The organism is Peptoniphilus sp. KCTC 25270 (assembly GCF_021012875.1).
In the GTDB taxonomy this organism is placed as follows: Bacteria; Bacillota; Clostridia; order Tissierellales; family Peptoniphilaceae; genus JAJMZJ01.
In genome coordinates this window covers 115343-230685 of sequence record NZ_JAJMZJ010000003.1, presented here as the reverse complement: position 1 = coordinate 230685, position 115343 = coordinate 115343, and the positions used below count along the sequence as shown (strand labels likewise).

The following is a 115343-nucleotide window of genomic DNA, read 5'->3' as shown; positions in this document are numbered from 1 at the left end:
CAAATCTTCATGGGCTTCTGCCAAGTCAAAAACTGTAGGAAAATGTTCCAAGAAACGTTGAAAATAAGGGATTACAGCCGTAGCTCGCGTCTGTTGCAACATAATTTCTGAAATCCAAACTCGGTAGGGAGTGGGACTCTCTCGCCAAGGCAAATCTCGTTTTTCTCTATCATAATAATTCAATAATTTTTCTGAAATCATAGTATCACCTCTACCATTATAACAGACCAAAGGAGATTTAATTCAGAGTAAAATGCTTGAAAATGAAAAGATGGCTAAAATTACAGAAAAATTTCATATCCTACTACTTTGCAAGGATTGACGGGAAGATGGGTATAATGGTATAGTGAATAAGGAAAATAAGTAGACAGTCCAATACATTGAGGAGGATTTATATAGAAATGGAAAACAAATCTCTATTAAAGATTGAGAATGTGAAAGCAAGTGTAGGAGAAAAACAAATTCTTCGTGGAATCAATTTAGATATCGGACCAGGAGAAGTCCATGTAATTATGGGGCCAAACGGCTCAGGGAAGTCGACTCTAGCCAATATTATTATGGCAAACCCTGTTTATACATTGGACGAAGGAAAAATTATTTTTGACGGAGAAGATATTACCGATCTATCTACGGACAAACGTGCCTTAAAAGGTTTGTTTATGTCTTTCCAAACGCCACAAGAGGTTGCGGGAATTAGTGTAGAAAACTTTATTCGTCAAGGTCGTCTAGCTCGTGGAGAAAAATCTTCATTGATTAAATTCCGCAAAGAAGTAGACGGAAAAATGGATCTATTGCAAATGAAGCCAGAATACAAAGAACGTTACCTAAATGTAGGTTTTTCTGGAGGAGAAAAGAAGAAGACAGAAATTCTTCAAATGTTAATGTTGAATCCAAAACTTGCCATTTTAGATGAAACCGACTCTGGCTTGGACGTAGATGCCGTTCGTACTGTAAGTAAAGGTTTGAAAGAATACCTAAACGGCGAAAATTCAGCCATTATTATTACTCACCATAGAGAGATCTTAAAAGAAATCCAACCAGACTACGTTCACGTAATCTATAACGGAAAAATCGTTGTAGAAGGAGACGATTCTCTAGTAGATCGTATTGAGGTAGAAGGATTTAACTGGGTGAAAGAAGAGGCGAGTGCCAATGAGTGAGAAAAAAAGAACCCAAGTCGAAGAGATGGATCGTGGAATATACGATCTTAAAAATCCCTTCACTTATAGAAAAAAAACCGAACAAGGATTAAACGAAGAAATCGTTCGTGAAATCTCTCGTGAAAAAGATGAACCGGAATGGATGTTGGAAATGCGTCTAGAAGCCTTGCGTCTATTCCACGAAATCGACAACCCCGTTTGGGGACCGGACTTATCGGAAGTAGATATGGAAAAGGTCATCACCTATATTCATCCCGATGCGGATTTGGCCGATGACTGGAACAACGTACCGGAAGAGATTCGCGAAACCTTTGATAAATTAGGAATCCCAGAAGCAGAAAAAGAATCTATGTTATCTGGGGTAGGAGCCCAATATGACTCTGAGGTCGTTTACCACAGCATTCAAAAGCATTTGTCAGACCAAGGAGTTGTCTATACAGATTTTGAAACTGGAATGCGAGAATATCCTGAAATCGTAAGGGAATATTTCAGCAAATGCATCAACCCATCTTTGCATAAATACGCAGCGCTTCACTACGCCGTATGGAGTGGTGGCTCTTTCGTATACGTGCCAAAGGGTGTGGATGTAGATGTTCCATTGCAATCCTATTTCCGTCTAAATGCACCAGGGGCGGGACAATTTGAGCATACGCTAATTATTATTGAAGAAGGCGCAAAATGTCACTTTATCGAAGGATGTTCTGCACCAAAATACAACGCATTGAATTTACACGCCGGAGCCGTAGAACTTTTTGTAAAAAAAGGCGCGACGTTACGTTATTCTACCATTGAAAACTGGTCTAGAAATATGTACAACCTAAACACAAAACGTGCCATGGTGGAAGAAGGCGGAACCATTCAATGGGTATCTGGTTCTTTCGGATCCAAAGTAAGTATGCTATATCCAACTTCTGTTTTATTGGGAGAAGGAGCAAAGAACGAATATACAGGAATTAGTTTTGCCGGCGCAGGGCAAAATATCGATACAGGGGCCCAAGTTATTCATGCGGCACCAAATACAAAGAGTACTATCAATTCCAAGTCCATTTCCAAAGGAGGCGGAATCGGTACCTATCGCGGATTGGTAAAAGTAACCAAAGATGCCGTTGGAACAAAATCAACGGTAAGTTGTGAATCTTTGATGTTGGATGACGAAAGTCGCCAAGATACAATCCCAGCCATTGACATTGCCAACAAAGACGTAGACTTTGGACACGAGGCAAAAATTGGACGAATTTCCGATGAGGTTATCTTCTATTTGATGACACGAGGAATTTCTGAAGAAGAAGCCCGAGCTATGGTTGTACGCGGATTTGCGGATCCAATTGCAAAAGAATTGCCATTGGAATATGCAGTAGAAATGAACAACTTAATCAGTCTAGAGTTGGAGGGGAGTATCGGTTAAATGAAACAATCAATGATCATCAACCAAGGAAATGAGCTCGCCTATAAAACCTATAGATATCTGCGAGTAAACGAAAAGAAAATGGATTTAGGAGAATGGGAATTTCCTCAAGGAGAAAACTTGGAGGAAGCGAAATTCTTAGAAAACTACGAATATGGTTTAAGCTCAGAAGTCATAGAACTCCATGAAAACCATACAACAAAATATGAACAATACAACACAGGGGACTTTGGAAAAATCAAAAGAGAATCTGAAGAGATTCTAATTGAAACCGTTGACTTTATTGTAGAAGAAGGAGATTCCGTACAAGGTTATATTTCCACTTCTCAAAAAGCGGGCACGTTCCACTCTTCCCTTTATAGAATTCACATTGGGAAAAATGCCCACGGAAAAATCTATTTAGCCAATATGGACGAAAAAGATACCGTAAGCTTACTGTCCTTGGCCGTAGTTTTAGAAGAAGGAGCCACTTTAGATCTTTATTACTACGCTTTATGCGAAGCCAATGTAGCGGCAAACATTCGTGAATATTTGAAAGGAGAAAAATCTTCCGGAAATATTCAAGCCATGTATTTAGCAAAAGATCAACAAGAATTGGATTTTCTATACGATGTAATGCATGAAGGAAAGGAAAGCCAATCGGATTTACAAGTAAATGGCGCTTTAATGGGGCATGCTTACAAAGTGTTCAAAAGTCGTCTAGACTTTGCCCAAAAATCTTCTGGAAGCGTTGGAAACGAAGAAGAATACGCGATTCTATTAGACGAAAACGCCAGAAGTCTGTCTGTACCAGCTCTACTATCCCATGAAGACGATGTAGAAGGAAATCACGCAGCCTCAGCAGGGCATATTGATTCCTCCTTGTTGTTCTACATTATGAGCCGTGGATTTAGTGAAGAAGAAGCCGAACGCTTAATCATTGATGCAAAATTTGCACCAACTATTGATGCCATTGAATACGAAGACATTCGAGAAGAAATCTACGAATCAATGGAAAGAATCTTGGAGGCGAGAAAAAATGTTTACGCAAGCTGAGATAAAAGAAATCCGAAAAGATTTCCCTTATTTGGAACTTCACACAAAAGAAAAACCTTTGATTTACTTGGATTCAGCCGCTACAACACAGAAGCCAAAATCCGTAATCGAAGCCATGAACAACTACTATAGCTACGCCAACGGCGGTCCACACCGTGGAGCTCACCGTCTATCTATGGCAGCGACAGAAGTTTATGAAGGAGCAAGACAAGTTATTGCAGACTTTATTAACGCACCTTCTGCCGATCAAATTGTGTTTACAAGAAATGCCACAGAAAGTTTGAATTTAGTGGCTTATTCTTGGGCTTTGGAAAACCTAAAAGAAGGGGACGAAATCCTAATTTCTATTATGGAACACCATGCCAACTTGGTAACATGGCAATATGTAGCAGAAAAAACCGGCGCGAAATTAAATTTCATGTATTTAGATGAAGACAAACAAATTCCATGGGAAGAATTTACCTTAAAAGTAAATGAAAAGGTAAAATTATTTGCCATTACACAATCTTCCAACGTATTGGGAACTATGCCAGAAGTGAAGAAAATGATTGCCCATGTAAGAGAACATGCCAAAGACGCAATTTGTGTTATTGACGGTTGTCAATCCACTCCTCACAAACCAGTGGATGTACAAGATTTAGACGCAGATTTCTTTGTATTTAGTGGCCACAAAATGTTGGCGGCTATGGGAAGTGGCGTATTGTACGGAAAATTGAAGCTTCTAAACAAAACAAAACCATTCTTATATGGTGGAGATATGATTGAATATGTTTACGAAGATCACACAACTTTCCTAGACGCACCAGGCCGTTTTGAAGCGGGAACGCAAGATGTAGGAGCGGCGGCTTCTCTACCAGCGGCTGTGGAATATTTGAACCATTTAGGAATGGATAAAATTTACGAATACGAATCCTATTTAATGGATTACGCTTACGAGCAAATGAAGGAAATGAAGGATATCGAAATCTATACGACACCAAAGGGACCAAGAGGAGCCGTATTAACCTTTAACTTCAAAGAAGTTCATCCACACGATGTGGCTTCTATTTTGGACTCCAAAGGAATCGCAATTCGTTCTGGTCACCATTGTGCTCAACCATTGCATCGTAAATTGGGAATGAACTTCTCTTGTAGAGCGAGTTTTGCCATTTACAATACAATGGAAGAGGTAGAATATTTCCTTAAAAACCTAGACGAAGTAAGGAGGTTGATGGGCCTTGGCACTCGATGAAATTTATACCACTCTAATTATGGAAGAAAGTCGCAGCACCCATAACAAAGGGGATTTAGACGATCCAACCTACAAGGAATTGGGACACAATCCAAGTTGTGGCGACGAAATTACTCTACAAATTAAAATGAACGGAGATGTATTGGAAGACTTGTCCTACACAGGGGTAGGATGTGCCATTTCTCAAGCATCCACATCTATTATGATCGATACCATTCGCGGAAAATCTCGCCAAGAGGCCATTGATATGGCAGATCTATTTATTAATATGATCAAAGGCGTAGCCGTTGAGGAAGAAGAGTTGGAACCATTGGAAGACGCTGTAGCTTTCCAAGGAATTGCCCAACTTCCAGCAAGGGTAAAATGTGCCGTATTGCCATGGTATACCTTAAAGGGAATTTTAGAAAAATAAGAAAAGAAACCGAGGGAAATCCTCGGTTTTTTTGTCGGAAAAAGGAAAGAAAAGGGCATAAGTAAATAGGAGGCGGAAAATATGGAAAAAAATAGATGGATAGAATTAAAAGAAAAACGAATCCCCATATCGAAAAAAGAACCCATAGGAATTTCCTATGCCTACGATTCTACTTTAGTAGATACAGAAGGGAGAAAATATATAGATTTTTTAGGTGGCATAGGAGTAAATGCCCTAGGCCATAGCAATACAAAATTCAAAGAAGCTCTAAAGGAACAAATCGATAAGGTCATTCTTGTACCCAATCACTTTTTGAATGAGCCCTTAGAAAAAGCCATTAACGAGTTGGTAGAATATTCCTTTGCCGATAGAGCATATTTTGTAAACTCTGGAGCGGAGGCCAATGAAGGGGCCCTAAAAATAGCAAGAAAATATTGCCATATGTATAGTAAAGATACAGAGGCAAGAGAAATTGTAGCCATGAAAAAATCCTTTCATGGAAGAACCTCTTCCGCTATTGAAGTAACCGACAGTATGGAATTTGAGGATGGATTTGGAGAATCGGAAGAATCCTTCAAATTTGTTGAATTCAACAATGTAAAAGAGTTGGAAGAAACTGTAAACGACCACACTTCAGCCATTATTTTGGAGCCGGTCCAAGGAGAGGGCGGCGTCAATGTAGCCACGAAAGAATTTTTGGAAAAAGCAAGAGAATTGGCAGACAAACACCATGCCGTTTTGATTTTTGATGAAATTCAATGTGGAATGGGCCGTACAGGAAAATTATTTGCTTACGAACATTTTGACGTAGAGCCCGATGTTATGACTTTAGCAAAGGCCTTAGGAAACGGGATTCCCGTCAGTGCCGTATTGGCAAAAGAAGAATTTGCCTCTATTATGGGTCAAAAAGATCATAGTACCACTTATGGAGGAAATCCCATTGCCGCTACGGCAGTAAGTGTAGCTTTAGAGGAGATCAACAAAGAAGAAACGTTGGAAATGGTTCAAGAAAAAGGGGAATATTTCCGTGAAAAATTAGAAGAACTAAAAGAAGAATTCTCAGAAATCGAAGAAATTCGCGGACTTGGATTGATTGTAGGAATTGCTTTCAAAGAGCCATGTACAGACATTCCAGAAAAACTTCTAGAAAAGGGATTTATAGCAGGCTGTACTAGAGAAAATGTATTGAGAATGCTGCCTCCCTTTGTTATCACAAAAGAAGAAATCGATCGTTTTGTAACGGCTTTACGAGAAATATTGAAAAAATAAAAAACCTCCCTATATAGGGAGGTTTTCTTATGAAAAAATTATTCCAAATTTTCTCGTTTTACAAAGTCGTCCTTGATTTCCTTAACCTCAGGCAACATTAGCAATAGACCAATCATATTTGGTACGATTAAGCAAGCTAACATTAAGTCTAGGAATTGGTACAAAGTACTTAAATCAAGTAAAATCGCTGCAAAGATAGAAGCGATATAAACGCAACGCATAAATACGCCAAATTTAGGACCAAATAAGAAAGATCCTTGGCGTTCGCCGTAATATGTTACTACGATAATCGTAGATAATACGAACAATAAGATACTGATAGTTACAATTCCACCACCAATGGTTGGACCAAGTAGGCTTTGGAATGCAACCGATGGCATAGAAGCTGCTTGTGCTGTTTCAACTTGTGTCCAAGTATTTGTAACAAGAATAGCAAGACCTGTAATAGTACATACAATGATTGTATCAACGAATACTTCGAAAGTACCCCAAATCGCTTGGCGACCAGGATGGTCTGTTGTTGCTGTTGCATGAGCAATGGCAGAAGTACCCATACCCGCTTCGTTAGAATAAGCACCACGGCTCATACCATTACGGATACCAGCGGCAACAGTAGACCCAGCAAAACCACCAATGGCAGAAGTAGGTGTAAAGGCATTTTCAAAAATACTTAAGAAAGCGGCAGGCAAATGAGTTACATTCGCTAAAATTACAGCCAATCCACCAAGAATAAATAACAAAGCCATAAAAGGTACTAATTTTTCTGTAAAGCTAGCAATTTTTTGGATTCCACCAAAAACAACCAAAGCAACACAAATCGCCAAGACAGCTGCTGCGGCAATTGGAGGAATACCAATCGTTTCAGCCGTTTGTGTAAAAGAAAGAGCTTGGGTCGCAATCGAAGGAACCAACTCAATCATTAGGAAGAAGGCGAACAATGTACCAAAGGCTGGAATAGGAGAATGTTTCAAATAATACATAGGTCCCCCAACAAAGTTTTCCCCTTCTTTTTCACGATATTTAATCGCCAAACTAATTTCCGCAAATTTCGTAGCACAACCAACAAGAGCGGTCATCCACATCCAGAAAATCGCACCAGGACCACCAGTAGCAACGGCTACAGGAACCCCAACGATATTGGCTGCCCCAATAGAAGAAGCCAAAGCTGCAGTAGCCGCTTGGAAAGCAGAAACCGAACCGTCTCCCTCTGATTTTTGGAACATACGACCAAAAGTTTGTTTCAAAATATAACCTAAATGTCTAAATTGGAAGAATCCAAGATAAACAGTGATAATAACACCACCACCAACCAATAGAACCAACATAGGGATACCCCAAATCCAGTTGGAAATGGCCAGCAGAATATCAAATAAGCCTTTCATATTTATTTACCTCCGAATGAATGGGCAATTTTAGTAAAAAATGCCAAATAATGTGCTTTTACCTCTCCCTCAATATGAGGTAGGTAAACCCGTTCTGATTTTTTATGAATGTCTTTTCCCCAAGGACCAATATTTACAACAGGAATGGAGCGCTTACAAAGAAGCTCAAAAGGAATCGAATAGGATTCTCCCCAAAGAGGAATGTTCTCACTCACTTTTTGACTTTCCTCTAAGGTTTCTTTTGTAGAAACATAGCTTAAATCACTAATTCCCATAAAATAATGTCCATTAGAAACCTTTCGCCCATAGATTTCTTCTCCCGTTTCTTCGATCCATTCTTTCCAAGAAACCGGTAGAATATCAGGAGCAAAAGGATAATAAGGAGGAGATTGTGCCAAAACAATACATGGATCCGTATAATCCAAGAATTCCAATAGAGCCTCAATAACGAAGAAATTAAACTCAGGAGTGGATAAATCTCCCTGATTTAGCTCTTCTTCGTGTTTTTTCTTTATGGAATCCAAATGACGAGTCCAAGAATCCTCTTCCTTTTCCAATGCCATTTGCAAAAGTTCTTCATAATAAAAAACATTCATAGCAATGGAACGCTCTTTCCCATAAAAAGAAAGATAGTCCTTCTTGTAGGCCTCGATTTCAGAACGAGCCAAATCGAGACAAAGAGAATGGAAATGTTCCATAATCTCTCCAGCAGATTTTGAAACCGTAACTTGAGCAAAAAGCCCCCCAGCAGCCAAAGGAATCGAAGCGTCATATCGCTCCTTAAAATCCCGAGCCATACTCCAAGTAGGAGGAGGTGCCACAACATGCTCCGTACGATCACAAAGATCCAAATTTCGTTCCGTCTGTTCCATAAGTTTCCCAAGAATCATCAAAGGATTAAAGCCCGTAAGAACTTCCCCAATATGGGATTTTACCCCTTGAATATAAACATTGAGCATAACCTTACCAGCGGAACTATCATAATAAATAACATCGCCATTATCATTAGAAGTGTAAGGTTCCCCATCCACTCCCAAAACATACTCTAAATCAAACTTCTTTTCTAAAGTATCCATAAGATATTGACTATAGCGCATACCAGCCGATAAATTTTCCTCATCAGGAACCGATAAATACAAAAGATTCAAAGGCAAATTTCGCAAAATAGCAGCATTTAGAACGTCCAATTGAATCACAAGGCCGCCTTTCATATCAGCAACCCCTCTACCGAAAAGCCAATTTCCAGAATCCAAATCCTCTTGAACCAAAGAATCCAAATCCCTCTCTTTCAGTAATTCCGTCAACTCTTCCCCTCTAAAGGCGAACTCTGCATCCTTGCCATATTCCTCAACAGAAACCACATCGTGATGATTGATCAACAAAGCCGTACGGCCCTTTGACTCGGGGCTTAAATAAAGTCCCCAGACAATTTCACGGCCCAGAGGATCGCCCTCTAAAGAAAAACGTCCCCTTTGATCGGTGTGTTCTTTGAAATAAGGAATTTCAGATAAAAAGTTAAAAATCCAGTCTTCTGCCTGTTTTTCGATGTTGGTATTCGTAATACTAGAAATGGAAACGATGTCCAACAAATTCTGTCTAACCATATTTCACTTCCTTTCTTAACGATATCGATGCCAATAAGCCTCTTTACGGCAAAATGTATACATTATACACATTATACCCTTTTAGAAGAATAAAGCAACATTATTCAGTCACTTATATTTCACAGTTTCATCACAAATGAAAAATATAAAATTTGTACAAAAAAATAACACCGTTTCTTTGAAAAAATACAGAAGAAAATCCCTTGAAAATTTGTTATTGCATATAGATTATATCGGTTTTGTGTGTTAGAATATTTTTAACATATATTTTGCCGTGATATTGGGGAAAAGCGTATGTTGGGAATAATTCTAAAGCATAAAACAAACGTAGGAAATCGTTGACCACGAGGATATTAGACAGGTTGAAAAAAAGGGGGATATTATGGAATCTCGTGACTTTATTTGGAATTATTGGAGCCTATTAAAAGAAGCCAATGAAACAAAGGACGTAATTCAAGAAAGCTTGGGAAAGCAGTACAATTTAACACAATTACAATTTAATGTTTTGGCAAAAGTAGAAGCCTACGAAGACAAATCAATTAGTGCATTGGCTCGTAGTTTTCAAAAAGATCATGGAAATATCTCTAAGATCTGCACCGTATTGGAAGAAAAGGGCTATATTTATCGAGAAAAATCAGCAGAAGACAATCGGGTGGTATTCCTGTATTTGACCGATCAAGGGCGAAAATATAGGGAAGAATTTAATCGATGCGTATCCGATTCCTACGAAAAACTAAACAAGGTTATGACTTTAGAAGAACAAAGGCAATTTTTCGAAACCATGCGTTTTGTAAACGACTGTTTTAGCAATTCAGAAATAGTAAAAGAACAGCGGAAAGCCTTAAAAATGCAACGAAGAGAAAAAACAAAAAACCGCAAATAGCGGTTTTTTTTATTACTGTTTATTACAATTTTTTAACGTTTTCGTGAAAGAAGAGAGAGATGAGAATAATTCCTATATAATAAAAGAAATGAAAAAAAGGAGATGAAGAGATGAAAAAATGGACAGTCATTTTTGCCTTTGCCATGGCTCTGTTTGTGTTATTGCCAACGGATATCTATGCGAAGAGCGAACAAGGATTGCGCAGTCCACAACAACTGTATTTGGACAATCAACCAACAGAATTACGAGGCTACAACATTAACGATTACAACTACTATCGCTTAAGAGACTTAGCCGCCCTATTGGAAGGAAAAGTAGATTTTAATGCAGAGGGAGCCATTGATGATATAACTATCTACAAAAACACCCCTTATGTACATTTTTCCAGTGACGTAGGCGCCACAAGCCAAAGGGTAACCGCCATAGAAAAAAACTTAACCATTCAAATTATAGACAATGGACAAGTGCAAATACGAAACCTAAAAGCCTATAATATTGACGGGTTCAACTACTTCCGCTTACGAGATGTAGGGGAGATTCTTGGATTTGGCGTAGATTACGATGGGCCAAACAACCGAGCTTTGGTAATGACAAATGCAGAGCAACCAGAGCCACGGGGACGAGTAATCTTAGGAAATGAACGTTTATTTAGCGAATATTCCCATTTAATTGACGGAAAAAAAGTAGGTTTAATTACAAACCAAACAGGCGTTGATGCAGAAGGAACGCCAATTGCCCAAAAACTAAAAAATTATCCAAAAGCGGAATTGATCGCTCTATATAGTCCTGAACATGGATTGGACGGGAAACAACCAGCCGGGGAATATGTATCTTCTTATTTTGATAACAATTTAGGATTGCCCGTTTATAGTATTTACGGCCAAACAAGAAAACCAACCCCAGAAATGCTAAAGGGAGTAGATGTATTACTATACGATATGCAAGATATTGGATCTCGCACTTACACCTACATTTCTACTTTGAACTACGCCATGATTGCTGCCAAAGAAAATGGCATTCCTATTGTGGTATTGGACCGCCCCAATCCATTGGGGGGCAATATTGTAGAAGGATTCCTAAGGGAAACCCGATTCAAAAGTTTTGTAGGAATCGATAAAATGCCAATGGCCCATGGGATGACGGCTGGAGAATTGGGACAATTTTTCAACCGAGAAATCAAAGCCGATTTAACCGTAATCCCATTGAAAAACTGGACTCGAGACATGGTATGGCCTGATACAGGCTTAGTATTTGGACAAACGAGCCCAAATATTCCCGATTTAAGTAGCGCCTTTTTATATATGGCAACGGGTTCTGGGGAAGGAACAGGAATTGGACAATCCGATAAATTCCACTGGGTTGGCGGAAAAAATTTGGACTCTAACGAATACGCTCGCCGCTTGAACGCAGCCAACTTACCAGGGGTACGATTCCACGCCTCACCACGAGGAACGCGAGGCGGTGTAAGTGTAAAAGTAACAGATTTCCACACATTCAACCCAGCTCGTACTGGCGTTTATACTTTGGCCATCGCCAACCAAATGCGTCCCATCACCGTACCAGAATTGAAAAAGCCGTATCATATGTTCTACTTGATTCAAGGAAGCGAAACCATAGCACAAATGTTTAGAAACCAAGCTTCTCCAGAATCCATTGTAGCCGCCTATCAAAAGGATGTAGAACAATTTAAGGCCCAAAGAGAACCTTATTTATTGTATCGTTAAGAAAAATCCCTCATTGGAGGGATTTTTTTGTGAAAAAATAGCAAAACCACAAGAAAAATGACTATCTTTTTTCCAACTTCATGTATAATAGATTAAGTCAACTACATATGTATATATATCGAAAAGTTTGGATTTTTTCCAATTTTTTTCAAATTTTTTTGTAAAAAATAAAACTGCAAGGGTCACCCCTTGCAGTTTTTGCATTGCATGACAAGCTCTGCGATAGACTTATCCAAGCTTTTCAATGTTGCTTCAAAGCGAATAATTAAATATACGCAAAGCACTATCGCAAAATTTTCTGCGTTTATCATGCTGATGATATCTAAATTTTCCATTTTTACCTCCTAAAAAAGCCCGATTTTTTTCGCGCCCGGCGGTAAAATAAAATTTTCTTCTTCTTCGTCGTCTTCGATTATTACGCTACCTTTAGAAAAAGGCTCATGCGGAAATGGATCGCGACCGCGGATTTTTTCCGCGGGCGCTCCATTTTCTAAAGACTTTTTCAAGGCTTCTTCACATGTAGGGCATAAGGAAATTTGCCCTATAAGTAAGCCGTCTTTTTCAATCTCTGCCACGCTTGCGACCGCCGTCGTGCGCTTGCACACATCACACTTTCCGCGATAAGGACGCAAAAATTTCTTAAATTTCATTATACTGCCGTATCAAAAAGCGTGCTTGAAGAAGTGATAACAAAGTAAGCGGATATAACTCCAACTAATGGCGCTTCCGTTCTAAAGACTTCTGTCGATACTATGCTTTCCATTACTGGGCGCACTTCTGCTGCTGAAAGGTCATCTTTTGGGTCATCTACGATAATGTTATATTCATTTTGTTCTGCATCCATAAAAGTTAAGACTAATTTTTTCTTTTCCATGCTTTACCTCCTTATCCTTGCTTTAGTGTATGGTCTTCTTCCTTTCCATACTCTACAGGATTTTTCTTGTACAAGCTCGCAAGCTGTACGGCGCAATCATAAATTTGTTCGTCTGTTGCTTCTGGGTTGATATCTCTGAAAGACTTTCTTTTCAGACGCATTTTTCCGCTATCTGTCAAGCCGTTATCAAAGTAGATTGTCATACGGCTGATGGTTTTCGTTCTTTGTACTGCCATTTTTTTCCTCCTTGAATTTTGAAAGTGAAATTTAGTTGCACAACTACGATTATAGTATCACATGAAAACGCTTTTTTCAACCGCTTGCGCCCTTAAGTGAAAAAGGCTTTTTTCACTCTTTGAAGTCAAGGGGAAAAACGAAGTGGCCCTTGACGAAAAGTGGAAAAAAGCAAAATAATAAAAGGGCGAAAGCGGGCGAATTAGACGGGGTCAGCGTTCGCGCGACGACGGGGGGCGAGGAAGCTGTAAAAGTCGGCCTTTTTCGCGGTAGCGAAAATGATCAGCCGACTTTTTCTGCTTTCGAGCGCCTCCTTGAGGAGCGCGAAAAGGAAAGCGAAAGAGAAGAAAAGGCCGTAAAAGGGAAGCTCGTTGACTTTGGCAAAAATATTTTTTATATTTTTGCAAGAAGTCAACGGGCGCTTTAATGGAAGAAGACAGAGCGCCCACGCGCGAGGGGAGGAAAGGAAAGCGAAAGAAAAAAGCTTCCAAGCGTCGACGAAAAAGGGCGCGCGCTAATGGGTGGGTGGAGGGCTTGCGCGCCCTTTTTCTAGGCGCGGGTTTTTCTTCGCCATGGCGGAGCAAGACAAAAAAAACCCCTCGCAGTGTGGGAGCGAGGGGTGGCGAGCGCCGGACGGCCGACTAAAGCGCTTTATTACTAAAGGGTTATAGGTCGGCGCGCTTTACCTTGAGATGTAAAAAGATTGGTCTTTTTTGCTTGCACTGTATCCGATAAGCTCTAAAAGGTCATAGAGTGGTACAAAAATTTTTCCGTCAACATCTACTTTTTTTATAGTGATTTCTTTTTCTTCTTGCTTAAAAATCAGCTTTGCTTCTGCAGGGCTTGTGATACCCTCGGGGGCTTCTTTTGCTCCGCTTACTTGATAGGCTAAATCTCTTTTGAAAGTCTGCCATAAAGCCCAGCCGTTTTTACTCATGTGGTTTGGGCAAATTTTTCCGCTTGCATCAAAATGTCTTACTACTCTATCTAGTGGTATATCAAGGAAAGTCATCAAAGCTTCTACTATATCCAGTGTGTTTTTATACATCTTTTTGTAGTTATCGTCGGAATTGATGCACATTTCAATTCCCAATGAGTTTTGATTTGTAATCGTTCTGTTACCTTTTGCGCCGTCTCCGCAGTGCCATGACGCTCGCTCTGTGAAGTTTGTAATCTGTGCTATATGCTTACTATCTACAATAAAGTCACAACTCGCTTTTCTGTCGGTAGTGTGAAAATATCTGACATGGGAATCAGCTCCAGCCCCTCGGCTGGAATTTCCCGTGTCATGTATCACAATATACTTAATTTTTTCTTTTCTTGGGCTTGTATGGTGTGACATAGGCGCATAAATGCTGACCAAATCCTTGAAATAGTCTTTTTTCATTGCTTTTTCCTACCTTTCTTCAAAAATTTCCCTTGCTTCTTGTGTAGCTTCGTCTGCTCTTGGCTTAAACCCGAAATAAATCCTATCTACTACTACATAGGTATAGTAGTTTGTTTTTCCGTCTTTTTGGTAGCTTTCAACTTGAAGTCTACCCTCTACTGTAATTCTATCCCCTTTCCTTGTGTGGTTCAAGGCTAGATTTGCGGTTTTTTCCCACGCTTTCAATCTTATAAAAGTTGTTTTTTCTTGGGTCTCTCTTATGGCCATTGATGTATCTGCTATCATCTTTCCGCCTTTTGTATATCTTGCTTCCCAATCTGCACAAAGGTTTCCGTTCAAAATTACTACGTTCATAGTTTTTCCTCCTCTAAAATCTTCCAGTCAATGGGCTTCACTCTACTTTTTGCCCTCTTTGCTACGGCTTCTATCCACTCATAGCCCCCGAAAGCTTCGGACAACAGGGCTACCGTTGGCGCTACTTGGCTATCAATCCATAAAAATTTTTCTTCTACTCCTTTCTTCTTTGGCTCTCTATATAAAGTGACTTTCTTGCACTCTCCTATCAGTTTTAGCCAGTAGTCTGCCGTCGGGCTTCGCGATATGTTGCTTTCTTTCTTGCTGATGGGGCGGAAGTAGGAAAGCAAAAGGCCGCAAAAAGTGTCTGATATGCTACTTTCTAGCTTTTCTATAAGTGTGATGATGTAGTCTTTTTTTACCTCTGCTTCTATTCTTTGCCATATCCCGCCGACTTTCATCTGCTTGGCTTTGTCGTAGATTCTGAAAAAAACCTTGCTCGACCGTGACCCGATATAGATCGTTTCGACATGCATCTTCTTATCTTCTCCAATTTTTTCATATAGTTTTATACTTCTACTTTTTGATATATAAAGCCCTTTTCTTATACTTTCCACGCATGGGGTTATAAGGTCTGTATCCACGTCGAGCGCTATATCAAGTCGCGTGAATTTCAGGTCTTTTTCTTTTTTCTTTTCGGAGAGGAAAGCCCACAGGTCGACCCCTAAAGCTTCAAGGAAGCGACAGCCCTGTCCGCTTATTTGCGTGTGTACTCCCATGCTTTCCGCTCCGTCAGTGAAAATCTTTATACCGCTACAAGCGATAATTTTTTTGTAGCCTAGTCCGCCCTTTGGCAAGGGGGAAAAGTCTTGCGGGGATAAAGGAAAAAGATTTATCACGGGGGCTTCTTCTTTTTCTTTTACTAGGGTGAAAGCTATCCAATCTATCAGTATTTTTTTCATGTCATTACTACCCCCGTATTACAGTACGGGGGTGTGACAGTTCGGGCGCCCCCGCCCTAAAGGCTACCACGAAAAGTCCCAGGGCAAGAGTCGCTTGCGCTTCTTCTCTTGCCTTGGGCCCCTCTCTTTTCGTGGTGCCATGGGCTTGGGGGAAGCCCATATATAGAACGGCTTTACTCATATAGTCCGACCTCCTTAGAGTTCCCATATACTTGCTCGCTATCTTTCCACAAGTAAATTAAGCTTGTATTATAGGAATCATGACCTAAAAGCGTGCGCACAAGCTCTATATTTCCAGTACTTTCCATAAGGTCTTGAGCAAAAGCTCTTCTCATGTCATGGCTTGTAAAGTGCGTTTTTTGGTCGGTCTTTCTTCTCCACTCCACAAGGTGGAACGAAAAAGTACTTGCGGAGACTGAAATTATATAAGGTAAGTCGGTCTGATACTCGCGGATTTTTTCAAGGTGCTTTTCTATGATTTCCTGTGCCTTTCGGCTATATACTTTCACTATCCTATCCTTTGCCCCTTTTCCGTGTATAGTAGCAAAGTAGGCGACTTCTCCTGTCTCCATGTCGACCCTTTTTTGTATGTCTTTAGTGATATCTAGTGTCACGGTCTCGCCTATCCTAAAGCCACTATATCGCATAAGCTCCGCCATAAAAACACAAGGCTCTCCGCCATGCTCTTCAAGATACGCGACAAGGCTTTTATAGGCTTCGTCTGTGAAAGCTTTTTTCTTGGCTTTCTCTATCTTTGGGAGCATAATTTTAAGTACGGGAGACTGCTCGACTTCTCCGATCATCATGAGATACTCGAAAAAAGTCCTTAGGCTTGATATCTTCGCGTGCTTGGTACTTGGGCGCATACCGATAAAGCTTTCCAAGAAGTAATTATTAAGGTCTCGGGGTCTTACTTCGGTTATTTCAAGGTTTTCACTCTCTAGCCAATCGAAAAGATGGAAAAGCGTCACTCTGTAGTTTTTCAAGGTGTTTTTGCTTAGCCCTCTTAGTCGGCAGTTTTGGAAGTAATCGGCAATGATTTCGGCATTTCTTTCGCTTACGCTTGTAATTTTCAAGGCTTCCATGTCTTTCTCCTCTCTCTTTTTTCACAAAAAATCTTTTTTTCTACCTCCATTTTATCTGATATAATAGATTAGGTATGAAGGAGGAAGTATGAAATCAAAATCATCATCCATAGCAAAATCAACAGGGATCATCATTCTATTTTCCTTTATCGGAAAGATGATGGGATTCGGACGAGAATCCTTAGTGGCCTCTGTCTTCGGAGCCGGCTTTGAAAAAGACGCCTTCGTAGCAGCCCAATCCGCCACATCCACTGTCAGTATGTTTATCGTAATGGGTATCAGCACCGTATTTATTCCCGGATTGCAATCCGTATTATCCGACCGAGGAGAAGAAGGAAAAATGCGGTTTACCAACAATATATTCTACATCGTCTCTCTCTTGACCTTTTTATTAACCGCTCTAGGAATTTTCGGAGCCCCTCTACTAGCAAAACTCGTAGGGCCAAGATTTGACGAACAAACCGCCAGACTCTGTATTCAACTAATCCAACTGGGGATGCCCGTAATTATATTCTCCGCTTATGAAGGAATCTTTACCGGTTATCTCCATTTCCACGGACGATTTGGAATCGCAGCATCCGTGCCCATCTGGCTAAACACCGTATACTTAGGCTATTTGTTTTTCTTCGCCGACAAATACGGAATTCGAGGACTAACCATCGTGTCCGTTCTTGCCGTAGTCGCCGAAGCCATTGCCGTATTCTGGGGATCGGCCAGAGTAGGGTTTCGCTTCAAAGCCGTATTTGACTTAGCAGACAAATACACACGACAAACCATCCTACTAGCCATCCCAGCCATAATAACTGTAAGTATCAACAACATCAATACGCTCATTAACCGGGCCCTCGCCTCAGGACTTCCAACAGGAAGCATGAGCCGCTTGGACTACGCCAACAAACTAAACGTATTGATTATCGGGATTTTTATCACCGCTATAACCTCAGTAATTTTCCCCGCCATGGCAAAAGCCTTTGATGAAGGAAACCTAAAAAAAGGCAAGAAAATCATGAACGGAAGCATCCGTTCCGTATTGCTAATCACCATTCCAGCCCTAGTCGGACTCATGGTATTGGCACAACCCATTGTAGAACTCGCCTTTATGAGAGGGGTATTTACTCAAGCTGACGCCGATGCAACCGCCGTATGTTTACGCTATTACACATTAACACTGGTAAGTTTATCCGTAAACAACGTACAAAACCGTGTATTCTATAGTTTAGAAGACACCAAAACCCCATTCTATTTAGGAGTAGTAAATGTAATCGTAAACGTAGGATTCAACCTACTTCTCGTAAACTATATGGGAATCAACGGACTCGCCCTAAGCGTATCCATTGCCACAACCGCCGTATGCATCGCAAGTTTTTATCTACTACGAAAAAAACTCGGCAACATCGGAATGCGTTCCTATATCAAACTCTTTATCAAAACCGGAATCGCATCCATTATTATGGGAATCTTCGCCTACCTAGTATTCTTTGGATTAGGCGGCATGGTCATGGGACCAAACCCAGGACTAACAATGAAATTCCTATTCTTTATGATAGCCGTAGCCGGATCCGTAGTCGTATACGGAGCTTTACTCTACCTACTAGGCTTAAAAGAAGCCAAAGATATAAAGATTATTTTACAAAGAAAACTAAAAAAAGCATAAAAAAAGCCTCCCTCGGGAGGCCTTTTTTGTAGAAACTTTGACAGAAACTTGAATAAGTTCTATAATATAGGTAGTTGAATTGCTTTTTCGGACAAAAAATGGAAAGTCTGTTTCCTATTTTATAGGAAAAAGGAGTGGAATCATGAAATTTGGCATGAAAGTAAAAAGTCTTAGAGAAAACAAAAAAATGACTCAACAAGAGCTAGCCGATGCCATTGGAGTCAGTCTAAAGACGGTAGCCAATTACGAAACCCGAGGAGTCATGCCCAGATATCGGGACGTCTACAAATTATTAGCTACAGCCCTAGACACAAGTGTAACAGATCTACTCAACGAAGACGACGAATGGCGTCTATTCGATTGGGACGATCCCATAGAAATACAACATTCCCTAGATCACTTAATTCAATACATACAAAGCCAAACTGTCGACGAAAAGAAAAAAAGAGAAGTCGTAGATTCCATACAAGAAGCCTATTACATAAGCCGAGCTAGCGAAAAATAAATAGAAAACAAAAAGAACCCCAAAGAAGGTTCTTTTTTTATTGGAAAAATTTTTCTTTTGGAAAGAGTATTTTTCTTACACGTCATTTCGAGGCGGTCCTCCCTACTACGTCATTTCGAGGGAGTCCTCCCTTTTATGTCATTTCGACTAAGAAAACCGCAGGTTTTCGCATGGAGAAATCTCACCGGGGTGGGCGTCCACCTAGGGGGAAGCCCTTGGGCGTGAGAACGTAAGACCCCTGTCAGATTTCTCCACTCGCAATTTTTTACAAAAATTCCTCGGTCGAAATGACGTAAGTGGGGTGGAATGACATAAATAGCGAAGAAAATTCCCTACCGCGAATCCATACAATGCTTTTTTGTCAGAAAAAGCCACTGATAGAAAAGCGTTAGGGTAACAAGGGTGGGGGTCCTAGGGGAGGGACATAGGGCGAATCGCAACGCCCTTGTCCCTGCCCCTAGAAAACGAAACACAAAAGAATGAGAAAGTGGGCGAAACTCGCGAAGAAGGAAGAATCAAAAATATCCCTTTATTTCCACGGAGCACCCTCCCAACCACGTCATTTCGACTAAGAAAACCGAAGGTTTTCGCATGGAGAAATCTCACCAGGGTGAGCGTACACCTAGAACAAGGCCCTTGTAACGACAAACGTAAAAAGGGTGTGAGATTTCTCCACTCCAAAATCCCTAATGGAATTTTTCCGGTCGAAATGACGTAATTGGGGTGGAAAATCCTATCAAAATTCCTCGAACGAAATGACGTAAGTGGATAAGGGAAATGGGTTTTGTTGATTCCAAAGTAACCGAAAACTTCATATACTTTCTCATTTCCTTATTTTTTTTACCCGGGGAGGGCGAAGGGAGTTGCGATTCTCCCTCATGCCCTCCCCGGGACCCCTCCCCTTACACCCTCAAAACGCGCGGAATGTACGCTTTTCTCCGAAAAGCATTCTATGGATTCGTGGCGAATTGATGTTTCTGTTGGGGTGAGGAAGAGAGAGTTACAAAAGGTTAGGGGGAAGTGTCCTCCCTTTTTGTCATTTCGAGGGAGCGAAGCGATTCGAGAAATCTCACCGGGGTGAGCGTTTACCTGGGGAAGGCCCTTGTAACGACAAACGTAAAAGGGATGTGAGATTTCTCCGCTACAAAATCCCTAACGGAATTTTTCCGGTCGAAATGACGTAAGTGGATAAGGGAATTGTCTATGGAAATATAGCAAATTTTATAAAAAGTAAAAAACATCCCTCTAAAATAATCAATTCAATAAAACCAAAACATCCGTAAAAATGTAAAAATCCAAATAAAACAAACAAAAACATAAAAACAGAACAATTAAATAGGAGTTTATAAAGAAAAAAGAAAAAAACGTGTTTAATGGCTATATAATCGGATTGACAGAGGATCACATTAAATATATAATCATAGTATAGTATTAGGGGTATTACATATGAATCCAAGGAGGAGACCTATGAATAAGAAAGTGTTGTTCAGCTTGTTATTTGTATTTTTCTGCAGTCTATGTCTTGATAGTAATGTAGCCTTTGCGGCAACGAATGTTTCGGACTTAGCAGAACTAAAAAATGCAATTGGCAGTGGAGAAACAAAGATTACTGTAACGAAAACAATTTCGATTACAGATACGGACACGGTAGATGGTCAAGGGAAAACCATAAAACTAGCAGAAAATGTTGAAAACATGTTTTCTGTTGGAAGAACAGGAGACCTGACCCTAGAAAACTTTACTTTAGATGGGCAAAACGAAGGTAGATTCATTTTTGCTAGTGAAGGTGCAAAGGTTACCATTAAAAACTCCGCTCTAAAAAATGGCTCAACCGATACCTTTGAAAAGAATATAGTATCTGGTGTGAACAAGCAACAATACTCTGGAGGTGCTATCTATGCTACCGGAGCAACTTTGAATATAGAAAATACGACCTTTTCCGACAATACAACGAAATCTTCAACGCCAGTGGCGGAAAATCCAGGAGACCCTCCTTTGCCGCCCCATGGCGGAGCCATATTTGCTACAGCAAATTCAGTAGTAAATATTAAAGGGGGAGGATTTTACGATAACTCCACAGGGAAGGTAAATACAGAATATGGAGCCCATGGAGAAGGTGGAGCGATAAAATTAGAAAACTCTACTTTGAAAATAAATGATGAAATCACTAGAACTCACGAGACCCAATTTATAGGCAATCATGTTGCAGACTCATCCAATACTGGGGGATTGCAAGGAGGTAGCATAGAAGCAACAGGCTCTAAAGTTTACATCTACGGGACTACCTTTAACATACCAGGTCCATTTAATACAGGGGGAGCCATCAAATTTGAAGGCTGTGAGGAAGCAATAATCAAATATTCCTATTTTCAATTAGAGGATAATAAAGGACAAATTGGAGTTGCCGGTGGAGCCATAACATCGGAAGGTTCTAATTTAACTATGGATACAGTTACGCTTCTCACAGGAAAAGGAACCTATGTACAAGAATCCGGAGGTTTGATTCAAGTTGTAGGAACGGGAACTTTTAACCTTAAAAACTCAAGATTAACAGGAAGTGGAATAGGTTGGAACCAAACTGGAGTCAACAAAACTGCCAAATACGGCGGAGCCATAGTCTTCTATGATCACTCCAGTGTAAACGCTTTAATTGAAGATACAAAAATAAACGACTTTACCGCGGAGATTTCCGGTGGTGCGATTGCTCTAAATGCTCAAATTGGGAAGGGCAAACAAACGGAAACGCAACCAGAATCTTCAACAAACCTAACGATTAAAAATACAAAGATAATCGATAACGTTACCTATGCATGGAACAATACAGCCTATGGTGGAGGAATTTTTAACGGAATTGGTAATACAGTTGTAATAGAAGGAGGACAAATCTCTTCTTCTCAATACTCTTCTACAGGTGGAGCCATTTACAACGCTGGTACTTTAACAGTAACAGGAACAGCAGATGTACCAGCTAAAATTATAAACAACAAGGCCTACCACATGGCAGCAGGTATATTAAACGACGGATATTTGAAAGTAGACTATGCTCAATTTTCTGGCAACCAAAAGGGCGACAGGTCTAACGCCAATCAACACGTTTATAATACAGCTGAGATGTCTGGGGAAAATATTTACGCAGTTCAAGACGTAATAATTACCCCTAATGCAAAATTTGACGGAAGAGACATTCGTGTTTTAGACGGTCAATCCGCCGTTTTATTAACAGGTCCACTAACGAACCAAATAAATATTTCAGTTAGTGAACAAGCTAAAGAACAAAGTGATAATACAAAAAATAATCCACAATATCCAGTTCATCCAAAACTAAACGAGCCTATGGTTAGACATATTGGCTATGTAGTGGCAAAAGGAACAGACGGATATACTGCAACAGCAGAAGACGCTAAGCTAATTCATTATGTAACTAAATATAAAGCAGATGACGAAGATAATATTTATAACCAAGCTAGTTCAGAAGAAACCAACCACACTGGCGTAGGAGCATGGGACTATGTTCTTAACCCTCAAACCAATCAAATAGTTTTAGGCCAAAGAGCTAAAATGGTTTACCATGGAAACTCGGGTAAAATTGGAACTCAAGACTCTCAAGAACAAATTTATACAATTTACACTAATGTAGCCCCATACTCTGACATAGAGCAGATGCTTGCACTAGATACAAAACCAACGCGAGAAGGATATACTTTTGTTGGGTGGTATTATGATGATGAGTCTACGAATACAAATGGGGCTAATGCTGTAAAAAAAGCGATCCAAAATTTAAGAAAAGATATAGAGGATTATAAGCAATACCTATTTGATTTCTCAGAAAAGCGTTTTACAGACGATAAACCAACAACCAATGCCGCTAACAATACGACACTTATGGCTAATAATTCTAACGCCAATGAAATAACTGGAATACTAGATCCATATATTGTCAACACTTACGCTGGATGGGCAATAAATCCAGAAATAAAAGTATCTAAAACTTGGAGTGGAGCAAGTGAAACAGAAAAACAATCTGTAACTATTCAACTAAATGGAGCTGAAAAAGCGTCAAATGTAGACTTAAACACAGCTAATAATTGGACAGGTACGTTTGATAAACATCCCGCTTATGAATGGTCATTCAATAAAGAAACTCAAACTCAACAGATTTCTGACAAATCTTATAGTGTAACAGAAACTAATGTACCAGAAGGTTTTTCCGTTTCATATTTACCACAATCAATAGAAGGCAAAAACTTATATGACAACGCTGGATTTACGGTTACCAACACAAAGACACAGACCTATAAAGTAACGTATCAATTTGTAAGTGGAACAGCAGGAAAAACTCTTCCAGAAGGAGTGAATGAATATCTTCCAGGAACACAGGAAAATGTAGCAGTTGGAACGACAATCACTCCTGAAAAAATAACTCAGACAATTCAGGATGAGACAAATGATGGGACATGGACATTCCAATCATGGAATCCAGAAAATGTCACAGTAAAAGACAAAGACGTAAAATTTACGGGAACATGGGTGTTCACTCCAAAAGAAACGCCAAAACCATGGATGCCTGTAAAACCAATTCCAGACTCAGGATTGTTAAACAAAGAAGACCACAAAGCCTATATGTTCGGTTATCCCGATTGGACCTTCCGTCAAGAAGGAAATATGACCCGTGCCGAAGCCACAGCCATGTTTGCTCGCTTGATGAAAGACTATCCAAAAGAACAAAGAACTTACAACATCAACTACCCAGACGTAGCCATGGATCAATGGCATTACGAAGCCGTAGGATATATGAGCGAAATGAACATTGTAGAAGGCTACCAAGATGGAACCTTCCAACCAAACGCACCAATCACAAGAGCCGAATTCGCCACTATGGCCTCAAGGTTTGACGAATTGGCAAAAACCGGTGGAGCAAACTTTATAGATGTAGAAAACAATCACTGGGCTCTAGCCTACATCAACTCCGCCGCAACCAAAGGATGGGTAAACGGATATCCAGACGGAACCTTCAAACCAAACCAATCCATTACCAGAGCCGAAGTCGTAACCGTAACCAACCGAATGTTAAACCGTAAAGCCGACGAAGTCTTTGTCATCGAAAACATAGACAAAATCACAAACTTCACCGACTTAACTCCAGCCCACTGGGCATACTACAACATTCAAGAAGCAACAAACGGTCATGATTACAACCGATTGGAAAACGGAATTGATGAAGACTGGATTCAATTAAATGGGGAAGAATTCCGATTCGCTGTATCCGGATATAAATTCCCAAGACCTTAGATAGGAGGAAAAAATGAAACGATTTTTAAGTTTATTCCTCGCGGTAGTCATGGTATTTACCATACTACCGTACGAGGCAAAAGCAGCAGATGGAGACTATAATGCCACTATAACATTTATTGACAATACTCAAAAATTTTCTAATGGAACAAATACTATTACAAAAGAATTCACAAATCCCAATGAAGCAATAGGAAATTTCGGGAAATACGATAATGGGTCTGGTTTTTTTAAACAATATTTTGTAGGCTGGAGTAATGAGGCCAACCCAGATGGAACTTCCCTTTATTTTAGCCATGAAAATATAGGAAAAATAATACCAAATGGAGGAGAAAAGACCTTATATGCTCATTGGGTTGGAGGCCTTGATTTACTAACATTATCAGCAAAGAATGGTTTAGTAATAGATATAAATTCAGGGGTATCAGATAAAGAAACTTTACCTAATAACTTAATTAAAGTTTCTGAAGGTTTTGATGGTTCTTCTGATAAATATTTAGTGGCTTATTATGACCAAGAAAAAGAAATCAATGAAATTAAATTTAGCACATATTTAATTCCACATAAATACGTTGCCTTAATGACCTATGCAAATCCTGGGGGAGTTTTATCTAATGCAGGGGACTGGGCCAATTTAAATGATGGAGCACAATATACTCATATTGACATTGAGTTGAATATGGATGAGGATATAACAGTAGCGAATTCTTTAGATTTAAGTTTTACTAGTTATGCTTTTAAACCCCATGCTTTTATAAGTGAAGATAATACTAGATTAGATGGAGCTAAAGTACAAGCGAAAAACGACCCTACAGTGAGAATGGAAGCAAGCAATAACGATACTAATCCTAATCACATAAAACTTAGAAATACAATAAGAAATGATTTTAATACAACGTATTCAATAGTTGGAGATTACGCTCAAGTAACATCACCATATAAACTAGAATCCAACAGGATACAAGATTTTATTATAAAAAAAGATATAGCAAAAAATCTAGCTAAAAACAATATTGGGAAAAATTTTGGAACTTATGAAAATGTAAACAAAGATTTAGATTTTTTAATTTCTAATGGTTTTATAGATGGTATATCTAATCCTGCATCGCTGAAATCAGAAATACCTAGAGTTGATTCAAGTGATTTTAGTATCACTTTCGTAGCTCCAATAGCTCGTTTTGATAGAAATTCTCTAAACCTTGGAGAAAATGAAGACAAGCAAAATGAAGGATTTTCTATTTTCGCCCTTAATGGTGCTATGAATTCTGATGATTTCAATACTGGAACCCAACCTAATATAGAGCTATCTCAAGCAGGAGATACCTTCATTAAAGACGACAATTACAAAATTGTCGAAACCAAAATAACTTTCAATGGAAAAGACTATATTTTCAAAGGTTGGAATACTCAAGCGGATGGAAAGGGAAAATTTGTAACAAGAGAAACGGTTATAACTCCAGATATGCTAAATCAAAAAGACAATGATAAAGTTGAAGAAGATATGACTTTGTATGCGATTTGGGCAGAAGAAGAGAGCAAACCGGAACCATGGATGCCTGTAAAACCAATTCCAGACTCAGGATTGTTAAACAAAGAAGACCACAAAGCCTATATGTTCGGTTATCCCGATTGGACCTTCCGTCAAGAAGGAAATATGACCCGTGCCGAAGCCACAGCCATGTTTGCCCGCTTGATGAAAGACTATCCAAAAGAACAAAGAACTTACAACATCAACTACCCAGACGTAGCCATGGATCAATGGCATTACGAAGCCGTAGGATATATGAGCGAAATGAACATTGTAGAAGGCTACCAAGATGGAACCTTCCAACCAAACGCACCAATCACAAGAGCTGAATTCGCCACTATGGCCTCAAGGTTTGACGAATTGGCAAAAACCGGTGGAGCAAACTTTATAGATGTAGAAAACAATCACTGGGCTCTAGCCTACATCAACTCCGCCGCAACCAAAGGATGGGTAAACGGATATCCAGACGGAACCTTCAAACCAAACCAATCCATTACCAGAGCCGAAGTCGTAACCGTAACCAACCGAATGTTAAACCGTAAAGCCGACGAAGTCTTTGTCATCGAAAACATAGACAAAATCACAAACTTCACCGACTTAACTCCAGCCCACTGGGCATACTACAACATTCAAGAAGCAACAAACGGTCATGATTACAACCGATTGGAAAACGGAATTGATGAAGACTGGATTCAATTGAATGGAGAAGAATTTAATTTTGCCGTATCGGGATACGCAGAATAATGGAGAATAGAAGAAACCTGTGCCAAGCGCAGGTTTCTTCTATCTATAGAGAGGGATGAAAATGAAAAAATGTTATATGTTGATATTGTTGTTAAGTTTGTTTCTGTTTCCAACAAGGATTTGGGCCGCTAGTAATGATTATGTGGTAACAAATCAAGAAGGGAAAGTGGTAGGTAGCTATTCCAAGGAGGAAACAGGTAAGATGATTTCTTTTTTAAAAGAATTGAAGTCAGGAGAATATGTTCTAACTCTAAATGCAGACGTGGTTTTGGACGAGACTCTGGAGTTGAAAACCAATTTTATTGTTGAAGGGAATGGACACACAATAAGAAAGAATCCAGAAGTCTCTTTGCAATATTTTTTGAGCGCTACGGGCGAAACGGAGGAATCTTTTCATTATAGAAAGATTCGTAATGTAAATTTTTTAGGAGATTCCAAAGAGGATAGCGGGATAGGCCTTATTTTTGAAGGGAAGAATATAGAAATTATAGGTTGTAATTTTGATAATTTATCTACTGGTGTTCTAATTTACTCTGTTCAAAATGCATCCATCGTCAATTCAAATTTTATCAATAATAGAGGACTTGGCGCTGGAGGAGCTATGGTCACAGCAGGGAAATGCGAAATAAGAAATTGCAAATTTCACAATAATTATGCTGTGTCTGGTGGAGCTCTTGTTTTATCTGTAGGAAATGAAGTAGAAAATAGAAATCGGATAGAAAATTGTGAGTTTAAAAACAATTTGGCGGAAGAATATGGAGGAGCTATTTTTATAACAAGTAGCGGAAGGGGAATTTTGGATATTGTAGATAGCCAATTTTTATCGAATTCAACAGAATCATTGGGTGGCGCTGTCTATGCTGGGTCAGAAGAAGCGATTGTTAATGTTGACAATTGCCAATTTATAGGAAATCGCACAACGGAACAAGGAGGAGCGATTAATTCTTATAGCCAATTGAATCTTTCTGGGAACACGAAGTTCTTCAACAATAGAAGTGAAGTAGAGGGTGGAGCGATTTATTCCTATGAAATGGATCAATTGAGTATAGAGCCAAAGGTGTTGTTTCAGTGTAACTATGCGGACACAGGTTTCATTCTTCATGGAGAATATATAGGAAAGACAAATTCTACTTTAAGCAAAACGGATTATTTTTTAGAAAAAGATAACATTATAAATAATTACGATATTTTTGTTCAAGAGGAATTTTTAAAAGATTTAACCAGAGAAGAAAAAAGAGACTACAGTAGAAACGGCTATCCAACAAAACCAGAGGAAAAGGTTCATATTTTTAATTACTGGCCAAATAGCGGAAAAGGAGAGTTTCATGACGATGTTAATGAAGCCAGTGAGAAATATACAATCTTAGGACCAGAGGATCCAAAGATCAATATGAAAAGAGATGGGTACACTTTTTTGGGTTGGAATACAGAGGCAGATGGAACGGGCAAAAGCGTGGCAATTGGAAGTGAATATGTTGTTGCCGAGATAGATGGAGCCTGCGTTCATTTGTATGGGCAATGGGAGAAAATTCCAGAACCGTGGATACCTGTGAAGCCGGTGGTAAAATTAGAAAAACACTCAGCTTATATAGAAGGCTATCCAGATGGAAGCATTCGGCCGATGGATTTTATTACTCGTGGGGAAGCCGCTGCGATGGTGGCGCGTTTAGAGGGTTTATCTCTTCAAAATTCTTCTGTGCCTAACTTTTCAGATACTTTAGGCGATTGGTACGATGTGTATGTAAATGCCGTTGTAGATAAGGGAATTATGAAAGGCTATCCAGATGGTAGTTTTCAACCGAATCGACCCATTACTCGGGGAGAATTAGCAAAGATGTTGGATGCGATGGATCCAGAGAATGATGGTCTGGCTCCTTTTGCAGATATTGTTGGACATTGGGCAGAATCTTCCATTCATAAAGCGTATGGAAATGCCAGAATTTTGGGATACCCTGAAGACGGAACCTTTCGTCCGGATCAGTCGATTACCCGTGGAGAAACGGTTGCGATGTTGAATCGAAAATACAATCGTGTGGTAGACGAAAAATCTTTGGAAACATTGAAGGAAGGGAAGATAAAATCTTTTACGGATTTATCTTTGGAAGAATGGTATTTCTGGGATATGGTCGAAGCGTCAAACACTCATGAATATATGCTGAGAGGCGAAAAAGACGAATTGAATCGTTCTTTGGAAAATTGGCATTTTATTTTAAATTAGAATAAAAAAGGCTTGGGATTGCAGGATTCCAGGCCTTTTTTCTTTTAGAATATTTTTTTCGGGGAGCACCCTCCCAAGCATGTCATTTGACGGAGCGTCCTCCCTTTTATGTCATTTCGAGGGAGCGAAGCGAGTGGAGAAATGACGCAAGTGGTGGGGAAATCCTATCGAAATTCCTCGGTCGAAATGACGTAACTGGGGAAAATCCTTCCATACTTCCTCGGTCGAAATAACGTAAGTGGGCAGGAATCCCTCACCTTATCCAAAAGGATGATACCTCACATCTACATCAAAAATCCAAGACTTCCTCAAAACCGTCCTCTCTCGAGAAAACGCCTCAAAACTATATTTTCCATGATACTGCCCCATACCAGAATTCCCAACGCCACCAAAAGGAGCCTTACTCGAAGAAATATGCAACAAAGTATCGTTAATACAAACGCCCCCGCTATCGATCCGATTCATAGCCTCTTCAAAGAAATTGCGATCCTTCCCAAACAAATACAGCGCCAAAGGCTTCTCCTTATCTCGGAACAAATCAAACAACTCCTCCTCCGAATCATAAGGCAAAACCGGGAGCAACGGCCCAAAAATCTCCTCTTTCATAATCTGAGAATCCCAAGAAGGATTTTCCACAACACAAGGGAAGACCTGCAAACTCTCCTCATAAAAAATCTGATCATGAAGAGAACGAATCGACTGCCCCTCTGCCAACGCCAACATCCGATCAAAACGCCCCTGATGGTTCATCCGACCAAAATACTCCCGAAAATACGTATCCGAAGGAAAAAACTCCTCAAACCAAAGAAGAATCTCCCCAATAAAATCTGCCAGAATCTCCCGAGGAAGTAAAACATAATCCGGTGCAATACAAGTCTGTCCCGCATTCATAGACTTCCCAAAAGCAATCCGCTTGGCCGACTCCTTAACATCCGCCGAAGAATGGAGAATCGCCGGTGATTTTCCTCCCAGCTCCAAAGTGACTGGCGTCAGATTTTGAGAAGCTCGCTCCATAACTACCTTTCCCACAGAAGGATTTCCCGTAAAAAAGATTTTATCAAAAGGCAAAGACAAAAGATGCTCCGCCTCCTTAGCCTCCCCAAAAACAAAAGAGACCAACCCAGGATCCAAAGCCTCCTCGCAAATCTTTGCCAAAACCAAACTCACACGAGGAGAAAACTCCGAAGGCTTCACAATCACAGAATTTCCCGCCGCAATCGCCCCAACTATAGGAACCATCGCCAGTTGGAAAGGATAATTCCAAGGGCTAACAATCAAAACCGAACCAAAAGGCTCCTTCCGAATCTCCAAACGCCCCGGAATTTGAGCCAAACCAGGCAACAATTTCTTCCTACGACCATAAGACGAAAGGTGGCGAATCATATGACGAATTTCATCCTTAACCAAATAAACCTCCGTCAAAAAAGACTCCCACTCGCTCTTATTCAAATCTGCCTTCAAAGCCTCATAAATCTCCAACTTATGAGCCTCAATCCCTTGCAATAGGGAAAAAAGTTGCTTTTTTCGATAAGAAAAAGAACGAGTCTTTCCCGAAGCAAAAAATCCCTTAGAACGGAAAAACAATCGCTCCATTTCATCAAAAGAAGTATATTCCATAAATCCTCCCAAAGAAAAGAGTGCCTATAAGGCACCCTAACCATTATTTCAACAACTCAACAAAAGCCTTCACATGAGCAGGCAAATCCTTAGGCGTACGGCTCGTAACAACATTTCCGCAAACAACCACTTCCTCATCAGACCAATCGGCCCCCGCATGAATCAAATCGTCCTTAATATTTTTTGTACTCGTCATTTTCTTTCCCTTTAGATCCATAGCAGAAGCCAAAACCCAAGGTCCATGACAAATGGCCGCAATTGGCTTTCCAGCATCATTCAAGGCCGAAACAAAAGCCAACAAATCCTCATTCACACGCATCTTATCGGGAGAATATCCACCAGGAATATAAACACCCGCATAATCCGTAGGAGAAACCTCAGAAGTCGAATGGGTACTCTCAAAACTTACCCCATTGGAAGACTTATACACCTTCCCCTTTTCCGGACTAACCAAATGCACCTCAAAATCTTCCCGTAATCTATGATATGGATAAACAAACTCCTCCACATTAAACAAATTTTCCAATAAAATCGCAACTTTTTTCATAAAAACCTCCTTTGGTTCTTTTCCTCTTAAAATATACATACCCAAAGAAAAGAATGTAACGCTCAGTATATCTGATAACGCATCACGTTATTCCACGGAGCGTCCCTCCCAGTCACGTCATTTCGACTAAGAAAACCGCAGGTTTTCGCATGGAGAAATCTCACCGGGGTGGGCGTCCACCTAGGGGAAGGCCCTTGGGAATGAGAACGTCCCTCCTTACCACGTCATTTCGAGGGAGCGAAGCGAGTCGAGAAATCTCACCGGGGTGAGCGTCTACCTAGGGGAAAGCCCTTGTAACGACAAACGTAAAAGGGGTGTGAGATTTCTCCACTACAAAATTCCTGGCGGAATTTTTCCGGTCGAAATGACGTAAGTGGGGAAAAATCCTTCCGTTTTTCTAGTCGAAATGACGTAAGTGGATAAGGAAAAAATGATTTTTGTTGGCTCCTAAGTAACCGAAAACTTCATATACTTTCTCATTTCCTTATTTTTTACCCGGGGAGGGCGAAGGGAGTTGCGATTCTCCCTCATGCCCTCCCCGGGGCCCCTCCCCTTACACCCTCAAAACGCGCTGAATGTACGTTTTTCTCCGAAAAGCATTTTATGGATTCGTGGCGGATTGATTCTTCTGTTGGGAAAGAGAGAGTTACAATTGGTTAGGGAATATCCCTTTTTCTTCCACGGGCGTCCTCCCTTTTATGTCATTTCGACTAAGAAAACCGTAGGTTTTCGCATGGAGAAATCTCACCAGGGTGGGCGTCCACCTAGAACAAAGCCCTTGTAACGACAAACGTAAAAGGGTTGTGAGATTTCTCCGCTACAAAATTCCTGACGGAATTTTTCCGGTCGAGATGACGTAAGTGGGGCGTCTACCTGGGGGAAGGCCCTTGTAACGACAAACGTAAAAGGTTGTGAGATTTCTCCGCTCGCAATTTTCTGCAAAAATTCCTTGGTCGAAATGACGTAAGTGGTGGAAATCCCATAGAAATTCCTCGGTCGAAATGACGTAAGTGGTGGAAATCCTTCCGTACTTCCTCGCTTGAAATAACGTAAGTGGGCCGTAGCATAACATAAGCGAAAGAAAACTTCTTTACAAATCAAAAAAAATCTATTATGATTATATATAGTTATCATAACTAGATACAAGGAGGAGTTATGAATCATCTTCAAAACTATATACAATTTCATTGCCCAGAATGGGAAGAGTTGCCCCAGGAAGGAATTCGCATTGGGGAAGCCATTGAATTGATTCAAGAATTTCTCTCTCCCATCGCTTTGGAAGAAAATATAATCACGCCAACAATGGTACAAAACTATCGAAAATGGGGCATTATGCCTAAAATGGAAGGGCGAAAATATAGACGAGAAGACCTTTCTGTTCTAATAGCCATAACCATATACAAACAAGTCATTCCCATTCAAATGGTAAAAACGGGAATCGAACTACAACTAAAACAAATGAGCCATAAAGACAGCTACTCAACTTTTGCAAAACATATGAACACAGTTATCCCGGCTCTCTTTGAAAAACTAAAAAACCCCCATGGCTTTTTTCTCTCTTCTCAAGAAATCCCTATAGAAGAAATCGGTGTAGCCTCCATAGCCTACGCTTACGGAATGAAACTATTAGGAAACTACATCGTAACCCAAAAAGGAATCCATAATATAGGAGAATAAATATGAAAAAAATTGCCATCTTCGGAGATACATCCCAAGATTTAACCTTAGATATGCAAGAAAAATACGGAATTGAAATTCTAAGCTATCAACTCCAAATGGGGGAAGAACATTATAAGGATCAAGTAGATATCCAATCGAGAGAATTTTATCAGCGAATGGAAGAATACGAAGTTCTTTCCACAGGAACGCCAAACCTTCAAGATGCCATCGATGCCTTAGACAAAGTAAAAGCCCAAGGAGCCGAAGAAGCAATATTAATTACAAGCTCCGGAAAACTAACGGGAATGGTTCAACTGTACACAGCTATGGTTTCTAGTTACGAAGGCCTAAAGCTTCACATTTTCGAAACCAATCAAATTGCGGCCTCTGCAGGATTGCAAACCATCTATGCAGCAGAACTTAGAGATCAAGGGAAAACCAGCGAAGAAATTCTTCAAGAATTGGAATCCATAAAAAAAGAAAAGGACGCTTCGATTTTCGCCCTTTTCCGAACTCTGAAATACATTATAAAAGGTGGGCGTTTCAACAAATACAAAGGAATGCTTGGAACGTTCCTTCACATTAACCCTCTTCTACAAGCCGTAGACGGAGAAGTAGGCGTAATAGGAAAAGCCAGAGGCAAGAAAAAGAGCCTTCAACTTTTAGTCGATGAAGTAAAAAAATACATTGGCGATACAAAAGATTACCGAATTGCCATTTTTTCTGGAAACAACGACAAAGAAGTAGAAGAACTTCAAAAACTTTTGAAAGAAGAAATTGAAAAAGCAAAAATGGTAATTGTAACAGAATTAACCCCAATGTTAGGAGTCCACGCCGGCCCAGAAGCGATTGGCGTATCCTTACTAAGAAGATAAAGAAATATGTAAAAAGGACCTTGTTCACACAGAACAAGGTCCTTTTTTTCAACCTAGTAAAATGGTAGAGTTTGACAGTTTTTGCGAAAAGAAACGCCGTTTTAATGGCTAAAAATGAACATTTTGGGAAGAGTTTGACAAAAGTTGACAAAAAAATACGACAATTTTAAAAATTTGTCCAACTTTTTTATTTAAAAGTTTGAGAATTTGGAGTATAATAGTTAAGTAAAAGTAAATGGGCAAAGAATGATTTTTTTATAATGTAAAAAAATGTTTAACAAAATAAAAATACAGAAAAAAAGTATGGAAACATCAGCCCCAAAATTTTTTTACGATTAAACGACAGTCTTTTAAGAGACTATAAGATTACTAGCTTATAAATGGTAGTTATGGAGGGGTTATATGGACAGAACGAAAAGACAAAAGTTGTTATCATTAACATTAGCGTTATTAATTATTTTCCAAACGGTATTTGGACAACTAGGAAATGCATTCGCAGCATCTTTCTCAGAAGTGGATCCTATAAACGGATTGAAATTGGAATGGAGTGATCCAGGCCAATTGCCTTTGTCTGAGGAAGAAGTTTTTGGTGTCAAAATACAATCCGACTATCAATTGAATCAACTTTTATTAACGCTACATCAGGATATAACCTTAGATGACTGGGACTTACAACAAAAAGGATGGAAAGCAGAGAAATTAACCCAGGAGCAAGTAGATCAGTTGGAAGGAAAAACCCCTTCTATTTTCGATTTATTTGAATCCCCTTTCTCCTTTTCTCAAGCAGAGTCAGTAGTAGAAACAACAAGAAGTTACAAACTAACTCCTACTGATATCCAATCCCCAAACCTAGAAAGCATAATCTTTAAAACCAACTCAGCCAGCGAAACCATTAGCCCTTTAACCAATGGCGATTTCATTACATTAAAAGACCTAGCAGACAACGCAACAGCTTCCCTACGTTTGGAGACAGGAATGTATACAAACGAACCGAAAGCTTCTGAAACAGGAATCACCTTTGAAGATGCCAATGGGAAAGAGGTTATTCCCGAAGATTTAACAAACAATGCAGGTAGTTACGAAGAAAACAACCCATTTATAGAAACAGAACCTGCAATAATAGAAGACGTTGCCATACCAGAAACCGAAATCCAAGAAACAATCCCTCCATTGTTAAGTTGGGAAATTGCAACACAACCAAAAACAAAATACTTAGTCGGCGATGTTTTTTCTTTGGAAGGAATCGAAATTCACGGAATCGACACCAACGGCAATCTAGTCTTATTATATGGACACGATTTATTAACCGATCCAACGGTAACCATTGAACACAGAGACACACAACTAACTCGAGATATTACAAACATTCGCATTACAAAACAAGGATTACAAGATATAAATATTCCTATTACAGTACAAACCCAAGAAGAAAACAACACAACAGATGGAGAAGAAATTTCTGAACCCGTTGTTCCAGAAGAAACAGAGAACGAAATTATACCGAATATAATAGAAGAAAACTTAGAAAATACCAGCGTATTTGATCAATTAATTTCGGAAGACAACAGCGTTCTAGCCCCTGAAGAAAATAACGAAAACGTTCCAGAGGCTCAAGAAGTAGAAACGACAACCGAAGAATCGACAGCAGGATCTGTTGATCCAACAGCCGAAGAATTGTTCCAAGGAGCAGAAGGGACGACCATGGAAGAAGAAGCGACTCTTCCACCAATTGAAGAAATCGATCTATTGGAAGAAGAAGATCCATTGGAAGAAATCGTGGCTGAAGAAAAACAAAACATCGGACCTGAAACAAACCAAGCCAATGTAGCGATTACTGCCATAGACAACATCGAAGCCGGTAACCGAATTTACGGCGTAGAATTTACACTATACGAAGCAACAACAAGAGCTCCAAGGGCCGTAGGAACAACCAACGCCAAAGGAGAAGTCGTATTTGAAAATCTATCTCCAGGAGATTATTACATCGCCGAAAGCAAAAACGCTGAAGGATTTAACGGAATTGACGCTGCCTTCAATGTATCGGTAAATGGAGAACGAGAAATTTTCTATACCGTAACAAGCAAGTCAGACGAAACCATGAACCTAACTCCAATCCAATATTTGGAAATGAAGTTTATAGATACAAATAACCCGGACTTAGAAAACTACCAAGGACAAACGGTAGAAGAAGACACCCAAGCAAAGACAACCATAAAAACAACAAAACTATTTGCCGTAGGCGTATCTAGCGAACCAACCATTGAGGCAAGAAATTTAGATGGGGTTTTAGAAGTAGCGAATTTCTCCTTCCAAGAAGTTGTATTGGAAAACACAGGAATTCCACAAGATATGACGGAAGAAACTACCTTAGCCGATCGAGTAGTACCAGAAGAGGTAGTAGAAAGTCCACTTAACGAAGAAGAAATTCTAAACACAATTAACAGCCAAAATAAAATTACAAGAAACGTACCCTATGGAATGACAGACGAGTTCTTGCGACAAGAAGGAATCGAACCACATTACGAAACGACTCTTGAAACAATGGAAACAAGAAATGTTCCAACAGAATTGGATCAGCCCTTTGTAACCGTTATAAGCACAGAAGAAGGGGCCGAACCCGTACAAAAACCAGAAGAAGTAAGAACCTTCAAAATCAAAGGAGAGATTATAGCAACGGAAGAAATGAATCCAGGAGATACATTTACTTTGCAAATCTCAACCTATCTAAAACCAATAGAAGGTACAACGCCAAAAAACTTACAATCAGAAACAGGAAAGATTTTGGCCACAGGAGAATACAACTCCGAAACCAAAACCATAACCTATACATTTACAGAAGCAATCGATGGAATTCAAGAGCCAGAAGCCATTTCCCTAAACGAAACTTTCGTATTGGATAAAACCGTAGCTTTAGCAGGAGAAACCTATACCATCGAAAACAAAATTGCCGGTCAAAACATCGACCCTGTAGATGTAACATTGGAAACCGTAGAAGAAACAACAGAAGAAATCGTCGAAGAATTGGCACAACCAATGATGATGATGTCTCCTAGGATGCTTCGTTCGGCACCAATGTACACGAGAAACGCAACAACTCCAACAGCTACAACAAATGCTTACAACACTAGCACAAATCCAAGTGCAACAACAGTTGGAACTAACTATGGGGTTTATTCTGTAGATGTAAAAGATTTTCATTACCGGCAAGATCTTAATAGTAGTGAAACGGCTGCAAACATTACATCCAATATGGACATAAGCATTAGGATTCCAAAAGATGTGAAGGGAGGAGATACATTTACCCTTAGTCTACCACCTGATTTCACAATATCCTCTCCGCTAAATGGAGATGAACCAATAGGAAGAATTTATAAAAAGGGCGATAGGACAACTTCTCTTATAGATGTATTCTATAAAACTCCTGATGGAGTTGAGCCAGAACTTTTAGATTTAAACCATTATCTAGAATTTAAGGTAACAGATGCAGGAGCAAAAATAATTAATGATTCTGGTTTCGACTATGATGGTACATTTACACTGGGAGGAGAAGTACAAACAGCTAGTAAAGATGGTGTATGGTATACAACACCACAGGGTTCTCCTGATCGAACTAAGTTTTACACCACAGTATCAACAGGCTTATTCCCGGTTATGAATCGTTGGGCATCACCGCAACCTACAAATACTTCTATTACAAAGACTTTTTCATTTACAAGTTCTTATAATGGACAAGCTGCTATATTAAAAGATCAATCAACCCTACTTTATGGGAACAAAAATCTTGAAGGTAGTCCACCAGGAACTAAATATTTACCACTGTATAGTTTGGAAGGATTTAACAAACATATAGACCAGTTCACCTATTTAACATATTATTCTGATGGCGTAAAATATGCTAAGTTTGGATACACTTTAAATGGTGGTGATAGATCTAAAACATATACAACTACGTTTACTGATAATACTGGTGGAACTATGACTAGTAGGTTATATAAAGCTACAAATGGAGACCCTAATACAGGATCTTTTATTGGACCATATGAAGAAATTTTTACAAACGAAGATAATATTAAAGTGAATGGAACCCTCCTTAATACTAAAACATTTGACGGATTGGTAAATAAAGTAGTAACAAGTAGTACTTTAACTAATCCTGCCCCTGTTGTTTTTGTAGAGCAGAAAGTCACTATAGCTCCTAATAATAAAAACACGCTGATTACAGCTGAAATGAACACAAATCCTAAAATTACAAAATACAGGGCAGATGTAGATGTTTATTTTGAAGCAGAAATCACCCCATCACCAGTTGCTAATTTCGTAAAAGTTGTAAAAGCCGACAAAGATGGAGACGGGGTAAAAGAAGAATATGCAGTAGCAAGTAACCCTGCTACATTTAAGCTTTTAGATGACAAGGGAAATACAATAAGGGAAAACCTAAAGACTGATGATAAGGGGCTTTTAACTATTACGGTTCCAAAAGCCGGAGTAAACTATATTTTAGAAGAAACTAGTGTTCCAACAGGATTTAAAAATAATCTTAGAAGTATAACATTTTTTGTCAGAGAAACAGACAATACCTTGGTATATCTTGATAGCTCAAATAATTGGGTGCAGACTTCAGAAAAAGGCTATGCCCCAGTAGAAAACGAATTAGAAAATCCTCATAATACACTAACAATAAACAAAGAAGACCAAGATGGTAAACCACTACCAGGAGCTGAATTTGCCATTATCAACAAAGATACAGGGATAACAGTATATAGGACTAGTGGCCAAGACGGTAAAATAACTCTATTGGCTGGAGAATTCCCTGAAGGACACTATATAATAAGGGAAACTAAGGCTCCAAATGGCTATGATAAGTCTACAGAAGAAAAAGAATTTTGGGTAGCAAATGGTGGAATATACTACACCTCAAATCCAAATACTACAACAGCTTCTACAAGTAGCTTTGGAGGCATAATAGATAAAGAAGAAAATAATAGCGAATCCGTTAAAAAGGAAGAAGAGTCATCTTTTGGAAGTTTCATAAAAAATCTCATCTCTAGTTTAAAACCAAGCACAGCCTACGCTGCGACAGGAGTAGATTTGCCTTACGAAGAAAAAGAAAAGAACTATAACAAGGGCATTAGCTATCCAAGTCAACAAGGTGGCGAAGGGGCCCAAACGATTAGAACCCATGCTCCAATATTGATAGAGGCTATTAATCCAATATTTAATCAAACATTTTATGTAAACCCAGATGGGGTTGCACCAACAACATCAAACTCAAATACAGTATTTACAATATTTGGAAAAGAGTTAAATAGTCTAGGTCAACCTACAAGTACACCAAGTGCAACTTTATTAAAGGATTCTAAAGTTAAAATTTATAAATTGACATCAGGTACACTTCCAGAAAACCCTAAGGACTTTAATCCAACAGGCGGAACATATACTGTTCAAGATGTGACTTTAAGTATGCCTAATGTATATGTATCATCAAATGATACTTACCAAATTAATTTTGGTGGAGCCTTTAATACTTCTCCTTACCCTACTTATATAGTAGTTTTAGATGGTAAGGCAGAAAACAACAACACTAAAGTTTATTCAAGTGCAAGTGCAATAAATACTGCAGGAAATGTAGAACCATTCCCAGTAATAAAATTCCCTAATTCTGGAGCGGCAGTTTCAAGCTCTGCAGACAGGGGTTGGGGATCGATAAACTTAGAAAAAGTAAGTAATCTAGGTGTACCAATATCTGGAGCAGACTTTAAGCTTATCAATAATATTACAGGCGAACAAACTGACTTTACTCCAATAGAGACATCCGTCACTGATCCAGGCTATGTAGCTTCGACTTATAATATAAAAGATGGAATAAGACCAGGAAATTATATAATCCTAGAGACAAATGCCCCGGTAGACTCTGGTGGACCTGAATACAAACTGGCAGAAAATCTTGAAGATAGGTCTTGGAAGCTTATAGTCGACGATACAGACTTAGACGGTTTGTTTGAATATGTTTTAAGTTCAACAAATGGATTGGCAAAAAATGATGGTGATGATCCAAGAAATATCAGGATAGAAAATATCCCAAGCTATAGACCATTAGACTTAAAACTAAACTTGTATACTCAAGATGGTAGTACACCACTATCAGGCGGAGAATTTATTATCCAAAAAGTTGGCGGCAATTCAGAACCATTTACAGTTTCTGGAGACAACCTTCATACTGTAACATTAGAAGAACCAGGTGAATATATAATAAGACAAACTGGTATTCCAGGAGACTATACTAACGCAGAGGGAAACTGGAAAGTCAATGTTGTTACTAACAACAAAACAGGTAATTTGGAAGTGGATGTTAGACAACCATACAACTATTTAAAAGAAGTTATAGTAGGTTCAGTAACATCAAAAGATACCTTACATGTCTTAAATAAGAAAGAAACAACAAGACCTTTGGAACTTCCACCACCTTATGGCGAAATACCAACAGCTACAAATGAAGATATAAGCTTTGATATAGTTAACAAGAAAAACTTTAAATTCACTATAGAGAAGACAGACACAGAAGATTCAGCAAATAAATTATCAGGAGCAGAATTCAAATTAACAAAGGGCGATAATACTATCATTAAAACAGCGACTACTGATGTCTTCGGTAGATTAACCTTTGATAATCTGGAACCAGGTAATTATTTAATAGAGGAAACGAAGGCTCCAGCAGGATATAAACTAAATGACCAAAGAAGTGTAATAACTATAGGACAAGATGGCTCGGTAACATGGACGGAAGGAGGATTGATTTCATCTTCCCCAACCCAAGCTACAAGGACAGAAACGGTAACTGAGTATATTTCACCTTATTCTACTTCTACAGAATATAAGGTAGGAGATACAAGGTGGCCTTCCTATATGAATACTAAGTCCTACGCAAATATTAGAGATCCTGAAAATGACACAGTTGAGTTTTACCTAATGCTTAAGCCAGATGCAAACGTAGAAGGAGGTAGTACAGATAGGAATACAAGGTTAAACCTTTTTGGTGATAATATTTCCTTTACAGCTGATAATGTGGAAATGTTTGATGTTGCGCCTGCTTACAGGGATATAGTATCTGGATATATGGATAAAAAAATTGGTTCTCAATATACTGCAGGAAAGATTGCATTTACAAATGGAGTTAACCAACATAACTATCCAATTACAAAAGATAGCGGTATTTCGGACCCTTATTTAAATAGGTTAGTAAATACTCAAATAAAAATTCCGAAAGAAAGGTTTGGAGGTACAGCTGGATGGTCCTTCCTAGTAAAAGTTACTGGTCAAGTTAAAGATCCTAACAGGGCTTCTTCAATTAATTTTGCGTGGCTTACAGACGATAATACAGCTGGTCAAACAAATATTCAACACAATACTAGAATTAATCCTTTGTTAACTACTAAAGAAATAGAAGTACCAGTCCTAAATTATAACCCAACTCTTGAAGTGAAAAATGAGAAAGAACCAGGAAAAGACTTCTCCTTTACTAAAGTTGATGAAAAGGGTCAAGGGCTTTCAGGGGCAAAATTTAAACTAAGCCAAGAAAATGATTCTACTTTTATTCGTGAAGCAGAGTCAGATTTGAACGGAAAAGTATCATTTACAGCTATACCACTGGGAACTTATATACTTGAAGAAACAAAAGTTCCAGAAGGCTATGCTAAAGTTGACGGACCTTGGTTAGTGAAGGTATCACTAGACACAGAAGGAAACCCAGTAACTGAATATTTCAAAAAAGAAATAACAGAAACAACACAGCCTGGAAGTGAAACAGTAACAGATGAGACCTTTACAAATGTAGACAATGGTTTATACAAAATTCCTTCAGCTGTAAATTACGGATTCTATGGAGCAAAAGTTTCAACTTTAATTAAAGATATTGATACAACAAACAATACTTTTACACAAGTGATAATTGTTGAAAATCGCGACAGTCAAGATACAAAATTAAATCCACTGTCATTATCAATACCTAATACTTCCATAGATGGGAACTTCACATCTTATAAAGTTATCCGCACAGCCCAAAGCAATCCAGTCACCGTTGATAATTACCAAAATTATAGTGGGACTACAGTTGCCAATGGAACTTTAAGTGGAAAAAGTTATAGTTATACTAGTGGATATAGTGGACCAGATACTTTAATTTTTGAGATAAAAGGAAAGTATGATGATTCATCGGCTGGATATTTAAACACAAATCTAGTTGTTAATCAACAATCCACTTACTCAACAGGATCCACCTATTATGATATAGAGCAAGTGAAATTAAATTCTTCTCTGTACATGACTGCTAAGACTGTTGTAACAGAACCAGGATCTATAGAAACTACAGAAAATTGGGTTAAAATAGAGACTCCTAACTTTTCAGTAGTCAACAAAAAAATAGAAGGCAAATTCGAACTTCTAAAAGTTGATGAAAATGGAAATCCTCTTTCTGGAGCAAATTTCAAGATGGTTCTTATAAAACAGGGAGATGAAATATTTACGCCTATTGTAAAAACCTCAGATACATCAGGAAAAGTTATATTTGAAAACTTACTTCCTGGCGTCTACAGAGTTGAAGAAGCATCCTCTCCTGATGGCTACATTAAGACAGTCGATCAATGGGAAGTAATTATTGATGACCAAGGAAATGTCGCTTGGAGAAACTTAGTAGGAGCGGTAAGCGAAACCAATGTTATCACAGAAGTGTTCACGACTGACCAGTTAAAAGTTATAAACACAAAAGAAGAAATGAATAAAGGTACTGGAACTTTAGAAGTCAAAAAGCTAGTGAGCAATAACGGTGTAATAACAGAAACTCTTCTAAACGGAGCAACTTTTGGTTTATATTCGGGCAAGCTAGAAGACCTATCTGAAACAACACAACCTGTTAAAACAATAATTACAGGTAGCGGTACCAATAATGAAGGAGTTGCGAAATTTACTGACTTAGCTCCTGGTGTTTATACCTTAAAAGAAATTGAAGCTCCACAAGGCTACAGCAAAGGCGACACAACATGGACTGTCACAGTTTACGAAACAGGCTATACAACTATAAGACAAAATCCGACTATAGCTGATCCAACGACGACACCAGAAGATGTCAGTGATTTACTCGATGTAAAGAATTACTCATTAACGGTAGATGGAAAAACTGGCACAAAAATTATGGCCAATAAAGGAGAATGGTTAAGAGAAACCTATATCCTTGACCCAGTCCAAGACGCAGATATTAACGCAGGCGATTACTTTGACGTGAAATTCGATAAAGAAGCGTGGCCACAAGGCATTATGGAAACCTATGTACCGAGAGACTTAATCCATCAAGAAACAGGCGTTATTCTTGCCACTGCACAATACGACCAAAATACAAAGACTGTACGCTATACATTCACAGATTCAATCGAACAGTTTGATATCAATGCTGTAGCAATAAACAAAAGTGAAGTTTTTGGAATCGATAGAAAAACAGTGGATGGGATAACGGAGACAAATAAAGGCACAAATGGTCAAGTTAGACAGGACAGCGCCCAAGAAGATGTAACAATTTCCAACACCATTGCTGGAAAAACGCAAACACCCAAAACTTTTACTGTAGATTACAGCATTGGCTTAGACAGCTATGGGCGTTATATTTGGAATGTATCTTATCCAGACTATTCTCCATTAAGAGCTACTTCGTTAATAACGAATATTAACCATGAAGCTAAAACAGTAACTTTGACTTATTATCTAAATATTGATAAGGCGAATATTGGCACAAATTATAGATTGGATACAAGTAGTAGAACAAGTAATGTAACTTTAGATTCTAACTCTGTAAAAATTTATACAGCTTCAGGAACAATGCCACCATCCTTTGATATTACAAATATGAGTAAAACAGATGTTACAAATATGAGTAAAACAGATGTTACAAATACCTTTATGAGTTATGGTTATATAACTAAACAAACAGATGGTGATATCCGTGTACAATTCAATGAAAGTTATTCTACGATTGCTCTTTCAAACAAGACTTATATTGTACAAGTTACAGGGACGTTAAATGATCCATTAGATACTATCAACGTATATGGAGTAATAGAAGACTACTATGGTAATCGATTGATGGGATTCTCAAATGTTAGGGAATCTGGACAAGGTTATTCTGAAGCAGTAGGTGAAGCGAATATCGCTAAAATATCAGTTCCTAACGAAAAAGCGGAAATGGAATTTGATATTGCGAAGGTTAGACCGAACAAGGATGGAACTACTTTTGACCCAATCAACACTGGGGAGTTGACTTTGAAGATTCAAGCTCCAACGGGTTCAAAAATCGGAGAAAATGAGGAAGATTTTGTTGAACAAAGTTTCATATTGTCAAATCCAGCGGATCGTACCATTAAAGTTCCAAACACTTGGCCGGATGGGGAGTATACCATTACGGAATCCAAGGCTCCAGCGGGTTATATTATGACGGATAATCAATATGTTATTAATGTTGATTGGACCAATAATAAAATTACTTTGGTTAGGGTGTTGGATAAGGATGGAACTGAGTTAACAACTATGCCTTATGGTTTAACTAAAGACATGGTTCTTTATCCAAAACAAACCAATCCTTCAACAAGTGGTACAACAAACCCTCTTACCATTGTGAATGAGTTGGCGGAATATCCGTTAACGGGTGGTATGGGTACGCTGTTGTTTACGATCATCGGTCTTGTTACTATGGGGGCTGGTGTAATTGGTAAATTAAAAAATAGAGAGGAGGAGGATTCGGACGATGACGATGAATAATTCCTCTCTAAGGAGGGCCTGGGCTTCTCTGATGAGGGGAAGCCAGGGTAGATCTCCCTGAACTCCTAAGAACCTCGAAAGAGTTTTTATAGAGAACAATCAAAAGGTAAGAACGCAGGCGTGTAAAGAGACAACAACAAGGAGAAAAAAATGAAAAACATGAAAAAAGTATTATCGTTGCTAATGGCAATGGTAATGATCTTAGGTGTATTTGCACCAAGTATTGCAAGTGCGGCTGCACCAACAAAAACAAACACTGTTAATCTTCATAAGTTACTTATGGATGATGCAACTTTAACTAGTTGGGATTACAAGGCTATTGAAACTAAAGGTTATGATGGAACTCAAAATTTTGAAGCTTTAAAAGGATACTTAGGAGAAAATGTTAATGTTACAGAAATTCCTAATGTATACTTTGCTGTACAAAATGAACAAGGTCAATGGATTGACGCAAATGGTACTGTTGTTAACTCTGTTGATCAAGCACTTGGTGGTTTGACTGAAAAGAAAGCAGATGGTACTTATCTATCTATTGACACAAGCAAATTACCACAAGACGAACCAACAAAATATAAAATCGTGGAAGTAAAAGAAAAATCAACTTATGTTGGTACAGTAACAGGTGATGATGGAAAAGAATATCCAGCTACTCTTTCTAAAACTTTAGCTGTTCCAGTAGAAATTACATTACCACTTGTAAATACAAACGGCGTTCAAGAAACTGTTCATGTTTATCCAAAAAATACAGAAGTTGGAAAACCAGAACATAACAAAACAATTGGAGACGATGCAAAAACTTTAGCTGTTCCAGAAGGACTAGTTGATAAGGGCGAAACTGTACCATACAAAGTAACAACTAAAATTTTAGCCGGTTCAACTTACAATAAAGTAGCTTGGACAGATAGAATGTCTAAAGGACTTACTTTCAATAAAGATGTAAAAATTGCAACATCTCCTGATTTACAATTAGCAGAGACAGATTATACTTTAACTTACAGTGATGATGGTTTAGGATTCGTTTTAGTATTAACTGAATCAGGTTTAAGAAAATTAGCAGCACAAACTGCTCCTACAGATGCGAACTTTAAAGTGTTAGGAAAAGATCCAGCAATTAATGGTCAAAACACAGATGTAACGTTCACTATCACTTATTCTTCTGTTGTAAATGATGATGCAATTATTGACACAGCGTTAGAAAATACAAACACATTACACTATGGTAACAATCCTGGATATACTCCAGAACCAGGTGACAATGAGCCAGAAGAATTCCCTAATGTAAAAGAAATTACTGTAAACAAATCATTTACAAATGGACCTCTTTCAACAAGTGAAGCTACTACTTGGCCAGAAGGTCTAGAAATCACACTAAAACTACAAGTTTATAATCCAGGAGATAACACTTGGTCAGATGTAGCAGGTAAAACTTTAACATTAAATTCAACAACTCAATCAGGTAAATTTGAAAATCTTGATGATACAAAAACTTATAAAGTAGTCGAAGTTGAAGTAAAAGGTTGGGTTCCTAACTATCAAAAACAAGAAGATGGTTCATTAAAAATTGTCAACAAGAAAAATGACAGCAACCCAGAACCTATCACTCCAGATCCAGTAACAGTTAGAACTGGTGGAAAGAAATTTGTTAAAACTAACTTAGATGGAACTGAAAGACTTGCAGGCGCTGAATTCGTTGTTAAAAACAATGTTACAGAGAGTGATTATAATGATAAATATTTAGCATTAAAAGATGCTACTCAAATTGGTAGTGAAACAGATGGATATCAAGCAGCAGAAAAAGCATATCAAGATGCAATAGCAGCTCATAATAAATATTTAGCAGACAATCCAAAAACTGAAGAAGAAACAGATGAAGCTTATAAAGCAAGAGTAGAGGCTTCTGAAACTTTCAAAGCAATCGCTCCTTTAAAAGAAGCTCGCGATAAAGCTTATGAAGCGATGAATATGCAATGGAAATGGGTAGATACTGAAGATGAAGCATTCAAATTTATTACTAACGAACAAGGTCAATGGGAAGTTGTAGGCTTAGCTTATGGCGATTACAAATTCGTCGAAGTTAAAGCTCCAGCAGGATATGCTGAACAAAAAGATGAAGTAGGATTTACAGTAAATGCAAGTTCATATTCAACTGGTGGTAATATTAACTATGCTGAAGGTGGACCTCTAGGTGAAGGCGTTACTACTGGTGATGCAACTCAAATCACAAACAAGAAAGTAACAATCCCACAAACTGGTGGTATTGGTACTTTGATCTTTACCGTTGCCGGTGTTGCTTTAATGGGTGGCGCTGCTGTTGCTATTAAGAAAAACAATGATGATGAGGACGAAGACGAAGAATAATCAGCAACGTTCTTAGATTTCTTATGAACCGAGGCTGACCTAGGGGGTATTGAAGGATGCAAAACAAGAAAACAAAATTCCATAGAATAGCCCCGTTGGTGGCCTTCCTGTTCGTTCTAACGGTGGTTATGCAAGGCGCTCTTGTCTTTGGGCAGGGGGGCCAGCGCTTGACCATTGATGTAGCTCCTACAGAGGGAGAATCGGGTAGTAGCTATGAAGGATATCGTTTTTTGTTATGGGCGATTGATGAGGAGTATACGAAGAGCTCCAGCGAGGAAATTTTGAAGTTGGCTCAGTCTTTGTATGTTCAATCGAAAGAGAATTTGACGAAAGAGTATGGGGAACCTAGGGTTTCTGAACCGACGGATGCAGAGGGTAAGACGGTTTTTTCGGATTTGGCTCCGGGTCGCTATTATGTTCGCATGCAGACGGAAGATGGCGGAATGGGTGAGTTTTTGCCTTTTGTGGCGGTGCTTCAGCCGGGTGGCGAGGTTGTTTTTCAACCGAAGAAGACATCGTCGGGGGTTCAGTTGACGAAGGTTGACAACGAGAATCGTCCTTTGCAGGGCGTTGGGTTCCAATTGTATCGAATTGATGAGGGAAAAGAAGTTCTTGTTCCTTTGTCTGGAAACGTGTATGATGAGAAGGGAAAGACCGACATTTTGTATACGGATGCCAGTGGTTTGATTCAGATTACGAAGTTGCCTCCGGGGAATTATTTGTTCCGTGAGGTGGCGCCTTTGGATGGGTATTCTATTCGCCAGAAGGATCATTCTTTTGTGATTGAGCCGGGGCGCCTTCGTTTCTTGAAGGTAATCAATGATAAGATTCCTGGAGAGACGGGTGGTTTCCATTTTGTGAAACATGCCAATGACGCCAACAAGACGCCTTTGGCTGCTGCTGTTTTTAAGGTGGCCCAGAAAAACGATGAAGGGAAATATATAGCCATTCAACGTGAGGGAAGAGACTATACGTTGACTTCTGATGAGCAAGGAAAGTTTTCCGTAGACAATTTGCCTTTTGGAGTGTATTATTTATGGGAAGTTAAGGCTCCAGAGGGTTATGAAATTTTATCTAGTCCAGTTGCCTTTGAGGTTACGGCTTCTTCCAAAGAGGAGAAGGTGAGCTTCATTGAGAATAAGAAAGACGGCACATACTCCGGTGGCGGAGGTGGCGGCGGTGGAACGACAACAACTACTAGAACGCCAAATAATGGTGGCACTTCTAAGCGTATTGCCATTCCTAAAACGGGGGATATTTTGCTTTATGTTATGGTAGGTGCCGGTGTTGTCTTATCTGGTATTGGCTGTAAATTGGTGAAGGAAGAGGATTCTTCTGATGCCGAGTGATAAGGGGGTCTCGTAAGAGACCCTTTTTTGAGGGGAAGAGACATGACAGACGAAACGAAAAAAAAGAAGAAGAAAAAGAAGAAAAGTAGAAAGAAGCGGAGGAAGCAATTCCTTTTGGGGCTCATTTTCTTGTTGGGTCTGCTTGTCCTTCTCTATCCTCAGTTTTCTCGTTGGTATTATCGTGTGGAGGCCAATGAGCAGGTTGCGAGCTTTGAGCAGGGTGTTGCGGAGCTTTCTCCGGAGGAGATTGAGGAGCGTTTGGCTTTGGCTCGGGCGTATAATGATTCTTTGAATAATGTGGTTTCGGAGGATCCTTATGCTGAGAATCGTTTGGCTCAGGGTCGGGCGGAGTATGCTCGTATGCTTGAGGTTCACGAGAAGATTGGGGTTGTTGAGATTCCGAAGATTAATGAGAAGCTTCCGATTTATGCGGGTACGGCGGAGGAGGTCCTTCAAAAGGGTGTTGGCCATTTGGAGGGTACGAGTTTGCCGATTGGGGGCAATAGTACTCATGCGGTTTTGACGGCTCATTCGGGTTTGCCGACGGCGAAGTTGTTTACGGATTTGGAGAAGATGGAAATCGGGGATAAGTTTTACGTTCACAATGTGGGCGGTATCCTTGCCTATCAGGTGGACCAAATTAAGGTGATTGAGCCGACGGATTTTAGCGATTTGTTAATTGTTCCGGGGCATGATTATGTGACGCTTTTGACTTGTACGCCTTTGATGGTGAATACCCATCGTTTGTTGGTGCGTGGGCATCAGGTGGAATATATTCCTGCGGTGGATGAGGCGTTGATTGCTGAGAATGCGGCTAGCTTTATGTATAAATATTTATTCTTTATTTCGTTGGCTTTGATTCTTTTGTTGTTGATTGTTATTTATTATTTGCGAAAAAAACGGAAGAAGATGGAATGGGAATTGAAGGAGATGAAGAAGCAGGAACAGGAGTTGACCCAGGCGAAGGCCGGGAAAGAAGTTCCTATAGTAGAGGAGAAATCCAATGAAGAAAAAGAAGAATAAGAAGAGGAGACAGTCTTTTGGGTTTGGCCTTCTTTTTCTGATGGGCTTTTTGATTATGATGTATCCGATGTTTTCTCAGTGGTATTATCGTGTGGAGGCGAGCCGTGAGATTGCTTCTTTTGAGGGGGAGCGTGTGGAGATGGATCCGGCGCTAATTGCGGAGCGTATGGCTTTGGCTCGGGCGTATAATGAGACCTTGGATCCTTCTCGTCTTTCGGATCCCTATACGGAGTTGGAGGAGCGTGGCCGGGCGGAGTATGCTCGTATGCTTGAGATTCAGGAGAAGATTGGGCATGTTGAGATTCCTAAGATGAATGAGGATATTCCCATTTATGCGGGAACGTCGGAGAGCATTTTGCAGAAGGGTGCGGGCCATTTGGAGGGTACGAGTTTGCCGATTGGGGGCAATAGTACTCATACGGTGATTACGGCCCATCGTGGTTTGCCGACGAAGAAGTTGTTCCGTCAGTTGGATCGTCTTCATGAGGGGGATGTGTTTTACATTCACAATATTGAGACGGTGTTGGCTTATGAGGTGGATCAAATTTTGACGGTGGAGCCGACGAATTTTGAGCCGGTTTTGGTTGTGGAGGGCGAGGATTATGCGACGCTTTTGACGTGTACGCCTTATATGATCAATTCTCATCGGTTGTTGGTTCGGGGGCATCGGATTCCTTATACGCCTCCTGTGGATGAGTCGAAGTTGACCAATTTGTTGCCAAACATGGATTGGTTGGATTATTTGAAGATTGCTTTGTTTATTGTTTTGTTGTTATCGACGATTGCTGGATATCAGTTTAAGGAAGAGCGAAAGGTTACGAAGAAGGTGAAATCTTATGAAAAAGAAACCAAAGACGATTAAGCGTACCTTGGGATATTTGTTGATCCTTCTTGGTATTGGGATTCCTTTGTTTGCTTTTACGGGAATGAGTTGGAATCAGTGGAGTTCGGGGCTTGCGTATAAGGAGTTTATGAAAAATGCGCAGGCTCAGACTCAGGAAGAGGAAGCGGCCCAAGAGGCGGAGATTGCTGCGTATCAGCAGCGTTTGCAGGAGGGAGAGCCGGATGCGGTGGATCCTTTCTTGGCGGAGGATTACGAGCCGGAGACGGATGTTTCTGTGGATGAGAATGGCGTGTTTGCTTTTCTTCGAATTCCGGCGTTGGAGATTGAGAAGCCGATTTATTTAGGGGCTTCGGCTCGGAATTTGGCTAAGGGCGTTGCCCAGATTGATGGGACGAGTTTGCCTGTTGGCGGCGTGGGTACGCGTTCGGTGATTGCGGGCCATCGTGGTTGGTACAATGATGTGATGTTCCTTCATTTGGAGGAATTGGAAACGGGCGATCGGATTTATATTGATCGCAAGGGCGAGACGTTGACCTATTCGGTTACGACGGAGGAGGTTATTCGTCCGGCTCAGTGGGAGACTTTGATGCCGGTGGAGGGCAAGGATATTTTGACGTTGTTGACTTGTCATCCTCGTCGGGCACCAAGGCCTTTGCGTTTGTTGGTTCATGCGGAACGGGTGTTGGATACGCCGGTGGTTTCGGATGAGGCGGGAAATGTTTCGGTTGTGGATCGGGCGCCGAATCGGATTGTGACATGGACAACTTATGGGGTGTATATTGTTACGGCTCTTGGTTGGGCTTTGTTGCTTTTTGTGTTGTGGCGTTTCGCGAAATATTTGCGTGGATAGAGAGAAGAGGCGAGGGACGTGTGTCCTTCGTCTTTTTTTGTGTGTGGGGGAGGAGGGAGGGGGTTCCCCGTTTACGTCATTTCGAGCGAGGAAGTACGGAAGGATTTTCCCCACTTACGCCATTTCGACCGAGTAAGCACGGAAGGATTTTTCCCATTACGTCATTTCGACCGGAAAAATTCCGTTAGGGATTTTGTAGCGGAGAAATCTCACATGCCTCTTACGTTTGTCGTTCCAAGGGCCTTCCCCCAGGTGTACGCCCACCCTGGTGAGATTTCTCCGTGCGAAAAAACTGACGTTTTTTCTTAGTCGAAATGACGTGGTAGGGGGGGGTGCTCCCTCAGAAAACAAGAAAGGTCGGGTGGGCCGTAACTCTCTCTTTCTTTCCCCAACAGAAGAATCAATCCGTCATGAATCCATAGAATGCTTTTCGTAGAAAAGCGTACATTCAGCGCGTTTTGAGGGTGTAAGGGAGGGGTCCCGGGGAGGGCATGAGGGAGAATCGCAACTCCCTTCGCCCTCCCCGGGTAAAGAAATAAAGAAATAAGAAAGTATATGAAGTTTTCGGTTACCTAGGAATCAACAAAACCTCTTTTTCCCTTATCCACTTACGTCATTTCGACCGGAAAAATTCCGTTAGGGATTTTGTAGCGGAGAAATCTCACATGCCTCTTACGTTTGTCGTTCCAAGGGACTTCCCCCAGGTGTACGCCCACCCCGGTGAGATTTCTCCGTGCGAAAAAACTGACGTTTTTTCTTAGTCGAAATGACATAAAAGGGAGGGTGTTCCCTGGAAATGACGTGGTTGGGATGGTGCTCCGTGGAGGAAAAAGGGATATTTTTGATTCTTCCTTTCTTCGTGAATTCCGCAAACTTTCTCATTCTTTTGTGCTTTGCTTTCTAGGGGCAGGGACAAGGGCGTTGCGATTCGCCCTATGTCCCTCCCCTAGGACCCCCACCCTTGTTACCCTAACGCTTTTCTATCGGTGGCTTTTTCTGGCGAAAAAGCATTGTATGGATTCGCGGAGGGCGGGTTCATACAGTTGTATTATCCTCTGATAGTTACGTCATTTCGACCGGAAAAATTCCGCCAGGGATTTTGTAGTGGAGAAATCTGACAGGGGTCTTACGTTCTCATTCCCAAGGGCTTTCCCCCAGGTTTGCGTGGACCCCGGTGAGATTTCTCGAATCGCTTCGCTCCCTCGAAATGACATAAAAGGGAGGACTCCGTGGAAATAAAGTGGTTGGAGCGTTTGTTATTCCGAGGAAATCCTCTTTTTGTGTTCTTTTGTTAAAAAAATGTAAGATAAACATTATCATTTTCCTTTTTTTCCACCCTTTTCCTTTTTAATTGCTTATTCTTTGTTATAATAGAGAGTGGAGGAGATTTATGAAATTTTGCTCGATTACTAGTGGCAGTAGTGGAAACTGTCAATATATAGAAACGGAGAATGCGCGGATTTTAGTGGATGCGGGCCTTAGTGGTAAGGCGATTGAGACCAATTTGAAAGAGATTGGTGTGGATCCTCATTCTTTGGATGCGATTTTTGTTACCCATGAACATTCGGATCATATTAAGGGCGTTGGTATTTTGGCGCGCCGTTACCATTTGGATGTTTTTGCCAATGGAAATACGTGGTTGGCCATGGAGAATACGGTGAAACAGATTGAGACGAGTAAGCAGAATTGTTTTGTGAATGGAGAGGCTTTTTTCTATAAGGATTTGGCGATTTATCCTATGTCGATTTTTCACGATTGTGTGGAGGGGACGGGATTTGTTGTTGAAAACCAGGAGAAGAGGATTTCTCTTTTGACGGATACGGGCTGGGTGAATTCGAAGATGTTGGAGAAGATGAGTGGGAGCGATTTGTATTATTTGGAGTCGAACCATGATCTTCAGATGTTGCAGAATGGGCCGTATCCTCGTCGTTTGAAGGATCGGATTGCGTCGAATCGGGGCCATTTGTCCAATGATCATGCGGCGGAAATTTTGGGTCAGCTTTTGAGTCGAAAAGGGGAACATGTTGTTTTGGCTCATTTGTCTGGGGAGAATAATATGCCGATTATTGCTTCTCGTACGGCTCGTGAATATTTGGAGAAACGAAAATTCCATGAGGGAATTGATTTTATTTTAGAGGTTGCGAAACCGAAGATGAATTCTAATGTGATTGAAATTTAGGAGGTTTGGATGAAAATTTTGTTGACCAATGATGATGGTGTTTTTGCTCCGGGGATTCGTACTTTGGCGATGGAGTTGGAGAAGAATCATGAGGTGATTATTGTGGCGCCAGAGGAGGAACATTCTGGGCAAAGCCATGCGATTACGATCCATCGTCCTTTGATTGTGAAAGATGTGGAGTTGGAGGGCGTTCGTTCCAAGGCTTATAGTGTGTCTGGTACGCCAGCGGATTGTGTTCGTGCGGCTTTGGATAAGATTTTGGAGGAGAAACCGGATGTGGTTTTTTCGGGAATCAATTTGGGATACAATGCGGGAATGGACATTATTTATTCAGGGACTGTAAGTGCTGCCATTGAGGCCAATGTGTTTTCGATTCCTTCGGTTGCGGTTTCTTCGAAATGGGTGAATGGCACGGCTCGTTTTGATACGGCGGCTCGCATTGCTTTGGAAATTTGCAATAAGGTAAAGGATGAGTGGTTGCAAAAGGATACGCCAATAATGGTTTTGAATATTAATGTGCCTTATTTGGATTATGAGGAAATTAAGGGCGTGAAGGTGGCTGAAATTGGCGGTCCGGTTTATGATTATTATTATGAGGAAGAAGTGGATGGTCAAAGAAGTTTGGTTCTAAAGGGAAGAAACCGTCCTGAGAATTTAGAGGGAACGGACCGTGCGTATTTGGATGATGGATATGCTACGTTGACTCCGTTGATTTATGATATGAACAATCGTGATTTGATCCGTCGCGTGGGTTCTTGGGTTGAAGAAAGGTAGGATTTGCGATCGTGGAAAATCATAAAAAAACTCTCCTTGCGGAGGGATTGCTATTTGTGTTGGCTATGATTTGGGGTGGAACCTTTGTGGCGGGAAAGGTTACCCTAGAGGGGATGGACCCTTACTGGATTATGGTGATTCGATTTTTTGTCGGGTCGACGCTTTTGGCGATGATTTTCCCGAAAGACTTTCGTGCTTTAGATAAGAAAACAATAAAAGCTGGTATAGAGGTTGGTTTGCTTTTGGGAGTGGGTACGGCTTTTCAGATGATTGGCCTTCAATATACGACGCCGGCCCAACAGAGTTTTATTATTGTGACCTATGTGGTTACGGTGCCTCTTCTCTATTGGTTGGTTTATAAGAGATATCCGGGAAATATTATGTTGTCGGCTTCTCTTTTGGCTTTTGTTGGCGTGGGCTTTTTAAGCTTAAAGGATGGATTTACCATTAATTTTGGGGACATTCTGACTTTTATTTATGCGTTGCTTTTTGCGATTCAAATGTTGCGGGTGGATTATCATGCGGGGACTGTTTCTTCTCCCATTGGGTTTACCATTGTGCAACTTTACACTTCCGGGTTTGTGGCCTTGGGATTGGCCTTTGTTAAAGGGGGCAGCGTGTTTACGCAGGCGCCGACTCTTCCGGTTATTTTGGGACTGTTGTATTTGACTTTGTTGAATACTTCTGTGGCCTACGGGATTCAAAATTTTTCTCAACAATATGCTCGTCCATCGAAGACGGCTTTGATTATTAGTACGGAATCTTTATTTGGTGCTTTGGCGGCTTATTTCATTGTGGGAGAATCTTTTACTTTGCAAAAAGTGATTGGTTGTAGTTTGGTATTTTTGGGCATTATGGTGGCACAGTTTGGGTCTAAGCTTTTGAAACCAAATCGTAATAATAAAGTGGCATAGATTATATGGAATTATTATAAAAAATGATATAATAGAATAAATAATACTGACTATTGTCTACTGTTTTTATAAGAATAAAGGAGGCCTTATGTATAAGTCAACGAGTCAAATTTTCAAAGAGATGTTTCCCCAGTTGTTAATCATAACTTTAATTCTTGCTGTAATGGGGGTTTTTGTTGAACTGGCGGGATTTTCTTTGGGAAATTTAATTATTCAAAATCCTGCCTTAACGGATCCTAACAATGGGGCTGCTTTAAGCGGTTTAGAGGGAGCGGATATGATTCCTAGTTTGGATCTTTCTCTCCATGGATTGTTGATTTTGGTATTAAATGCCATTACAGGAGTGTTCTCTTTGTTTTTGGGATATGGGATTTCTTTGGCCATTTATCGCAAAATAAAATACGACACAGACCTTCAATTGATTGATTATTTTTATTTCTTTAATCGCCATTTTGTTTTGACTTTGGTGGTTGGAATTTTGGTTTCTATTGTAACGGGTTTGGGATTGCTTCTTTTGATTGTTCCAGGAATTATTATTTCTATGGGATTTTATCCGATTGGTGTTTTTATTGCCAAAGCCCAAGAGGAAAATCTCATTGGACCGATTGCCATTATGAAAGAAACTTGGCGTAAAATGAAGGGTCATAAGACCATGGTATTTGGTCGATTGATTGTTTATGGAATTATAATGGTGGCTTTAAGTGCTGTTATTGGTTTTGTAATGACGATGTTTTTTGTTGGAGGCACAGCTTTTGGCGGTTATTCGGCTATGGGAAGCGAACCTACCATGGGGACTATGGTTATAGGGGCGATTGGAACTCTTATTACATCTCTTGTGGGAATGATTATGTATATTCCACAAATTGATATTTTTAGAGAATTGATGGAAAAAAATGTTTTTGATCCAGAACTTACCAATGAGGAAGAAATGGAACAAGATTTGCGTCGTTTGGAAGAGGAAGAGCAAAGAATTTTGTGGGAAGAAGAGAGAGAAGATCATTCTGAGGAAGATACAATAGAATAGGAGATAAAATAAAGATGACCGAGACAAAAAAGTTTCAAATTCGACAAGCGACAGAAAAAGACATTCCTTTGATCTACCAATTTATTCGTGACTTGGCTCGTTATGAGAAAATGGAGGAATTGGTAGAGTGCAATGAAGAGACTTTGAGAAAGTCTATTTTTGAAGAAAAATATTCTCAGGTAATTATTGGAGAAGAAGAGGGTGTTCCTGTTGGGTTTGCTTTGTATTTCTTTAATTTCTCTACTTTTACCGGTCGCCCAGGGCTGTATTTAGAAGATTTGTTTGTAAAAGAAGAATACCGTGGAAAGGGATATGGTTATGGCCTTTTGAAAAAGTTGGCAGCCATTGCCGTGGAAAAAGATGCCCGCCGTTTTGAATGGTGGTGTTTGGATTGGAATACGCCATCGATTGAATTTTATAAATCCATTGGTGCCGTTCCCATGGATGAGTGGACCGTGTATCGAATTGATGGAGAGCGCTTAGAGGAAATGGCAGAGGAGAGTGAATTCTAATGGAATGGACTTTGGAATACATTAAAGTAGAAATTTATATCCCGGAAGAATATGTTGTGGAATTGGCCAATGAATTGAATGAAAATGGAATTTTATTAGAGGGAAATTACGATTATTCTTTTTCAACAATGTCTTCTATTGGCCATTGGCGTCCTTTGGAAGGGGCCAATCCATTTGATGGAGAAATTGGCGTTGTGAGTTCCAAAGAGGAGATCAAGATGGAATTTCGCATTCGTGCCGAAGATAAGGAAGAAGTTCGCCGTATTGTAGATCGTGTGCATCCATACGAAACCCAAGTGATGAATTTTATTCCTTTACTTAATGAAAAATAGGAAGAAAAACACCCTACTTTAGTAGGGTGCTTTTTTATTTGCGTTTGATTTTCTTTAGGAGCTTTGCCCCTGCTTTTTTTATGGCGTGGCTGGTAAAACTAAGGCCAGGGCCGGGATCGTCCCACGCCCAAGTGGAAGAAACTTTCCGGAATTTATAGTCTACAAGAATTCGCATTAGACTCATTTGACCGGAATTCAAATAGCCGAAAATGGCTGAGATGTCTTCGTATTTGTATTTCCAATGGACGTTGGTGTCGTAATTGACGTATTTTTTTGGAATGGGCTCTCCAATGGAATCCCTATAATACACAAGAGGAGTATTGAAGCCCAAAGCACAGAGCATTTCTGTAAAGTTAATAAAGCGAACGTTGATTTCGATTAAATAGACCACATTGGTAAATTCATCTCGTTTCAATTCCACTTCGGCGAATCCTCGGTATTGGATTCCTTGGAACAATTTGTGAACTAAGGGGATGAGTTCTGGGATCCATTTTTGTTTCGCGTAGGTACTGGCGCCAAAATTATTGGGCCATTGGCGAATTTTTTCCGTGGTAACAAAACCCATTAGGGCGGAATCGGGTCCGTAATAGCAATCGGCACTATAACAATTGGACTCGGGGCCAGGGATAATTCGTTGAATAAAGACGTCGTCAGAATCTCCCAATAGGGCGAGTTTTGCCTTTAATTCCTCCTCGTTTCTAATGCGGAAGGCTTTTTCTCGAAATTTTCGTACAAATTCCGCGCTATCTCGTGGTTTGATTAAACAAGGAAAGCCGATTTCGTCTAACACTCGTTCGTAAAAATTTTCCTCGTGAATATCGATAATTTCTGGCGTAGGAATGTTGTATTCCTCGGTAAATTTCAAAAGCGTTTCCTTGTCCATTAAATCAGACAAAAGCCCCTTTTGTTCCATGGGGAAAAGGTAGAATTCCTTTAACAAATCAAAATTTCGGTCCAAAAAATGGACGTAGGGATCCGAACTTAGAAAAAGAACGGGTTTTGCCTCTTGTTCTTTGGCAAAATCTACCATATATTGGACCAGCGCCGCCTCTTCTTTTTCGTAGTGAGGCACCAAAAGAGCTTCTTCTACGTAGCGACTTACGCCGTATTTGGAAGGCTCATAGTCCATGGTAACAACGTGAATGTCGTTACGGCCTAAATTTCGAACAATGGATAAACCTATATAATAATTTGTACCAAGTACAACGGCTTTATTTTTCATCATTTCCACAATTATCACTCCAAAATCATTCTACTCTTATCATACACGATATAAGACAAGATTTCATGAACTCCAGGAGAAAAATATAAAAATCCTATGAATTTTTCTCTCCTTTGTTTTAATTTAAGGATGTGGGATATATATGTAAACAGTTAGAATAAAGATATTTTCAAATTTTAAGGAGGACAAATAAATGAACGGAATTACATTTGGCGGAGATCCAATTACAGTAGTAGGAGAAGAAATTAAAGTAGGAGCGAAAGCCCCAGAATTCAAAGCGTTAAAAAACGACTTGTCTGTGTTTGACTCCGCAGACTTAAACGGAAAGGTACGCATTTTTTCTGTGGTTCCATCTGTGGACACTGGAGTTTGCGCAATCCAAACAAAGAACTTTAACGAAATGGCAACAGAGTTGGGCGAAAACGTTCATATTGTAACGATTTCTAACGACCTTCCTTTTGCACAAGCTCGTTTTGGCGCAGCAGAAGGAATTGAAAATGCAGAAATCGTAAGCGATCACAAAGATTTAGACTTTGGTAAAAAATATGGTTTCTTAATTGAAGAATTGCGTCTATTGACTCGCGGTATTGTTATTGTAGGCAAAGACGACGAAGTGAAATACGTGGAATACGTAAAAGAAGTAACCGATCACCCAGATTATGACAAAGCCTTGGAAGAAGCAAAAAAATTAGTATAAGATGAAAATTCGAATCATCGCCATAGGGAAAATTAAGGAGAAGTTTTTCAAACAGGGAATTGCCGAATACGAAAAGCGGATGCAATCCTATTTGCCTGTGGAAATCATTGAGTTAAAGGACGAACCGGCTGGAGACAATCTATCGGAAGCAGAGAAAGAGATGGTATTGGCGAAGGAAGGGGAGCGAATTCTCAATAAAATCGGAGAGCGAGATTACGTGATTAATTTGGCCATTGAAGGAAAGAAAATGGATTCGGAAGAGTTTTCGGCCTTTTTGTTTCAACGGGCCATGGAAGGCGTGTCCAATGTAGACATTGTAATTGGTGGCTCCTTTGGACTTAGCGACACCGTAAAAAAACGAGGAAATCAAAATATTTCTTTTTCTGATATGACGTTTCCTCATCAACTGATGCGGTTGATTTTAATGGAACAGTTGTATCGAGCGTGCCGAATTGAACACGGCCATAGCTATCACAAATAAAAAAAGAAAACAGATGGGAAAACCCGTCTGTTTTTTTGTATGCTATTTTTCCTTTTTTTCTTATTTTTTGTTTGAGAGGAGCTCTTGTGGGTAATTACATTTTAGGCAAGGAACCTTTGGTTTTTTGTGTAGAATTACTTATATTATATGGTGAAAACCGTTGTTTAAGAAAAGAGGTTATGAAATGACTGATAAGAGAGAAAAAGCGGCAGAAGATCGTAGAGAACAAGAAAACGAAGCGAAACACGAAAAAACGCCAGCGTCTGATCTTTATGGTAGAATCGAAGGAAAAGATCCTGAAACGGGAGTAGAAATTCCTACGGAAGATGCTGTGGAAGATGCAGCGGAATGGATTAAAGAAAACCAAAGATAAGTTTGATTTTAGGGGACAGTTTTTCTGTCCTCTTTTTAATTGGAAATTTTTGGGTATTATATTCTTAGAAATAGCCGGAATTATGGAGTAGAAAGGATATAGATATGACAGAAAAAAGAGATTTGTTGAAAGTGCCTTTACGTCATCGTACGATTCGTGAGTTTACAGAGGAAAGAGTGGACGAGGAAACGGTAAATCTTCTTTTGGAAGTGGCCAACCATACGGCGACGTCTACGGGAATGCAGTCCTATAGTATTGTTCGAGTAAAGGACGAGGCCCAGAGAAAAGCCATTGCGGAAGTTTGTGGGCAAGAGTATGTGGCTCGTGCGACGGAGCTTTGGATTTTTATTGTGGATGCCTATCGCAATAGCCGCATTGCTAGAGAGCAAGGGGTTCATTTGGATTCCGAACGGGATATGGATCGTTTCTTCCAAGGATATGTAGATGGATCTTTGGCGGCACAAAATGTGACCAATGCGGTGGAAGCTTTGGGAATGGGGGCTGTATATTTTGGGTCGGTTCAAAACAATGTGGACAAAGTCATTGAAATTTTGGAATTGCCAGAGTTGACATTCCCAATTGTGGGCCTTGGTTTTGGTGTACCTAATCAAGAACCTCAAATGAAACCAAGGATGCCAATGAAGTTGAAGGTTTTTGAGGATCGTTATGAAACTTACGATAATTATTTGGAATTGATTGCGGATTACGATAAGGAAATGGAAACGTATTACGATTTGCGAGATGCAAACAATCGTGTGGATTGTTTCTCAAAACAGGTAGTGGCTCGTTTGGAAGGTGTGATTCCTGAGCGTACGGAAGTGGTAAATTCGATTCGCAAACAGGGATTTGATTTGAATTTGAAAAGTGAGTAAGAGGGAATTATGAGAGTAAAAGAGGGAAGTCAGGAAATTCAGTGGCGTGTAAATGGGTATGAATATCCCCCAGGATGGGGGGCGGGAATGCCTTATGATACGGATTGGTTGGAAACGGAAATTATTATGGTAGATGGTGCCGATTCTCGCGTTGTGGAGGAGAATTTGTTGCGTTTTTCGGAGTTGGAAAATGTCTACGATAATTTAATGCGGATTTTAGAAGGAGAACAATCGGATTTTAATGGAAGTTTTACGGACCAACGTTTGTATTTCCGTGCTTCGATTGTAGAGGATCGAGATATTTTTGTTTCCATGGGATTTGAGGATGAAGAAGGGGAATTTTTGGTAAAGGAACCGATGACTTCTGAGGCGTTCTATGGTTTTGTGAAATCGGTGGAGGATATTTTGGTGGCGAATTATCGTCCCAAATTATAGAGATATGAAATTACGAAAAGCGTTAGAGGAAGATATTGATTTTATCCAATCTTTAGAGGCGGATCCAGATTATACGCCCTATATTTCCTACAATTCCCGAGAGGAACATTTGCATCAAATTTACGATGAAAATTATACGTTGGGAATTTTTGAGTGGGACGGGTTCCCTGTGGGATTTTTGTTGGGGGTTTTTGATCCGAAGAATAAAGTTTATGAATTGCGTCGTGTGGCGGTGAGTCAGCGTTCTAAAGGTTTGGGACGGAGGGCGCTTTATTTGGCTTTTGCCGATGGGTTTGAAAATTTTGGGGCCCAACGGCTTTGGCTGGATGTCTATGAGCACAATTCTGTAGGGATTTCTCTTTATCGTTCGGCGGGAATGGTCCATGAGGGGATTTTGCGTCGTAGCGATACCAAGGAGGGAGAATTTGCCAATCAGTGGATTTTTTCCCTATTGAAAGAGGAGTACGATCTGCGGAAAGCGTCTTATAAGGAACATTTGATGAAAAAATAATGGAGGGAAGGATTTCTCCTAAAAGGATCGATAGAAAGGTATAAATCTTTTCTGTCGATTTTTTTGTTGTGGAAAAATTTAGAGGATTTGGAAAAATTTATGGATAAAATTGGTAAGAAAAAGGCGAAAGATCAAAAGAATTCTAGGAATTCTGGGGATGTAAGACGGCGGAGTTCCTAGGGAAGAAAGATGGAAATCCTGTTAAAATACCTTGCAAAATAGAAGAAAAAATTATAAAATGTTTGTGTAAGAAGTATAAGATATTGATTTCATTAAAGAATATGATCAAAAGTGGTAGCCCTAGATAAGGTCATAAAGGCAAGTTAAATGACAACTAGGTAGATTGCAGTTTTGATTTGGAGTTTCTTTTATGGGGAGAGAAAGTTTTACCAAGAGAAAGAGGAATAAAAAACCAAAGGAGAGATGGTCTTAAAACCTGGACTCCTAGGACGAAAGCTTATAAAAACATATTTACATAGAATTCTTAACATTTTAGATGAGATAAAAGAAAACGTTATGATAAAGAAATGTTTCATTTCGTCCCGATATGGTTTGGAAATATTCCGAAAATTACAAAAGTTTTTATTACAAAACGAGATATTGTAATGGATGCAAAGATTTTTCTTGTATTACCTTCTCTAGAAGCTGCAGAAATATGTGGAAATATAATTGGTATGTAGCTATAATAGAAGAAATCCCTTTACGAAGCAGATAAAATAGGACGGGTGCGTCGTCATAAGTAAAACGATTTCCAAATCGTTTCGAAAAGACCCCTATACCGTCTAAATTCTGTTTGCGAGATTTTTATTCGCCATTGTGCTGGATAGAGAGAACCGTGGAGGGGATGGTCGATAAAAACAGAGGTTTTTTGTCTTTGTTTTTATAAATAACTGTATTTTCTGGTAGTCTTAAGCGATTGGATTTGTGTAAGAACATTGACACCAGCGTGTTGGTGTAAGGGTGAGCAATTATATTTCTTAAAAAGAACCTTTGATGAAAAATAGGAAGAGAGCTTTATTTGTTTGATGGCTTTGTTTCCATTTATGAGAGATAGTATAAATATCGGTTTATATTTAGATTTCATGGAAATATTGCAATGAGTCCAAAATTTAACTCTTCTTGACACAGAGAAGGTTGAGTAAGACGAAAGAAGTACAGAATTTGAAGAAATTCAAAAGGTAAAGAAAGTAGAGAGGTAAAATTATGGGAGAAAACAAAGTAACAAAAAAATCCACGGATTTTCTATTCGTAGGTCTTGCGTTATTCGCCATGTTCTTTGGAGCAGGGAACCTAATCTTTCCACCTGAGTTAGGTGTAAAAACTGGTTTTGACTGGTTCTCTAGTTTCATGGGCTTTTTCATTGCCGATGCTGGTTTGGCTGTTTTGGGTGTATTCTGTATCATGAGATTCCATGGTAAATATAGAGGAATGACAGCTCCAATCGGAAAAACGTTAGGGTCAATATTAATTTTAGCAATTGTTATCTGTATCGGACCTGGACTTGCGATTCCTAGAACAGCGACTGTAACATTTTCACTAGGTGTAGTTCCTGTATTTGGAATAGATCCAGCAAATACTATGGCTCTAGCTATATTCTCAGTAATCTATTTTATAATCGTATTTTTCTTAGCGGTTCGTCCATCTGCGGTAGTTGATATCGTAGGGAAAGTATTAACACCTGCACTAGTTGTTATATTACTAGTATTGATCGCAGTGGGAATTATGAACCCAGGTGGAGAAGTTCAAGCGGGACTAATTGACGGAGCTATCAAAGAAGGTATCGCTTCTGGATACCAAACAATGGATGCTATGGCTTCTGTATTGTTTGCAGGAATTATCATTGCTTCTATTTATGAAAAAGGGTATGCAAAAGGGAAAGAATCCAATACACAAACAGGTAAGGCTGCAATCGTTGCATTGATCTTATTGTTCATCGTATACGGTGGATTGGCTTATCTAGGTGCAACTACTGGTACTATTTGGAAAGCAGACGTTGCTTCTCAAAACATTGACCAAGCTGGTTTGGTAATTAATATCGTAAATCACTTGTTAGGTAGAGTCGGCGTAATCTTAATCGGTATCTGTGTATTGTTAGCTTGTTTGACAACTGCTATCGGTTTAACATCTGCAGCAGGAGATATATTCTCAAAATTCACACACAACAAAATTTCTTATGAAAAATTCGTTGCAGTAATTTGTATATTCTCTGCTTTTGTTTCTAACTTAGGACTTGCTCAAATCATTAGTATCGCAGCACCAATTTTAACATTGGTATACCCTGCATTGATTTACCTAATGATTGCCGCTTTCTTCTATAATATGTTCCCAAGAGTATGGGCTTATAGATTGGGCGCTTTGGCAGCATTTGTTATTAGTGCATTGACTGTATTAAATGGAGCTCCATTTAATGTTGAAGCTCTTGGTTGGGTTCACTCTCTTCCATTGGCATCATTTGGATTAAACTGGGTAGTACCTGCTCTTGTAGGTACCATTATCGGGGCGTTTATCCCTGGTACATTATCAGATTTCAATTCTAGCCCAGAAGCATTAGAAGACTAATAAAATAAGAAAACAAATAAAGCAAAAAATAAAAGGTTCTATATATCCGTTGGGGATTTCCCTGACGGATATATTTTTTTGAAAAGAAAGAAAAACGAAAATAGGAAGAGTTTTTTCTGTTACTTTTTCTTTTCCTTTTTCAATCAAAGGGATCCCCTATGCTATAATAGATAAGATAGGAGGGATTCTTTATGATTCAAGTGGAACGATTACAATTGCATCATGTGAGGGATTTTCTCCAATGGGGTGTTCACGAGGATCCTTTGTTAAAAATCTATAATTTCGAGGAAAAGGAATCGACCCTAGAGGATTGGTATCGGTGGAAAACGGGAGGTAAGATGGATGTGTATTTTGCCATTTTATTGGATGGTTTGGCCATTGGTTATATGGGACTAAAGGATATTAAAAAAATAGCTCGTCGTGGAACCTTGGGAATTATTTTGGATAAAAATCATATGAATCAGGGGTTGGGAACCGAAGCGATTACTTGGTTGATGAATTATGCTTTTTATAAGATGCATCTCAATCGGGTGGATTTGGAAGTTTTGCCTTGGAATCAATTAGGGATACATATATATAAAAAATTGGGTTTTCAGACGGTAGGGCGTCACCGAGTTCGTGCGGTAGTTCCTTTGGTAATAGACGGTGTAGTTCTTGAAGAGGAGCGCCCCCGTTTTGTGGAAGTGATTCAAATGCGATTGTCAAAAGATAGATGGAGTGAGCGGATTGAGATATGAACTAGAAAAATTGGAGATGGATTTTGGAGATACGTCCATTGAAAATATTTTTTTGAATGATTATATGCCCCAGGCCAATGGGGATTTTGTTAAGGTCTACTTAATAGCGTATCAATTGGCCAAACAAGGAGTAAACGAAGCGGTTCATCTTTCTCATGATGCCATTGCCCAGCGTTTGGGAATTTTGGAAAGCGATGTAATCCGTGCTTGGGATTATTGGGAAGAAGAGGGAATTATTGAGAAAATTTTCGATTCAGAAACGGACGATTTTGGGGTGCGTTTTTTGAATTTGAAGGAGCTCTATACAAAAAATGTGTATTCTAGAATGTATGGCGGGGAGTCCAAGGGGGAGAAATTTTATCGTTCTTTGGACAATCCAGAAATTGCCAATTTATTTTCTCAAGCGTCTTATTATATGCGTAGGGATTTGCCTTACCAACAGAAACAAAAAATTGGGGAGTGGATCGAGCTTTACAATATGCCTCCTCGTTTGATTATTGAGGCTTTTCGTTATGGTACGGAGTCTAAGGGGAAGCGTTCTTTGGCCTATATTGAAGGAATTGTCCGAAATTGGGCGGATGAAAATGTGCGGACGCCGGAGGCTTTGGAAGAAAATTTCCGTCGCCGAGACGATGTCTATTATCGCTACAATCGTTTGATGCAGTGTATGGGAATTGGCCATAAGGGATATATTGAAGAGGATGCTTTGCGAGTGGATTCTTGGCATAAGTCTTGGGGTTTTTCCATGGAAATGTTAGAAGAGGCGGCGAAGCGTACCAGTAAGAGCAAAAATCCCAATTGGAATTATATGGAGAAGATTTTGCTTTCTTGGAAGAGTAAGGAAATCTTTACTTTGGCCGATGTGGAAAAGGATGTGAAACCTCAACGGGAAAGAGGGACGCAGAGAAACATTCAGGATTCTCGAACTTCCCGTTACAGTAAGGAATCTTTGGACGATATGGCGAAGAAAAAATGGGAGAATTTTCAGAAAAATAGAGAAGGGAATCGTTCATGAGTTCAATTTATCTAGAAATCGAAAAAACTTTGGAAAGACGAAGGGACGAAAACGAAAAACTTCATAGAAAACGGGTAGAGGAGATTTATGAGAAAATTCCCGAAATCCGAGAAATTGATAAGGAAATTCGCTCTTTGGGCTTTGGGGCGGCCCGTGCCAGTTTAGGGGGCGACAAGGAAGAGGCTTCAGAAATTATGGAGTCCATCCAAGAGGGCAAGGCCATGAAAGAGGGATTGCTGGTTTCTTCTGGGTATAGAAGAGATTATTTGGATGAAATCCATCAATGTGATTTGTGTAAAGATACGGGAACCTTAGAGGACGGCGGACGTTGTCAATGTTATAAAAAAGAGTTAACCCACCATCTTTATAAAATGAGCAATGTAGAACGAATGATTGAAAGACAAAATTTCAGCACGTTTCAAATGGATGTGTTTTCAAAAATTCCTTTTGAGGATTATGAGAAAACCCCTTGGGAAAATATGAATGATATTTTAGAGGTGGTGGACGCCTTTTTGGAGACTTTCCCAGAGCCAAACGATATGAATTTATTGTTTTACGGTTCTACGGGACAGGGAAAAACTTTTTTGTCCAACGCCATTGCCGGGGAACTTTTGGAACGAAATTATATTGTTGTCTATCAAACGGCCTTTTCTCTGGTGGATATTTTGGAACAAAGAAAATTTCGAAACGATGGAAGCGAAGAACTGAAATTAAAATATGAACTTTTGTTAGAGGCGGATTTATTGGTGATTGATGATTTGGGAACGGAAATGGCCAATAATTTTACCAATTCTCAGATTTTTAATATTGTCAATTCTCGTTTGATTTCAGGAAAGAAAACTTTGATTTCTACCAATTTATCTCCATCGGATATTTCTAAGACCTATACGGATCGAATTTTTTCTCGTATTTTCGATAAATTTGTTCCCGTACATTTTTATGGGCCCGATTTACGTTGGGAGCGATAAAAAATATAGCAAGACCATGGATTCATGGTCTTTTTTTTGTAAGGAAGGAGAAAAAGGGGTATAATCAGAGTAAGTTACTCTGAATTAAAATAAGAAAGGAAGTTTTTAATGAAATATAAAAATATTGTACAAGTTGTTGGCCATACACCATTGATTGAGCTACCTAGAAAAGAGGGAGCGGGCCGTGTTTTTGCCAAAATTGAATCGAGAAATCCAGGAGGATCGGTAAAGGATCGTGCGGCTTTGTATATGATTCGTGATGCCCAAGAGAAGGGCTTGTTAAAAGAAGGTGATACCATTGTAGAGGCAACTAGTGGAAATACGGGAATTGCCCTTTCTATGATTGGTCGTGCTTTGGGACTGAATGTTGTGATTGTAATGCCCGGGTCTATGAGCGAAGAAAGAAAGCAATTGATGCGCGCTTATGGAGCGGAATTGATTTTAACGGGAGAAGGCGGAATGCAAGCGGCTGTAGATAAGGCCAATGAATTGGTGGAGGAAAAGGGATATTTCTTAGTGTCTCAATTTGAAAATCCAGCCAACGCCTTGGCTCATTATGAAACAACAGGCCCTGAAATTTATAAAGATCTTCCAGAAGTTACGGCTTTTGTTGCTGGAATTGGAACAGGGGGAACGGTAACGGGTGTGGGCCGTTTCTTAAAAGAGAAAAATCCAGAGATAAAAGTTTTTGGAATTGAACCAAAGGATAGTCCTCTGTTAACGGAAGGAAAAGCGGGAGGACACAAAATCCAAGGAATTGGGGCCAATTTTGTTCCAGGGGTATTGGACCAAGAGATTTTGGATAAGGTTTATACCATTGCTACGGAAGAAGCTTTCCAAGGAGCGAGAGAACTTTCGAAAAATGCGGGCGTTTTAGCGGGAATTTCTAGCGGCTCTAACGCTTATATGGCTTATAAAATTGCCGAAGAATTAGGAGAAGATTCTGTTGTTGTAACGGTTCTTCCAGATACGGGGGAACGCTATTTAAGTACGGAGTTATTTGCGGAATAAGATGATAAAAGAGTTTGTTTCATACGGAAAATATATTTTGAAAGTGGACCCCGCCTGCCATAGTCTATTTGAGGCGATGTTTATGTATCCTGTGACAAGGGCTTTGTTTTCTCATAAAATTTCCCATTATTTTTATAAAAGAGGAAACCGAACCCTTGCCCGTTGGATTAGCCAAAAAGCGAGAAAACGTACGGGAATAGAAATCCATCCAGGTGCTCAAATTGGGAAGTATTTATTCATTGACCATGGGATGGGAGTGGTGATTGGAGAAACGGCCATTGTAGGCGACTATGTAACCATGTATCACGGGGTAACCCTTGGGGGAACCGGAAATGAAAAAGGGAAAAAACGCCATCCAACCATAGGCAACCATGTTCTTTTGGGGACGGGTTCTAAACTTTTAGGGCCGATTATTGTAGGAGATTATGCCAAGGTGGGGGCAAACGCTGTTGTCCTAAAAGATGTCCCTAGTAACTATACCGCTGTTGGGATTCCCGCTGTGAATATAAGGCAAAAAGAGAGAGGATAAGTATACAGTATAATGTCGTGGGTATATTTTCGTAGGAAAGGGAATTCCCCTTGTTTCTTTAACTACGTTGGAATATAATGAAGTAAAGAAAGTGAGGCGATAGCTATGAAATTGTCAAATCGTATTAATGAATTGCCATATAGTGCGATTCGTAAATTGACTCCTTATGCAAATGCTGCTAAGGCTGCAGGAAAAAAAGTTTATCATCTAAACATTGGTGCACCAGATGTGGAAACTCCACAAGAATTCTTTGATGCCATCAACAATTTAGATATGGATGTTTTGGGTTATGCACCAACTCCAGGTACTCAAGGTCTATTGGAAGCTATGGCGGATTATTACAAATCCAAAAATATTCCTTTAGAAGCTGAAGATATTATTGTAACTGCTGGTGGTTCTGAAGCATTGTTATTTGTATTATTGGCCATCACAGATCCAGGCGATGAAGTATTGACTTGCGAACCATATTACGCAAACTATTTCACATACTTTAACGAAACAGGAACAAATATCGTTACTTTCCCAACAGTAGTAGAAAATGATTTCCACTTACCTGAAAGAGAAGTAATCGAATCAAAAATCACTGACAAGACTCGTTGTATCCTTCTTTCTAACCCAGGAAACCCAACCGGTGCCGTTTATACAAAAGAAGAAGTTTATATGATCGCTGACATTGCGAAAAAACACGATTTATACATTTTAGCCGATGAAGTATATCGTGAATTCATCTTTGACGGTGCAGATTACATTAGCTTCGGTTCTGTAGAAGGTATCGATGATCGTATGGTAATCTTAGACTCTATTTCTAAGAGATATTCTGCTTGTGGAGCACGTATTGGTTGTGTAGCAAGCCGCAATAAAGATTTAATTGCAGCCGTTGCAAAATTGGCAACAGGCCGTTTGGCTGTGCCAACATTGGAAATGGTTGGAGCAGAAGCTCTTTATCGTATGGACGAACAATATTTCAAAGATGTAAACGAAGAATATCAAAAACGCAGAGATTGCATCTATGAATTATTAACAAACATTGAAGGCGTAACTACTTCAAAAACTGCCGGAGCATTCTACTCTATTGCAGATCTTCCAGTAGAAGACGCTGACGATTTCTGCAAATGGTTATTGGAAGAATTTGAGGTAGATGGAGAAACTTTAATGATGGCTCCAGCGGCTGGATTCTATGAACATTCAGAAGATTATAAATCTCAAGTACGTATTGCTTTCGTATTAAACTGCGAATCATTGAAAAAAGCAATGCATATCTTAGATGAAGGTTTGAAAGCTTACAACGCTAGATAATCGCAAAATAAGAAGACCTAGGAAACCCTAGGTCTTTTTTTATTTGCTAAAAATTTTTTCTTTATAGAGGACAATCCATTGTAAAATCCAGTGGACAGTAAAAAACAAAAGAATTTTATCCCAAATGGGATTTTGGATTCGCGTTTGGATTCCTGTGAAATCAATGGTTTGCCAATGAGAAAAGAAGGCTGCTTTATCGAGATTTAGCCCATAGATTCCAAAGGCAAAAACAAGGGAAATCAGAAGAGAAAGGGCGATTTTTCCTAGTTTTTTTGTGGTGAGGCCGTAGAGGGCTTCATAAAAAAGTTGTAGAAGTTTGGAAAAATAAAGGAGGAAGAAAAAGAGAAACCATCCCGTATAATATCCTCCCTTTGGTAGGAGATGAAAGAAGTCAAAGGTCAAGGGATAGAGAAGGAGGGAAAAGATTCCGACTCCCCAGCCAAGATTTTTGTGGATATTTTGGGCTAAGATATTCACAATCCCCAAGGCAAAGAGTAAGGCAACGCCGGGAAGGAGGGGCCGAATCTTGTCGGGATATTCTAGGGAAAGAAAACAGAGCAAGGCAAAGAGGACGACGGAAAATAAAATTTCTTTGATTCTTAATGGTTTCAATTGATCACCTCAACGGTTTTTATTAAAATAGCCGATTTCTTCTGTTGTTGTAAAATATTTATGGATTTAATTTGGTCTTGATTTCCAGGATCCATCCGACCGATAGCTCCCTCCATTCCACGAATTTTTTGTAAATGGTATTGGACTTTGTGTGGATCTGTAGATTCTGCTTTTTCGAAGGCTTCGGCTAATAGGTAATAACTGTCGTAGCCTAGGGCCGCGTAACTGTTGGGGGCGGTTCCGTATTCTTTTTGGTACCGGTTCACAAAATCCACGGCACGAGAGGTTGTTAAACGATCCTTTGTAAAGGGAGCGGTAAAATAAACGCCATCTACATCCTCTTTTCCAATAGCGTAGAAGGAAGGATTTTCCCAACGGTCTCCGCCCATAATGGAGATATAGGGGAATTCCTTTCGAATTTCTTGAATCAAAGAAGCGCTTGTAATGGAATCGCCAGGACAATAGATTCCGTCAATGGAAAGTTTTCTTAACCGGGCCATTTGAGAACGAAAAGTCGTATCTCCCGTGTGATAATGAATGGAGGTCGTTTTTACATTTTTCGAAAGCTGATTGGCAAAAGTATAAGAAAGCATTTCTCCATGTAATAATTCTTCGTCAAAAACAATGGCAATATTTTTCAATTGCAAAACGTCTTCGGCAAATTGGGCCATGGCTGTGGCTTGGTAATAATCGTTTGGAGCAAGGCTAACGGCCCATTGACTGGAATTGATTTTGGAATAGGTAGAGGCAGAGGCGACTGTGGGAATTTTGGCCGCTTCTATAACAGGCAAAGCATTGGACATACTCTCTACTCCATAGGTGCCAATAAGTCCCTGAGCGTGGGCACTTCCTGCTAAGAAACTAACGCCATTGGCGGTTTCATATTCTAAGCTTTTGGTGTCAAAAAGTTCCAATTTTACTTTTTTTCCTAAAATATATTGACGCTCTTTTTGTGCTAGGCGAATGCCCTTTACAATTTCTTTTCCACTTTCTTGATATTGTCCAGAAATGGGCTCAAAGATACCAATGGTAATTTGGTCATCGTTAGGTATATTTTTTTGACATCCTATCAAAAAAAGGGATAGGAGAAATAAATAGAGAATTTTTTTCATTATAAATTTCCTTCAAACCATGCAGTTAAATCTTCCATATCTTCTGTTTCAAGAACTACGAGAAGGTCGTCTCCCCCTAATAATTTGGTTTTTCCATTGGGGATAAATTCTTCTCCTTCTCGAACAATGGATAGGATGAGAGGACTTTTTTTCCAATTTAATTTGCCTAGAGGTTTCCCGACATAGCTGGCATCTCCTGGAACAAGAAAATGTTGAATGGATAGCGAAGATTCTTCTGAGTTTTCTTCTTCTTCCTCTTCTTCCAATCCAGATACAAGATTGTCATAGAGGGATTCATAGATGGGATGAGATCCTAAAGCTTGAGAAACCAAATAAGAAACAAAGGCGACGGCTGTTACAGACATCATCTGCATCATCGTTCCACTCATTTCTGAAATCAATAGAATGGAAAGAAGGGGAGCTTGCACCACAGAGGTTAGAACAGCGGCCATTCCTAAATACAAAAAGTTAGGGTAGAATTCTCCGTGTAAAACATTGGAAAAGCCAATGTGAAACAAAGAACCAACCAAAGCTCCAAGAACCAAAACGGGAAGAAAGATTCCTCCTTGGGCGCCTGTTCCGTAGCTGACCCAAACGAAGACCATTCGAATCAGGAAGAAAATCAAAATGCTTTTTACGGGAAAGCCATTCATGGCAAGATCTTCAACCAAATGATGGCCTCCACCTAATAGTTCAGGGTTCCATAAACCGATGGCAAGGGCCATTAAAAAGGCGATAAAAATAATAGCGTATTTTGGAAGAGGCAATTCGTTCATAAATTTTTGCGTTTTTAAGAGTCCGGCGTTAAAAATGGTTCCAACAACTCCCCCGGCGATGCCCAAAAGAATCACAATCCAAATATAACGAGTGGGCAACATTCGAAGCATAGGGAAGGAAAAGGCGGGCTCCATTCCTAACAGTTGAAAACTAATAAAGTTGGCTGTAACAGAAGAAAGAATACAAGGAATCAATAAATAATGGGAAAAGCTCTTGTACATTTCCTCTAAAGAAAAAAGGACCCCGGCAATGGGAGCATTAAAAGCAGCAGCCAAACCGGCAGAGGCTCCGGCACTAATTAAGTATCGTTTTTCCAATATGGTAGATCCTTTGATCTCACTAAGGAGTTTGGCAGAAATTCCTCCCAATTGAATGGATGGGCCCTCTCGCCCAAGGGCCAGGCCGCCAAGGGCCGACAAGCAGCCTCCAAAGAATTTGGAAACCAAGGTAGGAACGGAATCCATGGAAATGCGATCCAAAAGTTCGGCATGAATTTGAGGAATTCCAGAACCGCCACTATAGGGTGCCCATTTTAAGAATAGGGAAAGGATTAGACTGGAGATTGCCATAATTCCCAAGAGGAGAAGAATGCTTTTTCCCTCCTTTTGAGTAAATAGGGCATCTCGAAAATTGTCAATATTACTTAAAGCAAAACGGTAGGCCACAGCAAACAATCCACTAATGAATCCCACGACCAAACCATAGACAATGAGCCTTGCTTTTAGCCGAGCTCGACTGTTCTGTAGTTCATCCAAAGGAAGAACGTCTTGTAAATATTTCATGGAAAACTCCTTCTATAAATAAATAGAAAAGAAAGACCGAAGCCTTTCTTTACATAGAAAATAATGCAAAAACAATAGGTAGAACAAAAGTTGTTACAATTCCAGCCAAGGCGATAGAAAGAGAACCCATGGCTCCTTCTTCTTCGCTGGATTCAAAAGCGCGCATGGTACCCATGGCATGAGAGGCTGTACCTAAGGCAACTCCCTTGGCGGTTTCGTCTGTGATTTTGAAAAATTTCAAAATACTAGGTCCCGTAGCGTAGCCAAAAATTCCAGCTAAGGTAACAAGAGCCAAAGTAAGAGCAACGCTCCCTTTATAAGTATTGGTAATATCCATGGCGATGGCTGCTGTTGTACTTTTTGGCGCAATGCTTGCGATAATTTTTGGATCCAAATCCAACAAAATGCCCAAGCCGATACCAGAGATTGTCGCCACAAAAGCACCTACGATAATCCCAACCAAAATAGGAATAAAGTGTTTTTTTAATACGTCCAATTGGCGATACAAAGGAACGGCCAAAGCAATGGTAAGAGGGCCGAGTAAAAATGTAATCCAATCGCCTCCCAATTGATACGTTTCAACAGAAATTCCCGTAAACACAAGGAAGCATACCACAAGAATTACGGCAATTAGCAAGTTGGGAAGGAGGGGATTGTTGATTCTCTTCGCTATTTTTGTACTTAAGAAAAACATGGCTATGGTTAAAAGAACACCAAAAATAGGGGAATTTAGCCAGGTTGTTATAATTTCGTTCATTGTTTTCTCGCCTCCTGCCATTGAATCATCTTTTGTACCGTCCAACCGGTGGAAACCATAACTAGGACGGTGCTCACTGTAGTAATTATAACCAATTTTAAGATTTCTCCCTTAATATCTGTATAAATAATGATGATATTTGCTGCCCCAGGAAGAAAAAGAATCGGCATATGAGTTAATAAAATTTCGGTAATATCCTCAATTTGTTCCATGGAAATCCATCGAAAAGATAAAACGAGCAATAAAATGACCATTCCGTAAACAGAGCCAGGAATGGGGATGGGTAAAGCAATGGAAAGTAAATTTCCAATATATAATAAGAATAAAAAAATAAAAAATCCTTTTGTCGCTTTCATAAAACACCTCTCTATAATAAATGGTATCATAATAAAAAGAGAAAAAAAAGAAAAAACCCCTTTACAAAGAAAGAAGAATCCGTTATGATTATATATAGTTTAGCGCAATAAAGTGATAAAGTATAAAAGTGAAGGAGAAAAGAATGAAAAAATTGATTTTACTTTTAAGCGCCATGTTTTTATTGGTAGCTTGTGGAACGACAGAAAATGGAAATGCGCCAGCAAATAATGGAAATGCTGGGGGAAATGAAACGGCAGCTGTAGAAGGAGGAGAGTTGGATAAGGAAAAAACCTATATCATTGGTTTAGACGATACTTTTGCTCCTATGGGATTTAGAGATGAAAATGGAGAATTGGTTGGTTTTGACGTAGAGCTTGCGGAAGATGCAGCGGAGCGTATGGGAATTCAAATTGAATTTCAACCAATCGATTGGTCTATGAAGGAAACTGAATTAAATGCTGGAAATATAGATTTTATCTGGAATGGATATTCTATCACACCAGAGCGAGAGGAAAAAGTAGCTTTTTCAACTCCTTATTTGGAAAATCGCCAAATTATTGTTACAATGGCTGATTCTGAAGTCAATACAAAAGCCGATTTAGAAGGAAAAGTCATTTCCATTCAAGCAGAATCTTCTGCATTGGATGCCGTAAATAAAGAGCCAGATTTTGTAAATGCTTTGGGAGAAGCGCCTGTAGAATATGCTACAAATAACGAAGCTTTCAAAGATGTGGAAATTGGCCGTGCCGATGCCATTGTTGTAGATGAAGTATTGGCCCGCTATTATATGAAACAAAATGGCGAGGAAAAATATAAGGTATTGGAAGAAAACTTTGGCGATGAAGAATTTGGTGTAGGCGTACGAAAAGACGATACCGCATTGTTGGAAGCTCTAAACGATGCTTTTGCCGCACAAAAAGACGATGGAAAATATGACGAAATCTACAGCAAATGGTTTGCAGATAACGAATAAGATCGAATGGTAAGTAGGAGGAAATTGTGAACGTATTAAACATGTTGTTGCCTTTATTAAAAGAAGGAATGGTTACCACCTTTTCGGTTTTTGGCATCACCTTATTATTTTCTTTGCCCCTTTCTATATTGGTGGCAAAGGGAAGACTTTCTAAAAATAAACTTCTTTCCAAATTGGTGGAGTTCTACATTTATTTAATGCGTGCCACTCCTCTACTACTACAATTGATGTTTGTATTTTTTGGATTGCCCATGGTTCCTGTAATTGGCATCACATTGGGAAGATTTACAGCGATTTATGTTGCTTTTGTTTTGAATTATACGGCGTATTTTGCGGAAATTTTCCGAGGGGGAATCCAATCCATTGATCCAGGTCAATGGGAAGGGGCGAAAGTACTGGGATTTTCTAAAGCATATACTTTTTGGAAGATTATTTTTCCCCAAGTGTTGGCCAGGGTTATGCCATCTATATCAAATGAAGTTATTACTTTGGTAAAAGATACCTCCTTAGTTTATATTCTAGGAGTTATGGATATATTAAAAGCTGCAAAATCGGTATCCAATTCTCTTTCTACGATTATGCCTTATTTATATGTAGGTGTGATTTATCTCGTAGTGATTGCCATATTAACAAGAATTTTGGATTCCATTGAAAGAAAGGTACAAGGATAGGAAAAGCTATGGAACTGGAAATTAGAAACTTCAAAAAATCTTTTAATGAAAACACCATATGGACCAATCTTTGTACAACGATGAAGTCAGGGGAAATTATTAGTATTCATGGGAAAAGTGGAGAAGGAAAGACGACATTCCTTCGCTGCTTAAACGGCTTAGAGCCCTTAGAAAAAGGTCAGGTATTTTTTGATGGAGAAGAAGTCGATTTAACCACAATGGGAGGGGATGAACGTCCCTTTGGAATGGTCTTCCAAGGATTCAATCTCTTTCCTCAAATGACGGTGTGGGAAAATATTGTCCTGGCTCCTAAATATCACAAACAAAAAGAAGAAGAAATTCAAGAGCGAGCTTTGGCTCTTTTGGATCAATTGGAACTGACAGAGCACAAAAACAAAAAGCCTCACCAACTTTCTGGTGGACAAAAGCAACGGGTAGCCATTGCTAGGGCTTGTATGTTGCAACCGAAAGTCCTTTGTTTCGATGAACCAACTTCTGCCTTAGATGAGGAAACCAGTGAACGCTTTGTTTCCATATTAAAAGATTTATCAAGAACAGGGATGATTCAAATTATTGTAACCCATGATAAACCCTTTGCTTTAGAAGTATCGGATCGGATTTTGCACATTCGAGAAGGTGTGTTTTTTGAAGATAAATGAAACAAAGAAGAAAATAAGAAATACCCTCCAAAGAAAAATCTCCTCTATCTTATAAGATAGAGGAGATTTTTTAGAGAAAAAAAGCAGGCGTTTCGCCTGCTCTTTTGTTATCTTCTTTTCACGGCATTCACGATTAGTAATAAAATTACAGAACCTGCAATGGCGATTAAGAAACTGTATAAGTTAAATCCAGACACTTTTCCAGCGCCTAAGAAATTGCTAGCAATAAATCCACCGATGAAAGAACCAACAATACCAGTAATGATATTTGCAACAGCTCCCATAGAAGCGTTCTTACCAACGATCATACTAGCGATCCAACCTGCAATAGCTCCAAAAATTAACCAACTAATAATACCCATATAAATCTCCTTTCAATTTTAGAAAAAATATAAATTAATTCTAAAAACTTTCTTATAATTTTTGTTATTTAATACATACCCCCAGAAAAGGCGAATAAACAAATAAAATATTTATATAAAAAATTTGACATAATAAGAAAAATAACATAAAATGATTTATGTAAAAATTTTTAAGTAAATGGGAGGTCATTATGACACAGGAACAATTAAAAGAATTAATTTGCGAAAATTTTGGAAACGATAAAGAAGATATTCAAATGGAATCTACCTTGCAAGAGGATTTGGGTTTGGATTCTTTGGATGCTGTGGAATTATCTATGGCTATTGAAGAACAATTTGGAATTGAGATTCCAGATGAAGATTTTGCCAATTTGAAAACTTTTGGCGATTTGTTGGAGTTTGTAAGTGAAAAATAATGGAAAAACATTTTGAATTAACGAAGAATTTAATCCACGAGTTTCATCGCTCGGGGATTTCTTCTTTAGAAGTAAAAATCGGGGAATATTCTTTATCTTTGAAACAATCTTGTGAGAGTGGGGCTGTTTCTTTGGAAAAAGAAGAAAAGGTAGAGAAGAATAAGGAAGAAAAACAAAGAGAAGAAAAGGAAGACAAAAGCAATCAAATCTTGGTGCAATCTCCTTTGGTAGGTGTTTTTTATTCGGCAAAAAGTCCAGAAGATGCTCCTTTTGTGAAAGAAGGAGATTTTGTAAAAGAGGGAGATATCCTTTGTATCATTGAATCCATGAAGATGATGAATGAAATCAAGGCGCCAGAAGAGGGAAGAGTCCAAAAAATTTGTTGTGACAACGAAGAATTGGTGGAATTCAATCAGGAGATTTTTGTATTGGAGAAAATCGATGCTTAAAAAAGTTTTAATTGCAAACCGTGGCGAGGTGGCTCTAAGTATTTTGAGAAATTGCAGAGAGTTGGGAATCGAAACGGTGGCGGTCTATTCCGAGGCAGATCGTGAGGAACCGGTGGTATTTTTGGCCGATGAATCGATTTGTATTGGCCCTGGGGAAAGTCGCTCTTCTTATTTGAATGAAAATCACATTTTACAGGCCGCTCTTCAAACCCATTGCGACGGGATTCATCCAGGTTACGGTTTTTTATCGGAGAATGGAGAATTTGCTAAGAAAGTAGAAGAGCAAGGTCTGAAGTTTATTGGTCCTTCTTCCCAGGTTATTTCCCAAATGGGAGATAAGATTTCTGCCAAAAATTTAATGATCGAAAACAAGATTCCAACGGTGCCAGGTTTTAATGAGGATCTTCAATCTCTGCAACAACTTTCGGAAGTGGCTGAGGAAATTGGATTTCCTGTTTTGTTAAAAGCCTCGGCAGGCGGTGGAGGAAAGGGAATGCGACGAGTGGATTCTCTTGAGGATTTGGAATGGGCTTTTAAGGTTACCAAAAAAGAATCTCGGGCCTCCTTTGGGAAAGAGGAAATTTACGTAGAAAAATTCATTGAAAATCCTAGACATATAGAGGTTCAAATTTTAGGAGATTCCTATGGAAATGTCATTCATCTTTTTGAGAGGGAATGTAGCCTTCAAAAAAAGAATCAAAAAATTATGGAAGAGGCACCTTGTCGATTTGTGTCAGAAGAATTGTTAGAAAAAATGTATCAAGCGGCTATAAATGCTGGTAAAGCCTGTGGATTTGAAGGGGCGGGAACTGTTGAGTTTATCGTAGATAAAGAGGAAAATTTTTATTTTATGGAGATGAATACTCGTCTGCAAGTGGAACATGCCGTAACGGAAATGATTACTGGAATAAATATTATTCAGGAGCAATTAAAGATTGCTTCTGGTTTGCCCATTCGTTGGAAACAAGAGGATGTAAAAAAAGAAGGACACGCAATTGAAGTACGAATCAATGCAGAGGATCCGTTACAGAATTTTATGCCCCAATGTGGTGAAATTTCTTTTTTCTTTCCTCCCGGTGGAATGGAAACTCGCTTAGAATCTTCTATTTATAGCGGGTTAAAGATTTCTCCTTATTATGATTCTATGATTGGAAAAATTATTGTCAAAGGAGATACTCGACTTTCAGCCATTAAAAAAATGCGAAGAGCCATAGAGGAAACTATTATTGATGGAATCAAAACCAACTTAGGGTTTCAATATGGAATTTTGCATGAAAAAGATTTTTTACGAGGAAGAATTCACACAGGTTATGTAGAAGAAAAGGGACATGGGATTCTAGAAGGAATGCGAATATTTGAAAGAAGTGAGTAGATGGGGAGCTTAAATACTAGAAGAAAATTATTGGAGATGATTCGGAGATTTCGTTCCAAACAAGGGGAAGAAGAGAAAATTTCTAAGGAGAAATCCTTTGTTATCTGCCCTAAGTGTAGAAGAGGAAGTTCAGTAGAGAATCTAAAAAACCATCTATGGGTTTGTCCTCATTGCGGAAATCATTTTAAGATTTCCGGGGAAGAACGATTGAATGCCTTGTTTGATAAAGGATATGAAAAAATCCATTTTCATTCTAGAATTTACAATCCCATAGATTTTCCAGACTATGAAAAACTTCGAGAAAAGATCAAGAAAAAAACGAATTTGGAAGAAGCTCTTGTTATCGCAAAGGGGAAAATTTATGGAGAGACAGCCTTTGTTTGTCTATTGGAGCAGGAATATTTAATGGGAAGTTTAGGCACTTATATGGGAGAAGAAATTGTCTCTATGTTTGAGAAAGCTATGGAGGAAAAAATTCCCGTGATTATTTTTTCTGCCAGTGGCGGCGCGAGAATGCAAGAAGGGATTTTTTCTTTAATGCAAATGGCAAAAACTGCGGCGGCAATTGGGGAATTTTCTAGAAGAGGCCTTCTTTATATTAGTGTGTTAACCAATCCCACAACAGGGGGAGTTAGTGCAAGTTTTGCCTCTTTAGGGGATGTAATTATTGCAGAACCAGACGCCTTAATTGGATTTGCAGGGCCCAGAGTCATTGAACAAACAGTGAGACAGACCCTTCCAGAAGGATTTCAAAGAGCAGAAAAATTAGAAGAATGTGGATTTGTTGATTGTATTTCTCCAAGGGAAGAACAGAGGAAGACCATTCATACTTTTTTATCCCTTCATAGAAAGACAGGTGCAAAATATGAGTCGAATTTATGAGATGGTAAAAAACGCTCGCTCAGAGGATAGAATTCGAGGAAGAGAAATAATAGAAGAACTGTTTCAATCCATTCTCTATCTAAAAGGCGATCGCTATTTTGGAGATTCCAAGACAGTAATTGGCGGAATCGCAGAATTTGAAGGACAACCGATTACTTTTATTGGAATGCAAAAAGGATCTGGAGTGGAAGAGGCGGTAGAAACCAATTTTGGAATGCCTTTGCCCGAGGGATATCGAAAAGGAATTCGCCTAATGGAACAAGCAGAAAAATTTCGCCGACCGGTCATTGCCTTTATTGATACCCCCGGGGCCTATCCTGGTATTGAAGCGGAAGAGAGAGGCCAGTTTCAAGCCATTGCAAGTTCTTTGGAAAAGATGAGCTCTTTAACGGTTCCAACCATAGCTTTTGTCATTGGAGAAGGTGGATCTGGTGGAGCCTTGGCTTTTTCTGTAGCCAATAAAATATATATGCTAGAAAAAGCGATATATTCTATTTTATCTCCCGAAGGATTTGCCAGTATTTTATGGAAGGATGCCAGTTTGGCCGATAAAGCGGCGGAGATTATGAAAATTACGGCTCAGGATTTGCATGAATTTGGAATCGTAGATGAAGTGGTTCAGGAGAAAGAGAATATTCCAAATTATGAACAAATGAAGAAGTTATTAAGAGAAGAGTTAAAACGTACATTTTCCATGACAGGGGAAGAAATTCGCCGAGAAAAGTATGAAAAATATAGAAGAATAGGAAAATAGGATGGGACTTGAATTTATAGAAATAAAAAAACTGGATTTGTCCAAAAAAATTTCCAATCGCTTTTTCTTAGATAAGATAGAAACGACGGAAGAATGGATTAAAACAAGAACCGGGATAGAAAATCGATATTATTCAGAATCCACCCCTTCTGAAATGGCTGTAGAGTTGGCAAAAAAAATAAAAATCCACAAGAAAAAATTAAAGCTCATTCTTGTGGCCTCCTTTACATCGGATTTGATTTTGCCGTCGGTGGCTGGGTTGATTCATAAGGAGTTGGAGTTAGAGGAAGATTGTTTGGCTTTGGATATCAATATGGCTTGTACAGGATTTGTAGGAGCCATGATCTTAGGGGAACGATTTTTGAAAAAGGGCGAACAGGGGCTAATTATTGCAACGGAAAAAATTTCGGAAGTATTGGATCCTACAGATCGAAGAACCTCTATTTTATTTGGAGATGGATGTGCAGGAGCCCTTGTGGAAAAAAATGAAAAACGCTGGGAAACGAATCAAAAAACCTTTGGAAACGAAGAGGCACTGTATGAAAAAAAGGGAGAGTACTTGCAAATGCAAGGAAGAGAAGTGTATCGCTTTGCCGTAGAAAAAGTGCCAAAATCAATCGAAGAATTATTGGAAAGATCAAAGGTAGAGAAAGAGGAAATCCAATACATTGTGGCTCACCAGGCCAATGGAAGAATCTTAAAACAAATTGCGAAAAAAACAGAAATTTCTCAAGAAAAATTTTTATCGAATGTAGAAGAATACGGAAATACATCCGCGGCTTCGATTCCTATTTTATTGGCAGAGTCCTATAAAAAATTTCAACCAGGGGATAAAATTCTATTCTCTGCTTTTGGGGCTGGTTTGAGTATCTGTTCTGTGTTAATGGAGTGGTAAGATGAATATCAATGAATTATTAAATATAAAATATCCCATTTTACAAGGGGGAATGGCCCATATTGCCACAGGAGAATTTGCAGCAACCCTATCCAATGCTGGGGCCTTAGGAACCATCGGTTCTGGTGGAATGAGTCCACAACGTTTGAAGAGAGAAATTGAAATCTGTCAATCTTTAACTGATCGCCCTTTTGCTGTAAACCTTATGATGTTGCGCCCAGACATTCGAGAGATTATCGATATTGTTTTAGAGTCTGGCGTAAAAATTGTTACGGCAGGGGCAGGAAGCCCAGGACCCTTTATGAAGGAGTTAGAAGAAGCAGGAATTTTGGTCTTTCCTGTGATTTCATCCCCTATACAGGCAAAAAAATTATCAAAGTATAAACTGGGAGGAATTATAGCCGAAGGAATGGAAGCGGGCGGTCACATTGGAGAAATGACTACTATGGTACTGGTTCCTCAAGCAAAAGAAGCGACAGATTTGCCCCTTATTTCTGGCGGCGGAATTGCTTCAGGGAAACAAATGTTAGCGGCAGAAATTCTAGGGGCACAAGGAGTCCAAATTGGAACGGCCTTTTTGTTAACGGAAGAATGTCCAATCCATGAAGAATACAAAAAATCACTTTTGAAAGCAACGGCATCAAAAGTAACGACCGTAGGAAATATAAATGGACTTCCCATGCGAATTTTGAAAAACAATATGGCAAGGGAATACAAAAAACTAGAGAAGGAAGAGTCCAATATAGAAACATTAGAAACTTTTACTGTAGGAAGATTAAGAGAAGCTGTAGTAAATGGAGATGTAATAAACGGATCGGTTATGACAGGATATACAGTTGGGCAATTGGATCGAATTCTTCCAGTAAAAGATTTTATAGAGCAGATTCTAGGAGAATACGAAGAGGCGAAAAAATGTCTATTGAAATAAAAGGAAAAGAGATGACCATCCCCGTTGTTCAAGGGGGCATGGGCATTGGAATATCAACAGGGAAATTGGCCGGTGCCGTTGCCGCAGAGGGGGGAATGGGAACTCTTTCTTTTGTAAACTGTGGATATGAAGAAGAAGATTTTTACCAGAATCCCATAGAGGCAAACAAAAGAGCTTTTGAAAAAAATCTAAAAAAAGCCAAGGAAATTTCTCAAGGAAAAGGAATTTTAATGGTCAATATTATGCACGTAGTCAATCATTTTTTTGAATACTTAGAATTTATAAATACAACAGAGATTGACGGTGTTGTAGTAGGGGCGGGCTTGCCCTTAGAATTGCCTCAATATATTGGAGAAGACAAGAGAATCGCCCCGATTGTATCCTCTGGAAGGGCTTTGAAAATTATTTTGCGAAAGTGGAAGAAAAAATACAATCGAGTGCCAGATTTTGTCGTTTTGGAAGGTCCAAAGGCTGGGGGACATCTAGGCTTCAAAAAAGAAGATTTATCCATGGATTTGTTTCAAGAATTAGAAGAAATAAAAAAGATTCTTCGTGAATATGGGGAAGAATCCATTCCTGTATTTATAGGGGGAGGGTTTGGAACCAAAGAAGGATTTCAAACCGCCATGGAAAAAGGGGCAGATGGAGTTCAAATTGGGACGGGATTTTTATTTACAAAAGAATCTGGCTTGGATCCCGTGGCAAAAGAATGCTTGGTAGAATCATTGAGAAAAGGGAAAATAGAAGACCAAATTATTCAAAGTCCTGTAGGACTTTTGGGCAGGGCCTTAAATACAGAATTTGTGAGAAAAGTAGAGGAAGAAAAAGTTCCTGCCAAACATTGTGTAGCTTGTATTTCTACTTGCAATCCAAAGACAACACCCTATTGCATCAATGAAGCCTTAATTCGCGGGGTAAAAGGAAATCAAGAAGAAGGGCTTTTTTTCTCAGGGTCGGACGGTCGCAGAATAAAAGAGATCCTTTCTGTAAAAGACTATTTGAAGGAAATATTGGGAGAATAAGATGAAAAAAACAGCAGTAGTATTTGGAGGACAAGGAAGTCAATACGTTGGCTTAGGAAAGAAAATTTTTGAAAAATATCCAGAAATAGGAGATCTTTTTGATGAATTGGGAGAACCCCTAAAAAAAATTGCCTTTGAGGGAACTCCGGAAGAAATTTCCAAAACAAAAAACCTACAACCGATTATGGTTACTTTTCAACTGGGAATTTGGGAATTAATAAAGGATTTTGTTACAGTGGATTCTACATGTGGTTTGAGTTTAGGGGAATACGGCGCCTTAGTTGTAAGTGAATCCATAGATAAGATGGACGGAATCAAAATGGTAAAAGAGCGTGGCAAAGTTATGGAAGCGGCGGCAGAGAAAGAAGAAACAACCATGCTTGCTGTTTTGAACATGGAGCGAGACGACTTAGAGCGTTTTTTAGAGAAGGATTTTCCTGAGGTATTTATCGGAAATCAAAATAGCTCAAAGCAAATTGTAGTTGGTGGCCGCGTAGAAGAAATTCAAAACTTGCGAAAGGCTCTAAAATCTCAAGGACACAAAGGAATTCCATTAAAGGTAAGTGCGGCCTTCCATACTCCCTTTATGGAGGAAGCGGCGGAAGAATATGAGAAAACTTTAGAAAAAATCCATTTCCAAAGTCCAAAGAAAAAATATTACCCAAACCTTACAGGAGAAATATACAAAGGAGAGGATTTTCCTTCTTTGCTAAAAGATCAGATTGTTTCTCCCGTTATGTTGTATAAGACCTTAAAAAATATGATAGAAGATGGCGTGTCTACTTTTATTGAAATTGGGCCAGGAAAAGTTATTTCTAATATTTTGAAAAAAGAATTTTCAGATAAAGAAATAGAAATCTATACCTTATCCAATGATGAAGAGGCCATAGAATTTGTGGAGGAAAGAAGATATGGAAAAGAAAAAAATAGCGTTTGTTAGTGGAGCTACAGGAGGAATTGGATCTGCTACGGCACGAAAATTAGAAGAACTAGGATATTTTGTAATTCTCCATGGAAGAAATGAAGAGAAGCTAAACCAATTGAAGGAAGAACTGGGAGAGAATGCCTATATTGTAAAGGGAGATTTGTCCCAATACGAAGTCTGTGAGTCTATCGTTTCCCAATGCTTGGAACATTTTGGGCAAGTAGATCTTCTTGTAAACAATGCAGGAATAACAAAAGACAATTTAATTTTGCGAATGAAACCAGAAGATTTTGTGGAAGTAATAGAAACCAACTTAAATAGTGCTTTTTATATGAGTAAGTTGTTGTGTAAACCGATGATCAAAGCAAAAGGGGGAAGAATCGTAAATATTTCTTCTATTTCTGGGATTCACGGAAATTTTGGTCAAGCCAACTACTCTTCTGCCAAAGCAGGAATGATTGGCCTAACAAAAACATTAGCAAAGGAACTGGCAAGCAAAAATATTTTGGTTAATGCCATTGCTCCTGGTTTTATTGAAACTCCCATGACAGAGGGACTTAAAGAGGAAACAAAAGAAAATATTCTAAGCCAAATTCCTCTAAAATCTTTTGGAAAACCAGAGGATATAGCCAATGTAGTAGGATTTTTAGCCTCTGAAGATTCTCGCTATATTACCGGACAAGTTATTTCTGTTGATGGAGGCATGAATATATGAGACGAGTAGTCATTACTGGAATTGGGTTGGTTAGCCCCATTGGTTCGGATCGAGAAACCATTTTAGAAAATGTAAAAAAGAAAAAATGTGGAATCGATCAAATTTCGGCCTATGATGTGGAAGGTAGAGAAGTTACCTTGGCGGCTGAAATAAAAGATTTGGATCTAGAAGAAGAGTTTACTCGCAAAGAACAAAAAAGACTAGACCGCGTAAATCTATTGGGAATGATTGCAGCAAGAAGAGCCATGAAAGATGCCAATTTAACGGTGGAAGAAATAGAGAAGGAAAAGGTAGGCGTATTTGTTTCCTCTGGAATTGGCGGATTGCAATCCATTGAAGAGGAACATAGCCGAGGATTAAAACGAGGATTTGATAAAGTCAGCCCTTATTTTATCCCTATGGCCATTTCCAATTTAACTGCGGCCAATATTGCCATGGAACTCCATGCCCACGGATCTTGTCAATGTCATGTAACGGCTTGTGCCGGTTCCACCAATGCCATTGGAGAAGCTTTCCGAAATATAAAACATGGCTATGAAGATATTATTTTTGCCGGAGGAAGCGAAGCGAGTATTACCGAGTTGGGAATCGGCGGCTTTACTTCTATGAAGGCGTTATCTACAGCCACAGACAAGGACCGAGCGTCCATTCCCTTTGATCGAGATCGAGATGGATTTGTTATGGGAGAAGGAGCTGGAATTTTTGTATTGGAAGAATTAGAGCATGCAAAAAAGCGAAAGGCCAATATTTTGGGAGAAGTTGTAGGATATGGCACCAATTGCGATGCATATCACATTACTTCACCAGCTCCAGGGGGAGAATATGCAGCAAAGGCCATGGTTTTAGCCATGGAAGAGGCAGGCGTTTCACCGGAAGAAATTGGTTACATTAACGCCCATGGAACCTCGACCCCATTAAACGATCGTTATGAAACGGCGGCCATTCGTTCTGTTTTTGGAGAAGATCCAGAAGTGTTGGTTTCTTCTACAAAATCTCAAATTGGTCATTTGTTGGGCGCCTCTGGTGCGGTTGAAACGGGAATTTCGATTTTGACCATAAACGAAAATATTTTGCCTCCTTTAATTCATTCGAAATATTTTGACGAGGAGTGCCAATTGTCTTTTGTAACAGAGATTGAAGAGCACAAGGTAGATTATTTTCTCAAAAACTCTTTAGGCTTTGGCGGGCACAATGCGTCTTTGGTTTTGAAAAGGTGGGAAAAATGACATTAAATATAGAAGAAATTCAAGAAATTCTGCCTCATCGCTATCCATTTTTAATGGTAGATCGAATTCTTTCAGTAGAGAAAGGAGAAAAGGCAGAGGGGATAAAATGTGTAAGTGGAAACGAACCCTATTTTCAAGGACATTTCCCTGAAAAAAAAGTTATGCCAGGGGTCTTGCAAGTGGAAGCAGTAGCCCAAGTGGGGGCAGTGGCTTTGTTAATGGAAGAAACGGGGAAAATTGCTTATCTTGGCGGAATAAAAAAAGCAAGATTCTATAAAGAAGTGGTTCCAGGGGACCTTTTAGAGATCAAATGTAGTATAATAAAACACAAAGGAAATATAGGATTTGGAGAGGGAGAAATTTTTGTAGCAGGAGAAAAAGTTATGTCCTGCGAGATTTCTTTCGCGATTGCTTAGTTTGTGGTGGTACTATGTTAGAACAAAAATTTTCAGAAGTGTACAATAAATTCAAATTGAATCTATACAAAAATATGTTTCGAAACCTTCAAGGAAGAGAAGCGACTTTAACAGCGACAGAAACTTTTACTGTAGAGGTAATTCATGCTTTGGATCGACCAAGAGTTAGTGAAATCACTGCATTTTTGGAAATGTCTCATCCCAATGTAGCCTATAAAATAGGTTCTTTGGTAAAAAAAGGTTATCTTCGGAAAATTCAATCGGAAGAAGATAAGAGGGAATACTATTTAGAGGTAACTGATAAATTCTATGATTATTATGCTTTGAAAGAAGAATATCTCAATACGGTTTTGAATCGGTTGAAAAATCGAATTGATGAAGAAGATTTAGAAAAATTAGAGTCCATTTTAACGATTATGAGTGAAGAATTAATGCCAGAAGTTACAGATTTTATCAATAAAAAACAGGCTTGTTATAGAAACAAGCCTATTTTTTTATGCAGATTCTTCTTCATCGAATTGTGCATTATATAAGTTGTAATATTCGCCCTGTTTTGCAATTAATTCCTCATGGCTTCCCTGTTCTACAATATTTCCATTTTGTAAAACTAAGATTTTATCTGCCCCAACAATGGTAGAAAGACGATGGGCAATAACGAAATTGGTTCGTCCCTTCATCAATTCGTCCATGGCTTTTTGAATCAATTTTTCGGTTCGAGTATCCACGGAACTTGTGGCCTCGTCCAAGATTAAAATATCCGGATCCGAAACCAAGGCACGAGCAATGGTTAGAAGTTGTCGTTGCCCCGAACTAATACTGGATCCATCTTCATGGATGATGGTATCGTATCCTTCTGGGAGGGTTCGAATAAAATTATCAGCAAAAGTGGCTTTTGCCGCCTTCACTACATCTTCCATAGTTGCTCCAGGTTTTCCGTAGGCAATATTGGCGAAAATTGTATCGGAAAATAACCAAGTATCTTGAAGAACCATACCAAAAATATTTCGTAAATCATCTCGTGGAATTTCTCGAATATCGGTTCCATCGATTTTAATGGACCCCTTGTTTACGTCATAAAAACGCATCAATAGGTTAATCAATGTAGTTTTTCCAGCGCCTGTTGGGCCAACGATAGCAATGGTTTCGCCGCTATTGACTTCAAGGGAAAAATCTTGAATAACCATTTCGTCTTCGTTGTAGCCAAAAAATACATTTTCAAAAGAAACTTCTCCACAACAATGTTCTGGTAAATCTTCACGATTCGTTACAGGAGCTTCTTCTTCTGCGTCTAAAACTTGGAAGATACGACCAGCGGCTGCAATGGCAGATTGTAAGGAGCTAACGACCTCGGCCATTTGAGAAATGGGTTGATTGATTTTTCTGGAATATTGAATAAAGGCTTGGATCGCTCCAATGGTTAAGGCGTTATTTAATACGAGAATACCACCTAAAACAGTTATAATTACATAGCCAATATTGGAAACAAAACTGGTTAGAGGCATAATCAATCCGGAAATAAATTGAGATTTATAGCTGGCTTGGTACAATTCCTTATTGATTTCTTGGAATTCCTTTATAGCGACTTCTTCAAAAGTATAGGACTTAACTACTTCTTGTCCACTGACCATTTCCTCTAAATATCCGTCCAATTTTCCTAAAGTAGAACTTTTCTTTCGGAAGTGGTGTTGACTTTTTGAGGCCACAAGGCCTGTAATCAATCCACTAAGAGGAAGAGAAATTAAGGCGACCAAAGTCAGACGGATTTCAATAGAAAACATCATAATTAAAATTCCGATGATGGTAACAAAAGCGCTGATAATTTGAGCAATATTTTGGCGCATATTGTTTCCAATGGAATCCATATCGTTGGTCATACGACTGAGCAAGTCCCCTACCTTGTGTTGATCCAAATAAGAAAGGGGAAGTTTTTTGACTTTGCGGGATAAATCTTCTCGCAAGCGATAGGTCATATTTTGGGTTGCTTTTACCAGCATTCGACCTCGCAACAATAGGAAGAGAGAACTGGTAATATATAGAGCCCCAAGAATGAGAATAATTCTTATAAGATAGCTATAATCAATTCCTGTTCCATTTGTAATGCTATTAAAAATCGAAGTAACGCCCAAACCTAAAATCCAAGGGGTGAAAATATCAAAAATTGTACTGGCTGCTGTAAAAAAGATAGCCAAAAATACAAAGATTTTATCTTCTTTCAGATAGCTCATGAGTCGTTTTACAATATCGAGACTTTCCTTGGAACGAAGAGAACGACGATCTCTTTCTTCTACAACAGTAAAACGTCTACCCATTTTGCACCTCCTTTTCTCCCAACTGAGAAATGGCAATTTCTCGGTAGATATCTGAAGATTTTAATAATTCTTCATGGGTGCCGCGGGATAAAATTTCTCCATCTTCTAAAACCAAAATCTCGTCTGCATCGGTAACGGTCATGACCCTTTGGGCCACAACAATGGTAGCCGATTCTTCAGACAATGGTTCCAATTCTTGGCGTAGCTTACGGTCGGTTTTATAATCAAGAGCACTAAAGGAGTCATCAAACATATAGACGAGAGGATTTTTTGCCAAAGCCCGAGCAATGGAAAGACGTTGCTTTTGTCCCCCAGATAAATTCTTTCCACCTTGAGCAATCATATGCTCTAAATTTTTTTCCATACCAGAAATAAAATCATTGGCTTGGGCTATGGATAGAAGTTTCCAAACTTTATCATCGGAAAGATCTTCTTCCAAGCCAAGATTTAGATTGCTTTTTACGGTACGCGAGAACAAAAGAGATTTTTGAGGAACGTAACCCAATTTATCTCGCAATGTTTCCAAAGCGATTTTTTGGATGGGGATTCCATTTAAGCGGATTTCTCCCTCTGTAACATCATAAAAGCGGTTGATTAATTTCAAAATGGTAGATTTTCCAGAACCGGTACCTCCAATAATGGCCAATTTTTCTCCTTCTTTTACAGTAAAAGAAAGATCATACAAAACAGGGCGTTCTGCTCCCGGATATTGAAAGGTAACATGATCAAAAGTTAACTCAACAGGTCCTTCAGGAATTTCTGTCATTCCATGGGGTGGAGCAACAGGCTCCCTCAATACTTCAACAATCCGTGAATAACTAGCTTGGGCCGTTGGATACATAGCAAATAACATGGAAAACATCATTACAGCAAACATAATTTGGGTAATGTATTGAATGTAAGCCATTAAATCTCCCACAGCCATACTTCCGGCATCAATTTGCCCAGCGGCCAACCACAATACAGCAATCATACTTAAATTAAAAATTAAGTTAAAGACAGGAAGCATGCTTACCAATAAATAATTTACTTTAATGGAAGTTTCTAACATATCTTTGTTGGTTTCTCCAAATCGGACCTCTTCCGATTCTTCTCGATGGAAGGCTCGGATTACGCGAATTCCGGTCAATCTTTCTCTAAATAATAAATTAATGTGGTCCGTTAATTTTCGAATTTTATGGAACCAAGGAATACTGGATCGGGCAATGTAAGTAACAATTAATAGTAACAAAGGCGCCGATAGGAGTATAATAAGAGAAAGACGAGAATTTGTACGAATGGCCATGGTTGTAGCTGCAATAAACATAATCGGTGCACGAACCAAAGGACGTAAAGCGACAATGGCCATTCTTTCTACTTGGGTAACGTCGTCGGTGGTTCTTGTTAAAATTGAAGGCGCTCCAAATTTTTCGAATTGCTCAAAGCTTAGCCCCAAAACGTGGGAGAATAAGCCATTTCGCAAATCTCTAGAAAAAGACATGGAAACCTTCGCGGAAAAATGCCCAGAAATTACCGTCAATAAAACGGAGACAAGGGACAATCCAATCATTTGGATTCCCAACTCATAAATAAGGGGAATATTTCCTGTAAGAACCCCTTCGTCGACGATTCGACTCATAAATTGTGGTAAATACAAATCAGCAAAAATGCTTGCAAATATCAAAAGGATAATTATGCAAATTTGCGGAATGTAAGGGGTTATATATTTTTTCAAATGCATCTCCTATTCTAAAAAACTATTGTAAGTGCTAACATTTATATATACCCTAAAAGACAAAGGAAAACAAGGAATATTTATGAAAATAACAAAAATAAATAAGGACGAATTTGTTCAAGTAAATGGAAGTTATGGGTTTAATCAAAATTGGATGAGAGGAATGGTTTCTGATTTTTATGTATTAAGAGGTTGTGGTGTGGCGGCCATTGCCAACGCCATCTTTTATTTAGAAGAAGAGTATTCTGTGGAAAAGAAAAAAGCCTTGGCTTTTATGAAGGATTTATTTTCTTCTTTACGCCCTAGAATTTGGGGGATTGGAAGCATTTGGGCTCTAAATATGGGATTGAAAAAATGGGCCCGAAGAGGAAATCCCTATTATGAAATCATTCCCTATAGAGGAAAAGATTATGGAACAGAAGCTTTGGATTATATACGCAGTTGTCTAAAAAGAAATCAGCCGGTTTTAATGCTAAATACGGATTTTGGACACAGAGCTTTTCGCCTTCATTGGATTACCATTACAGAACTTCGAGAAGAAGGAGAAGAGGCGACCATTTATTTTTCCAGTTGGGGACGAAGATACAAATTGAATTTTTGGAAATATTTTAACCAACCAACCTTCCATCGCTCTATGGGGGTTTTGGTAAAGAGAGGAGAATTTTCATGAGATCACTGTATGTGCAACAAAAGGTATTTAAGGTTACGGACCATTATCCTATTTTAGATGAAAACAAAAATCCGGTATATTTTGTGGACCAGGATTTTAAGTTTGTGGGGAATACGGTTCATGTAAAAGATTCAGAAGGGAATCCAATTTTTACCATTAATCGAGAAATATTTACTTTTTTACCCCGTTATAAGGTGGAGTTTGTAGACGGAAGAGAGATTTTCTTAAACAGTCGATTTACTTTTTTCAAACAAGCCATTGATGTCGAAGCCCAAGGACAAAAACTTTTTGTTCAAGGGGATTTTTTAAGCCGCTCCTTTCAAGTATTGGACGGAGAACAAGTCTTAGGATCCATTGACCGAGAACTATTCCGTTTTGCCGATGTGTTTGAAATGAAAATTCACGATGAAAGCAAACAGGATTTAATTGTTGCGATTATGATTGCTGTAGACAATATTATTGATGAACAAGAAAAAAAATAAAATTATGTGGAAAAAATTTGAAACGAATCAAAAAGAAGAAATTTTATCCTATATTTCTCCGGATTTATCCATGAACTTCTTTATCTATGGGGATATTGTAGGATTGGGATTGGATCATCCGGCCATTGATGTATATGGATATGGGGAAGAGATTCAAGGAATTATTCTAACCTATTTCGATAGTGGTTGTATTTATTCTCAAAAAGGAAATTGGGATAGAGAAACGGTGGCCCAGTGGATTTTAGAAAAAGAACTAAAACATATAACGGGACCATGGGAAGAAATTCAAAAACTGGCGGCTTTTTTGTCAGATTTTGAGGCGAAGAAAACCCATTTGGCCGAGTTAAAAGAAGAGTATTTTCAGCCAAAAAAATATTTAGGGGAAGAGCTTTCTTCTAAAGATTTTTTGGAACTGGTTGATTTTACCAATTCCATTGAAGAATTTCCGACTCGCCCCAATCGGGGGGAAGAAGTAGAGAAGATGGAATGGGACCAGAAAAATGGAGGTTTGTTTTTCGGGTACAAAGAAGAAGGAAAATGGATTTCTTCTGCTCGAACTTCAGCCGATACCCCCAAAGGGTCTATGATTATTGGGGTAGCCACAGACAAAAATCATAGAAATAGGGGATTGGCCTCTGGCATTGTCTCTCAAATGTGCAAAGTGGGATTTGAAAGGGGACGAGAATTTTTCCTACTCTTTTATCACAATCCTCAAGCAGGAAAGATTTACAAATCTCTAGGATTTCAAGAAGTAGGATTGTTTGGAATGTTGGATTATAAGGAGGGCTAAATGAAGGAAAAAATATATATTACTGGCCATAGAAACCCTGATACGGATTCCATTTGCTCGACTCTTGCCTATAGCTTTTTGTTGGAGAATCGTTCGGAATACGATCCACAACCGATCCGTTTAGGAGAAATCAATCGGGAGACTCAGTTTGTATTGGATTATTTTGGTGTAGAGCCTCCCCGTTTTAAGGAATCCATTAAACCGCAAGTACGGGATTTTCAAATGGACAAGGGAATTACCATTGAAGAAAGTCTATCTTTATATAAGGCCCTGAAACTTATGTCTGAGTCTGGAATTGGGAATTTGCCCGTTGTAGATGAAGAAAAACATTTAATAGGAATTGTTTCTCTATCGGATATTACAAAATCTTATATGGACATTTGGGACGATGGAATTTTAGGAAGAAGCAATACCACATGGGAAAATATTGTAGATGTATTGTCTGCAACGCCTTTAACACCCCCAGAGAATGGAAGGGAATTTAAGGGAAAGATTACTATCTATGCTATGCATCCGGAAAATATTGGAGACCATATTCAAGAAGGAGATATAGTCATCTTAGGGGATCGATACGATGCCCAAAGAGATGCCATAGAAAAAGATGTATCTTTAATCATATTAACGGGCGGGTTTGATATGAAAGAAGAATATTTAGAAATGGCGAGAAAAAAGCGAATTACGGTTTTATCCACTCAATTCAATTCCTTTATGACCGCAAGGCTTTTGCCTCAAGCGGCTCCAGTGGAGTTGGTCATGTCTACAGAGGACTTAGTGGTATTTTATGAAGACGACACTGTAGATGAAGTACAGGCGATCATGGGAGATTCTCGCTATCGCTCCTATCCTGTTTTGGATCATAAAGATCATGTGATTGGTTCCATTTCTCGTTATCATTTGATTAATAATAGTAGAAAGAAATTGGTTCTTGTGGACCATAACGAAAAGAGCCAAAGCATTGAGGATATTGAAGATGGAGAAATTGTAGAAATTATTGATCACCACCGAGTGGCCAATATCTCTACATCTGGGCCCGTATATTTTCGAAATGAGCCCGTTGGGAGCACTTCTACGATCATCGGAAAAATTTTTATGGAAAAAGGGCTGCGTCCTCCCAAAGCCATTGCGGGACTTTTGGCCTCGGCTATTATTTCGGATACGTTATTGTTCCGATCTCCAACGGCCACTCCAGAAGACAAACGAGTTCTGAATATATTGGCAAAAATTGCCAATATTGATATTGAAAAATATGCTATGGAAATGTTTCGAGCGGGGACTTCTTTGGAAGGGGTGCAACCGGAAGAACTGTTGAATGCAGATGTGAAAGAATTTTTAATTGAAGGAGCTTCTGTACGCGTTGCCCAGGTATTTACTATGGATTTGGAAAATATCTCCGGAATAAAAGAGGATTTATTCCGGGAAATGGAAATGATTCGAAAGGAAAAACGTAACGACTCCTTCTTCTTAATTTTAACGGACATTTTTAAGGAAGTTTCAGAAGTTGTGACCACAGGGAAATACCAAGAAGAGTTGGCGAGAGAATTTGATCAAAAATTAGAAGAGAATTCCTTTGTTGCCCCAGGACTCTTGTCTCGTAAGAAACAAATGTTGCCTAAAATAAAGGACGCCATTCTTTCTTAAAAAAATCTTTGTATATTTCTCAAAATAGTGTATACTAGGGGTAGATAAAAGGAAAGTCTTTAAGTTTGTAAAATGAGGTGGAATCCATGATGGTTTGGAAGGGGAAAAAACTATATTTTTTGGAAAAAATAGTTGGATTCCCAAAGAAAAACATCGAAACGGTTTCCTTCCTAGGGGGAGGTGCCTATGAAATGATGGATCCTATCTGTGTGGGCTTAGAGAAAAAAGAAATAGGGGATTGTTGTAGGAAGAACCGTGATTTTTTTGCGGTTCTTTTTGTTGTTTAGGAAAGGAGAGAGAGATGTTTTCAGAACCGGTAGATTTGGTAGCAAAAGGAGCCGTAAATAAGTTGAAATTTTTACGAGAAAATCCTGTAGGATATTTCTTTGCCTCTTTAATGGCAGGAATGTTTATTGGATTTGGAGTGTTATTGGCTTTTAGTGTTTCAGGTGCTTTAGAAGGAGCTGCTTTTGGAAAGATTTTAATGGGAGCTTCCTTTGGTGTCGCTTTAAGCCTGGTTATTACAGCGGGAGGAGAATTGTTCACAGGCAATAATTTTGTTTTGGCAGTGGGAACCTTAAAAAAGGATTTGTGCTGCACAGATCTTATAAAAGCTTGGATTTTTTGCTACGTAGGAAACTGGATCGGAGGAATTGTCCTTGCCATGTTATTTTCTCAAACCGGACTTTATGAAGGGGCCATGGGAATCGCGGTTTCAAAAGCGGCTTTGGCAAAGACGCAAATTCCCTTTATAGCCTTGGTCATTCGTGGAATTTTGTGTAATATTTTGGTTTGTTTGGCAGTATTTTGCAGCATTCGATTGAAATCAGAATCGGGGAAATTGATTATGGTCTTTTGGTGTTTGTATGCTTTCTTTACATCAGGATTTGAGCATAGTGTGGCCAATATGACTTTGCTAACTTTGGAGCTTCTTCAAGAAACCTCTAGTATTTCCTTATATGGATATTTTTATAATATTTTTGGGGCGACCATAGGAAATATGATTGGAGGCGTGGTTTTTGTAGCTTTGCCTTACTACTTAATGGGAAGAAAAAAGAGCGAATGCAATCAAAAAACGCCTGACTTTGAAACATGGGAATCGTAATTATGGCGACTAAGTTTTAAGTTTTTGGTGACAAACAAAATATGGATTGGTGTGATTTTTAAAGCAAAAAGTTTTCTAGAGAGGAAATGAGTAAGAAGAGTTTATGGCTGAGAGGCACTATAGTGGTATTTATTGTACTTACATTATCAATATATACATATAAGGGAAGAAACTTGAGTGGCCATGAATTTTGGTTCTTTGCTTTTTTTGTGGGTGTGGAAGTAAATATTACAGTGTAAAAAATAAATAATATTTAGTTTGTAATGGAGAATAAATCGACGGGTTGTATATACCTGTGCCTATCTTCCTATATAATTTTACAAGCAGATAGGCAGGCGCATCCCTTCTTTTCCTTTTTTTTGTTTTTTGATAGGAATAATTCCATTAAATTTAGGCAAAACAATAGGCCTAAGCCTTTGGCTTAAGCCTATTGTTTTTATTTTTCTCGATCAATATTTTGACAAAGAGTTTTATGCCGCACTCTTTTTGTTTCGAGACATAAACATTAACATTAAGACGATTCCCACAACACACATTATAGTAGAAATAATAAATGCACTACTATATCCTGTAAATGTGGCAATTTGAGGTCCAATGACTGCCGCTATACCATAAGCTGTAAACATCCATCCATAGTTTGCACTGGAATTTTTGGTTCCCCAATTTTCTGCAGTAATTCCTGGAAACGCTCCAAGGAATCCTCCAAAGGAGAAGTAAATCAATAACATCCCAATAACTCCTGCAGTTGCTCCTAATAGGGTGTTAAAGTTTAGAAGTAGAAGTCCTGCTCCATTGGAAATCAACATGGCAATAACGGTCAAGTATCTACCAATTTTATCAGAAATCATACCCCAAATAATTCTTCCTGCAGTATTTGCTGCTGCACACATCATGATAACGACAGCTGCACTTCCTAATGAGAATTCATTTACAATACCTGCAGCATGTCCAATTAACATCATTCCGCCAGTGGTTGCTAAAGTATAGATTGTCCATAAAACCCAAAATTTTGATTCTTTTTTCATTTCTGGTGGAGTTTTATCATGGGCAGTTGCAACAACCGTTTTTGTATTACCAGTTAAAGAATCCGGTGCTTTCTCCATAAAGAAAGAGCAACCCACTATGATGAAAAGCAACACTGCGCCCATAATTTTAAAGGCTGTTTGAATTCCCACATTTGCAATAAGTGGCTGTACAATTGGCGTTAGAATAAGAGATCCCGAGCCAAATCCTGCTGCAGTCAATCCTCCAGCAAGACCTTTTTTATCCGGAAACCATTTTACAGAAGTAGCAGTCGCTGTTCCGTAGCCCGTTCCAATTCCAAATCCTGTTAAAAGTCCATATGTGATATAAAGTAAAGATTGATTTGTAATAAAACCAGTTAATATCATTCCCGTTCCAAAAAGAATCCCTGCGAGAAATATTATTTTTTTTCCGCCAATTTTATCTACTTTTGGTCCAAAAAATATCATTGCAATGGGTACCATGGCAAAGGAAATACTATAAGCCCATGATATAGAGTCAGTCCATCCGTGAGCTTCTTTTAAGGGTCCTGCAAATAAAGACCACATATATCCTGCTCCTAAAGAAACGTTTGTTAATATTGCGGCAATTAGTATAAGCCAACGATTTTTTTGTTTTTCCATATTATTCTCCTATAAATATAAATTGTAGCGCCTGGAAAATTCCAAAAGGAGCGCTATGTAGGTGTAAGTATAAAATTTATCCTATAGAAAAATTATGGATATGTGGCTTATTGTATATAGTATACCCTGATTCTTTTTTTTAACACTTAAAAGATAATTTTTTTGTTTTATTCTACAGTATGACGATGAAAACATACCGTCCAATCCATATAATTTGTCTTTGTAGTTTTCCTTTTCCAAGACGAATTTGTCCTGTTTCTATTACGGCAAGACATAATTTTTTTCTTGGGGAATATTCTCTACAAAGCTGAGAAACGGATTATAAATTTTTATTCATCATCAATAAAACTTCTTCTACAGTCAGTTCCTTTTCCGGTGCAATCGACTTATCCACTAAGCCCAAAGCATATGCAAAGATATATACTTTTTCATATTCTTTCAATCTTTTCTGATTTTCAAATAGATTTTCTCTATATATTCCATCTAGTTCCAAAGCGGGTTTTAAATTTTTGCTGTAAACCAAGTAAGAGACCAAGTCCTTTTCGAGTAGATTTTTGTCTCTTTTATTGACGGCATCCCTTATGCCATAATTATTTAGCATTTCTTTGTCGTTTATGTCGTCGTATCCATTCATTTGACTTATAAATTCAACGAGGGTTACCTTGTCTTTTAACTTTTTGCCAGTAAACCCGATGTTCATATGGGATAATTTTTCGATGATCTCTTTATCTTTTGATTCATTGAGGTCTTCATATTGAAAGGAGGAATGGATTTCCTTAAGATAAACGTCTTTTAAGACTTTGTCATTATCTATGATAGGATTGTTTCCGGACAATGAACTCCAATAAAGCTTTGGTCCGCCATCTTTAATTATAAATGTAAGTCCAAAATCGCCTGAGTTGAAATAAATGTCGTTTGCTTCCATTTCATTAATGGTAAGGTTATTTTTTTCGATTTCATAGTCTAAAAAGTTTTTTGAATAGTATGAAACCTTGCCACTTCCATCGATTGCAATTACAGCAAAATTATTTACGACTTTTTTTCCATCGATAAATCTTGGGATTCGAACCTCTGCATATACATTGTTATGAATTGTAAATGCTTCTTCAAAGTTTAGTTCTTTAGAACTGGAGTATTTTTTAATAAAATCTGTTGCAAGTTTAATATTTTGAGCATCATCCATTTTATTTTTGGTATCTTTATCAGTCCAATGGTCTAAAGATTCAATCTTTAAATTTTTGGCATTGAGTGTAAGAAAAGCAGTATGATTTCTTTCTTTAAGTTGTATCTCATATAGGTAATTCTCTTTGTTGCTAGTGAGTCGAATGGATTCAGCCTTTGCTCCGTCTATAATTTTTTCTGCCAATGTTTTTGCTTGCGCTTCTGTCTTTAGTCCCTTTATGCCCTCGATTGTTTTTATTTCTTGAGGATCAAGAGCCATATCTTTTGCTTCCGTTTCCATAAAATTTTGGTATGGCCAATATATTTCTGATTCACCGGTCTTTGCATCGATTTTTTTCAAATCAGTATAATATACATGCTTTAATAAATCCTTATCCATAGCAAACGGAAGGAGGGACAATTTAAGTGGCGATTCTTTTTTCAATATTTCAAAGGCCTTGTCTTTATCGATGTTCGCCTTTGTGTCAAAATCTTTTGTAGGTACCATTAATAATGCATCCCCAAGTGTTGACTCAAAATCAATTCTTGTAAATTCCTGCAGTTTATTTGAATAGATGATATGAATATTTCCGTCGGCAACCGGAATGTCATGGATGTATCTTTTGAGTGAAAATACGTATTCCTTTGATTCAGGAATTATACTGAAATCGGTAATCTTAAATTCTTTTGCATTTTTATACATCTTTGGTAAAATTTCTAATATTTTCTGTTCGACTTCTTCTCTGGAGACTTCTAGAGGAATCATCTCTTCATCATTAAAGAATTTCATATATCTGATTATATCTCCATCAGAACTGACTTGCACAGAGATGGATCCATTTGTTTCATCCTGCCAATGATAGGACTTTGTCGTTTTGTCCTTAGATAAATTTTTTAGATACCCATTGTGCGAAGTAGATGGATCAACGCTTACTTCAAAATCTTCGAATCCTTTTTTTATGCCAAATAATTCCTTTATACGGGAAACTTCTTTTTTATCAATATCTTTCGTTGCAATTTGTACCGGCTGAGCCACCTTAGCATCAGCCAAGACTTGAGAAGAGGGGGTGAGTAGAAATACAGATAAAAGAACGAACCCAATTTTTTTATACATTTTCCTATTTACTCCTTTCATTATTTCATCAACCAAAGAACATAGATTCACAAGGGATCATCCCTTGTAAATGGTTTTTATAGAATCGATGGAGAGAAGAAAAAGATGGATATTTTTTTTTATAATGGTATACTACAACAATAAGAAATCAGAAAACCAAAAGATTGCCCAAACCAGGGACTTCTTCAATTTCCTTTGCTAAGGATTGTACCCTTTCTTCGATGCGTTTCATTCCTTTGTGTTCAAGGCGAGTTGTAGGGCCTGTAATACTTATACCAACTTGTAGCTTATCATTTACAAAGACTCCAGATCCCACACAAGTCAAACCGTAAGTATATTCTTCTCGGTCAAAGGCAAGGTTTTTCTCACGAACCTCCTCTAACTCTTTTAGCAAACCCTCTTTTGAGGTGATGGTAGAGATGGTTTTAGGTACGAATTCTTGGTTCTCCAAATAATCTTCCAATTCTTCTTCGCCCATTTGGCTAAGGAAAATTTTTCCAATGGAAGAACAATACATAGGAGTAACAGGAATTAAGTGGCGGGCAATGAAGAAATCTTCTCCCGCAATACTATCTAAAATAATAATGTCTTTATTTTCTGTGGCAATACCGATATTAATGGTTTCTCCAATTTCTTTGGCGGCCTCTTCCATCAAAGGACGGGTCAAAGTTAAAATATCCCATTCATTTTTCAAAGTGGATCCATAATTAATAAAAGCGACCCCTAAACTATAGCGATCCTCTTTGTCTTTTGTAACAAAATTTGCCAAAGACAAAGTATAGAGAATGCGAAAAACGGTACCTTTAGGGATGTCCAATTCGTTGCTAATTTCGGCAATGCGAGAATAGCCAGTATGTTGACGCAAGTAATCTAAAATTTGTAATGTTTTATCTAACATGGGAACTATGTATTCTGATTTCACTTGTTTATCCATAAGAATCTCCTTTTTTTGATTTTAGTATAGTATACCACAGAAATTCATGGTATATTAAAAACAAGTGGATTTGAAACAGTGTTTCCTTTTGAAAAATGACGATTTTTTATAGTAGAGAAAGGATGCATTATGGAACGATCACTTATTTCAAAAAAATATCAAACCATTACACCAACGGCCATGGGTGGCTCGGGAGATATTGCTTCTTCCATGCCCAACCTTGTAAATTTCTCTCTGGGGGATCCCGATGTGACCACTCCGGAGAAAATCATTGATTTGGCTTTTGCCGATGCAAAAAAAGGTCATACCCATTACACTTCTTTTTATGGAGATGAAGAATTGATTGATGAAATTGTTCGTTTTCAAAAAGAAGAGTATGGGTTGAATATTTCTCGAGAGAATGTTTTTATAACGACCTCTGCTTGTCATGGAATGTGGCTTGCTTTGGAAGGATTATTGGATGAAGGAGATGAGGTCATTATACCAGATCCTTACTTTACCCCTTATCCTTCTCAAGTAGAACTTTGTGGTGGCGTGCCTGTTTTTCTTCCAACCTATGAAGAAGAGGAATTTCAAATTTCTTTAGAAAGATTGGAGGAGAGAATTACAGAGAAAACAAAAGCCATCATTGTAAATACGCCAAACAATCCTACAGGGGCCTGCCTTTCAAAGGAACGTTTGGAAGCCATTGGTGCTTTGGCAAAAAAACACAATTTTATTGTAATCTCTGACGATATCTATACGTCTTTTAGCTATGAGGAAGAATTTTTTCCACTAAATACTTTGGAGGATAGCTTTTCTCATACAGTAACTTTGCGATCTTTTTCCAAAAATTACGCTATGACAGGTTGGCGATTGGGCTATATTATTGCCGATGCATCTTTTATAAAAGTAGTAAAAGAGATCAATGAAAATAATGTATTTACAGCCCCTTCCATCTCCCAAAGAGCGGGAATTTATGCCATTCGTTATCGGAAAGAATTTCAGCCAGAATTGATTGAAACCTATAAAAAGCGGACCTTTTATGCCTATGAGCGAATCAAAAGATTGAAAAACGCTTCTATGTTAGAACCAAAGGGAACGTTTTATTTGTTTGTCAATATTAAAGAAACGGGGCTAAGTTCGGAAGAAGTGGCAGATCGTTTGGTAAAAGAGGCACAAGTTTTAACCATTCCAGGGGATGCTTTTGGAAAATGTGGTGAGGGATATATTCGTCTGGCTGTTACAGTCGATGAAAAGGCCATTGATGAAGCCTTTGACCGAATAGAAAAAATGGATATTTTTGGAGGTAAGAAATGAAAGTCGTTCAATTTACCTCGGCCATCAATGCGCCGGTGGTAAAAAAATATTTGAATCCATCGATAGAATACATTTATCAACCAGTTTCTTCTAAGGAAGAAATTGTTGCTGCAGGGAAAGAGGCAGATGTAGTCGTTCCCATTTATGAAATCTTAGATAGAGAAACCATTGATCAACTTCCCAACTTAAAGTGCATTGCTATGGCCAGTATAGGATTCAACACAGTAGATATTGAATATGCCAAAGAAAAAGGGATTCTTGTTACAAACAATCCGAAATATTGCGTAGAAGATGTAGCAGACCATGGAATGGCATTATTGTTGGATCGGGTTCGTTATATTTCCAACTTAAACGAATCGATTAAAAAGGAATTTCGTTGGGACTATGACGCCTTTGGTAATAAATTTCGCCGTATGTCCTCCCTTCATGTAGGGATTATAGGATTGGGGAAAATTGGTCGCCAGATGGCAAAACGCCTTAAGGGGTTTGGTTGTGAAGTTTCTGCTTACGATCCCTATATTTTGAAGGATGTCTTTAAGGAAGTAGGAGTAAAAGAGGCTTCTTTAGAAGATTTGCAAAAGAATATGGACGTATTAACCCTTCACGTTCCGTTAAATGACTCTACTTTTCATATGATTGACCAAGAATTTTTGGAAGGTTGCCAAAAGCCTATTTTCATTATCAATACAGCTCGGGGAAGTGTTGTAGATGAAAAAATTTATGAAATGGGCTTAAAAACGGGAAAGATTCTTGGCTTGGGATTGGATGTATTAGAGTCTGAAATGCCGAATCTAGAAAAGATGGAATTTTTGCAAGATCCTAGAGTGGTAATAACTCCGCACAGCGCCTTTTATAGTCAAGAGTCAGATTTTGACGCAGATTTTCATGTAGCAACAATTATTAATCATTTTTACAATGGAGAACTGGCTGATTTACCGATTGTGAATGAATAAAGGAGATCAGATGAAACCAGAAATTAACAAAAACATTTCTATTATTGGTGCGCCATTGGATATGGGAGCTAGCTTAAGAGGATGCCGTTTGGGACCAGATGCCATTCGTTTGGCTGGGATGGTTCGTCGTATTGAAGAAATTGGATACGATGTAAAAGATTGCGGAAATGTAGAAGTAAAAAATCATTTGGGAATGGACCGTGCTCCAAACAATTTGAATAATTTAGAGCTTGTGAAAAAAGCCAATATGGATTTGTACGAAGCCGTAAAAACAGAATTAAAAGCGGAACAATTTCCTTTGATTCTTGGAGGAGATCATTCTATTGCTATCGGTTCCATTAAAGCGGTATTGGACAAATATCCAAATCTTGGTGTTATTTGGTTTGATGCCCACGGAGATATTAACACCAACGACACAAGCCCAACGGGAAATATTCATGGAATGCCTGTTGCTACTTTATTAGGTCTTGGGGCAGAAGAACTCTTGGAAATCGGACAAAAAGAAAGCCTATTGAAGAAAGAAAATATCGTATATATTGGTTCTCGCGATTTAGATGGCGGCGAGCGTACGATGATGAAAGATTTGGGTATAAAAGTATATACCATGCATGAAGTGGATTATTACGGAATCAAACACGTTATGGAAGAAGCGATTGAATATTTGAAAGATCGTTGCGAACACATTCACGTAAGTTTTGATATGGACGTTTTGGATCCTACGGTTGCACCGGGTACAGGTACCAAAGTTCCAGGGGGAATGGGATATCGAGAAGCGCATTTAAGCTTGGAATTGGTAGCGAAAACAGAAAAATTAGTAAGTGCAGAGTTTGTAGAAGTAAATCCTGCCTTAGACATGGAAAATATGACAGCAAAGGCGGCGGTAGCATTGGCCGGTTCTCTATTGGGAGAGTGGCTAATCTAAACTTTTAGGAGGTAAGCCCAATGGAAAAAGTATTGATTGGAAAGGGCACGGAAAAAGTCTATCTTTTGGCCAATAAGGCCAACCAACACGGTATGATTGCAGGAGCTACGGGAACGGGAAAAACAGTGACGTTAAAAGTTTTGGCAGAACAATTTTCTCGTATGGGTGTGCCTTGTATTCTTTCGGATGTAAAGGGAGATTTAATTAATATTTCTCAACCTGGCGTGGAAAATGAAAACGTAAAAAGCCGTGTAGAAACCATTGATATGGAAGATTTTTCAGTAGAAGGTTTCCCTACTCAAGTCTGGGATGTATATGGAGAAAAGGGAATGCCCCTTCGTGTAACCATTTCAGAAATGGGTCCTACTTTCCTTGGGCGAATTATGGAGCTAAACGATACACAAGTGGCCGTACTCAACGCAGCCTTTCGTGTAGCCGATGAAAATGGATTGCTTCTTATTGATACAAAAGATCTACGCAGTTTATTAAATGAATTGTTAGAAAATAAAGAAGATTATTCGAAACTCTATGGTTCCATTGCTCCTCAAACCGTCCATGCCATTTTGCGAAAATTGGTTTATTTGGAAGATTTAGGAGGAACGAATTTCTTTGGAGAAACTTCTATTGAAATGGAAGATATGATAAAAACCGACAGCAATGGGCGAGGAATGGTAAATATTTTGGCAGCGTCCAAACTCATTAACAATCCGGTTTTGTATTCTATGTTCCTCTTGTATCTTTTGTCCGAGTTATTTGAGACTTTACCAGAAGTAGGAAATCCAGAAAAGCCAAAATTGGTATTTTTCTTTGACGAAGCCCATTTGTTGTTTGAATCTTGTCCAAAATCGTTGCAAGAGAAAATCGAACAGTTGGTGCGTCTCATTCGTTCCAAGGGAGTGGGCGTGTATTTCATTACGCAAAATCCGTTGGATATTCCTTCTGATATTGCAGGTCAATTGGGGAATCGGATTATCCATGGTCTTCGTGCCTTTACACCAAAGGATCAAAAGGCCATTAATGGAATTGCTGAAACGTTCCGAGCCAACCCAAACTTGGATACGAAAGAAGCCATTGTAAGTTTGGGAACGGGAGAGGCCCTAGTTAGTGTTTTGGATGAATCAGGGGCGCCAACTATGGCAGAAAGAGTTTTGATTTGTCCGCCACGTTCAACCTTTGATCCGCTTAACGAATCGCAGTGGAACGGTTTGGTAGAATCTTCGCCTCTTTATGGAAAATATAAAGAAGCCGTTGACCCAGAAAGTGCCTACGAAATTTTAGAAAGAAACATTGCTCTTCGTCAACGAGAAAAAGAATTGGAAGAAAAAGAAAAACTTTTGGAAAAAGAAAACAAAAAATCCCGAGGCAGAAAAAATAGCCAACAGGACTTGTTAGGAAAATCGATGAATTCTTTTTTAGGAACGATGAGTCGAGCCATTGGACGAGAAATTGCCCGTAATGTATTGGGTAGCTTAAAGAGAAGATAAAAACACAAAAACCCCGCACTTCCCAGTGCGGGGTTTTTGATCTGATTCTCTTTTATCTTTCGATAAGGAGTCGTAAGCGATTTAATGTAGTATTCACTACTCTCTCATTTTAACACAAAATCCATCAATAAAAAGGGAAATCCTGTGAAAATTTTTGTGGGAAAATCTAATTTTTGTCTAATAAATTCTATTTTTGTAAACGGAACCTGGAGGATTCCTCTGCCGAAATATTCAAAAATGTGGTAGAATGGATAAATACGAGTATAAAATGACTTAGAATATATGTTGGAGAAAAAAATGAAACGGAAAAATTATATTTTTACAGCCTTAGCTCTTTATTTTACTTATTTCATCCACGGAATTGGCGTATCCATTTTGGCTCAATACAAAATGGAAGTGGCCGCCAGCTGGGGAACGTCGGATATTAGTTTGGTATTGCAAGTAATTGCAGCTCTTGGATTGGGGCGTTTGATATCCCTTCCCATTGCGGGACCATTTTCGGATCGATTTGGTAGAAGAATTACAGGCATGATAGGAATTTTATTGTACGTGGTATATTTCATTGGCATCCCCTATTCCAATACGATGATGGTGGCCTATATTGTTGCCATACTAGGAGGTTGTGCCAATTCTTTCCTAGACACTTCGGTTATTCCATCGATTTTGGAAATTTTTGTAGGCAAAGGGGCTGTGGCCAATATGTTTACAAAATTCTCCATGTCCATCGGTCAACTGTTGTTGCCACTGGGAATTGCTTTGGTTGCTTCCATGTCTTTATCCTACACCACTTTATTTTATTTGGCGGGAATTTTAATTGGAGTAGACGCTCTTTTGATTTGGTTGCTTCCCTTCCCTGAAATGAATGCAGAGGTAAAGGCAGAGGACAATGTAGAGAGAAAAATTACCATTACTCCCTCTAGCTTGGCTTTAATAGCTATAGGATTTACTTGTACAGCTACGTTCCAATTGTGGCTAAACTGCTACCAAGAATTGGCAACGCAATATGGAGTGGCAGATCCAGCGAAGATTCAATCTCTTTACGCCTTAGGAACCATGTGTGCCGTTTTGTTTACCGCTTTTGTTGTTTTGAAAAAATGGCGCGCCTCTCAAGTTTTAATTGCCTATCCTGCCATTTGTGCCGTAACTTTATTGTTGGTGTATTTAATCCAAACTCCATGGATGATTACAGTGGCAGGATTTGTTATAGGGTATGCAGGAGCTGGCGGTGTTTTGCAATTGGCAACGGCAACAGCCAACGAGCTATTCCCAACCAATAAGGGGAAAATTACATCCATTGTAATGATTGCTTCTTCCATTGCCAATTATGTTGTATTGTCTTTGGCGGGATTTATTACCCAAGGAACGGGAATCCACGGACCAAGAAATGTCGTGTTATTTAATTTGGCCATTACAATCATTGGAGTGGCGTTGGCTACTTATGTAAATAAAAAACTGAACGAGAAAAAACATTTCGCATAAGAAAATCGCTCTAGGAAACCTAGGGCGTTTTTTGTAGGAAAAATTTGTAGAATTTTCAAACAAGAATGATTTGCTTTTGATAGAATAATAGAAAGAGAGGTGGCCTATGAGAATTTTAGTTGTAGAGGATGAAAAAGAATTAAGGAAATCCATTGTAGAAGGTTTGCGTCTCCAAGGATATTCTGTGGATGAAGCAGAGGATGGAGAAATGGCGGAAGAAATCTTATTTGTGGAAAACTATGATTTGATGATTTTGGATATAAACCTTCCAAAATTAGATGGATTTACTCTTTTGAAACGTCTTCGAGAAGAAAATCAGGAAATTCAGGTCATTGTATTAACGGCCCGATCCCATGTGGAGGATCGAGTGGAAGGTTTGGATTTAGGGGCCAATGATTATTTAACCAAGCCCTTTTACTTTGAAGAGTTAATGGCGAGGATTCGCTCCTTGTTTCGAAGAAAATACATTGTGGAAGAATCGATGATAAAAGTGGGAAATTTAGAATTTGACACAGTATCTCGTAGCCTTTTTTTAGAAGGAGAAGAGATTAAGTTAACGGGAAAAGAAACTTCGATTTTTGAATATCTCATTTTGAACCGAGGTAGTTTTGTTACAAGTGAAACACTAATGGAACACGTCTGGGATGGGGAGGCGGATCCTTTTTCCAATGCTGTACGCGTTCATATTTCCTCCTTGCGGAAAAAAATTAAAGGAACGGGAGAAAAAGATCCCATTCGAAATGAAATCGGGAAAGGATATATTATCGATGAAGAAATTTCTAAATAATGTGCGCCATTCCCTAGTGGCGAAATCTCTATTTGCGGCGGTACTTATTTTTGCTTTGATGCTTTATATTTCCAACATTGCCATAGGGATAAAAACCAATCAAATCTTTCAAGATTTTGGGGTAGAAATTGCCGATTCTGTGGAGGACGAAGCGGGAGAAGGGATATTTGTTTTATTATCAGAACAACAAATCCGAGCGACTTCGGAATATAAGATTTACACAATTATTGTCATTGGTTGTACTTTTTTCCTGGGAACGCTTTTAATGTATTTGGTTTTATCCCGCCTAATGAAACCCTTAAAGGATTTGTCTGAAGAGATTGCTCAGCTGGATATAGAAAATGTGGAAAATCTTTCCAAACGGATCGATTCCTATAGTGCAGATTATGAAATTGACCTACTGAAAAATTCTTTTAACGATGCCATGAAAAAATTGTACGAAGGGTACGAAAAGGAGCGGGTTTTTAGCTCCAATGTGGCCCATGAATTGCGAACGCCTTTGGCCATTATGCAATCGAAGTTGGACGTCTACAAAATGGAAAGAGAGTTAGGGGAAGAGGAAGAAATTTTTGTAGAGGATCTTTCTCAAACGGTGGTCCGTCTTTCTCAGTTAGTGGAGGGGCTTCTTCTATTTACAAGAGAGTCGGAAGTGAAGTATGAATATGTAGATGTAGGGAGTTTAGTGGAAGAAATCTTTTTGAATTTGGATCAAAAAGCCAAGGAAAAAAATATTTCTCTCCTTTACCATCCCCCATCTTTTCCTGTAAAAGGAGACGAGATTCTCTTAAGCCGAATTCTTTTGAATTTGGTAGAAAATGGAATTAAATATTCCAATGTAGGGGGAGAGGTCGCTGTAAATATGGAAGAGGAAGAAGAGTCATGGATTTTGAAAGTAAAAGATCGGGGAATCGGAATTTCTCTAGAGGATCAGAAGAAAATCTTTGATTTATTTTATCGAACCGATCAATCGAGAAGTCGAGAGACCGGCGGCTTTGGCATTGGTTTGTCCTTAACGGAAAATATTGTAAAAACCTTAGGGGGAAAGATTGCTGTTGTTTCGAAAGAAGGAAAAGGGTCGGAATTTATTTTGGAATTTCCAAAAGTCGGGAAATAATTCTCGACTTTTTTCGTTTTCAAGTATTTCTTAACAGGAACTTTATATCCCATTTGTTATATTGTCTTTGGAGGTGACGAGATGAGTCGAGAAAAAAAGAGAAATATAGGAATGTTTTTTTTGGTTTTAAGCCTTGCATTTATTGGAATCGGCGCAAGTCGAGGAGAAGTGGCAACGGTTTTAACAAAAGCGATTTTATTGTGCTTGGAGTGTGTTGGAATTGGTTAATGTAAAAGATATTTTTTCGTTAGTAAGAAACCGTAGAAGTTGGGTACAAGGACTTGTAACCCTCGGAACCAATCCCCATTTGGGTAACTTTTTGTCCGGAAGTATTTATCGAGGGAAGGCGAAATCACTCTGTGTCCCTGGGCTAAACTGCTATTCTTGCCCTGCTGCAACAGGCGCTTGCCCCATAGGCGCTTTTCAAGCAGTCGTAGGAGGTACGAAATATAATTTTTCTTACTACATAACGGGAATTTTAATTTTTTTAGGCGTTCTTGTTGGTCGGCTGATTTGTGGATTCTTTTGTCCCTTTGGTTGGTTTCAAGATTTGCTTCATAAAATTCCATCACCTAAAAAGAGTACAAAAAAATGGAAATGGTTAAAGGGAATAAAATATGGAGTTTTACTAGTAGCTGTCATTCTCTTACCTATATTCCTCACGGACTCGATTGGTCTTGCGCCTCCCTATTTTTGTAAATACCTCTGCCCTCAAGGGATTTTAGAGGGAGGGATTCCTTTATCTCTCGCTTCAAAATCCATTCGAGCAGGACTTGGGAATTTGTTCTTGTTAAAAGCAACCATTTTAGCGGCGGTTGTAGGATTGTCGATTGTTTTCTACCGACCTTTCTGCAAATGGATTTGTCCTTTGGGGGCCTTTTACTCCTTGTTTAATAAAATATCCATTTATGGATACACAGTAGATCAAAACAAATGCATCCACTGTAAAAAATGTGCAAAAACTTGCAAAATGGACGTGGATATGAGTGAAAATCAAGATTCCCTAGAATGTATACGGTGTGGAGAATGTATAAAAGTTTGTCCAACCCACGCCATTGAAACAGGAAATACTTGGAAAAGAAAGGAAAAAGAAAAATGAAACATGTACGAAAGATAACTATGATTTTGGTCATGGTATTGGCTTTGGGCTCTTTGGTGGCCTGCTCAGGGGGAGGAGGAGCCAGTTCAAAATTGGCAAAATCGATCCCTCCATTTACAGCAAAGGATTTTGAAGGAAATATGTATTCCCAAGATGAGTTTAAGAAAAACGAGCTAAATGTTTTGAATTTCTGGTTTAGTGGCTGTAAAGCTTGCGTTCAAGAGATGCCAAATCTAGAAAAAATTAGCCAAGAATTAAAAACCAAAGGCGTAGGAATGTATGGCGTTTGCACGGATTATGGTTATGATGAAAGCACCGATGCATTGGCAAAAAAAATCATTTCAGAAAGTAAGGTAACCTATCCACAGTTGGTATTTGACAAAGAAGAAAAATCGGATGAATTTATCAACAGTGTAATGGCTTATCCAACAACGCTAATTGTAGATAAAGAAGGAAATATTATTGGAGATCCAATTGAAGGATCCATTGATGGCGAAGAAGGGGCAAAGGAATTTGTTCAAAAAGTAGAGGATGCACTTGAAAACGCAAAAGCAAACTCCTAAGCTTTCTTTTTTAGAAACAGACTCCTCAAAAACGAAAATATTTTATTTTGTCTTTGCCCTTGCTGTCGTCCTTAGTCATCTGGTATTTATGCAGCTTTACTATGGCGCGGTTACTTTTGTCGGAATGAAATATTTACACTTCACCCAACAAGATTTTTTGAAATATACAGATTTATTTGACGCGACTTCCTTCTTGTTCCTCTTTGTTATCTATTTTGCTTTGTTCCGCTTCTTTTTTCCAAGGGAAAAACGGGAACCTCTTAAATGGAAAACGTGGGGAATCTCCCATTTGTTTGGATGGGCCGCCGCAGGGATTTCCTGTCTTTGGTTTTTGCTATTAGACCATGTACTTTCTAACATACCATTTATTGCAGAAAGCTTAAAAGCTTTCAATCAAGGAATGGATTCCATAATGGGCGGGGGAACCATAGGGTTCTTCTTAGCAACAATACTCTTTGCTCCCGTTGTGGAAGAAATTTTATTCCGAGGTTTAGTCATGAATGCGCTAGAAAAAGCGAAGGGCCCCGCCTTTGCCATTATAGGATCGGCTCTTCTCTTTGGTATATGGCACGGAATTTTCATTCAATCAGTATATACTTTTTTCTTAGGATTGTTTGCTGGTTTCCTTTATTATAAAAAACGAAATATAATGTATCCGATTACGGTTCATTTTGTAAATAATTTCTTGTCGATACTTGGTGTTTTCCTAGTGGAAGAGTATCATTTGGACATTGTCGACCCCCTAAGTATTGTTTTGATTGTACCAGCAATTTATATTGTGATAAAAATGATAGAGAAAAGTAAAAAGGAAAAATGTCTTTCTCAATAAGAGGGAGACATTTTTTTCTTGGAGAAATTCGTGCTACAATAGACAAATAGGAGGAAGATATGAAAAAGATGAATCAAGATTTAATGGATTTTTTAGGGAAGAGTCCCACTAGTTATCAGCTCGTTTCCAATTTGGCTATGGAATTGGAAAAAAGAGATTTTATAAAGTTATCCAAGGATGTTCCTTGGGATGTAAAAGAAGGAGAAAAATATTATTTTTCTCAAAAAGGTGGCGCCATTGTTGCCTTTATTATGGGATCTACAAAAGTAGAAGAATTTTCCTTTCATATAATTGGAAGCCACGGAGATTCGCCAGGATTTCGTATCAAACCCAATAGCGAAATGAAAGCAGGGAAATCTTACGTAAAATTAAATACAGAAGTGTATGGCGGTCCTATTTATTCCACATGGTACGATCGTCCCTTAACCATTGCTGGGCAGGTTTCCTTCTCCAAAAATGGGAGAGTAGAGAGCGAAAACATTTATGTAGATAAGGATTTATTAATCATTCCAAACTTAGCCATTCACATGAACCGGGAAGTGAACAGTGGCTATAAATTCAATCCACAAAAAGACACTTTGCCATTATTGGGAATGGTAGAAGAAAAATTGGAAACCGATGGATATTTGTTGGAAGTTTTATCTGAATTCTGTAATGTAAAAAAAGAAGAGATTTTGGACTTTGATTTGTTTTTATGTCCAAGGGAAAAAGGAACTTTTGTAGGGGCAAAAGAAGAGTTTATTTCCTCTCCCCGTTTGGACGATGGAAGTATGGCCTACTTGTCTATGAGAGCCTTGTGGGAATCAAAACCTTCTAAGGCGACAAAAATGGTGGTTGTATTTGATCATGAAGAAATTGGAAGTCATACCATTGCAGGGGCCCAAGGGGCGTTTTTCCGAGATGGTTTGGAACGAATTGCCTTGTCTGTAGGCCATAGGGAAGCCTATTATTTGGGAATGGAACGGGGGTATATGATTTCAGCGGATTTGACCCACGCCTTTCATCCAAATTATGAAGAAGCCGCCGATCCTACCAATCGACCTATACTCAATAAAGGGCCTGTTATTAAAACGGCGGCCAACGGAAGCTATTCTACCACTGGAAAAACGTCGGCTATTTTCCAAGAATTATGCAAAGGGGCAGAAGTTCCCTATCAATTTTTTACCAACCGATCCGATAAACGAGGCGGTTCCACCATTGGGCCCATCGCTTTGGAAAAATTAAATATTGATATGGTAGATGTGGGAACCCCCTGTCTTTCCATGCATTCCATTCGAGAATTGGTAGGAAGTGACGATCAAAAATCGATGTACAAAGTATTTTTGGAATTTTTCCACAAAAAAAGAGACCGTTTATAGGCCTCTTTTTTTTACATAAATTTTATAATCCGCGAATTTTGGATTCTAATTTTTCTCTCTCGATTTGTAAACCTTGGTCAATGGTAGCTAAGATTTTTTCCTTATCTTGAGGGAAAGTTCCCTTTAATGGAACGAAATTGCTGGCGTGATTGGCTCGGAAAACCCCGTGCTTCACATCAATATGCTCTACCATTTTGCGGATTTCTTTTAGTACTTCGTGGCTATCTAAAAGTTCAAAGCGTCCTTCGGCAACATCTTTATACATAGGAGCAGCAGGCTCTAAAAGCAACGTCAAAAGCCCGATATATTCTGGCTCAATGGCATTGATTACACGGGCACTTTCTATGGCGTGTTCATCGCTTAATGCATGGCTTCCCAATCCGTTAATAAAGGTTACGGAAAGTTCAATTCCTGCTTCTCGAACTCTTTTTCCACTTTCAATAATTTCCTCTGGAGTTACGCCTTTTTGAATGTTTTCTAAAATCGTTCCACTTCCAGATTCAATACCTAAATAAATCATTTTCAGATTATTTTCTCGAAGGAGTTTCCATTCTTCTGGCGTCTTAGACAAAATGGATTTTGTTGTAGCATAAGAGCTTAAACGTTTCAAATTAGGAAACAATTGATTGGCCGTTTTTAGAATGGTCAACAAATCCTCTGTAGGCATCAAAAGAGAATCTCCATCGGCAATAAAAATTTTATCCAAACGATCTCCATAAGCCTGATGAGCCATTTGAAGGTCTTCTACAATTTCACCCAAAGGGCGAGCGAAAAAATGTTCATCTTTATACATGGTACAGAAGGTACATCTATTGTACCCACAACCAACGGTTGCTTGTAAAATATAGCTCCACGCCTCACTAGGTGGACGATAGATGGAACCTTGGTATCTCATAAAATCACCTCATTTTCATTATATCACAGTATACATGTACCCGATAAAATCATCAACACAATTCTTTTACAAAACTTTTTCAATTAATTTACAGAGGGAATATTTTTTTGATATAATAACAATCGGTTACAAATGATTTTTTATAAAATGTAATCCGTAGACTAGAAACTACAAACAATAGGGGAGGAACAATGGAATCTACTCTGACGTTAAGTCAAATTGACTGGCATTTAATAGCCGGGGGTCTTGGACTATTTTTGTTCGGGATTAAATTAATGGGGGATAGCCTCACAAATTTTGCAGGAACAAAAATTCGTGATTATATTGAAAAATATACATCCAATCCAATTATGGGCGTATTGGTCGGGATTATTATTACTGGATTGATTCAATCTTCTTCAGGAACAACAGTAATTGTAATTAGCTTGGTACGTGCTGGTTTAATGCGACTCAATCAAGCCATAGGAATTACTCTTGGTGCCAATATTGGTACAACGGTAACATCCATTTTAATTGGTTTTAATTTGAATTATTATTCTTATTTCTTATTGCTACTAGGTGTAGGCGTATTTATGGTAGCAACTAAGAAAAAAACATCGTACTTAGGAGAAATTGTAATTGGCTTTGGCTTGCTCTTTATTGGATTGAATATTATGGGGGATGCCCTAAAAGAATTACAATATGTGGCCGGATTTGAAAATTTGGTTATTCGTATGTCTGAACAACCTGTTATTGCAGCCATTGCAGGAACCATTATGACAGGCGTTATTCAATCTTCTTCGGCAGTAGTAGGGATTGTTCAAACTTTATATAATTCAGGCGCAATTGACTTACCAGCCTCTATGGGACTGGTTTTTGGTGCCAATATTGGTACGACTGTTACGGCTGCCTTAGCTGCCTTTGGAGGCAGTTTAGCCGGAAAGCGAACTTCTATGTTCCACGTACTATTTAACGTAACGACATCGGTAGTCTTTTTGATTTTAATTCGTCCTTATGTTGGAGTGGTTCAAACCATTTCTACAGCATTGGGACTTAACAATATGATGACCATTGCCGTGGGCCACTTCCTATTTAACTTTATTGGTATGTTATTGTTCTTGCCGTTTATTAAACAATGTGTAGATATACTATATAAATTAATGCCAGGAAAGGGAGAAGTGGAATTTGACGCCAATAGCGTTGAGTTGGACGAACAAATGATTGTACAATTCCCAGCGGGTGCATTGAAACAATCAAAATTAGCTATCCAATCCATGTCAGATTTGGCTTTGCAAACGGTAACGGCCTCTAAAAATTATCTGATGACGGGAGATAAAAAATATTTCAAAGAGGTAAATCAAGTAGAAGATATTATCAATGCTTTGGATACAAAAATTTCCAGTTATCTTATGAAGATTTCAAAACAACATTTAACAGAAGAACTTTCGGAAGAATATTCTGTTAACTTACAGGTAGCAAAGAACTTTGAGCGTATTGCAGACTTAGCCCAAAACCTAGTAGAATATTACGAAGGGGTCTTCGATGCCAACGAAAAATTTGATGAGGACGCTTTGAGGGAATTGGAACAAGTTTATGATCTATTGACTCATATTTACGTGAATAGTGCAGAAGTGTATGTCACAGGAAATGTATCTTTGTTTGAAGTAGTAAAAGAAGACGAAAATGCATTGAACTTAATGGAACACAATATGAGAGCTTCTCACTTACGTCGTCTAACAGAAAGACATCAACAAGCAACGGTTCTTACCTCTGTTTTTGTAGATATTTTAGGGACGATGGAAAGAATTGGAGACCATGCATTTAATATTGGTCGTTTAACCTTTAATCCAATCAAAATGCACAATGAAAAGACCAACAAAAGCGATAAAAGTTTATAATATAAAAAAACAAGGGTTCATACCCTTGTTTTTTTTGTGGAAAAAATCCTAGAAAGAAGGGTATATAAAAAAAGACGATAATGAAGGAAAAAAGAAAAGAGGGAAACATGGGTTTTTATGATTTTGCATTAATAGATGGGACCGGAAAAGAAATTTCTATGGAAAACTATAGGGGGAAAGTGGTATTGGTTGTAAATACGGCGACAGAATGTGGATTTACGCCTCAGTACGAAGATTTACAAAAATTATTTGAAAAATATCACGAAAAAGGGCTGGAAATAATTGATGTACCAAGTAACCAATTTCGTGGACAAGCGCCGGGAACCGATGAAGAAATTGCACAATTTTGTAGCTTGAATTTTCATACGCAATTTTCTCAAATGAAAAAATCCGATGTAAATGGAGAGAAGGAACTTCCTTTATTTACTTTCTTAAAAAAGGAAAAAGGATTTGAAGGTTTTGGAAAAGGAGCCAAGGCCCTTGCTATGAGCGCCATGTTAAAGGCGATGGATAAGGACTATAAAAACAATTCCGATATAAAATGGAATTTTACAAAGTTTTTAATAGACCGAGAAGGGAATGTAGTGGAACGCTTTGAACCAACGGAGAAGATGGAAAAAGTAGAGGAGGCTGTATTGGCTTTATTATAAGGAGACAAAAAATATGTTTCGTGAAATGAGAAGAAGTCGTCAAATTTTACCAGAAGAAAAGGTGCAAGAAATTTTAGAGCGAGGAACCAATGGAATTTTATCGGTTATAGGAGAAGATGGCTATCCTTATGGCGTTCCCATTAGTTACGCTTATGAAGAGGGAAAAATTT

General features: G+C 38.8%; 104 protein-coding genes (2 of these 104 running past the window's edge). 78 read left to right on the top strand and 26 right to left on the bottom strand.

Annotated features, from left to right (window positions below):
* Nucleotides 1-201, bottom strand: the beginning of a protein-coding gene (mutY, locus tag LQU94_RS06590; protein ID WP_230696905.1) for an A/G-specific adenine glycosylase. 864 nt of this gene lie to the left of the window's left edge; only the first 201 of its 1065 coding nucleotides appear in the window; its start codon is at nucleotides 199-201; its stop codon lies off the left edge, out of view.
* Nucleotides 202-401: 200 nt separating this feature from the next.
* On the opposite strand from mutY, the gene sufC reads away from it, so the two are divergent.
* From sufC to LQU94_RS06560, 6 genes are all read left to right on the top strand, one after another.
* Nucleotides 402-1160: a Fe-S cluster assembly ATPase SufC gene (gene sufC / locus LQU94_RS06585; RefSeq protein ID WP_230696904.1), complete on the top strand. Its 759-nt coding sequence runs from the start codon at nucleotides 402-404 to the stop codon at nucleotides 1158-1160.
* Nucleotides 1153-2565 (top strand): Fe-S cluster assembly protein SufB, encoded by a 1413-nt coding sequence (gene sufB / locus LQU94_RS06580; RefSeq protein ID WP_230696903.1) that lies wholly within the window; start codon nucleotides 1153-1155, stop codon nucleotides 2563-2565. Before sufC ends, sufB begins: the two co-directional genes overlap by 8 nt.
* Complete coding sequence (locus LQU94_RS06575) at nucleotides 2566-3600, top strand: SufD family Fe-S cluster assembly protein (protein WP_230696902.1); 1035 nt, start codon at nucleotides 2566-2568, stop codon at nucleotides 3598-3600. It begins immediately after the preceding gene.
* Nucleotides 3584-4831, top strand: coding sequence for an aminotransferase class V-fold PLP-dependent enzyme (locus LQU94_RS06570; protein ID WP_230696901.1), 1248 nt, complete (start codon nucleotides 3584-3586; stop codon nucleotides 4829-4831). Before LQU94_RS06575 ends, LQU94_RS06570 begins: the two co-directional genes overlap by 17 nt.
* Nucleotides 4818-5243 carry a Fe-S cluster assembly sulfur transfer protein SufU gene (gene sufU / locus LQU94_RS06565; RefSeq protein WP_230696900.1) on the top strand — a complete coding sequence of 142 codons (426 nt, stop codon included), beginning with the start codon at nucleotides 4818-4820 and terminating at the stop codon, nucleotides 5241-5243. Before LQU94_RS06570 ends, sufU begins: the two co-directional genes overlap by 14 nt.
* 81 nt (nucleotides 5244-5324) lie before the next feature.
* Nucleotides 5325-6512, top strand: coding sequence for an aspartate aminotransferase family protein (locus LQU94_RS06560; protein ID WP_230696899.1), 1188 nt, complete (start codon nucleotides 5325-5327; stop codon nucleotides 6510-6512).
* Nucleotides 6513-6550: 38 nt separating this feature from the next.
* Here LQU94_RS06560 and LQU94_RS06555 read toward each other — a convergent pair whose 3' ends face one another.
* Both LQU94_RS06555 and LQU94_RS06550 read right to left on the bottom strand, forming a co-directional pair.
* Entirely contained in the window at nucleotides 6551-7894 is a 1344-nt protein-coding gene (locus LQU94_RS06555; RefSeq protein ID WP_230696898.1) for a sodium:alanine symporter family protein, read from the bottom strand.
* A gap of 2 nt (nucleotides 7895-7896) precedes the next feature.
* The gene (locus LQU94_RS06550) at nucleotides 7897-9498 is read right to left on the bottom strand and encodes a M20/M25/M40 family metallo-hydrolase (RefSeq protein ID WP_230696897.1); all 1602 of its coding nucleotides are present in this window, start codon (nucleotides 9496-9498) and stop codon (nucleotides 7897-7899) included.
* A 382-nt stretch (nucleotides 9499-9880) separates the two neighbouring features.
* On the opposite strand from LQU94_RS06550, the gene LQU94_RS06545 reads away from it, so the two are divergent.
* Nucleotides 9881-10381, top strand: coding sequence for a MarR family winged helix-turn-helix transcriptional regulator (locus tag LQU94_RS06545; RefSeq protein ID WP_230696896.1), 501 nt, complete (start codon nucleotides 9881-9883; stop codon nucleotides 10379-10381).
* A 110-nt stretch (nucleotides 10382-10491) separates the two neighbouring features.
* Complete coding sequence (locus LQU94_RS06540) at nucleotides 10492-12105, top strand: DUF1343 domain-containing protein (RefSeq protein ID WP_230696895.1); 1614 nt, start codon at nucleotides 10492-10494, stop codon at nucleotides 12103-12105.
* Nucleotides 12106-12287: 182 nt separating this feature from the next.
* Here the strand turns inward: LQU94_RS06540 and LQU94_RS06535 are convergent, their stop codons facing one another.
* From LQU94_RS06535 to LQU94_RS06520, 4 genes are read right to left on the bottom strand one after another with little or no spacing between them, the layout of a single operon-like run.
* Nucleotides 12288-12440 carry a YvrJ family protein gene (locus LQU94_RS06535; protein ID WP_230696894.1) on the bottom strand — a complete coding sequence of 51 codons (153 nt, stop codon included), beginning with the start codon at nucleotides 12438-12440 and terminating at the stop codon, nucleotides 12288-12290.
* Between the two features lie 9 nt (nucleotides 12441-12449).
* Nucleotides 12450-12755 carry a hypothetical protein gene (locus LQU94_RS06530; RefSeq protein ID WP_230696893.1) on the bottom strand — a complete coding sequence of 102 codons (306 nt, stop codon included), beginning with the start codon at nucleotides 12753-12755 and terminating at the stop codon, nucleotides 12450-12452.
* Nucleotides 12755-12979: a DUF2922 domain-containing protein gene (locus tag LQU94_RS06525; RefSeq protein ID WP_230696892.1), complete on the bottom strand. Its 225-nt coding sequence runs from the start codon at nucleotides 12977-12979 to the stop codon at nucleotides 12755-12757. Before LQU94_RS06525 ends, LQU94_RS06530 begins: the two co-directional genes overlap by 1 nt.
* Before the next feature lie 11 nt (nucleotides 12980-12990).
* Nucleotides 12991-13215, bottom strand: a complete 225-nt coding sequence (locus LQU94_RS06520; protein WP_230696891.1) for a DUF1659 domain-containing protein — start codon at nucleotides 13213-13215, stop codon at nucleotides 12991-12993.
* 149 nt (nucleotides 13216-13364) lie between these two features.
* Between LQU94_RS06520 and LQU94_RS06515 the strand changes: the two genes are divergently transcribed.
* Nucleotides 13365-13640: a hypothetical protein gene (locus LQU94_RS06515; protein ID WP_230696890.1), complete on the top strand. Its 276-nt coding sequence runs from the start codon at nucleotides 13365-13367 to the stop codon at nucleotides 13638-13640.
* 255 nt (nucleotides 13641-13895) lie between these two features.
* On the opposite strand, the gene LQU94_RS06510 is transcribed toward LQU94_RS06515, so the two are convergent.
* The 4 genes from LQU94_RS06510 to xerC form a co-directional block, all read right to left on the bottom strand.
* The gene (locus tag LQU94_RS06510) at nucleotides 13896-14600 is read right to left on the bottom strand and encodes an N-acetylmuramoyl-L-alanine amidase family protein (RefSeq protein WP_230696889.1); all 705 of its coding nucleotides are present in this window, start codon (nucleotides 14598-14600) and stop codon (nucleotides 13896-13898) included.
* A gap of 9 nt (nucleotides 14601-14609) precedes the next feature.
* Complete coding sequence (locus LQU94_RS06505) at nucleotides 14610-14954, bottom strand: single-stranded DNA-binding protein (protein WP_230696888.1); 345 nt, start codon at nucleotides 14952-14954, stop codon at nucleotides 14610-14612.
* Nucleotides 14951-15856 carry a replication initiation factor domain-containing protein gene (locus LQU94_RS06500; protein ID WP_230696887.1) on the bottom strand — a complete coding sequence of 302 codons (906 nt, stop codon included), beginning with the start codon at nucleotides 15854-15856 and terminating at the stop codon, nucleotides 14951-14953. Before LQU94_RS06500 ends, LQU94_RS06505 begins: the two co-directional genes overlap by 4 nt.
* A gap of 173 nt (nucleotides 15857-16029) precedes the next feature.
* Nucleotides 16030-16941: a tyrosine recombinase XerC gene (gene xerC / locus LQU94_RS06495; RefSeq protein WP_230696886.1), complete on the bottom strand. Its 912-nt coding sequence runs from the start codon at nucleotides 16939-16941 to the stop codon at nucleotides 16030-16032.
* Nucleotides 16942-17029: 88 nt separating this feature from the next.
* Here xerC and murJ point away from each other — a divergent pair, with 88 nt between their 5' ends.
* From murJ to LQU94_RS06470, 5 genes are all read left to right on the top strand, one after another.
* Nucleotides 17030-18595: a murein biosynthesis integral membrane protein MurJ gene (gene murJ, locus LQU94_RS06490; RefSeq protein WP_230696885.1), complete on the top strand. Its 1566-nt coding sequence runs from the start codon at nucleotides 17030-17032 to the stop codon at nucleotides 18593-18595.
* Between the two features lie 142 nt (nucleotides 18596-18737).
* Entirely contained in the window at nucleotides 18738-19100 is a 363-nt protein-coding gene (locus LQU94_RS06485) for a helix-turn-helix domain-containing protein (RefSeq protein ID WP_230696884.1), read from the top strand.
* A gap of 1467 nt (nucleotides 19101-20567) precedes the next feature.
* Nucleotides 20568-24389 carry an S-layer homology domain-containing protein gene (locus LQU94_RS06480; protein WP_230696883.1) on the top strand — a complete coding sequence of 1274 codons (3822 nt, stop codon included), beginning with the start codon at nucleotides 20568-20570 and terminating at the stop codon, nucleotides 24387-24389.
* A 13-nt stretch (nucleotides 24390-24402) separates the two neighbouring features.
* The gene (locus LQU94_RS06475; RefSeq protein ID WP_230696882.1) at nucleotides 24403-26661 is read left to right on the top strand and encodes an S-layer homology domain-containing protein; all 2259 of its coding nucleotides are present in this window, start codon (nucleotides 24403-24405) and stop codon (nucleotides 26659-26661) included.
* Between the two features lie 61 nt (nucleotides 26662-26722).
* On the top strand, nucleotides 26723-28879 hold the full coding sequence (locus tag LQU94_RS06470) for an S-layer homology domain-containing protein (RefSeq protein ID WP_230696881.1): 2157 nt from the start codon (nucleotides 26723-26725) through the stop codon (nucleotides 28877-28879).
* 258 nt (nucleotides 28880-29137) lie between these two features.
* Here the strand turns inward: LQU94_RS06470 and LQU94_RS06465 are convergent, their stop codons facing one another.
* A complete protein-coding gene (locus LQU94_RS06465; protein ID WP_230696880.1) occupies nucleotides 29138-30496 on the bottom strand; it encodes an aldehyde dehydrogenase family protein in 1359 nt (452 codons plus the stop codon).
* A gap of 43 nt (nucleotides 30497-30539) precedes the next feature.
* A complete protein-coding gene (locus LQU94_RS06460; protein ID WP_230696879.1) occupies nucleotides 30540-31043 on the bottom strand; it encodes a type 1 glutamine amidotransferase domain-containing protein in 504 nt (167 codons plus the stop codon).
* A gap of 1155 nt (nucleotides 31044-32198) precedes the next feature.
* On the opposite strand from LQU94_RS06460, the gene LQU94_RS06455 reads away from it, so the two are divergent.
* From LQU94_RS06455 to LQU94_RS06390, 14 genes are all read left to right on the top strand, one after another.
* The gene (locus LQU94_RS06455) at nucleotides 32199-32720 is read left to right on the top strand and encodes a DUF1836 domain-containing protein (RefSeq protein ID WP_230696878.1); all 522 of its coding nucleotides are present in this window, start codon (nucleotides 32199-32201) and stop codon (nucleotides 32718-32720) included.
* Between the two features lie 2 nt (nucleotides 32721-32722).
* Nucleotides 32723-33577, top strand: a complete 855-nt coding sequence (locus LQU94_RS06450) for a DegV family protein (protein ID WP_230696877.1) — start codon at nucleotides 32723-32725, stop codon at nucleotides 33575-33577.
* A gap of 402 nt (nucleotides 33578-33979) precedes the next feature.
* Nucleotides 33980-44374, top strand: coding sequence for a SpaA isopeptide-forming pilin-related protein (locus LQU94_RS06445; RefSeq protein WP_230696876.1), 10395 nt, complete (start codon nucleotides 33980-33982; stop codon nucleotides 44372-44374).
* 150 nt (nucleotides 44375-44524) lie between these two features.
* Nucleotides 44525-46732 (top strand): isopeptide-forming domain-containing fimbrial protein, encoded by a 2208-nt coding sequence (locus LQU94_RS06440; RefSeq protein ID WP_230696875.1) that lies wholly within the window; start codon nucleotides 44525-44527, stop codon nucleotides 46730-46732.
* Between the two features lie 56 nt (nucleotides 46733-46788).
* The gene (locus LQU94_RS06435; RefSeq protein ID WP_230696874.1) at nucleotides 46789-48081 is read left to right on the top strand and encodes a collagen binding domain-containing protein; all 1293 of its coding nucleotides are present in this window, start codon (nucleotides 46789-46791) and stop codon (nucleotides 48079-48081) included.
* Nucleotides 48082-48123: 42 nt separating this feature from the next.
* Nucleotides 48124-49104, top strand: coding sequence for a class C sortase (locus tag LQU94_RS06430; protein WP_230696873.1), 981 nt, complete (start codon nucleotides 48124-48126; stop codon nucleotides 49102-49104).
* Nucleotides 49085-49966 carry a class C sortase gene (locus LQU94_RS06425; RefSeq protein ID WP_230696872.1) on the top strand — a complete coding sequence of 294 codons (882 nt, stop codon included), beginning with the start codon at nucleotides 49085-49087 and terminating at the stop codon, nucleotides 49964-49966. The genes LQU94_RS06430 and LQU94_RS06425 overlap by 20 nt, the downstream gene beginning before the upstream one ends.
* Nucleotides 49941-50798 carry a class C sortase gene (locus LQU94_RS06420; protein WP_255702414.1) on the top strand — a complete coding sequence of 286 codons (858 nt, stop codon included), beginning with the start codon at nucleotides 49941-49943 and terminating at the stop codon, nucleotides 50796-50798. The genes LQU94_RS06425 and LQU94_RS06420 overlap by 26 nt, the downstream gene beginning before the upstream one ends.
* 1390 nt (nucleotides 50799-52188) lie before the next feature.
* The gene (locus LQU94_RS06415; protein ID WP_230696871.1) at nucleotides 52189-52977 is read left to right on the top strand and encodes an MBL fold metallo-hydrolase; all 789 of its coding nucleotides are present in this window, start codon (nucleotides 52189-52191) and stop codon (nucleotides 52975-52977) included.
* A 9-nt stretch (nucleotides 52978-52986) separates the two neighbouring features.
* Complete coding sequence (gene surE, locus LQU94_RS06410) at nucleotides 52987-53751, top strand: 5'/3'-nucleotidase SurE (protein ID WP_230696870.1); 765 nt, start codon at nucleotides 52987-52989, stop codon at nucleotides 53749-53751.
* An 11-nt stretch (nucleotides 53752-53762) separates the two neighbouring features.
* On the top strand, nucleotides 53763-54665 hold the full coding sequence (locus LQU94_RS06405; RefSeq protein WP_230696869.1) for a DMT family transporter: 903 nt from the start codon (nucleotides 53763-53765) through the stop codon (nucleotides 54663-54665).
* Nucleotides 54666-54753: 88 nt separating this feature from the next.
* The gene (locus LQU94_RS06400) at nucleotides 54754-55689 is read left to right on the top strand and encodes a hypothetical protein (RefSeq protein WP_230696868.1); all 936 of its coding nucleotides are present in this window, start codon (nucleotides 54754-54756) and stop codon (nucleotides 55687-55689) included.
* 14 nt (nucleotides 55690-55703) lie between these two features.
* The gene (locus LQU94_RS06395) at nucleotides 55704-56201 is read left to right on the top strand and encodes a GNAT family N-acetyltransferase (protein WP_230696867.1); all 498 of its coding nucleotides are present in this window, start codon (nucleotides 55704-55706) and stop codon (nucleotides 56199-56201) included.
* Nucleotides 56201-56533, top strand: a complete 333-nt coding sequence (locus tag LQU94_RS06390; RefSeq protein ID WP_230696866.1) for a hypothetical protein — start codon at nucleotides 56201-56203, stop codon at nucleotides 56531-56533. Before LQU94_RS06395 ends, LQU94_RS06390 begins: the two co-directional genes overlap by 1 nt.
* 34 nt (nucleotides 56534-56567) lie before the next feature.
* On the opposite strand, the gene LQU94_RS06385 is transcribed toward LQU94_RS06390, so the two are convergent.
* Nucleotides 56568-57758, bottom strand: coding sequence for a carboxylate--amine ligase (locus tag LQU94_RS06385; protein WP_230696957.1), 1191 nt, complete (start codon nucleotides 57756-57758; stop codon nucleotides 56568-56570).
* Between the two features lie 190 nt (nucleotides 57759-57948).
* Here LQU94_RS06385 and tpx point away from each other — a divergent pair, with 190 nt between their 5' ends.
* From tpx to LQU94_RS06320, 13 genes are all read left to right on the top strand, one after another.
* Nucleotides 57949-58452 carry a thiol peroxidase gene (tpx, locus tag LQU94_RS06380; protein ID WP_230696865.1) on the top strand — a complete coding sequence of 168 codons (504 nt, stop codon included), beginning with the start codon at nucleotides 57949-57951 and terminating at the stop codon, nucleotides 58450-58452.
* Between the two features lies 1 nt (nucleotide 58453).
* The gene (gene rlmH, locus LQU94_RS06375; protein ID WP_230696864.1) at nucleotides 58454-58933 is read left to right on the top strand and encodes a 23S rRNA (pseudouridine(1915)-N(3))-methyltransferase RlmH; all 480 of its coding nucleotides are present in this window, start codon (nucleotides 58454-58456) and stop codon (nucleotides 58931-58933) included.
* 184 nt (nucleotides 58934-59117) lie between these two features.
* Nucleotides 59118-59306: a DUF3787 domain-containing protein gene (locus LQU94_RS06370; protein ID WP_230696863.1), complete on the top strand. Its 189-nt coding sequence runs from the start codon at nucleotides 59118-59120 to the stop codon at nucleotides 59304-59306.
* Nucleotides 59307-59410: 104 nt separating this feature from the next.
* The gene (locus LQU94_RS06365) at nucleotides 59411-60178 is read left to right on the top strand and encodes an NADPH-dependent oxidoreductase (protein WP_230696862.1); all 768 of its coding nucleotides are present in this window, start codon (nucleotides 59411-59413) and stop codon (nucleotides 60176-60178) included.
* 9 nt (nucleotides 60179-60187) lie between these two features.
* Nucleotides 60188-60613 (top strand): hypothetical protein, encoded by a 426-nt coding sequence (locus tag LQU94_RS06360; RefSeq protein ID WP_230696861.1) that lies wholly within the window; start codon nucleotides 60188-60190, stop codon nucleotides 60611-60613.
* Between the two features lie 4 nt (nucleotides 60614-60617).
* Nucleotides 60618-61124 (top strand): GNAT family N-acetyltransferase, encoded by a 507-nt coding sequence (locus LQU94_RS06355; protein ID WP_230696860.1) that lies wholly within the window; start codon nucleotides 60618-60620, stop codon nucleotides 61122-61124.
* 1203 nt (nucleotides 61125-62327) lie between these two features.
* Nucleotides 62328-63683 carry a branched-chain amino acid transport system II carrier protein gene (gene brnQ, locus LQU94_RS06350; RefSeq protein ID WP_230696859.1) on the top strand — a complete coding sequence of 452 codons (1356 nt, stop codon included), beginning with the start codon at nucleotides 62328-62330 and terminating at the stop codon, nucleotides 63681-63683.
* A 191-nt stretch (nucleotides 63684-63874) separates the two neighbouring features.
* Nucleotides 63875-64420 carry a GNAT family N-acetyltransferase gene (locus tag LQU94_RS06345; protein WP_230696858.1) on the top strand — a complete coding sequence of 182 codons (546 nt, stop codon included), beginning with the start codon at nucleotides 63875-63877 and terminating at the stop codon, nucleotides 64418-64420.
* Nucleotides 64410-65435 carry a DnaD domain-containing protein gene (locus tag LQU94_RS06340; protein WP_230696857.1) on the top strand — a complete coding sequence of 342 codons (1026 nt, stop codon included), beginning with the start codon at nucleotides 64410-64412 and terminating at the stop codon, nucleotides 65433-65435. The genes LQU94_RS06345 and LQU94_RS06340 overlap by 11 nt, the downstream gene beginning before the upstream one ends.
* The gene (locus LQU94_RS06335) at nucleotides 65432-66403 is read left to right on the top strand and encodes an ATP-binding protein (RefSeq protein ID WP_230696856.1); all 972 of its coding nucleotides are present in this window, start codon (nucleotides 65432-65434) and stop codon (nucleotides 66401-66403) included. Before LQU94_RS06340 ends, LQU94_RS06335 begins: the two co-directional genes overlap by 4 nt.
* Before the next feature lie 108 nt (nucleotides 66404-66511).
* Nucleotides 66512-67414, top strand: coding sequence for a cysteine synthase A (cysK, locus tag LQU94_RS06330; protein WP_230696855.1), 903 nt, complete (start codon nucleotides 66512-66514; stop codon nucleotides 67412-67414).
* Nucleotide 67415: 1 nt separating this feature from the next.
* Nucleotides 67416-67943, top strand: coding sequence for a serine O-acetyltransferase EpsC (gene epsC, locus LQU94_RS06325; RefSeq protein WP_230696956.1), 528 nt, complete (start codon nucleotides 67416-67418; stop codon nucleotides 67941-67943).
* A gap of 105 nt (nucleotides 67944-68048) precedes the next feature.
* Nucleotides 68049-69239, top strand: a complete 1191-nt coding sequence (locus LQU94_RS06320) for a pyridoxal phosphate-dependent aminotransferase (protein WP_230696854.1) — start codon at nucleotides 68049-68051, stop codon at nucleotides 69237-69239.
* Between the two features lie 39 nt (nucleotides 69240-69278).
* Here LQU94_RS06320 and LQU94_RS06315 read toward each other — a convergent pair whose 3' ends face one another.
* From LQU94_RS06315 to LQU94_RS06295, 5 genes are read right to left on the bottom strand one after another with little or no spacing between them, the layout of a single operon-like run.
* On the bottom strand, nucleotides 69279-69851 hold the full coding sequence (locus tag LQU94_RS06315; RefSeq protein WP_230696853.1) for a hypothetical protein: 573 nt from the start codon (nucleotides 69849-69851) through the stop codon (nucleotides 69279-69281).
* Nucleotides 69848-70963 carry an ABC transporter substrate-binding protein gene (locus LQU94_RS06310; RefSeq protein WP_230696852.1) on the bottom strand — a complete coding sequence of 372 codons (1116 nt, stop codon included), beginning with the start codon at nucleotides 70961-70963 and terminating at the stop codon, nucleotides 69848-69850. Before LQU94_RS06310 ends, LQU94_RS06315 begins: the two co-directional genes overlap by 4 nt.
* Nucleotides 70963-72522 (bottom strand): ClC family H(+)/Cl(-) exchange transporter, encoded by a 1560-nt coding sequence (locus LQU94_RS06305; RefSeq protein ID WP_230696851.1) that lies wholly within the window; start codon nucleotides 72520-72522, stop codon nucleotides 70963-70965. Before LQU94_RS06305 ends, LQU94_RS06310 begins: the two co-directional genes overlap by 1 nt.
* 49 nt (nucleotides 72523-72571) lie before the next feature.
* Nucleotides 72572-73279 (bottom strand): LrgB family protein, encoded by a 708-nt coding sequence (locus LQU94_RS06300; protein ID WP_230696850.1) that lies wholly within the window; start codon nucleotides 73277-73279, stop codon nucleotides 72572-72574.
* Nucleotides 73276-73635, bottom strand: a complete 360-nt coding sequence (locus LQU94_RS06295; protein WP_230696849.1) for a CidA/LrgA family protein — start codon at nucleotides 73633-73635, stop codon at nucleotides 73276-73278. The genes LQU94_RS06300 and LQU94_RS06295 overlap by 4 nt, the downstream gene beginning before the upstream one ends.
* A 143-nt stretch (nucleotides 73636-73778) precedes the next feature.
* On the opposite strand from LQU94_RS06295, the gene LQU94_RS06290 reads away from it, so the two are divergent.
* The 3 genes from LQU94_RS06290 to LQU94_RS06280 are packed head-to-tail and all read left to right on the top strand — an operon-like array spanning nucleotide 73779 to nucleotide 75939.
* Nucleotides 73779-74609: an amino acid ABC transporter substrate-binding protein gene (locus tag LQU94_RS06290; protein ID WP_230696848.1), complete on the top strand. Its 831-nt coding sequence runs from the start codon at nucleotides 73779-73781 to the stop codon at nucleotides 74607-74609.
* A 26-nt stretch (nucleotides 74610-74635) separates the two neighbouring features.
* Nucleotides 74636-75280: an amino acid ABC transporter permease gene (locus LQU94_RS06285; protein ID WP_230696847.1), complete on the top strand. Its 645-nt coding sequence runs from the start codon at nucleotides 74636-74638 to the stop codon at nucleotides 75278-75280.
* Nucleotides 75281-75288: 8 nt separating this feature from the next.
* Nucleotides 75289-75939: an amino acid ABC transporter ATP-binding protein gene (locus LQU94_RS06280; protein WP_230696846.1), complete on the top strand. Its 651-nt coding sequence runs from the start codon at nucleotides 75289-75291 to the stop codon at nucleotides 75937-75939.
* Between the two features lie 107 nt (nucleotides 75940-76046).
* On the opposite strand, the gene LQU94_RS06275 is transcribed toward LQU94_RS06280, so the two are convergent.
* Nucleotides 76047-76247 (bottom strand): GlsB/YeaQ/YmgE family stress response membrane protein, encoded by a 201-nt coding sequence (locus tag LQU94_RS06275; protein ID WP_230696845.1) that lies wholly within the window; start codon nucleotides 76245-76247, stop codon nucleotides 76047-76049.
* Between the two features lie 245 nt (nucleotides 76248-76492).
* Between LQU94_RS06275 and acpP the strand changes: the two genes are divergently transcribed.
* The 13 genes from acpP to LQU94_RS06210 are packed head-to-tail and all read left to right on the top strand — an operon-like array spanning nucleotide 76493 to nucleotide 86834.
* A complete protein-coding gene (acpP, locus tag LQU94_RS06270; RefSeq protein ID WP_230696844.1) occupies nucleotides 76493-76717 on the top strand; it encodes an acyl carrier protein in 225 nt (74 codons plus the stop codon).
* The gene (locus tag LQU94_RS08065) at nucleotides 76717-77166 is read left to right on the top strand and encodes a biotin/lipoyl-containing protein (protein WP_255702413.1); all 450 of its coding nucleotides are present in this window, start codon (nucleotides 76717-76719) and stop codon (nucleotides 77164-77166) included. The genes acpP and LQU94_RS08065 overlap by 1 nt, the downstream gene beginning before the upstream one ends.
* Nucleotides 77159-78538 (top strand): acetyl-CoA carboxylase biotin carboxylase subunit, encoded by a 1380-nt coding sequence (accC, locus tag LQU94_RS06260; RefSeq protein ID WP_230696843.1) that lies wholly within the window; start codon nucleotides 77159-77161, stop codon nucleotides 78536-78538. The genes LQU94_RS08065 and accC overlap by 8 nt, the downstream gene beginning before the upstream one ends.
* 36 nt (nucleotides 78539-78574) lie before the next feature.
* On the top strand, nucleotides 78575-79420 hold the full coding sequence (locus LQU94_RS06255; RefSeq protein ID WP_230696842.1) for an acetyl-CoA carboxylase carboxyltransferase subunit beta: 846 nt from the start codon (nucleotides 78575-78577) through the stop codon (nucleotides 79418-79420).
* Nucleotides 79404-80174, top strand: coding sequence for a carboxyltransferase subunit alpha (gene accA / locus LQU94_RS06250; protein WP_230696841.1), 771 nt, complete (start codon nucleotides 79404-79406; stop codon nucleotides 80172-80174). Before LQU94_RS06255 ends, accA begins: the two co-directional genes overlap by 17 nt.
* Before the next feature lies 1 nt (nucleotide 80175).
* Nucleotides 80176-81069, top strand: coding sequence for a ketoacyl-ACP synthase III (locus tag LQU94_RS06245; RefSeq protein WP_230696840.1), 894 nt, complete (start codon nucleotides 80176-80178; stop codon nucleotides 81067-81069).
* Between the two features lies 1 nt (nucleotide 81070).
* Nucleotides 81071-81997 (top strand): nitronate monooxygenase family protein, encoded by a 927-nt coding sequence (locus LQU94_RS06240; RefSeq protein ID WP_230696839.1) that lies wholly within the window; start codon nucleotides 81071-81073, stop codon nucleotides 81995-81997.
* Nucleotides 81982-83019 carry a nitronate monooxygenase family protein gene (locus LQU94_RS06235; protein ID WP_230696838.1) on the top strand — a complete coding sequence of 346 codons (1038 nt, stop codon included), beginning with the start codon at nucleotides 81982-81984 and terminating at the stop codon, nucleotides 83017-83019. Before LQU94_RS06240 ends, LQU94_RS06235 begins: the two co-directional genes overlap by 16 nt.
* A gap of 1 nt (nucleotide 83020) precedes the next feature.
* On the top strand, nucleotides 83021-83959 hold the full coding sequence (locus LQU94_RS06230) for an ACP S-malonyltransferase (protein WP_230696837.1): 939 nt from the start codon (nucleotides 83021-83023) through the stop codon (nucleotides 83957-83959).
* Nucleotides 83931-84659: a 3-oxoacyl-[acyl-carrier-protein] reductase gene (fabG, locus tag LQU94_RS06225; RefSeq protein WP_230696836.1), complete on the top strand. Its 729-nt coding sequence runs from the start codon at nucleotides 83931-83933 to the stop codon at nucleotides 84657-84659. Before LQU94_RS06230 ends, fabG begins: the two co-directional genes overlap by 29 nt.
* Nucleotides 84656-85885, top strand: coding sequence for a beta-ketoacyl-ACP synthase II (gene fabF, locus LQU94_RS06220; protein ID WP_230696835.1), 1230 nt, complete (start codon nucleotides 84656-84658; stop codon nucleotides 85883-85885). Before fabG ends, fabF begins: the two co-directional genes overlap by 4 nt.
* Nucleotides 85882-86301 (top strand): 3-hydroxyacyl-ACP dehydratase FabZ, encoded by a 420-nt coding sequence (gene fabZ / locus LQU94_RS06215; protein ID WP_230696834.1) that lies wholly within the window; start codon nucleotides 85882-85884, stop codon nucleotides 86299-86301. Before fabF ends, fabZ begins: the two co-directional genes overlap by 4 nt.
* A gap of 14 nt (nucleotides 86302-86315) precedes the next feature.
* The gene (locus LQU94_RS06210; RefSeq protein WP_230696833.1) at nucleotides 86316-86834 is read left to right on the top strand and encodes a winged helix DNA-binding protein; all 519 of its coding nucleotides are present in this window, start codon (nucleotides 86316-86318) and stop codon (nucleotides 86832-86834) included.
* Here LQU94_RS06210 and LQU94_RS06205 read toward each other — a convergent pair.
* Nucleotides 86796-88610, bottom strand: coding sequence for an ABC transporter ATP-binding protein (locus LQU94_RS06205; RefSeq protein ID WP_230696832.1), 1815 nt, complete (start codon nucleotides 88608-88610; stop codon nucleotides 86796-86798). The genes LQU94_RS06210 and LQU94_RS06205 overlap by 39 nt on opposite strands.
* On the bottom strand, nucleotides 88603-90324 hold the full coding sequence (locus LQU94_RS06200; RefSeq protein ID WP_230696831.1) for an ABC transporter ATP-binding protein: 1722 nt from the start codon (nucleotides 90322-90324) through the stop codon (nucleotides 88603-88605). Before LQU94_RS06200 ends, LQU94_RS06205 begins: the two co-directional genes overlap by 8 nt.
* Before the next feature lie 82 nt (nucleotides 90325-90406).
* On the opposite strand from LQU94_RS06200, the gene LQU94_RS06195 reads away from it, so the two are divergent.
* From LQU94_RS06195 to LQU94_RS06170, 6 genes are all read left to right on the top strand, one after another.
* Nucleotides 90407-90994: a hypothetical protein gene (locus LQU94_RS06195; RefSeq protein ID WP_230696830.1), complete on the top strand. Its 588-nt coding sequence runs from the start codon at nucleotides 90407-90409 to the stop codon at nucleotides 90992-90994.
* On the top strand, nucleotides 90991-91476 hold the full coding sequence (locus LQU94_RS06190) for an LURP-one-related/scramblase family protein (protein WP_230696829.1): 486 nt from the start codon (nucleotides 90991-90993) through the stop codon (nucleotides 91474-91476). Before LQU94_RS06195 ends, LQU94_RS06190 begins: the two co-directional genes overlap by 4 nt.
* A gap of 4 nt (nucleotides 91477-91480) precedes the next feature.
* Nucleotides 91481-92266, top strand: a complete 786-nt coding sequence (locus LQU94_RS06185) for a GNAT family N-acetyltransferase (RefSeq protein WP_230696828.1) — start codon at nucleotides 91481-91483, stop codon at nucleotides 92264-92266.
* Nucleotides 92267-93904, top strand: a complete 1638-nt coding sequence (locus tag LQU94_RS06180) for a putative manganese-dependent inorganic diphosphatase (protein ID WP_230696827.1) — start codon at nucleotides 92267-92269, stop codon at nucleotides 93902-93904. It abuts the gene before it with no gap.
* 86 nt (nucleotides 93905-93990) lie between these two features.
* Nucleotides 93991-94191, top strand: coding sequence for a hypothetical protein (locus LQU94_RS06175; protein WP_230696826.1), 201 nt, complete (start codon nucleotides 93991-93993; stop codon nucleotides 94189-94191).
* 14 nt (nucleotides 94192-94205) lie between these two features.
* Complete coding sequence (locus tag LQU94_RS06170) at nucleotides 94206-95009, top strand: formate/nitrite transporter family protein (protein ID WP_230696825.1); 804 nt, start codon at nucleotides 94206-94208, stop codon at nucleotides 95007-95009.
* Nucleotides 95010-95479: 470 nt separating this feature from the next.
* Here LQU94_RS06170 and LQU94_RS06165 read toward each other — a convergent pair whose 3' ends face one another.
* The 3 genes from LQU94_RS06165 to LQU94_RS06155 form a co-directional block, all read right to left on the bottom strand.
* Nucleotides 95480-96655, bottom strand: a complete 1176-nt coding sequence (locus LQU94_RS06165; protein ID WP_230696824.1) for an OFA family MFS transporter — start codon at nucleotides 96653-96655, stop codon at nucleotides 95480-95482.
* A gap of 319 nt (nucleotides 96656-96974) precedes the next feature.
* Nucleotides 96975-98930, bottom strand: a complete 1956-nt coding sequence (locus LQU94_RS06160) for a YcdB/YcdC domain-containing protein (RefSeq protein ID WP_230696823.1) — start codon at nucleotides 98928-98930, stop codon at nucleotides 96975-96977.
* A 148-nt stretch (nucleotides 98931-99078) separates the two neighbouring features.
* The gene (locus tag LQU94_RS06155) at nucleotides 99079-99864 is read right to left on the bottom strand and encodes an IclR family transcriptional regulator (RefSeq protein ID WP_230696822.1); all 786 of its coding nucleotides are present in this window, start codon (nucleotides 99862-99864) and stop codon (nucleotides 99079-99081) included.
* A 129-nt stretch (nucleotides 99865-99993) separates the two neighbouring features.
* Between LQU94_RS06155 and LQU94_RS06150 the strand changes: the two genes are divergently transcribed.
* From LQU94_RS06150 to LQU94_RS06095, 12 genes are all read left to right on the top strand, one after another.
* A complete protein-coding gene (locus tag LQU94_RS06150; RefSeq protein ID WP_230696821.1) occupies nucleotides 99994-101163 on the top strand; it encodes a pyridoxal phosphate-dependent aminotransferase in 1170 nt (389 codons plus the stop codon).
* The gene (locus LQU94_RS06145; RefSeq protein WP_230696820.1) at nucleotides 101160-102116 is read left to right on the top strand and encodes a 2-hydroxyacid dehydrogenase; all 957 of its coding nucleotides are present in this window, start codon (nucleotides 101160-101162) and stop codon (nucleotides 102114-102116) included. Before LQU94_RS06150 ends, LQU94_RS06145 begins: the two co-directional genes overlap by 4 nt.
* A 10-nt stretch (nucleotides 102117-102126) precedes the next feature.
* A complete protein-coding gene (gene rocF, locus LQU94_RS06140) occupies nucleotides 102127-103038 on the top strand; it encodes an arginase (RefSeq protein WP_230696819.1) in 912 nt (303 codons plus the stop codon).
* A 20-nt stretch (nucleotides 103039-103058) separates the two neighbouring features.
* Entirely contained in the window at nucleotides 103059-104522 is a 1464-nt protein-coding gene (locus LQU94_RS06135) for a helicase HerA-like domain-containing protein (protein ID WP_230696818.1), read from the top strand.
* Nucleotides 104523-104819: 297 nt separating this feature from the next.
* The gene (locus LQU94_RS06130; protein WP_230696817.1) at nucleotides 104820-106001 is read left to right on the top strand and encodes an MFS transporter; all 1182 of its coding nucleotides are present in this window, start codon (nucleotides 104820-104822) and stop codon (nucleotides 105999-106001) included.
* Between the two features lie 106 nt (nucleotides 106002-106107).
* A complete protein-coding gene (locus LQU94_RS06125) occupies nucleotides 106108-106788 on the top strand; it encodes a response regulator transcription factor (RefSeq protein ID WP_230696816.1) in 681 nt (226 codons plus the stop codon).
* Nucleotides 106769-107902 carry a cell wall metabolism sensor histidine kinase WalK gene (locus LQU94_RS06120; RefSeq protein ID WP_230696815.1) on the top strand — a complete coding sequence of 378 codons (1134 nt, stop codon included), beginning with the start codon at nucleotides 106769-106771 and terminating at the stop codon, nucleotides 107900-107902. The genes LQU94_RS06125 and LQU94_RS06120 overlap by 20 nt, the downstream gene beginning before the upstream one ends.
* Nucleotides 107903-107983: 81 nt before the next feature.
* Nucleotides 107984-108130 carry a CD1871A family CXXC motif-containing protein gene (locus LQU94_RS06115; RefSeq protein ID WP_230696961.1) on the top strand — a complete coding sequence of 49 codons (147 nt, stop codon included), beginning with the start codon at nucleotides 107984-107986 and terminating at the stop codon, nucleotides 108128-108130.
* Nucleotides 108117-109001 carry a 4Fe-4S binding protein gene (locus LQU94_RS06110; protein WP_255702412.1) on the top strand — a complete coding sequence of 295 codons (885 nt, stop codon included), beginning with the start codon at nucleotides 108117-108119 and terminating at the stop codon, nucleotides 108999-109001. The genes LQU94_RS06115 and LQU94_RS06110 overlap by 14 nt, the downstream gene beginning before the upstream one ends.
* Nucleotides 108998-109564, top strand: coding sequence for a TlpA disulfide reductase family protein (locus tag LQU94_RS06105; RefSeq protein WP_230696813.1), 567 nt, complete (start codon nucleotides 108998-109000; stop codon nucleotides 109562-109564). The genes LQU94_RS06110 and LQU94_RS06105 overlap by 4 nt, the downstream gene beginning before the upstream one ends.
* Entirely contained in the window at nucleotides 109539-110393 is an 855-nt protein-coding gene (locus LQU94_RS06100; RefSeq protein WP_230696812.1) for a CPBP family intramembrane glutamic endopeptidase, read from the top strand. The genes LQU94_RS06105 and LQU94_RS06100 overlap by 26 nt, the downstream gene beginning before the upstream one ends.
* A 59-nt stretch (nucleotides 110394-110452) precedes the next feature.
* Nucleotides 110453-111751: a M18 family aminopeptidase gene (locus LQU94_RS06095; protein ID WP_230696811.1), complete on the top strand. Its 1299-nt coding sequence runs from the start codon at nucleotides 110453-110455 to the stop codon at nucleotides 111749-111751.
* Between the two features lie 22 nt (nucleotides 111752-111773).
* Here LQU94_RS06095 and LQU94_RS06090 read toward each other — a convergent pair whose 3' ends face one another.
* On the bottom strand, nucleotides 111774-112646 hold the full coding sequence (locus tag LQU94_RS06090) for a radical SAM protein (protein ID WP_230696810.1): 873 nt from the start codon (nucleotides 112644-112646) through the stop codon (nucleotides 111774-111776).
* A 191-nt stretch (nucleotides 112647-112837) separates the two neighbouring features.
* On the opposite strand from LQU94_RS06090, the gene LQU94_RS06085 reads away from it, so the two are divergent.
* The 3 genes from LQU94_RS06085 to LQU94_RS06075 form a co-directional block, all read left to right on the top strand.
* Nucleotides 112838-114523 (top strand): Na/Pi cotransporter family protein, encoded by a 1686-nt coding sequence (locus LQU94_RS06085; RefSeq protein WP_230696809.1) that lies wholly within the window; start codon nucleotides 112838-112840, stop codon nucleotides 114521-114523.
* Nucleotides 114524-114630: 107 nt separating this feature from the next.
* On the top strand, nucleotides 114631-115173 hold the full coding sequence (locus tag LQU94_RS06080) for a glutathione peroxidase (protein ID WP_230696808.1): 543 nt from the start codon (nucleotides 114631-114633) through the stop codon (nucleotides 115171-115173).
* 13 nt (nucleotides 115174-115186) lie between these two features.
* On the top strand, nucleotides 115187-115343 hold the start of the coding sequence (locus tag LQU94_RS06075) for a pyridoxamine 5'-phosphate oxidase family protein (protein ID WP_230696807.1). 341 nt of this gene lie beyond the right edge of the window; only the first 157 of its 498 coding nucleotides appear in the window; its start codon is at nucleotides 115187-115189; its stop codon lies beyond the right edge, outside the window.

Coding starts and splice junctions, on each gene's coding strand:
- sufC (WP_230696904.1), top strand. CDS start 402: ATGGAAAACAAATCTCTATTAAAGATTGAGAATGTGAAAGCAAGTGTA.
- sufB (WP_230696903.1), top strand. CDS start 1,153: ATGAGTGAGAAAAAAAGAACCCAAGTCGAAGAGATGGATCGTGGAATA.
- LQU94_RS06575 (WP_230696902.1), top strand. CDS start 2,566: ATGAAACAATCAATGATCATCAACCAAGGAAATGAGCTCGCCTATAAA.
- LQU94_RS06570 (WP_230696901.1), top strand. CDS start 3,584: ATGTTTACGCAAGCTGAGATAAAAGAAATCCGAAAAGATTTCCCTTAT.
- LQU94_RS06560 (WP_230696899.1), top strand. CDS start 5,325: ATGGAAAAAAATAGATGGATAGAATTAAAAGAAAAACGAATCCCCATA.
- LQU94_RS06555 (WP_230696898.1), bottom strand. CDS start 7,894: ATGAAAGGCTTATTTGATATTCTGCTGGCCATTTCCAACTGGATTTGG.
- LQU94_RS06550 (WP_230696897.1), bottom strand. CDS start 9,498: ATGGTTAGACAGAATTTGTTGGACATCGTTTCCATTTCTAGTATTACG.
- LQU94_RS06545 (WP_230696896.1), top strand. CDS start 9,881: ATGGAATCTCGTGACTTTATTTGGAATTATTGGAGCCTATTAAAAGAA.
- LQU94_RS06540 (WP_230696895.1), top strand. CDS start 10,492: ATGAAAAAATGGACAGTCATTTTTGCCTTTGCCATGGCTCTGTTTGTG.
- LQU94_RS06535 (WP_230696894.1), bottom strand. CDS start 12,440: ATGGAAAATTTAGATATCATCAGCATGATAAACGCAGAAAATTTTGCG.
- LQU94_RS06530 (WP_230696893.1), bottom strand. CDS start 12,755: ATGAAATTTAAGAAATTTTTGCGTCCTTATCGCGGAAAGTGTGATGTG.
- LQU94_RS06525 (WP_230696892.1), bottom strand. CDS start 12,979: ATGGAAAAGAAAAAATTAGTCTTAACTTTTATGGATGCAGAACAAAAT.
- LQU94_RS06520 (WP_230696891.1), bottom strand. CDS start 13,215: ATGGCAGTACAAAGAACGAAAACCATCAGCCGTATGACAATCTACTTT.
- LQU94_RS06510 (WP_230696889.1), bottom strand. CDS start 14,600: ATGAAAAAAGACTATTTCAAGGATTTGGTCAGCATTTATGCGCCTATG.
- LQU94_RS06505 (WP_230696888.1), bottom strand. CDS start 14,954: ATGAACGTAGTAATTTTGAACGGAAACCTTTGTGCAGATTGGGAAGCA.
- LQU94_RS06500 (WP_230696887.1), bottom strand. CDS start 15,856: ATGAAAAAAATACTGATAGATTGGATAGCTTTCACCCTAGTAAAAGAA.
- xerC (WP_230696886.1), bottom strand. CDS start 16,941: ATGGAAGCCTTGAAAATTACAAGCGTAAGCGAAAGAAATGCCGAAATC.
- murJ (WP_230696885.1), top strand. CDS start 17,030: ATGAAATCAAAATCATCATCCATAGCAAAATCAACAGGGATCATCATT.
- LQU94_RS06485 (WP_230696884.1), top strand. CDS start 18,738: ATGAAATTTGGCATGAAAGTAAAAAGTCTTAGAGAAAACAAAAAAATG.
- LQU94_RS06480 (WP_230696883.1), top strand. CDS start 20,568: ATGAATAAGAAAGTGTTGTTCAGCTTGTTATTTGTATTTTTCTGCAGT.
- LQU94_RS06475 (WP_230696882.1), top strand. CDS start 24,403: ATGAAACGATTTTTAAGTTTATTCCTCGCGGTAGTCATGGTATTTACC.
- LQU94_RS06470 (WP_230696881.1), top strand. CDS start 26,723: ATGAAAAAATGTTATATGTTGATATTGTTGTTAAGTTTGTTTCTGTTT.
- LQU94_RS06465 (WP_230696880.1), bottom strand. CDS start 30,496: ATGGAATATACTTCTTTTGATGAAATGGAGCGATTGTTTTTCCGTTCT.
- LQU94_RS06460 (WP_230696879.1), bottom strand. CDS start 31,043: ATGAAAAAAGTTGCGATTTTATTGGAAAATTTGTTTAATGTGGAGGAG.
- LQU94_RS06455 (WP_230696878.1), top strand. CDS start 32,199: ATGAATCATCTTCAAAACTATATACAATTTCATTGCCCAGAATGGGAA.
- LQU94_RS06450 (WP_230696877.1), top strand. CDS start 32,723: ATGAAAAAAATTGCCATCTTCGGAGATACATCCCAAGATTTAACCTTA.
- LQU94_RS06445 (WP_230696876.1), top strand. CDS start 33,980: ATGGACAGAACGAAAAGACAAAAGTTGTTATCATTAACATTAGCGTTA.
- LQU94_RS06440 (WP_230696875.1), top strand. CDS start 44,525: ATGAAAAACATGAAAAAAGTATTATCGTTGCTAATGGCAATGGTAATG.
- LQU94_RS06435 (WP_230696874.1), top strand. CDS start 46,789: ATGCAAAACAAGAAAACAAAATTCCATAGAATAGCCCCGTTGGTGGCC.
- LQU94_RS06430 (WP_230696873.1), top strand. CDS start 48,124: ATGACAGACGAAACGAAAAAAAAGAAGAAGAAAAAGAAGAAAAGTAGA.
- LQU94_RS06425 (WP_230696872.1), top strand. CDS start 49,085: ATGAAGAAAAAGAAGAATAAGAAGAGGAGACAGTCTTTTGGGTTTGGC.
- LQU94_RS06420 (WP_255702414.1), top strand. CDS start 49,941: ATGAAAAAGAAACCAAAGACGATTAAGCGTACCTTGGGATATTTGTTG.
- LQU94_RS06415 (WP_230696871.1), top strand. CDS start 52,189: ATGAAATTTTGCTCGATTACTAGTGGCAGTAGTGGAAACTGTCAATAT.
- surE (WP_230696870.1), top strand. CDS start 52,987: ATGAAAATTTTGTTGACCAATGATGATGGTGTTTTTGCTCCGGGGATT.
- LQU94_RS06400 (WP_230696868.1), top strand. CDS start 54,754: ATGTATAAGTCAACGAGTCAAATTTTCAAAGAGATGTTTCCCCAGTTG.
- LQU94_RS06395 (WP_230696867.1), top strand. CDS start 55,704: ATGACCGAGACAAAAAAGTTTCAAATTCGACAAGCGACAGAAAAAGAC.
- LQU94_RS06390 (WP_230696866.1), top strand. CDS start 56,201: ATGGAATGGACTTTGGAATACATTAAAGTAGAAATTTATATCCCGGAA.
- LQU94_RS06385 (WP_230696957.1), bottom strand. CDS start 57,758: ATGATGAAAAATAAAGCCGTTGTACTTGGTACAAATTATTATATAGGT.
- tpx (WP_230696865.1), top strand. CDS start 57,949: ATGAACGGAATTACATTTGGCGGAGATCCAATTACAGTAGTAGGAGAA.
- rlmH (WP_230696864.1), top strand. CDS start 58,454: ATGAAAATTCGAATCATCGCCATAGGGAAAATTAAGGAGAAGTTTTTC.
- LQU94_RS06370 (WP_230696863.1), top strand. CDS start 59,118: ATGACTGATAAGAGAGAAAAAGCGGCAGAAGATCGTAGAGAACAAGAA.
- LQU94_RS06365 (WP_230696862.1), top strand. CDS start 59,411: ATGACAGAAAAAAGAGATTTGTTGAAAGTGCCTTTACGTCATCGTACG.
- LQU94_RS06360 (WP_230696861.1), top strand. CDS start 60,188: ATGAGAGTAAAAGAGGGAAGTCAGGAAATTCAGTGGCGTGTAAATGGG.
- LQU94_RS06355 (WP_230696860.1), top strand. CDS start 60,618: ATGAAATTACGAAAAGCGTTAGAGGAAGATATTGATTTTATCCAATCT.
- brnQ (WP_230696859.1), top strand. CDS start 62,328: ATGGGAGAAAACAAAGTAACAAAAAAATCCACGGATTTTCTATTCGTA.
- LQU94_RS06345 (WP_230696858.1), top strand. CDS start 63,875: ATGATTCAAGTGGAACGATTACAATTGCATCATGTGAGGGATTTTCTC.
- LQU94_RS06335 (WP_230696856.1), top strand. CDS start 65,432: ATGAGTTCAATTTATCTAGAAATCGAAAAAACTTTGGAAAGACGAAGG.
- cysK (WP_230696855.1), top strand. CDS start 66,512: ATGAAATATAAAAATATTGTACAAGTTGTTGGCCATACACCATTGATT.
- epsC (WP_230696956.1), top strand. CDS start 67,416: ATGATAAAAGAGTTTGTTTCATACGGAAAATATATTTTGAAAGTGGAC.
- LQU94_RS06320 (WP_230696854.1), top strand. CDS start 68,049: ATGAAATTGTCAAATCGTATTAATGAATTGCCATATAGTGCGATTCGT.
- LQU94_RS06310 (WP_230696852.1), bottom strand. CDS start 70,963: ATGAAAAAAATTCTCTATTTATTTCTCCTATCCCTTTTTTTGATAGGA.
- LQU94_RS06305 (WP_230696851.1), bottom strand. CDS start 72,522: ATGAAATATTTACAAGACGTTCTTCCTTTGGATGAACTACAGAACAGT.
- LQU94_RS06300 (WP_230696850.1), bottom strand. CDS start 73,279: ATGAACGAAATTATAACAACCTGGCTAAATTCCCCTATTTTTGGTGTT.
- LQU94_RS06295 (WP_230696849.1), bottom strand. CDS start 73,635: ATGAAAGCGACAAAAGGATTTTTTATTTTTTTATTCTTATTATATATT.
- LQU94_RS06290 (WP_230696848.1), top strand. CDS start 73,779: ATGAAAAAATTGATTTTACTTTTAAGCGCCATGTTTTTATTGGTAGCT.
- LQU94_RS06280 (WP_230696846.1), top strand. CDS start 75,289: ATGGAACTGGAAATTAGAAACTTCAAAAAATCTTTTAATGAAAACACC.
- LQU94_RS06275 (WP_230696845.1), bottom strand. CDS start 76,247: ATGATCGTTGGTAAGAACGCTTCTATGGGAGCTGTTGCAAATATCATT.
- acpP (WP_230696844.1), top strand. CDS start 76,493: ATGACACAGGAACAATTAAAAGAATTAATTTGCGAAAATTTTGGAAAC.
- LQU94_RS08065 (WP_255702413.1), top strand. CDS start 76,717: ATGGAAAAACATTTTGAATTAACGAAGAATTTAATCCACGAGTTTCAT.
- accC (WP_230696843.1), top strand. CDS start 77,159: ATGCTTAAAAAAGTTTTAATTGCAAACCGTGGCGAGGTGGCTCTAAGT.
- LQU94_RS06255 (WP_230696842.1), top strand. CDS start 78,575: ATGATTCGGAGATTTCGTTCCAAACAAGGGGAAGAAGAGAAAATTTCT.
- accA (WP_230696841.1), top strand. CDS start 79,404: ATGAGTCGAATTTATGAGATGGTAAAAAACGCTCGCTCAGAGGATAGA.
- LQU94_RS06245 (WP_230696840.1), top strand. CDS start 80,176: ATGGGACTTGAATTTATAGAAATAAAAAAACTGGATTTGTCCAAAAAA.
- LQU94_RS06240 (WP_230696839.1), top strand. CDS start 81,071: ATGAATATCAATGAATTATTAAATATAAAATATCCCATTTTACAAGGG.
- LQU94_RS06235 (WP_230696838.1), top strand. CDS start 81,982: ATGTCTATTGAAATAAAAGGAAAAGAGATGACCATCCCCGTTGTTCAA.
- LQU94_RS06230 (WP_230696837.1), top strand. CDS start 83,021: ATGAAAAAAACAGCAGTAGTATTTGGAGGACAAGGAAGTCAATACGTT.
- fabG (WP_230696836.1), top strand. CDS start 83,931: ATGGAAAAGAAAAAAATAGCGTTTGTTAGTGGAGCTACAGGAGGAATT.
- fabF (WP_230696835.1), top strand. CDS start 84,656: ATGAGACGAGTAGTCATTACTGGAATTGGGTTGGTTAGCCCCATTGGT.
- fabZ (WP_230696834.1), top strand. CDS start 85,882: ATGACATTAAATATAGAAGAAATTCAAGAAATTCTGCCTCATCGCTAT.
- LQU94_RS06210 (WP_230696833.1), top strand. CDS start 86,316: ATGTTAGAACAAAAATTTTCAGAAGTGTACAATAAATTCAAATTGAAT.
- LQU94_RS06205 (WP_230696832.1), bottom strand. CDS start 88,610: ATGGGTAGACGTTTTACTGTTGTAGAAGAAAGAGATCGTCGTTCTCTT.
- LQU94_RS06195 (WP_230696830.1), top strand. CDS start 90,407: ATGAAAATAACAAAAATAAATAAGGACGAATTTGTTCAAGTAAATGGA.
- LQU94_RS06190 (WP_230696829.1), top strand. CDS start 90,991: ATGAGATCACTGTATGTGCAACAAAAGGTATTTAAGGTTACGGACCAT.
- LQU94_RS06185 (WP_230696828.1), top strand. CDS start 91,481: ATGTGGAAAAAATTTGAAACGAATCAAAAAGAAGAAATTTTATCCTAT.
- LQU94_RS06180 (WP_230696827.1), top strand. CDS start 92,267: ATGAAGGAAAAAATATATATTACTGGCCATAGAAACCCTGATACGGAT.
- LQU94_RS06175 (WP_230696826.1), top strand. CDS start 93,991: ATGATGGTTTGGAAGGGGAAAAAACTATATTTTTTGGAAAAAATAGTT.
- LQU94_RS06170 (WP_230696825.1), top strand. CDS start 94,206: ATGTTTTCAGAACCGGTAGATTTGGTAGCAAAAGGAGCCGTAAATAAG.
- LQU94_RS06165 (WP_230696824.1), bottom strand. CDS start 96,655: ATGGAAAAACAAAAAAATCGTTGGCTTATACTAATTGCCGCAATATTA.
- LQU94_RS06160 (WP_230696823.1), bottom strand. CDS start 98,930: ATGTATAAAAAAATTGGGTTCGTTCTTTTATCTGTATTTCTACTCACC.
- LQU94_RS06155 (WP_230696822.1), bottom strand. CDS start 99,864: ATGGATAAACAAGTGAAATCAGAATACATAGTTCCCATGTTAGATAAA.
- LQU94_RS06150 (WP_230696821.1), top strand. CDS start 99,994: ATGGAACGATCACTTATTTCAAAAAAATATCAAACCATTACACCAACG.
- LQU94_RS06145 (WP_230696820.1), top strand. CDS start 101,160: ATGAAAGTCGTTCAATTTACCTCGGCCATCAATGCGCCGGTGGTAAAA.
- rocF (WP_230696819.1), top strand. CDS start 102,127: ATGAAACCAGAAATTAACAAAAACATTTCTATTATTGGTGCGCCATTG.
- LQU94_RS06135 (WP_230696818.1), top strand. CDS start 103,059: ATGGAAAAAGTATTGATTGGAAAGGGCACGGAAAAAGTCTATCTTTTG.
- LQU94_RS06130 (WP_230696817.1), top strand. CDS start 104,820: ATGAAACGGAAAAATTATATTTTTACAGCCTTAGCTCTTTATTTTACT.
- LQU94_RS06125 (WP_230696816.1), top strand. CDS start 106,108: ATGAGAATTTTAGTTGTAGAGGATGAAAAAGAATTAAGGAAATCCATT.
- LQU94_RS06120 (WP_230696815.1), top strand. CDS start 106,769: ATGAAGAAATTTCTAAATAATGTGCGCCATTCCCTAGTGGCGAAATCT.
- LQU94_RS06115 (WP_230696961.1), top strand. CDS start 107,984: ATGAGTCGAGAAAAAAAGAGAAATATAGGAATGTTTTTTTTGGTTTTA.
- LQU94_RS06105 (WP_230696813.1), top strand. CDS start 108,998: ATGAAACATGTACGAAAGATAACTATGATTTTGGTCATGGTATTGGCT.
- LQU94_RS06095 (WP_230696811.1), top strand. CDS start 110,453: ATGAAAAAGATGAATCAAGATTTAATGGATTTTTTAGGGAAGAGTCCC.
- LQU94_RS06090 (WP_230696810.1), bottom strand. CDS start 112,646: ATGAGATACCAAGGTTCCATCTATCGTCCACCTAGTGAGGCGTGGAGC.
- LQU94_RS06085 (WP_230696809.1), top strand. CDS start 112,838: ATGGAATCTACTCTGACGTTAAGTCAAATTGACTGGCATTTAATAGCC.
- LQU94_RS06080 (WP_230696808.1), top strand. CDS start 114,631: ATGGGTTTTTATGATTTTGCATTAATAGATGGGACCGGAAAAGAAATT.